The sequence below is a fragment of the Rhodobacter sp. genome (assembly GCA_020637515.1).
Classification (GTDB): Bacteria; Pseudomonadota; Alphaproteobacteria; order Rhodobacterales; family Rhodobacteraceae; genus Pararhodobacter.
The window spans coordinates 2,140,901-2,253,161 of record JACKKG010000001.1; the positions used below are offsets into that span (position 1 = coordinate 2,140,901).

Annotated in this window: 109 protein-coding genes and 2 tRNA genes (2 of these 111 cut by a window edge); 53 read left to right on the forward strand and 58 right to left on the reverse strand. The window is 68.0% G+C overall.

The genetic code is table 11. The features are described 5' to 3' along the window. Positions 1-370, reverse strand: the 5' portion of a protein-coding gene (locus H6900_10525; protein MCC0073708.1) for a nitroreductase family protein. The gene continues 326 nt to the left of window position 1, outside the view; the window shows 370 of its 696 coding nt (coding positions 1-370); its start codon is at positions 368-370; its stop codon lies off the left edge, out of view. A 169-nt stretch (positions 371-539) separates the two neighbouring features. Here H6900_10525 and H6900_10530 point away from each other — a divergent pair, with 169 nt between their 5' ends. Next, complete coding sequence (locus tag H6900_10530) at positions 540-1,457, forward strand: DMT family transporter (GenBank protein ID MCC0073709.1); 918 nt, start codon at positions 540-542, stop codon at positions 1,455-1,457. On the opposite strand, the gene ureG is transcribed toward H6900_10530, so the two are convergent. From ureG to H6900_10550, 4 genes are read right to left on the reverse strand one after another with little or no spacing between them, the layout of a single operon-like run. After that, entirely contained in the window at positions 1,417-2,034 is a 618-nt protein-coding gene (gene ureG, locus H6900_10535) for an urease accessory protein UreG (protein ID MCC0073710.1), read from the reverse strand. The two genes, H6900_10530 and ureG, sit on opposite strands and share 41 nt — an antisense overlap. Next, positions 2,031-2,669 carry an urease accessory protein UreF gene (locus H6900_10540; GenBank protein ID MCC0073711.1) on the reverse strand — a complete coding sequence of 213 codons (639 nt, stop codon included), beginning with the start codon at positions 2,667-2,669 and terminating at the stop codon, positions 2,031-2,033. The genes ureG and H6900_10540 overlap by 4 nt, the downstream gene beginning before the upstream one ends. Next, positions 2,662-2,943 (reverse strand): YrhK family protein, encoded by a 282-nt coding sequence (locus tag H6900_10545; GenBank protein ID MCC0073712.1) that lies wholly within the window; start codon positions 2,941-2,943, stop codon positions 2,662-2,664. The genes H6900_10540 and H6900_10545 overlap by 8 nt, the downstream gene beginning before the upstream one ends. Further along, positions 2,940-3,497, reverse strand: coding sequence for an urease accessory protein UreE (locus tag H6900_10550; protein ID MCC0073713.1), 558 nt, complete (start codon positions 3,495-3,497; stop codon positions 2,940-2,942). The genes H6900_10545 and H6900_10550 overlap by 4 nt, the downstream gene beginning before the upstream one ends. Positions 3,498-3,571: 74 nt before the next feature. Between H6900_10550 and H6900_10555 the strand changes: the two genes are divergently transcribed. After that, entirely contained in the window at positions 3,572-3,910 is a 339-nt protein-coding gene (locus H6900_10555; GenBank protein ID MCC0073714.1) for a hypothetical protein, read from the forward strand. A 100-nt stretch (positions 3,911-4,010) separates the two neighbouring features. On the opposite strand, the gene ureC is transcribed toward H6900_10555, so the two are convergent. The 5 genes from ureC to H6900_10580 are packed head-to-tail and all read right to left on the reverse strand — an operon-like array spanning position 4,011 to position 7,701. Continuing rightward, positions 4,011-5,720, reverse strand: a complete 1,710-nt coding sequence (ureC, locus tag H6900_10560) for an urease subunit alpha (GenBank protein ID MCC0073715.1) — start codon at positions 5,718-5,720, stop codon at positions 4,011-4,013. Beyond that, positions 5,721-6,026: an urease subunit beta gene (locus H6900_10565; protein ID MCC0073716.1), complete on the reverse strand. Its 306-nt coding sequence runs from the start codon at positions 6,024-6,026 to the stop codon at positions 5,721-5,723. A gap of 1 nt (position 6,027) precedes the next feature. After that, entirely contained in the window at positions 6,028-6,588 is a 561-nt protein-coding gene (locus H6900_10570) for a HupE/UreJ family protein (GenBank protein ID MCC0073717.1), read from the reverse strand. 9 nt (positions 6,589-6,597) lie between these two features. Beyond that, positions 6,598-6,900 (reverse strand): urease subunit gamma, encoded by a 303-nt coding sequence (locus tag H6900_10575; GenBank protein ID MCC0073718.1) that lies wholly within the window; start codon positions 6,898-6,900, stop codon positions 6,598-6,600. Between the two features lie 9 nt (positions 6,901-6,909). After that, on the reverse strand, positions 6,910-7,701 hold the full coding sequence (locus tag H6900_10580) for an urease accessory protein UreD (GenBank protein MCC0073719.1): 792 nt from the start codon (positions 7,699-7,701) through the stop codon (positions 6,910-6,912). Between the two features lie 221 nt (positions 7,702-7,922). Between H6900_10580 and H6900_10585 the strand changes: the two genes are divergently transcribed. Further along, positions 7,923-8,801, forward strand: coding sequence for an HAD hydrolase-like protein (locus H6900_10585; protein ID MCC0073720.1), 879 nt, complete (start codon positions 7,923-7,925; stop codon positions 8,799-8,801). Continuing rightward, positions 8,791-9,255 (forward strand): tRNA (N6-threonylcarbamoyladenosine(37)-N6)-methyltransferase TrmO, encoded by a 465-nt coding sequence (tsaA, locus tag H6900_10590; GenBank protein ID MCC0073721.1) that lies wholly within the window; start codon positions 8,791-8,793, stop codon positions 9,253-9,255. Before H6900_10585 ends, tsaA begins: the two co-directional genes overlap by 11 nt. Here tsaA and H6900_10595 read toward each other — a convergent pair whose 3' ends face one another. The 4 genes from H6900_10595 to H6900_10610 form a co-directional block, all read right to left on the reverse strand. Further along, positions 9,256-10,785 (reverse strand): MFS transporter, encoded by a 1,530-nt coding sequence (locus tag H6900_10595; protein ID MCC0073722.1) that lies wholly within the window; start codon positions 10,783-10,785, stop codon positions 9,256-9,258. 162 nt (positions 10,786-10,947) lie between these two features. Then, entirely contained in the window at positions 10,948-11,415 is a 468-nt protein-coding gene (locus tag H6900_10600; protein ID MCC0073723.1) for an Rrf2 family transcriptional regulator, read from the reverse strand. 165 nt (positions 11,416-11,580) lie between these two features. Next, on the reverse strand, positions 11,581-12,333 hold the full coding sequence (locus H6900_10605; GenBank protein ID MCC0073724.1) for an alpha/beta fold hydrolase: 753 nt from the start codon (positions 12,331-12,333) through the stop codon (positions 11,581-11,583). A 67-nt stretch (positions 12,334-12,400) separates the two neighbouring features. Next, on the reverse strand, positions 12,401-13,624 hold the full coding sequence (locus H6900_10610) for an Hsp70 family protein (GenBank protein MCC0073725.1): 1,224 nt from the start codon (positions 13,622-13,624) through the stop codon (positions 12,401-12,403). 112 nt (positions 13,625-13,736) lie between these two features. Between H6900_10610 and H6900_10615 the strand changes: the two genes are divergently transcribed. The 6 genes from H6900_10615 (at position 13,737) to H6900_10640 (ending at position 18,516) form a co-directional block, all read left to right on the forward strand. Further along, on the forward strand, positions 13,737-14,297 hold the full coding sequence (locus H6900_10615; protein MCC0073726.1) for a 3'-5' exonuclease: 561 nt from the start codon (positions 13,737-13,739) through the stop codon (positions 14,295-14,297). Between the two features lie 136 nt (positions 14,298-14,433). Beyond that, the gene (locus H6900_10620; protein ID MCC0073727.1) at positions 14,434-15,324 is read left to right on the forward strand and encodes a LysR family transcriptional regulator; all 891 of its coding nucleotides are present in this window, start codon (positions 14,434-14,436) and stop codon (positions 15,322-15,324) included. Positions 15,325-15,431: 107 nt separating this feature from the next. After that, a complete protein-coding gene (gene wrbA / locus H6900_10625) occupies positions 15,432-16,055 on the forward strand; it encodes an NAD(P)H:quinone oxidoreductase (protein ID MCC0073728.1) in 624 nt (207 codons plus the stop codon). Beyond that, the gene (locus tag H6900_10630) at positions 16,055-16,708 is read left to right on the forward strand and encodes a DsbA family protein (GenBank protein MCC0073729.1); all 654 of its coding nucleotides are present in this window, start codon (positions 16,055-16,057) and stop codon (positions 16,706-16,708) included. The genes wrbA and H6900_10630 overlap by 1 nt, the downstream gene beginning before the upstream one ends. A 210-nt stretch (positions 16,709-16,918) precedes the next feature. Further along, positions 16,919-17,794 (forward strand): EamA family transporter, encoded by an 876-nt coding sequence (locus H6900_10635; GenBank protein MCC0073730.1) that lies wholly within the window; start codon positions 16,919-16,921, stop codon positions 17,792-17,794. Between the two features lie 26 nt (positions 17,795-17,820). Beyond that, positions 17,821-18,516 carry a DUF4386 domain-containing protein gene (locus H6900_10640; protein ID MCC0073731.1) on the forward strand — a complete coding sequence of 232 codons (696 nt, stop codon included), beginning with the start codon at positions 17,821-17,823 and terminating at the stop codon, positions 18,514-18,516. Here H6900_10640 and H6900_10645 read toward each other — a convergent pair. The 9 genes from H6900_10645 to H6900_10685 form a co-directional block, all read right to left on the reverse strand. Then, positions 18,494-19,015, reverse strand: a complete 522-nt coding sequence (locus H6900_10645) for a DUF2478 domain-containing protein (protein ID MCC0073732.1) — start codon at positions 19,013-19,015, stop codon at positions 18,494-18,496. The genes H6900_10640 and H6900_10645 overlap by 23 nt on opposite strands. A gap of 11 nt (positions 19,016-19,026) precedes the next feature. Then, the gene (locus H6900_10650; protein MCC0073733.1) at positions 19,027-20,307 is read right to left on the reverse strand and encodes a molybdopterin molybdotransferase MoeA; all 1,281 of its coding nucleotides are present in this window, start codon (positions 20,305-20,307) and stop codon (positions 19,027-19,029) included. Between the two features lie 28 nt (positions 20,308-20,335). Then, positions 20,336-20,809: a hemerythrin domain-containing protein gene (locus tag H6900_10655; protein ID MCC0073734.1), complete on the reverse strand. Its 474-nt coding sequence runs from the start codon at positions 20,807-20,809 to the stop codon at positions 20,336-20,338. A gap of 116 nt (positions 20,810-20,925) precedes the next feature. After that, positions 20,926-21,723, reverse strand: coding sequence for a peptidylprolyl isomerase (locus H6900_10660; GenBank protein ID MCC0073735.1), 798 nt, complete (start codon positions 21,721-21,723; stop codon positions 20,926-20,928). Next, the gene (gene narI, locus H6900_10665; protein ID MCC0073736.1) at positions 21,720-22,514 is read right to left on the reverse strand and encodes a respiratory nitrate reductase subunit gamma; all 795 of its coding nucleotides are present in this window, start codon (positions 22,512-22,514) and stop codon (positions 21,720-21,722) included. The genes H6900_10660 and narI overlap by 4 nt, the downstream gene beginning before the upstream one ends. A 1-nt stretch (position 22,515) precedes the next feature. Continuing rightward, a complete protein-coding gene (narJ, locus tag H6900_10670; GenBank protein ID MCC0073737.1) occupies positions 22,516-23,220 on the reverse strand; it encodes a nitrate reductase molybdenum cofactor assembly chaperone in 705 nt (234 codons plus the stop codon). Continuing rightward, positions 23,220-24,746 (reverse strand): nitrate reductase subunit beta, encoded by a 1,527-nt coding sequence (narH, locus tag H6900_10675; protein ID MCC0073738.1) that lies wholly within the window; start codon positions 24,744-24,746, stop codon positions 23,220-23,222. Before narH ends, narJ begins: the two co-directional genes overlap by 1 nt. Next, on the reverse strand, positions 24,743-28,501 hold the full coding sequence (locus H6900_10680) for a nitrate reductase subunit alpha (protein ID MCC0073739.1): 3,759 nt from the start codon (positions 28,499-28,501) through the stop codon (positions 24,743-24,745). The genes narH and H6900_10680 overlap by 4 nt, the downstream gene beginning before the upstream one ends. A gap of 70 nt (positions 28,502-28,571) precedes the next feature. After that, positions 28,572-31,295, reverse strand: coding sequence for an MFS transporter (locus H6900_10685; protein MCC0073740.1), 2,724 nt, complete (start codon positions 31,293-31,295; stop codon positions 28,572-28,574). A gap of 256 nt (positions 31,296-31,551) precedes the next feature. Between H6900_10685 and H6900_10690 the strand changes: the two genes are divergently transcribed. Continuing rightward, a complete protein-coding gene (locus H6900_10690; protein MCC0073741.1) occupies positions 31,552-32,250 on the forward strand; it encodes a cyclic nucleotide-binding domain-containing protein in 699 nt (232 codons plus the stop codon). 62 nt (positions 32,251-32,312) lie between these two features. On the opposite strand, the gene H6900_10695 is transcribed toward H6900_10690, so the two are convergent. Both H6900_10695 and H6900_10700 read right to left on the reverse strand, forming a co-directional pair. After that, positions 32,313-33,518 carry an NnrS family protein gene (locus tag H6900_10695; GenBank protein MCC0073742.1) on the reverse strand — a complete coding sequence of 402 codons (1,206 nt, stop codon included), beginning with the start codon at positions 33,516-33,518 and terminating at the stop codon, positions 32,313-32,315. A gap of 144 nt (positions 33,519-33,662) precedes the next feature. Then, positions 33,663-33,830 (reverse strand): hypothetical protein, encoded by a 168-nt coding sequence (locus H6900_10700; GenBank protein ID MCC0073743.1) that lies wholly within the window; start codon positions 33,828-33,830, stop codon positions 33,663-33,665. An 89-nt stretch (positions 33,831-33,919) separates the two neighbouring features. Between H6900_10700 and H6900_10705 the strand changes: the two genes are divergently transcribed. The 4 genes from H6900_10705 (at position 33,920) to H6900_10720 (ending at position 36,600) form a co-directional block, all read left to right on the forward strand. Further along, positions 33,920-34,345: an Rrf2 family transcriptional regulator gene (locus H6900_10705; protein MCC0073744.1), complete on the forward strand. Its 426-nt coding sequence runs from the start codon at positions 33,920-33,922 to the stop codon at positions 34,343-34,345. A 402-nt stretch (positions 34,346-34,747) separates the two neighbouring features. Continuing rightward, complete coding sequence (locus H6900_10710; GenBank protein ID MCC0073745.1) at positions 34,748-35,308, forward strand: site-specific recombinase; 561 nt, start codon at positions 34,748-34,750, stop codon at positions 35,306-35,308. Continuing rightward, the gene (locus H6900_10715) at positions 35,305-35,688 is read left to right on the forward strand and encodes a hypothetical protein (GenBank protein ID MCC0073746.1); all 384 of its coding nucleotides are present in this window, start codon (positions 35,305-35,307) and stop codon (positions 35,686-35,688) included. The genes H6900_10710 and H6900_10715 overlap by 4 nt, the downstream gene beginning before the upstream one ends. A gap of 84 nt (positions 35,689-35,772) precedes the next feature. Further along, complete coding sequence (locus H6900_10720) at positions 35,773-36,600, forward strand: HNH endonuclease (GenBank protein MCC0073747.1); 828 nt, start codon at positions 35,773-35,775, stop codon at positions 36,598-36,600. A gap of 378 nt (positions 36,601-36,978) precedes the next feature. On the opposite strand, the gene H6900_10725 is transcribed toward H6900_10720, so the two are convergent. Beyond that, positions 36,979-37,068: transfer RNA gene (locus H6900_10725), tRNA-Ser, on the reverse strand. Positions 37,069-37,179: 111 nt separating this feature from the next. Here H6900_10725 and H6900_10730 point away from each other — a divergent pair. Further along, positions 37,180-37,830, forward strand: coding sequence for a GntR family transcriptional regulator (locus H6900_10730; protein MCC0073748.1), 651 nt, complete (start codon positions 37,180-37,182; stop codon positions 37,828-37,830). Here H6900_10730 and H6900_10735 read toward each other — a convergent pair. After that, on the reverse strand, positions 37,827-38,537 hold the full coding sequence (locus H6900_10735) for a type 1 glutamine amidotransferase (protein ID MCC0073749.1): 711 nt from the start codon (positions 38,535-38,537) through the stop codon (positions 37,827-37,829). The genes H6900_10730 and H6900_10735 overlap by 4 nt on opposite strands. A 72-nt stretch (positions 38,538-38,609) precedes the next feature. Between H6900_10735 and H6900_10740 the strand changes: the two genes are divergently transcribed. From H6900_10740 to H6900_10750, 3 genes are read left to right on the forward strand one after another with little or no spacing between them, the layout of a single operon-like run. Next, entirely contained in the window at positions 38,610-39,866 is a 1,257-nt protein-coding gene (locus H6900_10740; protein ID MCC0073750.1) for a cytochrome P450, read from the forward strand. Between the two features lie 34 nt (positions 39,867-39,900). Further along, positions 39,901-41,193, forward strand: a complete 1,293-nt coding sequence (locus H6900_10745) for a glutamine synthetase (protein MCC0073751.1) — start codon at positions 39,901-39,903, stop codon at positions 41,191-41,193. A 10-nt stretch (positions 41,194-41,203) separates the two neighbouring features. Beyond that, a complete protein-coding gene (locus tag H6900_10750; protein MCC0073752.1) occupies positions 41,204-41,518 on the forward strand; it encodes a 2Fe-2S iron-sulfur cluster binding domain-containing protein in 315 nt (104 codons plus the stop codon). Between the two features lie 100 nt (positions 41,519-41,618). On the opposite strand, the gene H6900_10755 is transcribed toward H6900_10750, so the two are convergent. The 8 genes from H6900_10755 to H6900_10790 all read right to left on the reverse strand — a co-directional run bounded on the left by H6900_10755 (position 41,619) and on the right by H6900_10790 (position 55,419). Next, a complete protein-coding gene (locus tag H6900_10755; protein MCC0073753.1) occupies positions 41,619-43,244 on the reverse strand; it encodes an alpha-D-glucose phosphate-specific phosphoglucomutase in 1,626 nt (541 codons plus the stop codon). A 3-nt stretch (positions 43,245-43,247) separates the two neighbouring features. Continuing rightward, entirely contained in the window at positions 43,248-45,065 is a 1,818-nt protein-coding gene (malQ, locus tag H6900_10760) for a 4-alpha-glucanotransferase (GenBank protein MCC0073754.1), read from the reverse strand. Continuing rightward, positions 45,065-47,143 (reverse strand): glycogen debranching protein GlgX, encoded by a 2,079-nt coding sequence (gene glgX, locus H6900_10765; protein ID MCC0073755.1) that lies wholly within the window; start codon positions 47,141-47,143, stop codon positions 45,065-45,067. The genes malQ and glgX overlap by 1 nt, the downstream gene beginning before the upstream one ends. Then, positions 47,140-48,594: a glycogen synthase GlgA gene (glgA, locus tag H6900_10770; GenBank protein ID MCC0073756.1), complete on the reverse strand. Its 1,455-nt coding sequence runs from the start codon at positions 48,592-48,594 to the stop codon at positions 47,140-47,142. Before glgA ends, glgX begins: the two co-directional genes overlap by 4 nt. After that, complete coding sequence (gene glgC / locus H6900_10775) at positions 48,591-49,856, reverse strand: glucose-1-phosphate adenylyltransferase (protein ID MCC0073757.1); 1,266 nt, start codon at positions 49,854-49,856, stop codon at positions 48,591-48,593. The genes glgA and glgC overlap by 4 nt, the downstream gene beginning before the upstream one ends. Next, a complete protein-coding gene (gene glgB, locus H6900_10780; protein ID MCC0073758.1) occupies positions 49,853-52,042 on the reverse strand; it encodes a 1,4-alpha-glucan branching protein GlgB in 2,190 nt (729 codons plus the stop codon). The genes glgC and glgB overlap by 4 nt, the downstream gene beginning before the upstream one ends. A 65-nt stretch (positions 52,043-52,107) precedes the next feature. Continuing rightward, positions 52,108-54,492: a glycogen/starch/alpha-glucan phosphorylase gene (locus H6900_10785; protein MCC0073759.1), complete on the reverse strand. Its 2,385-nt coding sequence runs from the start codon at positions 54,490-54,492 to the stop codon at positions 52,108-52,110. A gap of 267 nt (positions 54,493-54,759) precedes the next feature. Beyond that, entirely contained in the window at positions 54,760-55,419 is a 660-nt protein-coding gene (locus H6900_10790; protein ID MCC0073760.1) for an alpha/beta hydrolase, read from the reverse strand. 216 nt (positions 55,420-55,635) lie between these two features. Here H6900_10790 and H6900_10795 point away from each other — a divergent pair, with 216 nt between their 5' ends. From H6900_10795 to H6900_10860, 14 genes are all read left to right on the forward strand, one after another. Next, positions 55,636-56,100 (forward strand): Rrf2 family transcriptional regulator, encoded by a 465-nt coding sequence (locus tag H6900_10795; protein ID MCC0073761.1) that lies wholly within the window; start codon positions 55,636-55,638, stop codon positions 56,098-56,100. Beyond that, on the forward strand, positions 56,097-57,164 hold the full coding sequence (locus H6900_10800) for an aminotransferase class V-fold PLP-dependent enzyme (protein ID MCC0073762.1): 1,068 nt from the start codon (positions 56,097-56,099) through the stop codon (positions 57,162-57,164). Before H6900_10795 ends, H6900_10800 begins: the two co-directional genes overlap by 4 nt. Before the next feature lie 34 nt (positions 57,165-57,198). Then, positions 57,199-58,722: a Fe-S cluster assembly protein SufB gene (sufB, locus tag H6900_10805; GenBank protein ID MCC0073763.1), complete on the forward strand. Its 1,524-nt coding sequence runs from the start codon at positions 57,199-57,201 to the stop codon at positions 58,720-58,722. Then, complete coding sequence (locus tag H6900_10810; protein MCC0073764.1) at positions 58,719-58,919, forward strand: hypothetical protein; 201 nt, start codon at positions 58,719-58,721, stop codon at positions 58,917-58,919. Before sufB ends, H6900_10810 begins: the two co-directional genes overlap by 4 nt. Further along, positions 58,916-59,230: a heavy metal-binding domain-containing protein gene (locus H6900_10815; protein MCC0073765.1), complete on the forward strand. Its 315-nt coding sequence runs from the start codon at positions 58,916-58,918 to the stop codon at positions 59,228-59,230. The genes H6900_10810 and H6900_10815 overlap by 4 nt, the downstream gene beginning before the upstream one ends. A 10-nt stretch (positions 59,231-59,240) precedes the next feature. Next, on the forward strand, positions 59,241-59,435 hold the full coding sequence (locus H6900_10820; protein ID MCC0073766.1) for a hypothetical protein: 195 nt from the start codon (positions 59,241-59,243) through the stop codon (positions 59,433-59,435). A gap of 4 nt (positions 59,436-59,439) precedes the next feature. Beyond that, entirely contained in the window at positions 59,440-60,222 is a 783-nt protein-coding gene (locus H6900_10825) for an FkbM family methyltransferase (protein MCC0073767.1), read from the forward strand. A gap of 11 nt (positions 60,223-60,233) precedes the next feature. Further along, positions 60,234-60,992 (forward strand): Fe-S cluster assembly ATPase SufC, encoded by a 759-nt coding sequence (gene sufC, locus H6900_10830; GenBank protein ID MCC0073768.1) that lies wholly within the window; start codon positions 60,234-60,236, stop codon positions 60,990-60,992. Then, positions 60,989-62,293, forward strand: a complete 1,305-nt coding sequence (locus H6900_10835) for a SufD family Fe-S cluster assembly protein (protein MCC0073769.1) — start codon at positions 60,989-60,991, stop codon at positions 62,291-62,293. The genes sufC and H6900_10835 overlap by 4 nt, the downstream gene beginning before the upstream one ends. Before the next feature lie 18 nt (positions 62,294-62,311). Next, positions 62,312-62,806 carry a hypothetical protein gene (locus H6900_10840; GenBank protein ID MCC0073770.1) on the forward strand — a complete coding sequence of 165 codons (495 nt, stop codon included), beginning with the start codon at positions 62,312-62,314 and terminating at the stop codon, positions 62,804-62,806. A 9-nt stretch (positions 62,807-62,815) separates the two neighbouring features. Further along, positions 62,816-63,385, forward strand: a complete 570-nt coding sequence (locus H6900_10845) for a YIP1 family protein (protein ID MCC0073771.1) — start codon at positions 62,816-62,818, stop codon at positions 63,383-63,385. Next, positions 63,378-64,598, forward strand: a complete 1,221-nt coding sequence (locus tag H6900_10850; GenBank protein MCC0073772.1) for a cysteine desulfurase — start codon at positions 63,378-63,380, stop codon at positions 64,596-64,598. Before H6900_10845 ends, H6900_10850 begins: the two co-directional genes overlap by 8 nt. Positions 64,599-64,651: 53 nt before the next feature. Next, positions 64,652-64,728, forward strand: a tRNA-Arg gene (locus H6900_10855). 136 nt (positions 64,729-64,864) lie between these two features. Then, on the forward strand, positions 64,865-66,418 hold the full coding sequence (locus tag H6900_10860) for a phospholipase D family protein (protein MCC0073773.1): 1,554 nt from the start codon (positions 64,865-64,867) through the stop codon (positions 66,416-66,418). A gap of 7 nt (positions 66,419-66,425) precedes the next feature. On the opposite strand, the gene H6900_10865 is transcribed toward H6900_10860, so the two are convergent. Together H6900_10865 and H6900_10870 are read right to left on the reverse strand one after the other, a co-directional pair. After that, positions 66,426-67,985, reverse strand: a complete 1,560-nt coding sequence (locus H6900_10865; GenBank protein ID MCC0073774.1) for a trimethylamine methyltransferase family protein — start codon at positions 67,983-67,985, stop codon at positions 66,426-66,428. 327 nt (positions 67,986-68,312) lie between these two features. Then, on the reverse strand, positions 68,313-69,155 hold the full coding sequence (locus tag H6900_10870; GenBank protein MCC0073775.1) for a helix-turn-helix transcriptional regulator: 843 nt from the start codon (positions 69,153-69,155) through the stop codon (positions 68,313-68,315). Positions 69,156-69,232: 77 nt separating this feature from the next. On the opposite strand from H6900_10870, the gene H6900_10875 reads away from it, so the two are divergent. The 9 genes from H6900_10875 (at position 69,233) to H6900_10915 (ending at position 82,384) form a co-directional block, all read left to right on the forward strand. Continuing rightward, a complete protein-coding gene (locus H6900_10875) occupies positions 69,233-70,192 on the forward strand; it encodes a fatty acid desaturase (GenBank protein MCC0073776.1) in 960 nt (319 codons plus the stop codon). Beyond that, positions 70,189-70,896: a PhnD/SsuA/transferrin family substrate-binding protein gene (locus tag H6900_10880; protein MCC0073777.1), complete on the forward strand. Its 708-nt coding sequence runs from the start codon at positions 70,189-70,191 to the stop codon at positions 70,894-70,896. Before H6900_10875 ends, H6900_10880 begins: the two co-directional genes overlap by 4 nt. Continuing rightward, positions 70,893-73,442 (forward strand): GcvT family protein, encoded by a 2,550-nt coding sequence (locus H6900_10885; GenBank protein ID MCC0073778.1) that lies wholly within the window; start codon positions 70,893-70,895, stop codon positions 73,440-73,442. Before H6900_10880 ends, H6900_10885 begins: the two co-directional genes overlap by 4 nt. Positions 73,443-73,629: 187 nt before the next feature. Beyond that, positions 73,630-74,718: a Zn-dependent alcohol dehydrogenase gene (locus tag H6900_10890; GenBank protein ID MCC0073779.1), complete on the forward strand. Its 1,089-nt coding sequence runs from the start codon at positions 73,630-73,632 to the stop codon at positions 74,716-74,718. Further along, positions 74,715-75,947 (forward strand): mandelate racemase/muconate lactonizing enzyme family protein, encoded by a 1,233-nt coding sequence (locus H6900_10895; GenBank protein ID MCC0073780.1) that lies wholly within the window; start codon positions 74,715-74,717, stop codon positions 75,945-75,947. Before H6900_10890 ends, H6900_10895 begins: the two co-directional genes overlap by 4 nt. A 213-nt stretch (positions 75,948-76,160) precedes the next feature. Then, a complete protein-coding gene (locus H6900_10900) occupies positions 76,161-77,807 on the forward strand; it encodes an ABC transporter substrate-binding protein (GenBank protein MCC0073781.1) in 1,647 nt (548 codons plus the stop codon). 140 nt (positions 77,808-77,947) lie between these two features. Continuing rightward, positions 77,948-79,033 (forward strand): ABC transporter permease, encoded by a 1,086-nt coding sequence (locus tag H6900_10905; GenBank protein ID MCC0073782.1) that lies wholly within the window; start codon positions 77,948-77,950, stop codon positions 79,031-79,033. Positions 79,034-79,045: 12 nt separating this feature from the next. Then, positions 79,046-80,206 carry an ABC transporter permease gene (locus H6900_10910; GenBank protein MCC0073783.1) on the forward strand — a complete coding sequence of 387 codons (1,161 nt, stop codon included), beginning with the start codon at positions 79,046-79,048 and terminating at the stop codon, positions 80,204-80,206. A 93-nt stretch (positions 80,207-80,299) separates the two neighbouring features. Further along, positions 80,300-82,384: an ABC transporter ATP-binding protein gene (locus H6900_10915; GenBank protein MCC0073784.1), complete on the forward strand. Its 2,085-nt coding sequence runs from the start codon at positions 80,300-80,302 to the stop codon at positions 82,382-82,384. Positions 82,385-82,527: 143 nt separating this feature from the next. Here H6900_10915 and H6900_10920 read toward each other — a convergent pair whose 3' ends face one another. Both H6900_10920 and H6900_10925 read right to left on the reverse strand, forming a co-directional pair. Then, positions 82,528-83,163: a J domain-containing protein gene (locus H6900_10920; GenBank protein MCC0073785.1), complete on the reverse strand. Its 636-nt coding sequence runs from the start codon at positions 83,161-83,163 to the stop codon at positions 82,528-82,530. A gap of 170 nt (positions 83,164-83,333) precedes the next feature. Beyond that, positions 83,334-83,894, reverse strand: coding sequence for a DUF4177 domain-containing protein (locus tag H6900_10925; protein ID MCC0073786.1), 561 nt, complete (start codon positions 83,892-83,894; stop codon positions 83,334-83,336). 154 nt (positions 83,895-84,048) lie between these two features. On the opposite strand from H6900_10925, the gene H6900_10930 reads away from it, so the two are divergent. After that, positions 84,049-84,567, forward strand: coding sequence for a YbjN domain-containing protein (locus H6900_10930; protein MCC0073787.1), 519 nt, complete (start codon positions 84,049-84,051; stop codon positions 84,565-84,567). Positions 84,568-84,600: 33 nt separating this feature from the next. Here the strand turns inward: H6900_10930 and H6900_10935 are convergent, their stop codons facing one another. Further along, entirely contained in the window at positions 84,601-85,167 is a 567-nt protein-coding gene (locus H6900_10935; protein ID MCC0073788.1) for a transglycosylase SLT domain-containing protein, read from the reverse strand. 170 nt (positions 85,168-85,337) lie between these two features. Here H6900_10935 and H6900_10940 point away from each other — a divergent pair, with 170 nt between their 5' ends. The 3 genes from H6900_10940 to H6900_10950 all read left to right on the forward strand — a co-directional run bounded on the left by H6900_10940 (position 85,338) and on the right by H6900_10950 (position 88,177). Next, the gene (locus H6900_10940) at positions 85,338-85,991 is read left to right on the forward strand and encodes a hypothetical protein (protein ID MCC0073789.1); all 654 of its coding nucleotides are present in this window, start codon (positions 85,338-85,340) and stop codon (positions 85,989-85,991) included. Between the two features lie 92 nt (positions 85,992-86,083). After that, a complete protein-coding gene (gene gatB / locus H6900_10945) occupies positions 86,084-87,598 on the forward strand; it encodes an Asp-tRNA(Asn)/Glu-tRNA(Gln) amidotransferase subunit GatB (GenBank protein ID MCC0073790.1) in 1,515 nt (504 codons plus the stop codon). A 102-nt stretch (positions 87,599-87,700) separates the two neighbouring features. Then, complete coding sequence (locus H6900_10950) at positions 87,701-88,177, forward strand: acyloxyacyl hydrolase (protein MCC0073791.1); 477 nt, start codon at positions 87,701-87,703, stop codon at positions 88,175-88,177. On the opposite strand, the gene H6900_10955 is transcribed toward H6900_10950, so the two are convergent. The 3 genes from H6900_10955 to H6900_10965 all read right to left on the reverse strand — a co-directional run bounded on the left by H6900_10955 (position 88,137) and on the right by H6900_10965 (position 90,957). Next, positions 88,137-88,757 (reverse strand): phosphatase PAP2 family protein, encoded by a 621-nt coding sequence (locus tag H6900_10955; protein MCC0073792.1) that lies wholly within the window; start codon positions 88,755-88,757, stop codon positions 88,137-88,139. The genes H6900_10950 and H6900_10955 overlap by 41 nt on opposite strands. Continuing rightward, positions 88,754-90,337, reverse strand: coding sequence for a sulfatase-like hydrolase/transferase (locus H6900_10960; GenBank protein MCC0073793.1), 1,584 nt, complete (start codon positions 90,335-90,337; stop codon positions 88,754-88,756). The genes H6900_10955 and H6900_10960 overlap by 4 nt, the downstream gene beginning before the upstream one ends. A 62-nt stretch (positions 90,338-90,399) precedes the next feature. Further along, positions 90,400-90,957, reverse strand: coding sequence for a TIGR00730 family Rossman fold protein (locus tag H6900_10965; GenBank protein MCC0073794.1), 558 nt, complete (start codon positions 90,955-90,957; stop codon positions 90,400-90,402). A gap of 964 nt (positions 90,958-91,921) precedes the next feature. Between H6900_10965 and H6900_10970 the strand changes: the two genes are divergently transcribed. Further along, a complete protein-coding gene (locus H6900_10970) occupies positions 91,922-92,593 on the forward strand; it encodes a LysM peptidoglycan-binding domain-containing protein (protein ID MCC0073795.1) in 672 nt (223 codons plus the stop codon). Positions 92,594-92,660: 67 nt separating this feature from the next. Continuing rightward, positions 92,661-94,493, forward strand: coding sequence for an ABC transporter ATP-binding protein/permease (locus tag H6900_10975; protein ID MCC0073796.1), 1,833 nt, complete (start codon positions 92,661-92,663; stop codon positions 94,491-94,493). A gap of 61 nt (positions 94,494-94,554) precedes the next feature. Here the strand turns inward: H6900_10975 and H6900_10980 are convergent, their stop codons facing one another. The 7 genes from H6900_10980 to H6900_11010 all read right to left on the reverse strand — a co-directional run bounded on the left by H6900_10980 (position 94,555) and on the right by H6900_11010 (position 100,700). Further along, complete coding sequence (locus H6900_10980) at positions 94,555-94,758, reverse strand: DUF2892 domain-containing protein (GenBank protein MCC0073797.1); 204 nt, start codon at positions 94,756-94,758, stop codon at positions 94,555-94,557. 97 nt (positions 94,759-94,855) lie between these two features. After that, positions 94,856-95,503, reverse strand: coding sequence for a Crp/Fnr family transcriptional regulator (locus H6900_10985; GenBank protein ID MCC0073798.1), 648 nt, complete (start codon positions 95,501-95,503; stop codon positions 94,856-94,858). Continuing rightward, entirely contained in the window at positions 95,500-96,369 is an 870-nt protein-coding gene (gene mmsB / locus H6900_10990; GenBank protein MCC0073799.1) for a 3-hydroxyisobutyrate dehydrogenase, read from the reverse strand. Before mmsB ends, H6900_10985 begins: the two co-directional genes overlap by 4 nt. 21 nt (positions 96,370-96,390) lie before the next feature. Continuing rightward, complete coding sequence (locus H6900_10995; protein MCC0073800.1) at positions 96,391-97,413, reverse strand: enoyl-CoA hydratase/isomerase family protein; 1,023 nt, start codon at positions 97,411-97,413, stop codon at positions 96,391-96,393. Then, positions 97,413-98,558, reverse strand: coding sequence for an acyl-CoA dehydrogenase family protein (locus H6900_11000; GenBank protein ID MCC0073801.1), 1,146 nt, complete (start codon positions 98,556-98,558; stop codon positions 97,413-97,415). The genes H6900_10995 and H6900_11000 overlap by 1 nt, the downstream gene beginning before the upstream one ends. Before the next feature lie 79 nt (positions 98,559-98,637). Beyond that, positions 98,638-99,060: a hypothetical protein gene (locus tag H6900_11005; protein ID MCC0073802.1), complete on the reverse strand. Its 423-nt coding sequence runs from the start codon at positions 99,058-99,060 to the stop codon at positions 98,638-98,640. A 140-nt stretch (positions 99,061-99,200) separates the two neighbouring features. Then, on the reverse strand, positions 99,201-100,700 hold the full coding sequence (locus H6900_11010) for a CoA-acylating methylmalonate-semialdehyde dehydrogenase (protein MCC0073803.1): 1,500 nt from the start codon (positions 100,698-100,700) through the stop codon (positions 99,201-99,203). Positions 100,701-100,795: 95 nt separating this feature from the next. Between H6900_11010 and H6900_11015 the strand changes: the two genes are divergently transcribed. From H6900_11015 to coaD, 3 genes are all read left to right on the forward strand, one after another. Next, a complete protein-coding gene (locus H6900_11015) occupies positions 100,796-101,746 on the forward strand; it encodes a LysR family transcriptional regulator (GenBank protein ID MCC0073804.1) in 951 nt (316 codons plus the stop codon). Positions 101,747-101,806: 60 nt separating this feature from the next. Beyond that, entirely contained in the window at positions 101,807-102,238 is a 432-nt protein-coding gene (locus H6900_11020; protein ID MCC0073805.1) for a CBS domain-containing protein, read from the forward strand. 158 nt (positions 102,239-102,396) lie between these two features. Then, on the forward strand, positions 102,397-102,909 hold the full coding sequence (gene coaD, locus H6900_11025) for a pantetheine-phosphate adenylyltransferase (protein MCC0073806.1): 513 nt from the start codon (positions 102,397-102,399) through the stop codon (positions 102,907-102,909). 49 nt (positions 102,910-102,958) lie between these two features. Here the strand turns inward: coaD and H6900_11030 are convergent, their stop codons facing one another. From H6900_11030 to gap (H6900_11045), 4 genes are all read right to left on the reverse strand, one after another. Continuing rightward, complete coding sequence (locus H6900_11030) at positions 102,959-105,475, reverse strand: cation:proton antiporter (GenBank protein ID MCC0073807.1); 2,517 nt, start codon at positions 105,473-105,475, stop codon at positions 102,959-102,961. 83 nt (positions 105,476-105,558) lie between these two features. After that, entirely contained in the window at positions 105,559-106,563 is a 1,005-nt protein-coding gene (gap, locus tag H6900_11035) for a type I glyceraldehyde-3-phosphate dehydrogenase (protein MCC0073808.1), read from the reverse strand. Positions 106,564-106,673: 110 nt separating this feature from the next. Next, positions 106,674-107,159, reverse strand: coding sequence for a cupin domain-containing protein (locus tag H6900_11040; GenBank protein MCC0073809.1), 486 nt, complete (start codon positions 107,157-107,159; stop codon positions 106,674-106,676). 65 nt (positions 107,160-107,224) lie between these two features. After that, the gene (gene gap, locus H6900_11045) at positions 107,225-108,226 is read right to left on the reverse strand and encodes a type I glyceraldehyde-3-phosphate dehydrogenase (protein ID MCC0073810.1); all 1,002 of its coding nucleotides are present in this window, start codon (positions 108,224-108,226) and stop codon (positions 107,225-107,227) included. A gap of 170 nt (positions 108,227-108,396) precedes the next feature. Between gap (H6900_11045) and H6900_11050 the strand changes: the two genes are divergently transcribed. After that, positions 108,397-108,852 (forward strand): DUF1294 domain-containing protein, encoded by a 456-nt coding sequence (locus tag H6900_11050; protein ID MCC0073811.1) that lies wholly within the window; start codon positions 108,397-108,399, stop codon positions 108,850-108,852. Between the two features lie 68 nt (positions 108,853-108,920). On the opposite strand, the gene H6900_11055 is transcribed toward H6900_11050, so the two are convergent. Both H6900_11055 and H6900_11060 read right to left on the reverse strand, forming a co-directional pair. Continuing rightward, entirely contained in the window at positions 108,921-109,988 is a 1,068-nt protein-coding gene (locus H6900_11055) for a low specificity L-threonine aldolase (GenBank protein MCC0073812.1), read from the reverse strand. Continuing rightward, positions 109,988-110,437, reverse strand: coding sequence for a YcgN family cysteine cluster protein (locus H6900_11060; GenBank protein MCC0073813.1), 450 nt, complete (start codon positions 110,435-110,437; stop codon positions 109,988-109,990). The genes H6900_11055 and H6900_11060 overlap by 1 nt, the downstream gene beginning before the upstream one ends. 165 nt (positions 110,438-110,602) lie before the next feature. Here H6900_11060 and H6900_11065 point away from each other — a divergent pair, with 165 nt between their 5' ends. Continuing rightward, positions 110,603-111,223: a class I SAM-dependent methyltransferase gene (locus H6900_11065; GenBank protein ID MCC0073814.1), complete on the forward strand. Its 621-nt coding sequence runs from the start codon at positions 110,603-110,605 to the stop codon at positions 111,221-111,223. A gap of 12 nt (positions 111,224-111,235) precedes the next feature. Here H6900_11065 and H6900_11070 read toward each other — a convergent pair whose 3' ends face one another. After that, on the reverse strand, positions 111,236-112,162 hold the full coding sequence (locus H6900_11070; GenBank protein MCC0073815.1) for a bifunctional riboflavin kinase/FAD synthetase: 927 nt from the start codon (positions 112,160-112,162) through the stop codon (positions 111,236-111,238). Positions 112,163-112,191: 29 nt separating this feature from the next. Then, positions 112,192-112,261, reverse strand: the 3' end of a protein-coding gene (locus H6900_11075) for a MaoC family dehydratase (GenBank protein ID MCC0073816.1). 389 nt of this gene lie beyond the right edge of the window; only the last 70 of its 459 coding nucleotides appear in the window; the start codon falls outside the window, past its right edge; the stop codon is at positions 112,192-112,194.

Below are 112,261 nucleotides of genomic sequence, written 5' to 3' on the forward strand. Positions count from 1 at the left end.
GATGGGGTTTCGACGCGCCGGTGCCGATCGGCTCCAGCGCCGCCAGCCATTCGTCGCCCGCGCCCCCGGCATAGAAGGCGCGCTCTTCCTCCTCGGCGGCGGCGCGGATGCGGGCCTTCATCGCCGGGTCCGAAATGGCCACGAAATGCCAGGGCTGGTTGTTCGCCCCGGACGGCGCGGTGCCGGCGGCCTCGATGCAGCGGGCCAGGATCGCCTCGGGGACTGGGCGGGTGTCGAAATCGCGCACCGAGTGACGCTTGCGCATGTAGGCCAGAAAAGCCTCGGCCTGGGTCAGCGCCTGGTCGTCGGGCTGTTGCACCCGGTCTGGCAGCGGCAGGGGGGTATAACGCGGGGTGTCGGTGGCGGTCATCGCGGGGGGCCTTTCGGGTCGACGCCCAAGGCCTAGCAGTCGCGGCCCCCAGGGTCGAGTGGGCACATCCGCGCGGGCGGCGGCCCGGGCCCGGCCCGATGGTCGCGCGAGCCCTTGCACCAGGGGCGCCGCTGTGGTCGAAACGCGGGACCCTTGGACACGCCTCGCCATGCCCACGCCCCTGCTCTTGATCCTGTCCGCCGCCGGCTTTGGTGCCTCGCCGCTGCTGATCGTGTTGAATGTCGGCGCCTTTCCGCCCTGGACGCTGGGCGCGCTGCGCGCGGCGCTGGGTCTGCCGCTGCTGATCATCGCCGCCGGGATGATGGGGGCGCAACGCCGCCCGGATGCCCATGACGCGCTGACCGCGTTGGTCGGGGGGATCCTGACGGTGTCGATCCCTTTCGTCAGCATGGCGGCGGGGATGCAGTATATCCCGTCGGGCATGGGCGGGATGCTGTATGCGACGATGCCGTTGTTCACGCTGGCGCTGGCGGCGCTGTTTCTCAGGGACGAGCCGGCGACCCTGGAACAGGCGCTGCGCATCGCCGTCGGCATCGGCGGCGTGCTGCTGATCGCCGGGCCCGGGCTGGTCGCGGACGGGCTGGGCCAGGCGGGGCTGGGCACGGCGCTGACGCTGATCTCGCCGTTGAGCTATGCCGCCGGCAACGTCTGGTTCCGGCGCCGGCGCAAGATGGCGCCGCTGATGCTGTCGGCGGGCATGTTCCTGGTCGGCGCGCTCAGCGTCTGGCCGCTGGCCCTGCTGATCGACGGAACCCCGCAGGTCGTGCCCTCGGGCTATGCGATCGGCATCCTGATCGCGCTGGTGGTGCTGGCCACGGTGGCGCCGAACCTGCTGAATTATGCGCTGGTGCAGCAGGCCGGCGCCAACAAGGCGGCGCTGGCGATGTTCCTGATGCCGGGGTTCAGCGTGGTCTTCGGCATGATCTTTCTGGACGAGCGGCTGCCGCTTCTGGCCTTTGCCGGGCTGGCGCTGGTGATCGGCGCATCGAGCGCGCGGATCCCGTCCCGATGGATTCCGGCGCGGTTCAGGCCAGGCGCAGGCCGCCCTCGTGTTCCAGAAAGCTGACCACCGCGCCGACCCCCTGTCCGTGGCGCATCTGCGCCAGCACATAGGGCTTGCGCCCGCGCGCGCGTCGCGTGTCGGCCTCGAGCAACGCCAGATCCACGCCCACATAGGGCGCGAGATCGGTCTTGTTGACCACCAACAGATCCGATTTCGTCACGCCGGGGCCGCGTTTGCGCGGGATGTCCTGCCCGGCGGCCGTGTCGATGACGTAGATCGTCAGGTCCGCCAGTTCCGGCGAAAACGTCGCGGCCAGATTGTCGCCGCCCGATTCGATCAAGATCAGGTCCAGGTCGGGGATCGCGGCGCGCAGTTCGGCGATCGCGGCCAGGTTGATCGAGGCATCCTCGCGGATCGCTGTGTGCGGGCAACCGCCGGTTTCCACGCCCTTGATGCGCGCCTCGGGCAGGACCTGTGCCCGGACCAGGAAATCCGCATCCTCGCGCGTGTAGATGTCGTTGGTGATGACCGCCATCGAACAACGCGACGCCAGCGCACGGGCGAGTTGTTCGGTCAGCGTGGTCTTGCCGCAGCCCACCGGGCCGCCGATTCCCACCTTGAGGGGGCCGTTGTTGCTCATGTGCGGAAGATCCTTACATCCTGCGTTTCGTGTTCCATGGCGGCCAGGTCCCCGGACAGCGCTGCCCCGCCCAGATCCTCCAGCCCCGAGTCGGCCGCGCGCGCGGCCAGCGTGGCGACCACCGGCGCCAGCCGGGCCAGAACGCGCTGCCCGTCGGTCTGGCCCAACGGCATATGGCGCACGGCGATGGTCACCAGGTTGCCCGCAAAGGCCTGGAGATACAGCGCAATGACCGTCGCGGCCGGCACGCCCAGGGGGCGCGCGGCCTCGCCCAGGGCAACCGGCAACGCGCGGGCGGGCAGGGGCCGGTCGGTGATCCCGGCGAGCGTGCGCGCCAGCGCCGCGCCCTGGTCCAGCGTCTCGCCGAGGCGCTCGGCCGACGGGGCCAGCGCGCGCGCGGTCGCGTCCAGCAGATCGTGGTCCGCGCCGGGCTTCAGCGCCTGCGCCAGCAAGACCGCGTCCTGCCAGCCCGCGCCGTGGCGCAGCACATCCGCGAGCCAGGCTTCAAGCGTTGCCGCGTCGGTGACCTCGGCGAGGGCGACGACCCGCTCAAGCCCGTGCGAGCAGGCAAAGGCGCCAGTCGGGAAGGCCGGCGACAGCCATTGCGTCAGCGCGAGCAGGGCGGGTTCAACCATCGAGACGCCGGGCCACCTGGTCGTCCTCGCCCAACGAGACCAGTTTCAGTTCGCGGATCAGCCGGATCGTGGGTTTCAGGCCGAAGAACACCGATCCGACGATGAACAGCCAGGTCGCGGCATAGGTCGTCGCCGGGCTGAGGAACAGGATCGATCCCACGACGAACAGCCCCGCCGCGCTGAAATCGACAAAGGTATAGGCGATCTCATAGGCCGCCCAGACCCGCGCGTGGCGGCTGGACCGGGTGCGGTTTTCCGGGTGAAACAGGGTCATGTGGCGTCGTCCTCGGGCGCGATGTGGGCGTGCGAGCCGTGGTGGTGCACGGCCCCGTGCGGGTGGTCGTGCGGGTGGTCGTGCGCGTGGTCGTGGCCCTGCGCCGGGCCGTGGTCATGGCCCATCGTACGGCCGGTTCCGTAGGCGCCGCTCTCGGGCGTGAACGGGCCACGCGCGCGCCGGATCTCGGCGCCCAGGCCGCGCAGCATCCGTTCCAGCACCGCATCGTCGCGGATCACCAGATGTCCCGGCGCGATCTGACAGGGCGTGTGCCGATTGCCGATGTGCCAGCACAGGCGCGGCAGGTCGCCGGTGACGACCAGCACCTCCTCATCGGCCGGAACGATGGCGATCGTGGTGCCGTCGTCCAGCTCGAACCCCCAGTGGTCGTCCAGGTTGGTGACCGAGGGCAGGTCCACGAGAAAGCCGATGTCGCCCTCGGTTACCAGCCGTTTTCGGCGCATCAGGCGTTCGTCATAGGTCAGGATCACGCGGTCGTCCACGCGGGCCGGTGCCTGGCTCAGAAGCCGCGAAACGGGGGGGAAATCGGTCATGATCGGGTCCTGTGAAACGGGATGTTAACCCTCGCAGAGGCAGACTTCGCCCGCAAGAGACGCAGGAGAGTCGCATGGCACCACTGGCCGCCGCGGATGAGCTGGCCGCCGTCCGCGCACAGATCGAAACGCTCAGGCAGCGCGAACGGGCGCTTTGCGCGGCGTTGATCGCCGCACCGGCCGAGGGGCGGCAGGGCCTCTGGACGCGGGTCGAGGTGGCCGAGCGCGTGCTCAGGGTGTTCGACCACCGGCTGTTGCCCGAGGCCGTGCGCCAGGACCCCGTGTTCTGGAGCAGTCGCCACCTCACGGAACTGCGCTGCCTGCCGCTGGACGGCCGGATGCCGCCCGCCGGCCCGAAACCCGTGCGGTCGCCCCTGGTCCGCGGCGACGGATCGGGACTGGCCCTGCAATGAGGGTGCGCCTGGCGCCTGGCGGCCGGCAACGGGCTGGCCCGGGGGCCCGAGTGCACCGGGGGCACGGGGGGCACGGGGGCGGGCCCCGGCGCGCGGCCCGTCAGAACAGGAAATAGCGCTGGGCAAGGGGCAGCTCCGCCGCCGGTTCGCAGGTCAGCAACACGCCGTCCGCGCGCACCTCGTAGGTTTCGGGGTCCACCTCGATCCTGGGCGTTGCGTCGTTCAGTTGCATGTCGGCTTTGGTCACCCCCCGGCAGCCGCGCACGGCGACCAGGTCCTTGCGCAATCCCAGCGCCGTGCCGACCCCCGCGTCGCGCGCCGCCTGGCTGACAAACGTCACCGCCGCGCGTTCCACCGCGCGGCCCAACGCGCCGAACATCGGCCGCGAATAGACCGGCTGCGGCGTCGGAATCGACGCATTCGGATCGCCCATCTGCGCCACCGCGATCATGCCGCCCAGCAACACCATTTCGGGCTTGGCGCCGAAAAAGGCGGGCGACCACAGCACCAGATCGGCGCGCTTGCCGACCTCGACCGAGCCGATCTCATGCGCCAGCCCGTGCACGATGGCCGGGTTGATGGTGTATTTCGCCACATAACGGCGGACGCGGAAATTGTCGTTGTCGCCGGTTTCCTCGGGCAGGGGACCGCGCTGGCGCTTCATCTTGTGGGCGGTCTGCCAGGTGCGGGTGATGACCTCGCCGACCCGGCCCATCGCCTGGCTGTCCGACGACAGGATCGAGAACGCGCCCAAGTCGTGCAGGATGTCCTCGGCGGCGATGGTCTCGCGGCGGATGCGGGATTCGGCAAAGGCCACGTCCTCGGGGACCGCGCGCGACAGGTGGTGGCAGACCATCAGCATGTCGAGGTGCTCTTCGATCGTGTTGACGGTGTAGGGCATCGTCGGGTTGGTCGAGGACGGGATGACGTTCTGCGAGGACACGACCTTGATGATATCGGGCGCGTGCCCGCCGCCGGCGCCTTCGGTGTGGAAGGCGTGGATCGTGCGGCCCTTGATCGCGGCCAGCGTGTTCTCGACAAAGCCGGATTCGTTCAGCGTGTCGGTGTGGATCATGACCTGCACGTCCATCCGGTCGGCCACGCCCAGGCAGCAGTCGATGGCGGCGGGGGTCGTGCCCCAATCCTCGTGCAGCTTCAGCGCGCAGGCCCCGGCGTTGACCATTTCCTCAAGCGCCGCGGGCTGCGAGGCGTTGCCCTTGCCCGCCAGGCCGATGTTCATCGGCAACCCGTCCACGGCCTGCAACATCCGCCCGATGTGCCAGGGGCCGGGGGTGCAGGTGGTGGCCAGCGTGCCATGCGCGGGGCCGGTGCCGCCGCCCAGCATCGTCGTCAGGCCCGAGTGCAACGCGTCCTCGACCTGCTGCGGGCAGATGAAGTGGATATGCGCGTCGAACCCTCCGGGGGTCAGGATGCGCCCCTCGCCTGCGATGATCTCGGTTCCGGGGCCGATGATGACGGTGACGCCGGGCTGGGTGTCGGGGTTGCCCGCCTTGCCGATGGCGGCGATGCGGCCGTCGCGCAGGCCCACGTCGGCCTTGGTGATGCCGCGATGGTCCAGGATCAGGGCGTTGGTGATGACGGTATCCATGGCGCCCTCGGCACGGGTCACCTGGGACTGGCCCATGCCGTCGCGGATCACCTTGCCGCCGCCGAACTTGACCTCGTCGCCGTAGACGGTCAGGTCGCGCTCGACCTCGATCACCAGGTCGGTGTCGCCCAGGCGCACCCGGTCGCCGGTGGTGGGGCCGAACATCTCGGCGTATTGGGCGCGGGAAAGCGTGTAGGCCATTCAGAGGTCCCCCATCACCTGGCCGTTGAAGCCAAAGACGCGCCGCGCGCCGCCCAGCGGCACCAGCCGAACGCTGCGGGTCTGGCCAGGTTCGAAACGGACGGCGGTTCCGGCGGGGATGTCCAGCCTGAGCCCGCGCGCCGCGGCCCGGTCGAACGCCAGGCCCGGGTTGGCCTCGGCAAAGTGGTAGTGCGATCCCACCTGCACGGGGCGGTCGCCGGTGTTGGCCACGGTCAGCTCGGTGACCGGGGCGCCGGCGTTCAGCACGATGTCGCCCGCGGCGGGGAAGATCTCGCCCGGGATCATGTCAGGCAACCGCCAGCGCCAGGCCGGCGAGGGCCGCGCCAGCCCCAGCCCCGCGCAAGGCCACAGCGCCCAATCCACGCCCCAGCGCGATCCCGCTCAGGTGCAACAAGGCCGTGACCAGCGCGAACCCGGCGGCAAAAAACGCCTGGCCGGTTTGCGGCCCCTCGGCGCCGTGCGCCCAGCCGTGCGCGGCGCCGAACAGCGCGATCAGGGACAGCGCCAGGCCCGGCGGCAGGCGCACGCTCATCGCAATCAGCGCGCCCAGCACGATGACCGAGGCCAGGATCATCGGCTCGATGACCGGCAGCCCGGGCGCGGACGCGCCCAGCGCGCCGCCCGCCAGCATTGCCACGACAAAGCCCAGCGGCATCGCCCACAGCGCCCGCCCGCCGGTCTGTGCGGCCAGCAGACCCACGGCCACCATCGCAAGGACATGGTCGGCGCCGCTCAGCGGGTGGGCGGCGCCGCCCAGAAAGGTGCGGCTGTCGTGCAGGCCGTGGGCCAGCGCCAGCGAGGGCTGCAACAGCAGGGCAAGGGCAAGAGCGGGGGGAAGCGCGCGCATGGGAACCTCTCAGCGGATCGGATGGTGAACGGTGACGAGCTTGGTGCCGTCGGGAAAGGTGGCCTCGACCTGGACCGAGGGGATCATCTCGGCGATGCCCTCCATGCATTGGTCGCGGGTCACGACATGCGCGCCGGCCTCCATCAGGTCGGCGACGGACCGGCCGTCGCGCGCCCCCTCGACAACGAAATCCGTGATCAGGGCGACCGCCTCGGGGTGGTTCAGCCTGACGCCGCGCGCCAGCCGCCCGCGCGCGACCATCGCCGCCAGGCTGACCAGAAGCTTGTCCTTTTCGCGGGGGGTCAGGTTCATTGCATTCTCCTAGAGCTGCCAGACCCGGGGCAGGGGCCGGGGCCGCAACACCGCCAGCAACCGGGCGATCTGGCGGCGCAGCGGCCAGCCGTCGGCGGCCGTCAGTCGGGCTGTCAGCTTTCCGTCAAAGGCCGAGGCCGCGCCGCGCACGCCCGGTTCGTCCAGCACCCGGCGCACCGCCGCCAAGGCGTCCTCGGCCCCCCGCGCCACCAGCGCGACCGAGGCAAAGGCGCGCGCGCCCCGCAGCGTCGCGGGGCCGGTCAGCGCCTCCGGGGTCAGGCGCAGGGGCTCCAGCAGCACGGGGCGGCCGGCGCGCGTGATCTCGCGCCGGTCCTCGAACGCCAGCGTCGTGACGGTTTCGCCCATCGCCGCGCGGCCCAGCACCACGGCCTCCAGGGCCAGGACCTCGGCCCGGGGCGACAGCGCGATGCGCGTGTGCCGCGCCAGCGCCGAACGGTCGAACAGGATCGTCTCTTGCGGCAGCCAGTCCAGCCGGCCCCGGTCGATGGACAGGTCCACAGTCACACGGGCGTGCCCGTCGTTGGCGCGATAGGCGCGCTCGGCGGTCTGGGTGGTGGCGGTCACGGGTCCGTCAGTCTCCAGCCGATAGGTCAGCCGGTCGCCCCCGGTCAGCCCGCCGGCGGTGTTCAGGAACACCACCTCGCCCGGCAGGCAGACCGCCTTGGCCGAACCCCGGGTAAAGAGCCGCCGCACCGCGCCGCCGCTCAACGCGACATCGGCGGTGCCTTGGCTGCGCTGAAGCGCGGGCAGAGGGGCGGCAAGCAGGGTCATCGCGCCCAAAGGACGCCCCGCCCCGCGCCCTGACAAGGGATGGCACCGCCGCGTCCCGGGCGATCGGGCCTCGGGCGGTGCGGCGCGGCGAAAAAATGGGCAAAACGATGAAACAAGCGGCGAAATGGAAAAGATGGGCCGCTGGCCCGGATGGTGGGCGGCGCAGAACGCGCTTTCGCCCACCGCCGGGATTTGCCAGCATGGCCCGGTTCCGAACGCCCGAGTCCCCGATGCAACCGAACGCCCGTTGGGCCTTTGCCCGATACCGCGCCATCGCCCATCACCTGCCCCGTGTCGAGCGCGGCTTTGCGCCTTTCAGCTATCGCCTGCCCGATCTGACCGGGGTGATTGCGCGCCATGACGGTTTCATCCTGGATGCCTTTGGCGTGCTCAACATCGGCGAGGGGGTGCTGCCGCAAGCAATCGAGCGGGTGCAGCAAATGCGGGCCGCGGGCAAGCGCGTGGTCGTGCTGACCAACGGCGCCGCGGTCCCGCGGTCCCGCGCGCTTGAAAAATACCGCGCCTGGGGCTTTGATTTTGGCGACACCGAGGTGATCGCCAGCCGTGACCTGGCGGCCCGGGCGCTGGCCGGTCGCGGCGGGCGCTGGGCGGCGATCGCGCCTTTGGGTTCGGGGTTCGACGATCTACCGGGGGATGTCCGCGCGTTGGACGACGATCTGCTGGCGCGCGCCGACGGGTTCCTGTTTCTGGGGTCCCAGGGTTGGGACGACGCGAAACAGGCCGCGCTGGTCGCGGCGCTGAGGGCCCGGCCGCGCCCCGTGATCTGCGCCAATCCCGATATCGTCGCCCCCCGCGAGGGCGGCTTCACCTGGGAGCCGGGGCACTACGCCTTTGCCCTGCCGGTGCCGGTAGAGTTCCACGGCAAGCCCTTTGGCGGCGCCTTCGCGGCCGCGCTCGCGGCGCTGGACCTGCCGGCGAACCGCGTCGCAATGGTGGGCGACACGCTGCACACCGATGTTCTGGGCGGCCGCGCGGCGGGGTGTTTCACGGTGCTGGTCACGGGGCACGGGTTCTTTGCCGGGCAAGACCCGCAGCCCTATATCGACGCGACCGGGTTGGTGCCCGATTTCCTGGCGGATGAGACCTGACATGCCGGACAAACCCCTGAAACCGAATGAGATCGCCACCGAGGTGCCCTTGGGCGCCGATGCCACGCTGGGCTTCATCGGCCATGTCGAAACGCCCTGGAAGACGCTGCGGGACTGCCCCAAGCGCGCGCCGCTGGACGGGCCCGAGAGCACCGTGGTGCTGGCCGCGCCCTGGGACCGCGCGCTCGACGGGGTCGAGGGGTTCGATTTTCTCGAGCTGTTCCTCTGGTTCCACCGGGCGCGGCGCGACCTGCTGGTGATCGACCCTGCGCACGGGGGTGGGCCGCGCGGCGTGTTCGCCTTGCGCGCGCCCGTGCGGCCCAATCCGATCGCCGTGACGACGGTCGCGCTGGTCGCCCGTCACGGCAACCGGTTGATCGTGCGCGGGCTCGAGGCGCTGGACGGCACGCCCCTGATCGACATCAAGCCTGGGCGCTGCCCGAACGCGCCCTGATCACTCGGCCGTCGGCGCGGGGCGGGTGTGGCGGCCCAGCGGGATTTCCTTCAGGAAGACCGCGAACCCGACCCCCAGCACCGCCAGCCCCGCCACGACCCAATAGATCGGCGCAATCGCGTCCACCACATGGCCGGCGATCATCGCGCGCGCCTCGGGGGGCATGTGGGCGATGGCCTGCGGCCCCAACTCGGCCGAGACGGGCATTCCGCCAAAGCCCGACGACAGCCGCGCCGTCATCATCGCGCCAAAGACCGCAACAGCCAGCGACCCGCCGATCTGGCGGAACATCACGCCCGAGGCCGTCGCCGTGCCCAGGATCTTGCGCGGGACCGCGTTCTGCACGGCCGTGGTCAGCACCGGAAAGCACAGCCCCATGCCAAAGCCGAAGACGACGATCATCCCCGAGAAAACCCAGATCGACGTGTCGGCCGCGATCTGCGCCAGCAGCGCCGCACCCAGCGCGACAAAGGCCATGCCGGCCAGCGGCAACACCCGGTAGCGCCCGGTGCCCCGCATGTAGCGGCCCGCGACCGTCGTCGCGCCGATGATGCCCACCGTCATCGGCGCCAGCAGCAGCCCCGAGATCATCGGCGTCACGCCGCGCGCGATTTGCAGGTAGATCGGCAGAAAGGTGACCGCCCCCAGCATCGCAGCGCCGGTCAGCATCGACAGCGCCGATGTGTTGCGGAACACGTTCTCGCGGAACAGGTCGAGCGGCAGGATCGGTTCCGCCACGCGCCGTTCGATGGCGACAAAGGCCAGCAGCGCCAGCGCCGATGTCGCGCCCAGGCCGTAGGCCTCGATCGAGGTCCAGGCAAAGCTGCGCCCGCCCAGCGCCGTCAGCAAGGTCAGCGCCGCCAGCGAGATCGACAGCATCGCCGCCCCGGCCCAGTCGATGCGGTGCTTGTGGGTGACGACATGCGCCGGGAAGCTGGCGGCGAAGCCGATCACCGCCAGGATGCCCAGCGGCACGTTGATGAGGAAGATCCAGTGCCAGCTGAACTGTTCCACGAACCAGCCGCCGATCAGCGGCCCGATCATCGAGGACACCGAGAACACGGCCGCGAACATCCCCTGAACCTTGCCGCGTTCGGCGGCGGACAGCACGTCGCCCACCACCGACAGCGCCAGCACGAAAAGGCCGCCGCCGCCCAGGCCCTGCACGGCGCGGGCGACGATCAGGAAGGTCATGCTGTCCGCGATCCCGCACAGCAGCGACCCCAGCAGGAACAGACCCACCGACACGAACACCATCGCCCGCCGCCCGTAGAGATCGCCCAGCTTGCCATAGAGCGGCGCCGCCACGGTCGAGGCCAGGATATAGGCCGTCACCACCCAGGACAGGTGCTCGATCCCGCCCAGATCGGCAACGATCGTCGGCAGCGCGGTCGAAACCACGGTCTGGTCCAGCGCCGCCAGCAGCAGCAATGTCGCGACAGAGGCGATGACCAGCCGGACCGATCCGTTGTGGGCGGGGTGCTCGGTCTCGGGGAGGGGGGCGGCGGTCGGGGTTTTGGGTGCGGACATGGGGGCGCTCGGTTCTGGCGGATGGGACGGGCAGGCCCGGCGGCGCCGGCAGGGCGGCCGCGCGAACGGTTGGCTGAGATAGTCCCAGTTGCGGACCCGGATCAAGGGTGGCCGAGCGTTTAATTTGTGAAATACCGGTGACAGGCGGTCCGCCGGCGCGGTTCAGCCGGCGTGCACGGGGCCCGTCGCGGTGGCGGCGTCGGGCGCAAAGATCTGCGCCAGTCCGGCGTTGTCGCGGACCAGATCGTGCACCGTGTAGCGGTCGAGCGTGGCATAGAATGCGTCCAGCCCCTCGCTCAACATGCCCTTCAGGCGACAGTCGAAGCACAAGGGACAGGTGTTGCGATCCGCGTCCATGCATTCGGCAAAGGGCAGATCGGCCTCGAACAGGCGCACCACGGTGCCGACGCGGATCGATTCGGCCGGTCTGGCCAGCGCGATGCCGCCCCCCCGCCCGCGCGAGGTGTGCAGGAAGCCCGCGCCCTCGAGCTGGTTCACCACCTGCGCCACATGATGGAACGAGGCATTGCACGCCCGCGCCACATCCGCCGTGCGCAGGCTGTCCGGCGCGCGCACCGCGCAGTGCATCAGCGTGCGCATCGCCAGATTGGTTCGCAAGGTCAACCGCATCGGTCCTGTGGATCCTTTGGCCATGGGACCCAGCGGGCTGGGTCACGGATGTGTGACACCTTGGCCCGCGTCCGGCAAGGGCGCCTTGATTCAGATCATGTGCGCCCCGGGCGCCGGGTTCAGCGCCCGGGCCGGGGCCAGGACGTTGGGTCGGCGGGTGCAGGGTCACGGGTCCAGCAGCGCCAGAACGGCCTCGGGCGCGGTGATCTGGGCGTTGTGGAGCTGGCCGGGCAGCAGACGCGCGGCGGGGGCGATGGCGGTCATTTCCGCCAGGGTGACCATCGGGTCCTCGGCGCCCGCGGCCATCCGCAGGGGCACCCGCACCCGACGCAAAAGGTCGGGCACGCTGGCATCGGCGGCGGAAAAGACGCCCGGATTCATCGCCAGCGCATAGCCGCCCTCGACCGCCGTGACGCCGCCGGCCATTTCGGGCGCCTCCGGGGCCACCAGCCCGTGCAGACCGGCGATCCTGGCGTATCGCTCCTGCGCGTCGTCGCGTGTGGCAAAGACCCTGGCGGGGCGCTGCGCGGCAGCCCGGGCGCCGGCCAGATCGGCCTCGGACCAGGTCAGCTTGACCCCCAGCGTCACCAGCCGCGCGGGCAGGGGGCCGAACAGCCCGCCCGCCAGCAACGCACCGACGACGCCGCCAAAGGAATGTCCCAGCAGCGTGACCCGCGCGGGGTCCTCGTCGCGCAGCAGGGTGGCGACGTCGGCGGCGTGGAGTCCGAAGCCGAAGGGCCCCGCCGAAGGCGAGCGCCCGTGCCCGCGCAGGTCGGGCGCGATCCAGCGCCGGCCCCGGGCCTCGATCGCCCGGGCGAGCCGGTGCCAGACCGCCCCGGTCGCGCCCAGCCCGTGCAGCAGCACGACCAGATCGGCGCCGGTTCCCCCCCGTTCCACATGCAGCCCCAGGCCTGTCATCGCGCGCCCCCTCGCGGTTGTGTCGGGCCGCACTATGGGCGCGGCGCAGAGGGCTGGCAACCCGCGCTCAGCCCCGCGCGGCGGCGATGGCCAGCCCGTCCACGACGGCGGTGAGGGCATCGACGCCGCGCAGGCTGGCGGTGGGGCACAGCGCGCGCATCGCCGCGCCGACCATACGCATCCGGCTGGAGCCGCCGACCAGGATCACCTCGTCCACCGCGTCGGCGCGGACCCCGGCCCGTGCCAGGGTCTCGGCCGCGGCCGCCTGCAAGGCCGCGCACTGGCTGGCGAGCACGTCGTCGATATCGGCGCGGCGGATCGCGATGCCCAGGCCGGGCTCGATCGTGGCCATCGCGATGGTCCCGGCGCCGGCGTCGTTCGCGGCGATCTTTGCGGCCTCGACCGCGAAGGCGAGGGTGTGGCCCAACTCGTCCTCGAGCACCGTGCACAGCCGGGCCATGGCCCGCCCATCGACGGCCAGGCGGGCCATCGCGGCCGCCTGACGGCGCGGTTCGGGCGCATAGAGAAACGGAATCCGCGCCCAGGTGGCCAGATCGACATACAGCGCGCGCGGCACCGGCAATAGCGCGCTGCCCATCTCGCGCCTGAGCGCCCCGCCCAAGCCCAGCAGCGGCATCGCATGGGCCAGCGACAGCGCGGTGTCGAAGTCGGTGCCACCCAGCCGGATGCCGTGGCTGGCCAGGATCCGGGGGCGGGGGGCCTGATGGCGGAACAGCGTGAAATCCGATGTTCCGCCGCCGATGTCCACCACCAGCCCCAGCCCGCCGCCGGCATGGTGGCAGGCCAGCATGGCGGCCTCGGGCTCGGGCAGAAAGGCGATCTCGGTGAAGCCGGCGGCCTGGTAGCAGGCCCTGAGGTCTGCCTCGGCGCGGGCATCGCGTTCGGGTTGGTCGTGGAAATGCACGGGACGGCCCGACAGCACGCGGGTAAAGGTCTGGCCTGTGGCCGCCGTGGCCGACGTGCGCAGGGTGGCCAGAAAGGCGGTGACGACCTCGGCCAGGGTGCGGCGGCGCCCGGCGATCAGGCGCGGTTCATGCAGCAGGGGCAGGCCCAGAACGCTTTTCAGCGCGCGCATGTAGCGCCCCTCGTCGCCGGCGGCGAGCGCCCGCGCGGCGGCGTTGCCAATCCGCATGGCGCCGCCTTGCTCGGGAAAGAACACGGCGGTCGGCACCGTGTCGTGCCCCTCGATCGGCAGGCGCCAGACACCGCCCGGATGGGCCAGAGCAACGGCCGAATTCGAGGTTCCGAAATCGATGGCAAGCGTGGGCATGGGGGCCTCGGGCAGGGCAGGGCCGATCCCATAGGCCAGCCCGCACCCGGGCGCAAGGCGTTGAACCCGGGGCGCGGCTGTGGCAAGCCGGGTCCAGCAGAAAGGGGACGGAATGCAGCCGATCGAGCCGACGGGACCCTGGCGCTTTGCCGCGCTCGACGTCGAGACCGCCAACAGCGCCGCCGACAGCATCTGCCAGATCGGCGTCGCGCTGGTGGGGTTCGACAACCGCATCCAGACCTGGGTGAGCTATGTCAATCCGCGCGTGGCGTTCTCGCCCTTCAACATCCGGGTGCACGGGATCGGCCCCGACCATGTCGCCGACGCGCCCGATTTCGCCCGCGCACTGGCGCCGATCGAGCGGCTTCTGGCCGGTCAACCGGTCATCCAGCACAGCAGTTTCGACCAGCGCGCCATTGCGGGCGCCTGCGCCGCGCTCGGCCGTCCGGCCCCGGCGTGGCGCTGGGGTGACAGCGTGCGGATCGCGCGCCGCGCCTGGCCCGAGTTTCGCGGCTGTGGCGGCCACGGGCTGGCGCATCTGAAAGAGCGGCTGGACCTCTGCTTCAATCACCACGACGCGGGCGAAGACGCACGCGCCGCCGCCGAGGTCGTCCTGCACGCCGAGCGCCACACCGGCCAGACCTTCGAGGCCCTGCTGGGCTGGACCCGCTGAACCGCGTGCCGGGGTCGTCGCCGGGATTCGCGCCGGGCGCGGTTTTGTGGCATGGTCGGTGTTTCCCTGGGCGTGCCGGCGGCCCGAAAGACCGCCGGCACGCCGTCCGCCACCGTTCCGACCCAGGGGTCCCGCGATGGACAAGCTTTCCGTCATGCAAGCCTTTCGCCGCATCGTCGAGCGCGGCAGTTTCGCCCGGGCGGCGGCGGATCTCGGCGTGTCGCCCGCGCTGCTGAGCCGCGAGATCAAGCTGCTGGAGGAAAGCCTCGGCACCACGTTGTTGACCCGCACGACCCGCGCGATGTCGCTGACCGACGCCGGGCGGCTGTTCTACGACGAGGCCGGCGGCATCCTGGATGCGGTGACGCGGGTCGAAACGCGCATCCGCGACGGTGCGGGCGCCGTGCGCGGCCATCTGAAGGTCAACGCGTCGAGTTCGTTCGGGCAGATGGTGCTGGCCCCCATGCTGCCCGGGTTTCTGGACGCCTACCCCGACCTGCGGCTTTCGCTGTCCCTGGACGACCGGGTCGTGGACATGGTCGAGGGCGGGTTCGATGTCTCGGTCCGGATCCGGCCGACCTTGCCGGATTCGGCGTTGGTGGCGCGCCGGATCGGCACCATGCGGCAACGGATCTTTGCCGCGCCGGCCTATCTGCGGTCGGTCGGCCGGCCTGAGGTTCCGCAGGACATCGGGCAGCACCGTGTCGTCGGTTTCCTGCTGGCCGATCACCTGACGACCTGGACCCTGCACGGCCCCGCCGGGGCAACCGTGGTGCTGGATCTTGATCCTCCGGTGCGCGTCGGCAACAGCCTGGTGCTGCGCGACCTGCTGATCGCGGGGCAGGGCATCGGCACCTTGCCCGACTTCGTTTCGAACGAGGCCGAGGCGCGGGGCGCGCTGGTGCGGGTGCTGCCCGAATGGGAGCTTCCCGCGCCCGAAATCTTCGCCGTCACGGCCTCGCGGCTGGGGATGGACGCCAGGGTGACCGCCTTCCTCGACCATCTGCGCGCCGCGCTGCGGACCTGACATTCTTCAACCCGGTTGAAGAATGTCCTGACAGCGGGACGGTTTTTCCGGGTCAGAGACCGGGCGATCCTGCCGGGCATCGAAACCGACAGCCCCGAGAGGATCCCATGACCCGCGTTCTCGTTCTCTATTACTCCAGCTATGGCCATGTGCGCGCGCTTGCCGAGGCCGAGGCCGAAGGCGCCCGCAGCGTGTCCGGCACCCATGTCGATGTGCGCCGCGTGCCCGAAACCGTCCCCGAGGCGATCCGCGCCAAGGCGGGCTTCGTCATCGACGACACCCCCACGGCCAGCCCGCCGGACCTGGAATCCTATGATGCGATCCTGTTCGGCACGCCCACGCTTTTCGGCACGATGGCCGGTCAGATGAAATCGTTCCTGGATCAGGCCGGCGGCCTCTGGGCGCGCAACGCGCTGGTCGGCAAGGTGGCGGGCGTCTTTGCCTCGACCGGATCGCAGCACGGCGGGCACGAGGCGACGCTGCTGACACTTCAGATTCCGCTTCAGCATTTCGGCATGTTGATCGTGGGCATGCCCTACACCTTTGCCGGCCAGACGACGGCCGAGGGCATCGTCGGCGGCGCGCCCTATGGCGCGGGCACGATCGCCGGCGCCGACGGGTCCCGCGCGCCCACCGCCACGGACCTGGCCGGCGCACGGTTCCAGGGCGCGCATGTCGCACGGATCGCCGCACGGCTGACCCGGGCCGACCGCGCCGAGGAGGCTGCGTGATGCCGTCCCTGACCATCGACTTTTTCCACGACGTGGTCTGCTGCTGGTGCTTCAACATCTCGTCGCGGCTGCGCGATCTGGCGGCCGAATTCGACCTGGACGTCCGGCACCGCACCTTTGTGCTTCAGGCAAGCCCCGCCGAAATGGCTGCGCGTTGGGGCAGCCCCGAGGGCGCCCGCGCGATCATCCTCGGCCATTGGGCGGGGTGCCGGGGGGTCAGCGACCGGCCGGAACGCATCGACATCGACGCCATGCGCGCGGCGCGCTTCGACTATCCCCACGGGATGACGGCCGCGCTGGGGTGCAAGGCGGCCGAGAGGCTGGGCGGACAGGCCGCCCACTGGGACATGTTCGACCGCCTCCAGCGCGCCCATCTTGGCGAGGCGCGAAACGTTGCCGATCCTGGCACGGTGCTGCGCATCGCCCGGGACCTCGGCTTTGAAGCGACGGCCTTTGCCGAGGTTTTCGACGATCCCGCCACCCTCCGCGCTGTCGAGGCCGACCGGCAACACGCCCGCGCCAACCAGGTCCGGTCCATCCCGGCCCTGATCGTCCGCGAAACCGGCGCCCGCCTCGTCAACGGATCGCGCGAGGATCTGGCGGCGCAACTGCGCGCCGCCCTCGATCGCGGTGTCGAAAAGGCAAGGCCATGACCCTCGCGTTCCTTGGCACAGGCGCCCGGTCCCCCCGGCGCATTTCGCGCCGCGTGCCCCGCGACCTGTCCCCGCACCGGATGCGCGACATCGGCCTCGATCCCTGGCGGGACCGCGCGCCCGCGTCTGTCCCCCCGCTCTGGTGACCTGCCCATGCGGTGCCCGCAATGCCCGCCCTCCTTTTCCCATCCTCCAGAAACGAGACACGCCATGTCGCGCACCACCGACATTCTTCTGACCGCGCTCGCCCCGGCTGTCTGGGGCAGCACCTATCTTGTCACGACCGAGGCCTTGCCCGCCGGTTACCCCGTCACGCTGGCGGCGCTGCGCGCCTTGCCGGCCGGGCTGCTCCTGCTCGCGCTCACGCGGTGCCTGCCGCCGCGGGCCTGGCTGGGGCGCGTCTTCGTGCTGGGCACGCTCAATTTCGCGCTGTTCTGGGTGCTCTTGTTCGTGGCCGCCTATCGCCTGCCCGGCGGTGTCGCGGCGACGCTGGGCGCGTTGCAGCCGATGATGGTGATCGCGATGGCGCGCGGCTGGCTTGGCACGCCGATCCGCGCGGGGGCCGTGGCCGCCGCAGCGACCGGCGCGCTGGGCGTCGCGCTGTTGCTGATTGGCCCCGGGGCCGCGCTCGATCCCGTCGGGGTCGCGGCCGGTCTGGGGGGCGCGGCGTCGATGGCCGCAGGAACGGTCCTCAGCCGGAAATGGCAGCCGCCGGTCTCGGCGCTGGGCGTCACGGCCTGGCAGTTGACGGCCGGAGGGCTGATCCTGCTGCCGCTGGCGCTGATCCTGGAACCCGCGCTGCCGCCACTGACGGCGACGAACCTTGCCGGGCTGGCCTGGCTGGGACTGGTCGGGGCGGCGGCGTCCTATGCGGTGTGGTTCCGGGGCGTTGCCCGGATCGAGCCGGGCGCGGTCGCGATGCTGGGCATGACCAGCCCGATCACCGCCGTGGCGCTCGGATGGGTGGTGCTGGGCCAGGCGCTGTCGCCGTTGCAGGGCCTCGGCGCGGCGATCGTCCTGGGGGCGGTCTGGGCGGGGCAGCAGGCGAACCGCGCCCCCGCCAAGGCGCCGACGCGCGCCGCCTGACCCCGTTTGCCAAAAGGAGTCTTCGCATGACACCGCTGACACCCGCCCCGGACACCCAGCGCATGGCGCGCCTTGCCGGGCTGCTCTACCTTGTGGTCATCGTGACCGGACTCGGGGCCGAATTGGCGCTGAGGGGGCCGCTGATCGACCTTGGCGATGCCGAGGCGACGGCCGCCCATATCCGCGCGGCGCCCGGCACGTTCCGCCTGGCCCTTGCCGCCGATCTGGCGATGGCGCTGTGCGACGCGGGCCTTGCGATCCTGCTGTATCTGATCTTCCGCGCGGTGGCGCCGGGGCTTGCGCTGGCGGCGATGGTGTTCCGGCTGATCCAGACGGTGCTGATCGCGGCGAACCTTTTGGCGCTGGTGACCGCCTGGCTGGTGCTGACCCGCGCCGACAGCCTGGCCGGTGCCCCGGCCCTGGCGCTGGTGTTTCTGGACCTGCACGGCCACGGCTATGATCTGGGGCTGGTCTTTTTCGGCGTGAATAGCCTGCTCATGGGGTGGCTCGTGTCGCGCTCGGGCGTGATTGCGCGGCTGTTCGGCGCCGGACTCGCGCTGGCCGGGCTGGTCTATCTGATCGGCTCGGGACTGCGCTTCTTCGCGCCCGACTGGGCGGCGGCCTTTGCGCCCGCCTATGCGATCACGATCCTGGCCGAGGCCGCGTTCTGCCTGCGTCTGCTGGCGCGACCCCTCGCCGTCACGGCGCCGGCGCCGGCTTGAGCGCCGCTTCGCGGCCCCAGTCTGTCAGGGCGGTGACATCCGGTGGCAATCGGACCGCCAGCCCCCCTGAGAACGCCTCGAACGCGGCCAGGTTCCGCGCGTTCAGGCCGACGAGCACGGCCACGTCCATCGCGACCGCTTCGGCAATCAGCGTGCGAAACCCCCGGCCCTCGGCCTCGTGTTTGCCGAACTTGTTGACGATCAGAAGATCCGCCCCCGCTTTCAGTCGCGGTTCGACCAGCCCCACCGCGGTCTCGAGGGCGGCCGGATCCAGCCGGCACCCCCGGGACTCGGGGCCGAGATCCTGGCTGATGCGCAGCACGGCGCCGTCGGGCAACACCCGCACATCCATGTCGCAAGGGCCCGCATCGGCGCGCGCGCTGTTGATCTGGACGGTGCCGCAGCATCGAAGACCTTGCGCAGCAAGGGCGATGGCCACCCGTTCGAGCACCAGATCCGTGTCGCCGCGCCCCGGGGCCATGGTATAGGCCAGTTTCATGTCGCGTCTCCTCAAGCTTCGCAAAAGGGCTGGAATTCGACCAGTGCGCCGGCGGGCAGATGCGCGGTCTCGGCGGGCAGGACCATCAACCCGTCCGCCAGCGCAAGCCGATTGACGCGGGCCGAATGCGTGGCCTCGTCGAACTGCACGACCTCGCGGCCCAGGGCGTCAAAGCCCGCCAGCGTCGCGGGGCGCAGCTCGCAGCGGCCGGGTTTGCGGCGGATTTCCCGTGCGGTCACGACGTGGCGGCGGGGCAGGGCGCCGCCGGTCTGGCCGGTCAGTCCGCGCAACAGGGCCTGACCGAACACCTGCCAGGTGACGAAAGCCGACACCGGGTTGCCCGGCAATCCCAGCCAGTGCGCGGTCCCGATCCGACCGACCGTCACCGGCTTGCCCGGCTTGATCGCGACGCCGTTGACCCAGATTTCGCCGCCCAATGCCAGAACTGCCGGGCTCACGTGATCCTCTTCGCCCACCGAGATGCCGCCGGTGGTGACGACAAGATCGGCCTGCGCCGCCAGATCGCCCATCTGACCGATCAGGCCCGCAAGACTGTCCGCGGCGTGCGCCGTGGCGATCAGGTCCACGCCCGCCGCCGCGAGGCAGGCGGTCAGCATCGGCGTGTTCACGTCCCAGATCTGCGCGGCCGCGCGCGCCCCACCGGCGCGGCGCAGCTCGTCGCCTGTGACCAGCAGGGCGGCCCGCGGTCTGCCGCGAACGGGCAAGGTGCCCGCGCCGGCCGCGGCACAGGCGGCCAGGTCCCGCGGCCCCAGTTTGCGGCCCGGGTCCAGAACCGCCGCCCCCTGGGCCATGTCGCTGCCCGCGCGGCGTATGTTCTGGCCCGGCGCGGCCCGGTGGCTCAGGCGCAGGACATCCCCGTCGCGCCAGGTGTCTTCCTGCATGACCACGGCGTCCGCGCCGACCGGGATCGGCGCCCCGGTGAAGATCCGTGCCGCCGTGCCCGGCGCCACCGCGGTTGTCGCCGGTTGCCCGGCGGCAACGCGCGCCACCACCCGCAGGTCCCAGGGCCCGGGGCCCGTCAGCGTCAGGGTCGAGATCGCGTAGCCATCCATGGCCGCATTGTCGAAGGGCGGCGCCGCGCGCCGGGATCGGACCGGCGCCGCCAGAACGCGGCCATGGGCGCGCTCGAGCGGCACGGTCTCGGGTCTTACGACCGGCGAAGCCTGTGCCACGATCCGGGCGAGGGCCTCGTCGATGCCGATCAGCGTGGAAAGAGGGTCCGACCGGTCACAGCCGCAGCCCGGGGACGCGATGGCGGGTTGGATCGTCATGCTGTGGCCTCGTGTTTGCGCCATTCGGTCAATCCGCATCGGCGGCCTCGGGCCCGTGCGGCAGACCGCGCCGCGACCGCATCCGTTTCGTCAGCAACTTCAGGTCGGCCCGCGTGAGACGGGCGCGGGCAATCGGCAGCAGGATCGCGTTCTCGGCAACCAGGTGGCGCCGCATGTGCGCGGCGAATTTCGCAAGGCCAGCGCGCTCGGTGGCGGTCAGCTCGTCTCCGCGATCCAGACAACGGGTCAGCATCGCCCGCACCCGCGGCAGCAGGCGCGTCGCCGCAATCTGGTCGGCCGTGACCCGGGCGATCGCGCCCTCGATCGCATCCTCGGCCGTGCAGCGCCGGGCAAGAAGCGGGAACAGGTCCTCGGTCTCGTCGCGCAGGTGGACGTTCAGTTCCTCGTTCAGAAAGCGCAGGACGCGCATGGCGGCCGGACGGTCAAAAGCCTCGGTCAGGGCCAGCGTGTCGATCGTGGCGCAGATCTGGCGTTCGCGCATGTGATCCTCGCTGAGAAAATCCAGAGGATCGGCAAGCAGTATCGCGCGGGTCGGTCGGTCGCCGCTGCCACGTCGCGCTGGCTCTGACGGGTTCATCCTGCGTCCTTTCGCAAGGTTCAGATCGGCGCGAGGCTGGCGCCAAGGATCGTCGCCCGGTTTGCGAGGCTTTCGACGAACGCGCGCGAGGCCTGGGCCCAGGCGGCCTTTTCCAGCGCCTGCGCGATCCTGGGGCGCACGGTGTCATACGGCAGCACCTGCCCCGGTGCGGTGGCGTTCAGCCGGATGATGTGCCAGCCGTGCCGCGACAGGACGGGCGCGGGCGTCATGGCGCCTTCGGACAGGGTCCTCAGCGCCGCCTCGAACTCGGGCACGGTGTCGCCGGGGCCGATCTGCCCCAGATGACCGCCCGCGGATTTTGAACCGCAATCGCTGTCGCGCGCGGCGGTGGCGGCGAACCCCTTGGCGTCGCCATCGAGCCGCGCCATCAGCGCGCGGGCCCGGGACTCGGCCGCCGCGCGCGCGTCCGGATCGCGCGGATCGCAGGCGCACAGGATGTGCGACACGTCCCACAGGGGCGCCGAGCGGTAGCGCCCGGGGTCGCTGGCCCACTGCGCCCGCACAGCCTCGTCGGTGACGGGCGCGATTGTCAGCGCCGCGTCCAGAAGGGCCCGGATCAGGGCCTCGTCCTCGGTCTCGAACCGGCCGGGGGCCAGTTCGAGAGGGTCCGGGGTCAGCCCGCGCGCGCGCGCCTCCTGCAACAGCAGCGCGCGGATCGTCAGGGCCTGCGCCGCCTTGCGCCAGGCGATGCCCGGCTTGTCCCTTGGCGCGCCATGGTTCTGGGCCTCGGCGGCGATGGCCGCCGAGGGGATGGTTTCGCCGTTCACGACGACATCGGGGAACAGGGCCATGGTCATCGCGCGCGCTCCGTCGGGGCGGTGACCGAAGCGCCGCGCCCGGCTTGCATCCGGTCATAGGCGCGGCGGCGGTCGTCCAGGGGGCGCTGGCGGCGCGAGCGGACGATCTGGTAGCCCCGCCGCGTCAGCAGGTAGCGGATCGGCGCGGCAAATCCCGACCAGATGTGCACCAGCCGTGTGAACGGAAAGAGCATCGTGATGACGAGGCCCAGGAAGATGTGCAGCTTGAACAGCCAGTGCACGTCCACAACGGTGACCCAGGCGTTGATGTTCCAGGTGACCACGCTTTGCGACCAGGTCATGAACCGGACCATTTCCGCCCCGTCCATGTGTTGCAGAGACTGGGTGATGGTCAGCAGGCCGATGGCCAGCTGCAACCAGACCAGCACCAGGATCAGGATGTCGGCAAAGCTCGACGTGACGCGGATGCGCGGGTCGAACAGGCGGCGGTGCAGCAGCATGGTGCCGCCGACAAAGGCCGCAAGGCCCGCCGGCCCACCGATCAGGACCGCCATCCACTGCTTCAGGCCGTAGGGAATGCCCAGCGTGTCGAGCACCCAGATCGGCGTGAACAGCCCTACGAGGTGACCGAAGAACACGGTCAGGATACCGACGTGGAACAGGATCGAGCCCCAGATCAACTGCTTGCGGCGCAACAACTGGCTCGACGCGCTTTTCCAGGTGAAGGGGTCGCGTTCATAGCGCGCGATGGATCCCAGCAGGAACACCGTCAGCGCGACATAGGGCATGATCCCGAAGATGACGAAATTGATGTCGAAGTCGCCGAACATGTCACGCGCTCCTGTTCATGGGTCTGGGGGCTGGGGTGTCCATTGCCGCGAGCATGTCGCGGACCTGGGGGCAGCCGGCGTTCGGGTCCGGCCCGAAGGTGACCTCGGTTTCCGCCCAGACGGCGTCGAGCGCCCTGAGGTCGGTCGGATCGTCGTCGGGGCGGGCCAGCATCTCGGCGACCGCCTCGGCGTCGGCCTGGGACCCGGATAGCTGCAAAAGGGCGGCGAACGCGGCCGCATATCCGCTCTCGCGCCGGACCAGCCGGGTTGCGAGTGCGTCGAGGATATGCGCCGCGTCCGCCAGTGTATCCCGTGCTTCGCGTGTGGGTCGCGTCGCCAGGAATTCCAGCAGCACCGGCAGGTGGTCCGGCAGTTCCGAGGTGGCGGGTTCGAAACCGCCCGCGCGGTAGGTCTCGATCAGACTGACCATGGCGCCGCCCCGGTCCCGGCTTTCGCCGTGAACGTGCTCGAAGAGATTGAGCGATAGGGTCCGCGAGCGGTCGAAGAGCATCACGTAGCTTTCTTGCAGATCGTAGAGATCCGCGGTCGCAAAGCCGTCGGCCAGCCTGCGCAGCGCAGCCCGTGTTTCGGCGGCGATGCGGAGGTCGGCGTCGATGACGCCCGCGATTTCAGGCATCACCGCCTGCCAGTCCGGCGCGGGATAGCTCAGCATCAGCGACAGGGCCTTGTAGGTGCGGTCCAGCATCAGAACGTCTCCTGCGGAAGGGCGAATTTCTTTTTCTTGCCGCCGAACAGGGTCGTCTTGCCGGCCTCGCCCGTGGAACAGCCGTTGCCGTCGGTAAAGCCGCAGCCGGCCCGGATGTCGGCGGCCTGCTCGTTCTGTTCGCGGTGCGCCGTGGGGATCGCGAAACGGTCCTCGTAGTCGGCGATCGCCATGATCTTGTACATGTCCTCGATCATCCGGCCAGACAGGCCGACACGGGCCGCGATCGCTTCGTCGCGGACCCCGTCCACGCTGAGCGCGCGCATGTAGAGCCGCATCGCGGACATGCGTTCGAGGGCCTGAACGATGGGCTCGTCGTCGCCCGCCGTCAGCATGTTGGCCAGGTATCGCACGGGGATGCGCAGCGAGCGCACATCGGGCATCTGGTCGCTCATCGCGATCTGGCCCGCCTGCGCCGCGTTCTGGATCGGCGACAGCGGCGGAATATACCACACCATCGGCAGCGTCCGGTATTCGGGGTGCAGCGGAAAGGCGACCTTCCAGTCCATCGCCATCTTCCAGACCGGGCTGACCTTGGCGGCCTCGATCCAGTCCTCGGGCACGCCGTCGCGCCGCGCGGCGGCGATCACCGCGGGATCGTTCGGGTCGAGGAACACGTCGAGCTGCGCGCCGTAGAGATCGGTCTCGCGCTCGGCGCTGGCGGCGGCTTCGATCTTGTCGGCGTCATAGAGGATGACGCCCAGATAGCGGATGCGGCCGACGCAGGTTTCCGAACAGACCGTCGGCTGGCCGCTTTCGATGCGCGGATAGCAGAAGGTGCATTTCTCGGATTTGCCGGTGTCCCAGTTGTAGTAGACCTTCTTGTAGGGGCAGCCCGTGATGCACATCCGCCAGCCGCGGCATTTCTCCTGGTCGATCAGGACGATGCCATCTTCCTCGCGCTTGTAGATCGCGCCCGAGGGGCACGACGCCGCGCAGGTCGGGTTGAGGCAATGCTCGCACAGTCGCGGCAGATACATCATGAAGGTGTTTTCATACGCCCCGTAGATGTCCTTCTGCACATTTTCGAAGTTGTAGTCCTGGGACCGTTTCGAGAATTCGCCGCCCAGGATTTCCTCCCAGTTCGGGCCCTTTTCGATCTTCTCCATCCGCGCGCCGGTAATCCTGGAGCGGGGGCGCGCGGTCGGAAAGGCGGTCATCTCGGGCGCCGATTTCAGGTGGTCATGGTCGAAATCGAAGGGCTCGTAGTAGTCGTCGATCTCGGGCATCGAGGGGTTGGCAAAGATGTTCGCCAGGATCCGCCATTTGGCCCCCTGCCTGGGATGCAGTTTCCCGCTGGCCGACCGCGCCCAGCCGCCGTTCCAGCGTTTCTGGTTTTCCCAATCCGTCGGATAGCCGGTGCCCGGTTTGGTTTCGACGTTGTTGAACCAGGCGTATTCGACCCCTTCGCGCGTCGTCCAGACGTTCTTGCAGGTGACCGAACAGGTGTGACACCCGATGCATTTGTCAAGGTTCAGGACCTTGCCGATTTGTGCGCGCACTCTCATTCCGCGGCCTCCACGTTTGGCTTTGCAGACTGGCTGGCTGGGGTGTCGAGCCAGTCGATCGTTTTCATCTTGCGCACGATCACGAATTCGTCGCGGTTGCTGCCGACGGTGCCGTAATAGTTGAAACCGTAGGACAATTGCGCATAGCCGCCGATCATGTGCGTGGGTTTCAGGGTCGTGCGCGTGACCGAGTTGTGGATCCCGCCGCGATTGCCGGTCTTTTCCGAGCCGGGCGTGTTCACGATCTTTTCCTGTGCGTGATACATGAACAGCGTGCCCTGCTTGATCCGCTGGGACACCACCACGCGCGCGGTCAGGGCGCCGTTGACGTTGTAGGCCTCGACCCAGTCGTTATCGACCAGACCCGCGGTCTGCGCGTCCACCTCGGACATCCAGACGACCGGCCCGCCCCGGTTCAGCGTCAGCATCAGCAGGTTGTCGGAATAGGTGCTGTGGATGCCCCATTTCTGGTGCGGCGTGATGAAGTTCAGCACGACATGCGGGTTGCCCTCGGCCGCGTCGTTGTTGACGGCCGCGGTGATGGTCTTCAGATCGACCGGAGGGCGGTAGCTGACGAAACCCTCGCCAAAGACGCGCATCCATTCGTGATCCTGGTAAAGTTGCTGGCGCCCCGTCAGGGTCCGCCACGGGATCAGTTCGTGGACGTTGGTATAGCCCGCGTTGTAGCAGACCTCGTCGCTTTCGATCCCCGACCATGTGGGGCTGGAGATGATCTTGCGCGGTTGCGCGGCGATGTCGCGGAACCGGATCTTGGTGTGATGCGCGCCCTCGGCGAGATGCGCGTGGTGCCGGCCGGTGGGTTTCTCAAGCTCGTGCCACGCCTTGACGGCCACGTCGCCGTTGGTTTCGGGGGCCAGCATCAGGATCATCTCGGCGGCGTCGATGGCGGTTTCCAGCTTGGGCTGGCCCTGCGACACCCCCGCGTCCAGCACCGTGCCGTTCAGGTCGCGCAGATGCCCGACCTCGACCCTGGTGTCCCAGGTGATGCCCTTGCCGCCGTTCCCGAGTTTCTCGAGCAGCGGACCGACCGAGGTGAACTTCTTGTAGAGGTTCGGATAATCCCGTTCGACCGCGATGTAGTTCGGCGCGGTCTTGCCCGGGATCAGGTCGCATTCGCCCTTTTTCCAGTCCTTCACATGCGCCTGCGCCAACTCGGCGGCGGTGTCGTGCAACAGGGGAAGCTGGACGATGTCGGTTTCGACCCCCAGCACCTCGGGCGCGACCTCGCTGAACTTGCGCGCGATCGACTTGAAGATCTCCCAGTCGGACCGGCTTTCGTAGGCCGGGTCCACCGCCGCTTGCAGCGGGTGGATGAACGGGTGCATGTCCGAGGTGTTCAGGTCGTCCTTTTCATACCAGCTGGCCGTGGGCAGGACGATGTCGGAATAGACGGCGGTCGTGGACATGCGGAAGTCGATGGTCACCAGCAGGTCCAGCTTGCCCTTCGGGGCCTGGTCATGCCAGACGGCCTCTTTCGGCATGACGCCGCCTTCCTCGCCCAGATCCTTGCCCAACACGCCGTGATCGGTGCCCAGCAGGTGCTTGAGGAAGTATTCGTGCCCCTTGCCGCTGGAACCCAGCAGGTTCGAGCGCCAGACGAACAGGTTGCGCGGCCAGTTCTGGGGCGCGTCCGGGTCCTGGCAGGACATTTCCAGCTCGCCGGATTTCAGCCGTTCGGCCACGAAATCGCGGACCTCCTGGCCGGCGGCCCTTGCGGCTTTCGACACCTCCAGCGGATTGGTCTTCAACTGCGGCGCCGAGGGCAGCCAGCCCATCCGTTCGGCACGGATGTTGTAGTCGATCAGGCTGATGTCCCAGTCGCCCTCGGGCGCGGTCGGCGATACGATGTCGCCCGCGCGCAGGGTCTCGTAGCGCCACTGATCGGTGTGGGCATACCAGCACGAGGTCGAGTTCATGTGACGCGGCGGGCGGCTCCAGTCCAGCGCGAAGGCCAGGGGCTGCCAGCCGGTCTGCGGGCGCAGCTTCTCCTGGCCCACATAGTGGGACCAGCCGCCGCCCTCCTGACCGATGCAGCCGCACATCACCAGCATGTTGATGATGCCGCGATAGGCCATGTCCATGTGATACCAGTGGTTCAGACCGGCCCCCAGGATGACCATCGACTTGCCGCGGGTCTTTTCCGCGTTGCCCGCGAATTCGCGCGCCACCGCGATGATCTTTTCGCGGTCCACGCCGGTGATCTTTTCGGCCCAGGCGGGGGTATAGGGCAGGTCGTCGTCGAAATCCCCGGACACCCAGTCGCCGCCCAGACCGCGATCGAGGCCGTAATTCGCGCAGAGCAGGTCGAACACCGTCGCGACCAGCACCGTTTGCCCGTCGGCCAGCGTCACGCGGCGCGCGGGGATGTTGCGGGTCAGAACCTCGGGATGGGCGCATTTCACGAAATCGCCCGTGGCGGCGCCGCCGAAATAGGGGAAATCGACCCCCACCACGGTGTCGTGGTCGGCGTCCAGAATCTGGCTCAGCCGCAGTCTGGCTTCGGCGCCCCCGGCCCGTTCCTCGAGGTTCCACCGGCCCGCTTCGCCCCAGCGAAAGCCGATGGACCCGTTGGGCGCCACGATCCGGCCCGAGGTCTCGTCATAGGCGACGGTTTTCCAGTCGGGGTTGTTGGCCTCGCCCAGCTTGTCGTCGAAATCGTCGGCACGCAGCATCCGCCCCGGGACCAGGCGCCCCGCCGTTTCGTCCAGCCGCACCAGCATCGGCATGTCGGTGTATTTGCGGGCGTAGTCCTCGAAATAGGCGGCCTGCCGGTCGAGGTGATACTCGCGCAGGATCACATGGCCCAGCGCCATCGCCAGCGCCGCGTCGGTGCCGGCCTGCGGGTTCAGCCAGATGTCGCCGAATTTGGCGGCCTCGGAATAGTCGGGGCTGACGACGGCCGATTTGGTGCCGCGATAGCGCACCTCGGTGTAGAAATGGGCGTCGGGGGTGCGGGTCTGTGGCACGTTCGACCCCCAGAGCATCAGGAAGCCCGCGTTGTACCAGTCGGCCGATTCCGGCACGTCGGTCTGTTCGCCCCAGGTCTGCGGGCTGGCCGGCGGCAAGTCGCAATACCAGTCGTAGAACGACATGCAGGTGCCGCCCAGCAGGCTCAGGTAGCGCGACCCGGCGGCGTAGCTGACCATCGACATCGCCGGGATCGGCGAAAAGCCGAACACCCGGTCAGGGCCCCAGGTCTTCGCCGTGTAGGCGTTGGCGGCGGCGACGATCTCGGTCGCTTCGTCCCAACTGGCCCGGACGAACCCGCCCTTGCCGCGGGTCTTGGTGTAGGACGCGCGCAGCACCGGGTCGTTCTGGATCGCGGCCCAGGCGGCGACCGGCGTCATCGTCGCGCGCATCGTGCGCCAGGCGCGCATCAGGCTGCCCCGGATCAGCGGGTTCTTCACCCGGTTCGCGGAATACAGATACCAGCTGTAGGACGCACCTCGCGCGCAGCCGCGCGGCTCGTGGTTGGGCAGGCCCGCCCGGGTGCGCGGATAGTCGGTCTGCTGGGTTTCCCAGGTGACGACGCCGGACTTGACATAGATCTTCCACGAACAGGACCCGGTGCAGTTCACCCCATGGGTCGAGCGGACGATCTTGTCGTGGCGCCAGCGGTTTCTGTAGGTGTCCTCCCAGTCGCGGTTCTCGCGGGTGGTCTGGCCCCAACCGCCCGAGAAGGGTTCCAGCTCCTTGCGCTGAAGGAAGTTCAGTCTGTCGAGCAGATGGCTCATTGTGCGGTCCTTTCGGGTATCGGGGCGCGGGGCGGCGATCGGCGCCAGCCGCCCCGCGCATCGGGGTGTGTCATTGCGCGGGCAGGGGCGCGGTGCCGGCGGTGCGGCGCCCCTGTTCGATGTCGTGCAGCAGGCCGCCGCGGCGCGTGTAGAAGGCCCAGGTGATCGCCACGCAAAGCACGTAGAAGATCAGGAAGCACCACAGCGCGCCCATGGCCGAGCCGGTCATCGCGATCGAGGTGCCATAGGCCTTCGGGATGAAGAAGGCGCCATAGGCCGCGATGGCCGAGGTGAAGGCCACGATCGCGCCGGACTCCATGGCGATCTGCCGCTTGCTCTCGTCGCTGCCGAGGTTCGGCATCAGGCGCGGCACTTCACGGCTCATGATGACCGGGATCATCTGGAAGGTGGACGCGTTGCCCACGCCGGTCAGGAAGAACAGCGCCATGAAGCAGGCGAAGAAACCGATGAACGAACCCGTCCACAGGAAGGCGATCACGCCAAAGGTTGCCGCGATCATCGCCGCAAAGGTCCACAGCGTCACCCGGCCCCCGCCGAAGCGGTCGCTGACCCAGCCGGTTCCGGCGCGGCTCAATGCGCCGACCAACGGCCCGAGGAACACGTAGCTCAGCGCGTGCACTTCGGGAAAGGCCAGCCGCGTCAGCAGCGGGAAGCCCGCCGAATAGCCGATGAAGCTGCCGAAGGTGCCGGTATAGAGAATGCACATCAGCCAGTTGTGCTTGCGGCTGAAGATGATCGCCTGGTTGGCGAAACTGGCCCGCGCGTCGGCGATGTCGTTCATGCCCAGCCAGGCGGCGACGGTGGCCGCCAGGATGAAGGGCACCCAGACAAAGCCTGCGTTCTGCATCCAGAGCTGCCCGCCGTCGGACATGGTCTGCGGCTGTCCGCCCAGCGCGCCGAACACGCCGGCGGTGATGACGATGGGCACAAGGAACTGCATGACCGAGACGCCCAGGTTGCCCAGCCCCGCGTTCAGCGCCAGCGCGTTGCCCTTTTCGGCCTTGGGAAAGAAGTAGCCGATATTGGCCATGCTCGAGGCGAAGTTGCCGCCGCCAAAGCCGCACAGCAGCGCCAGCACAAGGAAGATCAGGTAGGGCGTTCCGGGGTTCTGCACCGCGTAGCCGATGCCCATGGCGGGCAGCAGCAGCGAGGCGGTGGACAGCGTCGTCCACAGCCGCCCGCCGAAGATCGGCACCAGGAAGCTGTAGAAGATCCGCAGCGTCGCGCCGGACAGGCCCGGCAGGGCCGCCAGCCAGAACAACTGGCCGGGCGTGAAGTCGAAGCCGATGGCCGGCAGGCGCGCCACCACGACCGACCAGACCATCCACACCGAAAAGGCCAGCAGCAGCGCCGGGATCGAGATCCAGAGGTTCCGGCGCGCGATCGCCCGGCCTTTCGCGTTCCAGAACTCGGTGTCCTCGGGGCGCCAGTCCTGCAACACCCGCGGCATGACGGTCTTGCCGGGCACGTGGATGGCCTGCATTTCCGGCAGGCTCGGCAGATCGTCCAGCGCCGTTCCGTGGGCCGCGCGCTCCATGGCGCGGATCGACAGGTGCATCCAGGTGACCGCGATCCCGACCAGGACGAAGAGGATCGCAAAGCACGAGGTGTAGATGCCGGTCAGGTCAAGCGTGGCGCCAAAGACGATCGGCAGGACAAATCCGCCAAGACCGCCGATCATGCCCACCAGGCCGCCGACCGCGCCGACATGCTTGGGATAGTAGACGGGGATATGCTTGAACACCGCCGCCTTGCCCAGGCTCATGAAGAACCCCAGCGCGAACAGCACGGCGACGAAGGGCCAGAACCCCATCGAGGTCGAAAAGGCGATCGGGCCGCCCTTGCCCTGCACGACGTAATCGGTGGGCGGATAGGACAGCATGAACAGCAGCACGAGCGAGAAGCCAAAGGTCCAGTACAGGACCTGCCGCGCGCCGAACTTGTCGCTCAGGTGTCCGCCATAGGCCCGAAACAACGACGCGGACAGGCTGAACGAGGCCGCGGCCATGCCCGCCGTCTCGACATCCGCGCCGTAGACGTCGATCAGGTAGTGCGGCATCCACAGCGCCAGCGCCACGAACGCCCCGAACACGAAGAAATAATACAGCGAGAAGCGCCAGACCTGGAGGTTGCGCAGCGGCGCGAACTGTTCGGCCAGGGTCGGGGCCTTGGCCCCCGTCCGGCGGCGTTCGACCAGTTCGGGGTCATCCTTGGCCAGCAGGAAAAAGAGCACGCCGATGATGGCCAGCCCCGCGGCCCAGACATAGGCCACACCGTGCCAGCCATAGGCGACCATGACGAAAGGGGCCACGAACTTGGTGACCGCCGCGCCCACGTTGCCCGCGCCGAAGATGCCCAGCGCCGTGCCCTGCCGGCCCGCGTCATACCAGCGGCTGACATAGGCGACGCCGATGATGAACGACCCGCCGGCAAGCCCGATGCCCAATGCCGCGATCAGATACATGACGTAGCTGTCGGCCAGGGTCAGAAGATAGGTCGCGATGGCGGTCAGGATCATCTGCGCAGAGAAGACCAGTCGCCCACCGTATCGCTCGGTCCAGACGCCGAGGAACAGGCGGGTGATCGACCCGGTCAGGATCGGCGTGGCGACCAGCAGGCCGAATTGGGTATCGCTGAGGTCGAGCTCGGCCTTGATGGCGACGCCGATGATCGAAAAGATCGTCCAGACCGCGAAACACGCGGTGAAGGCGATCGTGCTCAGGCTCAGCGCCCGAGTCTGATCGGCGGGTGGGGAGGTCGTGACAGTCTGCATGGCAGGTCTCCGGCTGGAATAGCGCTGTCACCCCGGCGTGGGGTTCCTTGCCAGACCTGAGGCCGACGCGCCGCAGAGGACTTGATTCAGATCATGAAACCGCAAAAAATGCAACAAAATAAATGACTTACAGAAATATGTCATCCCGTTGGCGGGTCTAGATCAAGGCGCGATCTGACTGCGGTCAAATGCCGGATTGACATTTATCAACCCATCTGATGACTATTGTTAAGTGCGTTGAAGCGGGGAGAGCGGCATGCCCGATTCCGAATACCGGGACATTCGAAAACTGGACCTGTTTTCGCGTATGGCCGACGACCATTTTGCGGCCTTGATGCGCGGCGCCTATGTGCAGAATTTCCCCGCCCAGATCGAATTGATAACGGAAGGAGAGCCGAGCGACTTTCTGCACATCGTCATTTCCGGCTCGGTTGACATGTTTTCGACCTGGAATGGCCGGGAAACGAGCATGGCAACGATCCGGCCCATCGCGACCTTCATTCTGGCCGCGACGATCAAGGATGCGCCCTATCTGATGTCTGCGCGCACGCTCGAAAAGAGCCGGATCGCGCTGATCCCCAGCCAGGACGTGCGCGCGATCTTCGACGCCGACAGCGACTTTGCGCGGGCGATCGTGACCGAACTGGCGCAATGCTATCGCTCGGTCATCAAGGCGCAGAAGGATCTCAAGCTCAGGACCTCGCTCGAACGTCTTGCGAATTATCTGCTCAGGCAACAACGCAATGCCGGCGGCGGGGCGTCGTTCGATCTGGCCTATGAGAAGCGCCGCCTGGCCTCGGTGCTGGGCATGACCCCCGAAAACCTCAGCCGCGCTTTCAAGGGCCTGCAACCCTTTGGCGTGAGCGTGGCCGGCACCCGGATCACCATCGACGACCAGGGGGACCTGGCACGCTTTGCGAAACCCAATCCCTTGATTGACGATTTCACCTCGTGACCGGGCGGCGCGCCGGGAACCGCGGGCAGGGTGCGCGCGTTACCCTGGCAGGCCCTGTCGTGTCACAGGCGCTTGCCCGGCGGCAGGCGCAGCAGACGCGGGCCATAGAGCAGCGCGAACCCGCCGAATGCCGCGATCCAACCAAGCCCCGCCAGGGTCTGCATCGCGGGCGCCGTCGCGGGCCAGCACCCGGCCGCAACCCGTGCCAGGACCGACACGACCAGCGCCGCGTAAATCGCGACCGTGCCCGGGCCAGCCGTCAGGGCCTGCCCGGTGTGCCCCAGCGTCGCCCGCGTCATCACCGCCAGCGTCATCAACCCGATGGCGCCCGCCATCCACAGATGCTGAGCCGCCGCCCCGCCGAAGGTTCCCGGCACGAGGCTCTCGACAGACAGCGCCAGGGCCCCCAGCGGCAGGAACGCATAGCCCACGTGCAGCACCGTCACCAATGGCTCATCGAGCGTCCGGTGCCCGGCCCAGCGGCCCAGACGGATCAGGTGCACCATCCCGGCCACGCCCAGCGCCGCCCCGGTCAGCGCCGCTTGCGGCACGGCCACCCACAACCCCAGCGCCACCAGCAGGACGATCAGCGCCGCCTTGTCGAAGGTCTGCATCGGCGGCGTCGGCAAGCGCCCCGGCGCGCGTCGGACCAGCCAGTTGCGGGTGAAGGACGGCACCACGCGCCCGCCGATCACGGCGATCATCATCAGCCCCGCCGCCAGGCCCAGGCGCAGGCCATAGCCCTGGGCGGCATAGCGCCCGTGGGCGGCCTCCCAATGAAACAGGCCGTTGGCGAGGGCGAATACGGACAGCAGGGCCAGGACGACCAGGTTGCGCCAGTTCTTGCCCGCGACGATCTCGCGCCCCAGCACAAGCCCGAGGGCGGCCGGCATGGCGAGGTCCGCGACCGCGACCACGAACGGCGGCAGCACGAGCGACATGCCGACCGCGACCCGCCCCAGGACCCACAGCGCGAACAGTCCGCCGAGCGGCCAGCCGACGATCGGCAGCCGTCCCGTCCAGTTCGGCACCGCCGTCAGCAGAAACCCGGCGACCACGGCGGACAGGTATCCAAACAGGAATTCGTGGGCATGCCAGGACACCGGGTCAAAGGCCGTCCTCAGCGGCGTTGCGCCGGACAGCATGACCAGCCAAAGCCCCATCATCCCGATCGCCCAGACCCCGGCCCCCAGAAAGAACGGGCGGAAACCAAAGGCAAGAATTGCGGGTCCGGTCCAGGCGCGCATTCGTTCTGCCGTGGTGCTCATGGCGCGCCCCGCGAAACCGGGCGCGCCGGACCGGGCGGGACAGCCAGCGGAACCACGGCGTTCGGCGCCATCGCGCCCGCGATGCGCGGTGGTGACGGGATGAAACGGTCGTTGGCCTGTGCAGCAATCATTGTGCGGGCTCCTTCAGGCGGGCGCGAACTGCGGGAACGGCCCGTCGTTTTCCGGGTGCCAATGCGCGTCCAGGTCGTCCAGGAATTCGGCGAGGCCGGCATGGAGCGCGGCCCGGGTTCCGCAGGCACCCTCGGGCACGGTCAGGTCGGCGGGGCTTTGGGGCGCGGGGGCTTCGGTCATGGCCGGTCTCCAGAGGCTATGCGCGTTGCATCCCTGCGTAAACCTGCTAATAGGTATTGTAAACACCAATTCAATCAAGGGAGGGTATCGTGCGCCTGACATCGTTCACGGATTACGGGCTTCGCATGTTGATGCGGATGGCGAGCGCACCGGAGCTGTCCTATTCCACGGCGGCCCTGGCCGAGGAATTCGGCCTTTCGCGCAATCACCTCAGCAAGATCCTGCAACGCCTGTCCCACGGTGGCATCGTGGAAACCCGCCGGGGCGGTGGCGGCGGTGCGACACTGGCCAGGCACCCGCAAGACATTCGCCTGGGCGCGGTGGTGCGCCTGCTGGAAGCGGGGCAGCCCTTGGTCGAATGTTTCCCCGCCGGGACCCAGACCTGCACGCTCGACGGCCATTGCCGGCTGAAAGCGCGGTTGCACGCTGCGGAAGCGGTGTTTCTGGACGATCTGGACCGCTCGACTCTGGCGGATATTGCCCTTCCGCGCCTGAGCGCCGAGGCCGTGACCTGAGGACACCGGCGCAAAGCCCATCAGGCCGCGGGGCAGGGCGGACGAACGGCCCGCTAAACGCGGCGAGCGAGACCGGGTCTTTCTTCACCGCGAGATCGGGATCGACGCCGAACCCGCTCCACGACCGCCCCCGGCGGCGCTCGTCATTGTAGCGCACCTCTTCGGCCAGGCGGAACCGGTCGTTCTCGTTGAGGAAAACCCAGAGCGAGCGGTTGTTGGCCCCCTCGAGCGTATCGAAGACCGCGCGGTTCACGACGACGTTCTGCAACGCATTCTGGCCGGGCTCATCGGACAGCGCCGCCACGCGGGCCGCATCGAGAACGACGCGCTGCTTTTCGTCATCGGACATGGCGTCGACGGCCTTGATCCGCGACTCCACCACCTCGGGCTCAGGCTTCGGCCATCGTCACCGACAAGGTCTGGGATCAGGTCGATGCCATTCTGCAGGGCAACCGCCATGCTCGGTCCAGCAACAGCCGCATGCAGACGCCCGCGCCGCTGAAGGGCCTGATCTTCACCGATACCGGCGCAGCAATGACCCCGACCGCGACCAAGAAGCGCGGCAAGCTCTACCGCTATTACGTCTCGATGGACGTGATCAAGAACCGCACGACGGAGGACGACAGCGGTGGCGACCTCGCGCCGACCCGCCTGCCTGCGGGCATGGTCGAGGACGCCATCGTCACCGAGGTCCGGCGCATCCTGCAGACACCCGAGGTCGTCACGCAGGTACTGGCGGCGCTGAAGCGCGAGGTGTCCGAGGCCGAGGCCATCGCGGCGCTGCATGATTTCAACACGCTCTGGGCGCAGCTGTTTCCGCTCGAACAGGCGCGGATCATCCAGCTTCTGGTCCGGCGCGTCACTGTTACCGCCGCCGGGCTCGAGGTCGACATTCGGCGCGAAGGCGTCGCGGGCGTCATCCGCGAGATGATCGCCCCACGCGACATGGAGGCCGCCGAATGACCCGGGGCAATGACACGATCAGCGTGCTGATCCCCCTGAAGCTGCGCAAGAAGAACGGTCGGCCCAAGATCATGCCGCCCGCCGATTACAGCCCTAGCGAGGATCAGACGCAGGACCCGCACATCCTGCGCGCCATCGGCCGGGCATGGGGCTGGCGGCGGCGCATGGAGGCAGGTGAGTTCGCCACGATCCAGGAACTGGCCGAGGCCGTCGGCTTGGCCGAACGCCACGTCAGCCGCCAGTTGCGCCTCGCCTATCTGGCGCCAGAGGTCCTCAAACGCCTGACCTGCGGCCGCGAGGCATCGGCGGTCAGCCTGTACGACCTGTGCTTTCTCGCGGGGGAGACATGGCAGGAGCAGGCTGAGCGGGCGTTTCGGTGATGGAAATCAGCTTATGCGTGAAATGATGGTCGTCGCCGGATAGCCCCGCGGGTATGCTGCCTTTGCAAGCATCGCGGGGGGGTCATGAAGATCGGTCAAATCGTCAAAAGCAGCGCTCCGGCAATCTTCAAATACTGCGAAGAAACCGAGCCTGAAGAATTCGCGCGTCTGCAAGACCCGCGATATTCCAAAGAAGCCTTCAATATCAATTATCCGTTCTGTCGGCAGGTGGCTCAGATAGGGTCATCTGATCGGGGGAGATATTGGACGGGCGAATATGTGGTTAGTGGCATTCCAGTACGCGTGACGAACGACTGGTATAGCAAGAGCCTTCCCCTTTTGCGGCGCTACCTGGCCAGCAAGGGGCTCGCCTCAGTTTTTCATCCTGACCCATCGACATCCGATGCCCCGTCGCCGGACGATGCCATCCGTGCTGCCCGCGGGCGTTACAAGGGAAATGCCATCGGGAACGCGCAGAATTATCTGGTACGAAACATTCTGAGCCGCCTCGGCGATGAGCAGTTCAACGCGCTGCAGTGGCAGGCGGTGGTGGACGCATTCGGCCGCGCTTGCGCCTATTGCGGTGCCGAAAGTGAGTTGGTCATGGATCACGTCGTGCCCATCAATAAGCAAGCCCTCGGCGAGCATCGGCTTGGCAATCTGGTCCCCAGCTGTCGCGCCTGCAATGCGCGAAAGGCAGAGCGGGACTTTCGCGAGTTCCTGGCCGATGATCCGATCAGGGTCGCGACTATCGAGGACCACATGACCTCGCACGGCTACGAACCACTAGGGGACCACGCTCAGCTGCGGGCCATCATCGAACTCGCGCACCAGGACGTTCGCAACCTCGCGGACCGCTACGTCGCAATCATCAACACCGTTCTGACCGGCAAACCCGAAGGCACTGAATAGGCTTTCAGGAAATTTCGGGGCGCCGGGCCTGTTCCTTTGTGACGGCCACGATGTGCTGCAACGCCAAAGACTTCACGCAAAACTCCCAAAACATACCAAACACCACGCCGCCCGTGTTGCGTCGCCATCCGCGTTGAGACAAGCCGGAACCAGCGAAACAGGGGCGCAACGCGATGCCGCCAGTTCCTTGAAATGCATGGATGTTTTGAACCCGTCTCGCCGAGAGCGCAGGGCGGGTGGAAAGAGACGGTGGGCGCTCGGAGACCGATCTCGCGCGGCTGGGCCGTCTCCGAAGGGCGGATGGTCCCTGCAAACCCCTTTGGCACATAAAGAAAAAGGCCCCGCGAGGGACCTGTTTTCGGGTTTGCACTGTGCAAGTGGCGGAGAGAGCGGGATTCGAACCCGCGAGACGGTTCCCCGCCTACACACTTTCCAGGCGTGCGCCTTCGACCACTCGGCCACCTCTCCGTGGGCGCAGCAATAGCGCGGGTCGGGGGGGTGGTGCAAGAGGGGATGGGCGGGGTGGATTGCACGCGGGGGGGGCGGCTGTGTATACAGAAAATACGCAGGAGGCATGCCTTGGCCAATCAGACCGAAACCATCGTCACGACCCTGTTTGCCTGGATCGATTCCGGCCGGCTCAATCCCGGCGACGAGATCGAGGAGGCCGCGCTGGTCCAGCAGTTCGGCGTCTCGCGGACACCGGTGCGCGAGGCGTTGATGCAGGTCGAGGCGACGGGCCTGGTCAAGCGCCTGCCGCGCAAGGGCGCCATGGTCTTCAAGCCGACACTGGCCGAATTCCTGGCGATCCTCGAGGTGCATGCCAAGCTCGAAGGGCAGGCCGCGGGACTGGCGGCGCGGCGCATCTCGGCCTCGGGGCTGGTTGCGCTCGAGGCGGCGACGGCGGCCTGCGAACGGCATCTGGAGACCCTGGGCGAGACCGAGGGCGCGGCCTATTACCAGCTCAACATCCGCTTTCACGGCACCGTGGCCGAGGCCTCGGGCAACCCGTTCCTGGTGGACCTGATCAAGACCAACGCGCGCAAGCTGATGGCGTATTACCGGGCGCGCTATCATTATGCGGGGGTGATCGAATCCTCGGCGCGTGAGCATCGCGAAATCACCCGGCTGATCGTCGCGCGCGACAGCGAAAGGGCCGAGGCCACCATGCGCAAGCATGTCCATTTCGATCAGGTGACCGCGATGGACCTGCTGGCCGCTCTCAGTTAGCCCTTGGTCTGATTAAAGAAATTTGCGATCCAGCGGGCCATGGCGGCGTCGTTCACGTCCTGCGGAAGGCCCTGGCGGGCGCGGTCGGTGACCGTGGATTCGACGGTTCCATCCATTTCCTCGATCAGTTCGGCCATGAAGGCGGTGGTGATCTCGGGGTGATACTGGGTAGTAAAGATGCGATCGCCGATCGCCAGGTGGCCGTGCGGCACCAGGTCGGTGCCGCCCAGCACGCGCGCCCCCGGCGGCAGGACGGTAACCTGTTCCTTGTGCGCCGCGTGCAGGGCGACGACGGGGCAGTCGGCGTCCATCCAGGGCGCGGGCGAATGGGTCCGGGTTTCCACGCGGCCCAGTTCCCAGCCGTGCGGGTTGTAGCCGATCTCGCCGCCCAGGGCGGCGGCGATCACCTGATGGCCGAAACAGGCGCCGAACACCGGAATGTCCTGCGCCACCGCGTCGCGGATCAACGCCTGCAACTGGCCGACCCAGGGGTCGCTGTCCCGCGCCGAGGCCGGGCTGCCCGAGATGATGATCCCGTCGAACCCGGCGAGGGTGTCGGGAAACACGCCCTCGTCCACCTTGAACGCGGCAAAGGTCCAGTCGGGCGCGGTCGGCGCCAGAAGCGCGCGAAATTTCTCCATTTCGCTGACATTCCGGGCGGCCAGGGCAGAACGGTCGGTGTTGGCGTCGAGAACGGCGATATGCATGTATTTTCCATTTGCATACGTTGCAAAGGCAATAATATACATATCAAATGATGACTGGCAAGGGAGCGGCGCATGACACTCTGGACTCCGACCGACGACGGACACGCGGATCTGACCTCGCACGATACCTTCCTGTCCGGCCCGCCACACAACACGTTTTCGCGCCTGCGCCGTGACGATCCGATGCACTGGACCGACTGGGACGCGGGGCAGGGCTTCTGGTCCGTCACGCGCAACCTGGACATCCTGGCGCTGAACAAGCAGCCTGACCTGCTGTCCTCGGCGCGTGGCATCCGCATGGAGGACCAGACCTACGAGGAATATCTGGCGCGGCGCACCTTTCAGGAAACCGACCCGCCGGAACACACCATGACCCGCGTCAAGGTGGCCAAGGCGTTCTCGAAACCCGTGGTCGCGGGGTTCGACGGTGCGATCCGCGAATTGTGCGACGAGATCCTGGATCGCGCGCTGCCGATGGGCACCTTTGACGCGACCAAACAGATCGCCCGGGAACTGCCGATGCGGATGCTGGGCCGCATCCTGGGCACCCCGGACGAAGACCTGCCCTGGCTGGTCGCAAAGGGTGACGCGCTGATCGCCAACACCGACCCGGATTTCACCGATCATGTCCTCGACAAGATGACGACCGATGAATACCGGCTGATGCCGTTCAATTCGCCGGCCGGTGCGGAACTCTATGATTATGCAAAGCAATTGATGGCGGACAAGGCCGCGCGCGGGGATACCAACGGCGTCCTGCACCTGATCTTGCAGCCCGGGCCCGATGGGTCGGTCATCTCGGAAACCGAATTCCGCAACTTCTTTTGCCTGCTGGTCGCCGCCGGCAACGACACCACCCGCTATTCGATCGCGGCCGGCATTCAGGCGCTGGCCAATCAGCCGGGCCTGTTGGAGCAGATGCAGGCCGGCGCGGTCTGGGACACCGCGCCCGACGAGATCATCCGCTGGGCCTCGCCCACCAGCTATTTCCGCCGCACCGCGACGCGTGACTTCGAGATGCACGGCAAGCAGATCAAGGCGGGCGACAAGGTGCTTTACTGGCTGGCCTCGGCCAACCGCGACGAGGCGGTCATCGACCAGCCTTTCCGCGTCGATCTGGCGCGCAATCCGAACCGGCACATCGCCTTTGGCCAGGGGGGGCCGCATCTGTGCCTGGGGATGCATCTGGCGCGGCTCGAGGTGAAGCTGCTGTTTCAGGAACTGGTCAAGCGGATCAAGGCCATCGAACCGGCGGGCGAGCAGAAATTCCTGCGCTCGAACTTCGTTGGCGGTATCAAGGAACTTCCGGTGCGGGTGACGCTCGCCTGACCGGACCAGAACACGACAAGGGAGACAATGAAGAATGCGCGACCGACTGAGACCCGTCTGGTGTGACCACCTGTCCATTCTGCGCGGAAAATACCTGCCACAGGAAAAGATCGGCTCGGGGGGCACGCGCTTTGCCCAGCCCTGTTTTGCGGTGCATTACGACAAGGACCTGATCGTCGATGCCCCCGGCACCGCCTGCCTCGAGGGGCTGCCGGACATGGAATTGCGCTGGGACGCCGCCGATATCCGCGCCGGATGGGAGCCGGGCGTGCATATGGTGACGGGCGACCTGTATGACCGGGCGGGCCGGCTGATCCCCATCGCCGGGCGCGCGGCGCTGAAACAGGCGCTGGCGGACTGGGCGAAACACGGGCTGACCCCCAAGGTCGGGATCGAGTTCGAGGCTTTCGCCTTTACCCGCGCCGAGGACGGCAGCCTGCAACCCTATGACGTGCCGGGCGGGCATGTTTACGGCGGCGGGCCGTTCAACGACCCGCTCGGCTTTACCGACGCGGTGTGGGAGGCCGCCGAGGACGCGGGTTTCAGGCTGGATCTGGTGACGACCGAATACGACACCCCGCAGTATGAGTTCACGCTGACCTTCGACGAGGCGCTCAAGGCCGTGGACGAGGCCGTGATGTTCCGCCAGCTCGCGCGCGAGGTCGCCTATCGCAAGGGGGTCATCCTCAGTTTCCTGCCCAAGCCCCTGTTCGACCGGGGCGGATCGGGGATGCATGTCAACCTGTCCTTTGCCGATGCGACCGGCGCCAATGCGCTCAGCGCGGGGCCGATCGGCGGGATTGCCGGGCTGAACGATCTGGGGCGCGGCTGTCTGGCGGGCTGGATGCGTCACCACAAGGGGCTCGCCGGTCTGGTTTCGCCCAGCGTCAATTCCTATGCGCGGCTGCAACCGGCGTCGATGTCGGGCTATTGGTGCAACTGGGGCGAGGATCACCGTGGCGTCACCGCCCGCGTCTCGGGCGAGGGCGGCAAGAAGGCGCGCCTGGAACACCGGATGGCCGACGCGGCCGCGAACCCCTATGCGGCGGTCGCCGCGGTGCTGCAAGCGGCGCGGTTGGGTTACGAGGGCCGATACGACCTGCCCGAGGCCGAGACCGAGGATTGCTTCATGGGGCAGAAAGCCGCCTATGGCACGGCCGAGTCCCTGGCCGGCGCGCTGGACGATCTCGAGGCCGACACCGCTCTGGTCGCGGCCATGGGGGCCGAATACTGCGCCCATCACGTGCACATGAAGCGGGTGGAAATCGACAAGACCAAGGACATGACCCCGGAACAGGCCCGCGATTTCTCGATCTGGTTCGTATGAGGAGACACCGATGAAAGCCACCTGGATCCTGCCCGACGGCCGCGAGATTACCGCCGAGGTGCCCGCCGGCCATTCCCTGATGGAGGCGGCCGTGTCCGCAAGCATTCCCGGCATCATCGGCGAGTGCGGCGGCACGATGAGCTGCGCCACTTGCCACGTGCATGTGACGGACGGCTGGCGCGACAAGGTCGGCGGCCCGTCCGATTTCGAGGATGCGATGCTCGACATCGTCGAAGGACCGCGCACCGAAGCCTCGCGCCTGTCGTGCCAGATCGAGATGTCCGACGCCCTCGACGGGCTCGTGCTCAAGGTCCCGTTCGAATAGGCCCAGGGGCCGCAAAAGCGCCCTCACCGATCCGGGAATACGGAAAACCGGCGCTCTCCCAAGGGGCGCCGGTCGTCATTTGGGTCCGGTGCGGCTGCGCTCAGGTGATGACGTCGGGTTCGGCGCGTCCGGTCCGTGCCGCGATACCGGCCAGGGCTTCGACCGCGGCGATCACGGGGGCCAGGGCGGCTTGCGGGTCCTGGCCGAAATCGGTGCCGTCGAAGCGTTCCAGGTAGACGCGCAGCGTCGCGCCCTCGGTTCCGGTGCCGGAAAGCCGCAGCACCGCCCGAGCCCCGCCGTGAAAGCGGATCTGCACGCCCTGCGCGGTCGCGACCGATCCGTCCACGGGGTCCGTATAGGCGAAATCCTCGGCGCTTTCGACAATCAGTGCGCCGGCTTGTCGCCCGGCCATCGCGGGCAGGGCCGCGCGCAGGTCGGCCATCAGCGCGTTTGCGACATCGCTGGCAATGGCCTCGTAGTCGTGGCGCGAGTAGTAGGTGCGGCCGAATTCGGCCCAGTGGTCGGCCATGACCCCGGCGACAGACTGGCGTCGGACGGCCAGGATGTTCAGCCACAGCAGCACCGCCCAGAGCCCGTCCTTCTCGCGGACATGGTCGGACCCGGTGCCGGCCGATTCCTCGCCGCACAGCGTTGCCAGTCCCGCGTCCAGCAGGTTGCCAAAGAATTTCCAGCCCGTCGGCGTGGCGTAGCACGGCAGGCCGCGCGCCGCCGCGACGCGGTCCACCGCGCAAGAGGTCGGCATCGACCGCGCGACGCCCTTCAGCCCGCCCGCATAGCCCGGCGCCAGATGCGCGTTGGCGGCCAGCACGGCCAGCGAATCGGACGGGGTCACATAGCAGTCCCTACCGACGATCATGTTGCGGTCGCCGTCGCCGTCCGAGGCTGCGCCGAAATCGGGGGCATCGGCGCCGTGCATCGTGTCCATCAGATCCCTGGCCCAGACCGGGTTCGGATCGGGATGGCCTCCGCCGAAATCCGGCGAGGGGGTGGCATGGACCACCGAGCCCGGCGCGGCGCCCAGCCGGCGTTCCAGGATTTCCACCGCATAGGGGCCGGTGATGGCGTGCATCGCGTCGAACCGCAGCCGGAACCCGCCTTGCAAAAGTGCGCGGATCGCCTTGAAATCGAAAAGCGTTTCCATGAGCGCCGCATAGGCGTCCACGGGGTCCACGACCTCGACCGTCATCGCGCCGAGCGGGGCTTCGCCCAGCGTGGCCAGGTCGATGTCCGACGCATCGAGGATGCGATACTCCTGGATCGTTTCGCTGGCGGCATGGATCTTGGCGGTGACGGTTTCGGTCGCCGGTCCGCCGTTCGCCATATTGTATTTGATGCCGAAATCCTCGTCCGGGCCGCCCGGGTTGTGGCTGGCCGACAGGATCACCCCGCCGTCCGCGCCCCGGACCCGGATCAGGTTCGAGGCCGCCGGCGTGGACAGGAACCCGTTCTGCCCGACGATCACCCGCGCCGCGCCCGAGGCCGCGGCCATTTTCAGGATGATCTGCACCGCGCGGTCGTTGAAGAACCGCCCGTCGCCGCCCAGGACCAGGGTCTGCCCCTCGATCCCGCCGATCCCGTTCCAGATCGCCTGCACGAAATTCTCCAGATACCCGGGTTGCATGAACACGCGGGTTTTCTTGCGCAGGCCCGATGTGCCGGGCTTCTGACCGGCGATCGGTTGGGTGGGGATGCGGTGCAGGGGCATGGTCTATCCGTTTCTTCCGGCGTCTTGCATGATGCGGCCCGTGTGCTCCAGCGTTGGGGCGGAAATGAGGCCCGACAGCGGCAAAGGCAGGCGCCGACGCCAGTTCGGGTGCTCATGCAGGGTGCCGGGCAGGTTGCATTGCTCGATCGCGCCGGCCAGATCCTCGCCCTGGACGGCGACCAGCGTGCTGGCGGCGCGCGACAGAAAGCGGTGCAGGCCGGTCAGGTCTCCGCCGCCCGCCACCGCGTCAAAGGCGGCGACCTCGGCCTGGCGGGCGGTTCTGGCAGCGGCCGGATCGGCGAGTTCGCCCAGTTCGGCGCGCCAATCGAGATCGCGCCCCTGACGCCAGCCCAGCCAGGTCGGCAGGTCGTGGGTGCCCCAACTGGCCAGGGCCGTCGGCGTATAGGCGTCGGGCGTCAGAAAGGCGCCGGTCCCCTGCCAGTCGCGTTCGAACATGGCCACCCGGCAGCCCATCACGCCCGAAGCATCGAGCGCGTCGCGCAGCCCGTCGGGGATGGTGCCCAGGTCCTCGCCGATGATCGCGGCGCCCGCGCGCGTGGCCTCGATCCGCAGCACCGCCAGCAATTCGTCGCGCGGCATGGTGACGTAGAGCCCGGGCAACCCGTCGGGCAGCCAGAAACTGCGTTCGAGCCCCAGGATGTGGTCGATTCTGAGCAGCCCGCAGAACCGCAACTGCGCCCTGAGGGTCTGGGCAAAGGCGGCATAGCCGGTGGCGCGCAGCACGTCGGGGCGCATCGGCGCCAAGCCCCAGCGCTGCCCCGAGGGGCCCAGCAGATCGGGCGGCGCGCCCAGGCTCACGCCCTGCGCAAAGAGGTCGCGCTCGGCCCAGGTTTCGGCCCCGTGGGGATGGGTGCCGACCGCGATGTCGAGATACAGCCCAAAGGGCATTCCCGCCGTCTTCGCCCGGGTCTGGCTGTCGAACAGTTGCGTTTCGGCCATCCACTGGGCCCAGGCGTGGAACCGCAACCGTTGCGCGCGTTCGCGCGCAAAGCGTTGAACCTCGGGGCTTTTGGGGTCCTGATAGGGCAGGGGCCAGGCGCCCCAATAGCCGCCCTGAACCTCGCTCAAGGCCTGGTGGGTGACGAATTCCTCCAGCGCCGCGCCGCCGTCGCCGCGCCAGGCCTCGAAGGCGGCGCTGCCGGTAAAGGCGGCAAACGCATCCTCGAGCGCGGCCCGCTGGGCGCGGATCGTGCGCGGATAGTCGATCAATTCGCCGGTTTCCGGCAGCGGCGTGCCGGTGTCGATATGCAGCGTGTTCAGCCGCCGGCGGTGCGACGGCGCATAGGGGCTGAAACTGTTGGCATCGGTGGGAAAGCCCGCGTGAATGGGGTTGATCCCCACGAAGGCGGCGCCGTGGCGGGCCAACCCTTCGGCCAGGGTGCCCAGTTGGGGATAACGGCCCATGCCGGCGCGTTCGCCCTGCCACAGCGCGAACAGCGGCACGGTCAGGCCCCAGCGGCGGGACGGGGCGGGCAGGCGCGGCGGCGCGGCCAGCAGGTGCACAAGCCAGCCGTTGTGGCGTATGCGGTGGTAGCCCACGGGCAAGGGCGGCAGCGTCCCCTCGCCCCGGAGTTCCGCGCCGTCCTCGGTGGTCAGCACCCAGGGGCCGGGGCCCCAGTCCTTGGGCTGGCCGGCGGCGATGGCCAGGCTTGTCGCCTGCCGCAGCCCGTCGGGCAGCGCGCTGAGCGCCGCCAGGACTGCGCGGCGGCTTTCCACGGGCGCCTCCTGCATCCGGCCCGCGCCGTCGCGGTAGACCCAGGTCAGACCCGCGCGGCGGCAAGTGTCGTCGAAGTCGCTCATCAACTGTCTTCCAGAACCAGGGCCGAGACCGAATGCGCCGGCACCGACAGCTTGCCATAGGCGATGCGTTCGGGGGGGGCGTCGGGGGCATAGGTGTTGATCCGGCGCGACCAGATCTTGCCGTCGGGGGTGGGGGTCAGGGTCACGTCCAGCGCCCCGCCCGCGTTGAAGATCAGGAACACCGCGTCCTCGAGATCGGCATAGGCGGGCGTCCCCGAGGCGGTGCGCAATTCGACGCAGACAAAGCTCAGCGCCGGGTCCTCCCAGTCGGCCGGGGTCATGCGGCGGCCGTCCGGGTGCCACCACAGCACATCGGACTTGCCGTCCGAAGTGCGCGCCTTGGAATGCAGGAACAGCTTCTGGCGCAGGATCGGGTGGTTCTTGCGGAAGGCGATCAGCCGGCGAGTGAAGGCCAGCATCGCGTGATCCACGTCCGACCAGTCCAGCCAGGAGATCGGGCTGTCCTGGCAATAGGCGTTGTTGTTGCCCTGCTGGGAATGGCCGATCTCGTCGCCGGCCAGGATCATCGGCGTGCCCTGGCTCATCAGCAGCGTTGCCATCAGGTTGCGCCGTCTCAGCGCGCGGGCCTGAATCACCTGCGGCTCGTCGGTGGGCCCCTCGTGGCCCATGTTGTCCGAGTAGTTCTCGGAATGGCCGTCGCGGTTGTTCTCGCCGTTGGCCAGGTTGTTCTTCTGCGAATAGCTGACCAGGTCCATCAGGTTGAACCCGTCATGCGCCGAGATGAAATTGATGCTGGCTGTGGCCGACCGGCCCGAGTGGTCGAACTGGATCGCCGATCCGGTGATCCGCGCGGCCAGCTCTGGCGCCGGGCGATGGTCGCGCCGCCAGAACCGGCGCACGCCGTCGCGGAACTTGTCGTTCCATTCGTGGAACGGGTGCGGAAAGGCACCCAGCTGATAGCCGCCCGGGCCGATGTCCCAGGGCTCGGCGATCAGCTTGACGCGGTTCAGGACGGGGTCTTGCCGGATCGCGGCGAAAAAGGCGGCGTTGGGCTGGAACCCGCCCTCGTCGCGCGCCAGCGTCGAGGCCAGGTCGAAGCGGAACCCGTCCACGCGCATCACTTCGACCCAGTAGCGCAAGCTGTCCATCACCATGCGCAGCACCATCGGGTGGTCCAGGTTCAGCGTGTTGCCGCAGCCCGTGTCGTTGATGTAGTGGCGCGGATAGGGGGCCAGCCGGTAGTAGCTGCGGTTGTCGATGCCGCGAAAGCTCAGCGTCGGGCCCAGTTCCGAGCCCTCGCAGGTGTGGTTGTAGACGACATCCAGGATCACCTCGATCCCGGCCGAATGCAGGCGCGCGACCATGTGCTGGAATTCGTTGATCTGGCCGTTGGTCAGATAGCGCGGTTCGGGGGCGAAGAAGTTGAGCGTCTGATAGCCCCAGTAGTTCGTCAGCTTCTTCTCGATCAGCCAGCGGTCGTTGAGAAAGCTCTGCACCGGCAGCAGTTCGACCGCGGTGATGCCCAGCGTCGTCAGATGGTCCAGCATCCGGTCCGAGGCCAGCCCCAGAAACTTGCCCGCGTTCGGCACGTTGGCCAGATGGGTCAGCCCCTTCACATGCGCCTCGTAGATCACGCTCTCATTGGCGGGAACCACGGGCGGGCGGTCGTTGCCCCAGTAAAAGCTGGGGTCCTCGACCACGCATTTGGGCATGAAGCGCGCCGAATCGCGGGTGGAAAACGTCAGGTCCAGCGTCTTTGAGCCCGGGTTGTAGCCGAACAGGGCGTCCGACCAGCGCGGATGCCCGGTGATGCGCTTTGCATAGGGGTCGATCAGCAATTTGTTGGGGTTGAAGCGGTGGCCGTCCTCGGGGGCATAGGGGCCGTGCACGCGGTAGCCGTATTGCTGCCCGGGACACAGGCCGGGCACCCGGCCATGCCAGACCCAGCCGGTGCGCTCGGGCAGGCGCAGGCGGTGGGTCTCGCGCATCCCGTCGGGGCTGAAGAGGCACAGCTCGACCGCGGTTGCATGTTCCGAGAACAGCGCGAAATTCACGCCGTCGCCGTCGAAGGTGGCGCCGATCCTGTCGTGGCGCCCGCGTTCGATGGTCAGGGTCATCGGGTCTCCATCCGTTCCCGTGCTAGCCGGTCGTAGAGGGCGGCGTAGCGGGGTGCGCTGGCCTCCCAGCCGACCGGGTGTTTCATCGCGTTGCGCTGCATCCGCCGATAGGCGCGCCGGTCGGACCAGAGCGCGGCGAGTTGGCTCAACGCCTGCGCCAACGCCCGAGGGTCGTTCGGCCGGTGGGTGATGCCGGTGGCGCAGCCGACGGCAAGCGCGGCGGCGTTGGCGTGGATCACGGTGTCCGCCAACCCGCCGGTGCGCGCCACCACCGGCACCGCGCCGTATCGCAGCCCATACATCTGCGTCAGCCCGCATGGTTCGAAGCGCGAGGGCACCAACACCGCGTCGGCGCCGGCGAACATGCGGTGGCTCAACCCCTCGTCATAGCCGATCCGCACGCCGACATGCCCGGGATTGGCGGCCGCGACGTTCAGCCAGGCGTTCTCGAGGCGGCGGTCGCCCGATCCCAGCAGCGCCAGTTGCCCGCCGCGTTCGGTCAGCGCGGGCAGGGCCGTCAGCAGCAGGTCCAGCCCCTTTTGATCCGACAACCGCGACACGACCACGCACAGCGGCCCCTCGGCCGGTGCCAGGCCGAATTCGGCCCTGAGCGCGCGCTTGTTCGCCGCCTTGCCGCCCGGCGCGGAAAAGCGGCGAATGACGGGGTCCCGCGTCGGGTCCCAGGCGTCGGTATCGATGCCGTTGAGGATCCCCGTCAGGTCATGCGCCCGCGCCCGGATCACGCCGTCCAGACCCATGCCGAAATCCTCGGTCGCCAGCTCCTGGGCATAGGTCGGGCTGACCGTGGTGATCGCCTGCGCGCCCGTCAGCCCGGCCTTCAGCGCCGAGATATGGCCGTAGTATTCGAACCCGTCCAGCGTGAACCCCTCGGCCGGCAGACCCAGGGCTTTCAGCCGCTCGGCGCCGGTCAGGCCGTGAAAGGCAATGTTGTGGATCGTCATCACGCACGGTTGCGCCGCGCCCGCGCTGGCCATGTAGAGAGGGGTCAGCCCGGCCTGCCAGTCGTGCAGATGCACCACCTCGGGGCGCCAGCCCTTGATGCCGTCGGCCGCGATCAGCGCCGCCGCCAGGTTCAGCACCGCAAAGCGCAGGTCGTTGTCGGGCCAGTCGTTGCCTTGCGCGTCCAGATAGGGCGAGCCGTCGCGGTCATAGAGTGCCGGCGCATCCAGGATCAGCAGGTCCAGCCCCCCCGCCGTCGCCGCCAGCAGCCGCACCGGCGTGCCCAGAAGGTCGGGCAGCTCCGCCGCCACCCTGGGCCGTTTCAGCGCCTTCATCACGCCGCGATACCCCGGCAACAGGGTGCGGATCGCCCAGCCCCGCGAGGCCAGCGCCGCGGGCAGGGCGCCCACGACATCCGCCAGGCCCCCGGTCTTGACCAGCGGCGCGCATTCCGACGCGACCGCCAGAACCGGGCGCGCGGCGGCGCTCATGCCAGGCCCTCGCGGCGGTCCAGCATGGCCTGGGTGATCAGCGTGACGCCCGAGTCGGTGACGCGGAACCATTTGCGGTCCTCGTCGGGATCTTCGCCCACGACCAGCCCCTCGGGGATCTCGACGCCGCGGTCGATCACCACCCGGGTCAGGCGCGCGTGGCGCTGGATCGTCGCATAGGGCAGCACCACCGCCTGATCCAGCGACGACCAGGAATTCGAATGCACGCCCGTGAACAGCAGCGAGTTGCGCACCTCGGTCCCCGAGATGATGCACCCGCCCGAGACCAGCGACGACAGCGCCGTGCCTCGGCGGCTTTCCTCGTTATGGATGAACTTGGCCGGCGGGACGCTTTCGGAATAGGTCCAGATCGGCCAGTTGCGATCCCACAGGTCCAGCTCGGGGTCGAAATCGGTCAGGTCGAGGTTCGCCTTCCAGAAGGCATCGACGGTGCCGACGTCGCGCCAATAGGCGATCGCGTCGCTGCGGTGGCGCACGCAACTGTCCTCGAAGCGGTGGGCCATCGCCTTGCCGTTTCGAACCACGGTCGGAATGATGTCGCCGCCGAAATCCCGGCTCGAGGTCTTGTCGTGGGCGTCGTCCATCAGCAACTGGCGCAGGAACTTCCAGCGGAAGACATAGATCCCCATCGACGCCAGCGCATGGCGCGGATCGTCCGGCAGGCCCGGCGGGTTCTTGGGCTTTTCGACGAAATCGGTGATCCGGCCCGAATGGTCCACCGTCATCACGCCAAAGGCATGGGCGTCCGCGCGCGGCACGGTCAGGCAGCCCACGGTGACGTCGGCGCCGTTCTCGACATGCTCGCGGATCATCACCTCGTAGTCCATCTTGTAGATGTGATCGCCTGCCAGAATGACAACGTAATCAATGTCATAGCTGTCAACGATGTCGATGTTCTGATAGACCGCGTCGGCGGTGCCCATGTACCAGTTGGTTTCGTCCACCCGCTGCGAGGCCGGCAGGATGTCCAGGTATTCATTGCGTTCCGCGCGAAAGAAGTTCCAGCCGCGCTGGCAGTGGCGGATCAGCGAATGGGCCTTGTATTGCGTGGCCACGGCCATCTTCCGGATGCCCGAGTTCAGCGCGTTCGACAGGGCGAAATCGATGATCCGCGTCTTGCCGCCGAAATAGACCGCCGGTTTGGCGCGGTGGTCGGTCAGCTCCTTCAGACGGCTGCCGCGACCGCCGGCCAGAATGAAGGCCATGGTCCGGCTGGACAAGCGATTGCTCGACGGGGTCATCGGGGAACCTCGGGGGTCAGGAACAGGGTGGAAAGGGGCGGCAGCACCACGTCGGCGCTGTGCGGCTGGCCGGCATGGGCCGGGCCGTCGGCGACGACCGCGCCCAGGTTGCCGCGGTTGCCCCCGCCATAGAGCGCGGCGTCGGTGTTCAGGGATTCGGTCCAGCGGCCGGGGCGGGGCAGGCCCAGCGTCCAGCGCCGTTCCACCGGCGTAAAGTTCGCCACCACCGCGACAGGCGGGTGGCCGTCCTCGCCCAGCCGCAGCCACGAGAACACCGATTCCGCCCGCGCCTCGCGGTCGATCCAGGCGAAACCCGCCGGCTCGGCATCGCGGACATGCAGCGCGGGATGGGCGCGATACAGCGTGTTCAGGTCGCGCACCAGGCGTTGCAGCCCGGCGTGACCCGGCACCTCGAGCGCGCCCCAGTCCAGCGGCTGGTCGTGGTTCCATTCCTGCCCCTGGGCGAATTCACACCCCATGAACAGCAGCTTCTTGCCCGGGTGCCCCCACATGAAGCCGTAATAGGCGCGCAGATTGGCCAGTTTCGTTGCCGGATCACCCGGCATTTTCTGCAACATCGACCCCTTGCCGTGCACCACCTCGTCATGGCTGATCGGCAGGACGTAATTTTCGCTGAACCCGTAGACCAGGCCAAAGGTCATCAGATCGTGGTGGTGGCGGCGGTGGATCGGGTCGTGTTCGATGTAGCGCAGGGTGTCGTTCATCCACCCCATGTTCCACTTGTAGCCAAAGCCCAGCCCGCCCGCGTGCACCGGCGTGGTGACGCCGGGCCAGGCGGTGCTTTCCTCGGCCACGGTCATCAGGCCGGGCGGCCCCTCGCCATAGGCGAGCGTGTTCATCGTCTTGAGAAAGTCGATCGCCTCGTAGTTCTCGCGCCCGCCGTCCTTGTTGGGCACCCAGGCGCCGGGCCCGCGCGAATAGTCGCGATACAGCATCGAGGCCACCGCATCCACCCGCAGCCCGTCCAGGTGGAACGCGTTCAGCCAGTAGGTCGCGTTGGCGGTCAGGAAGTTGCGCACCTCGGTCCGGCCAAAGTTGTAGATCAGCGTATTCCAGTCGGGGTGGAACCCCTCGCGCGGGTCGGAATGCTCGTAGAGATGCGTGCCGTCGAACTGGGCCAGGCCGTGCGGATCGTTGGGGAAATGCGCGGGCACCCAGTCCATGAGCACGCCGATCTTGCGCCGGTGCGCGGCGTCGATCAGCGCGCGCAGGGCATCGGGGTCGCCGTGGCGGCTGGTCGGTGCATAGAGGCCCGTCGGCTGATACCCCCACGAGCCGCCGAACGGGTATTCGGCCAGCGGCATCAGCTCGATATGGGTGAAGCCCATGTCGGCGGCATAGGCGACCAGGTCCTCGGCCGCCTCGCGGTAGCCGAGCGCGCGCCCGTCGCGGTGGCGCCAGCTTCCCAGATGAACCTCGTAGATGGAAATCGGCGCCTCGCGTGCGTTGCGGCCCAGCCGCTGGCGCATCCATTCGTCGTCTTGCCAGTCGTGGGCCGGGGGTGGCGCGACGATCGAGGCCGTCGCGGGCGGCAGTTCGGCCATCCGTGCCAGCGGATCGGCCTTGAGCAGGGCGGGGCCATCCTGGGGCAGGATCTCGAACTTGTAGGCCTCGCCGGCGCGCAGCCCGGGCAGGAAGATCTCCCACACGCCGGCGCCGCATCGCCGCATCGGCGCACGCCGCCCGTCCCAGGCGTTGAACGGCCCGACCACCGACACCCGCCGCGCGTTCGGCGCCCAGACGGCGAAATGCACGCCGTCGGTGCCCTCGTGCACCATCGGATGGGCGCCCAGGGCCTGCCACAGGCGGCGATGCGTGCCCTCGGCGATCAGGTGCAGGTCCAGGGCGCCCAGCACCGGACCAAAGCGGTAGGGGTCCTCGAACTCCCACCGGCGGGTGCCGTCGGTCGCACTGAGCCGGTAGCGTCGCCGCCGGCCGAGGTCGCCCACGAAAACCCCGTCGCCGCGCGGTTCCAGGGCAATCGGTTTCGACGCGGTCAGCGCCACCATCGCGGTGGCGTGGGGATCGAAAACCACCAACGCGCCGGTTCGCCCGCGGTGCCTGGGGCCAAAAACCGCAAAAGGATCAGCGACGTGCCCGGACAGGATCGCCGCCACGTCAGCCGAAGAGATGTCACAGGATGTAGATGTGTTCGCCCGGGTCATGCGCAATTTGTGGCGCAGGCCCGGGCGATTTACAACGGGATTTGTTAACCTTTTGCGCGAGCGCGTCAGATCATCGGTCGGATTGCCCAGACATCGCGCATGTAGCCCTGGATCGTGCGGTCGCTGCTGAACCAGCCCGACCGTGCGGTGTTCAGCGCGGCCATGTGGGTCCAGCGGTCGGCGTCGAACCAGGCCGCGTCCACCTGCCGCTGCGCGGCCCAGTAGGCGTCGAAATCGGCGCAGACGGTGAAGTAATCGTGGTCGCGCAGATTGTCGGTCAGGGCGCGGTAGGTCTGCGGGTCCCCGTGAGAGAACTGGCCCGCGTCGATCGCCGCGATGGCCTGTTGCAGGCGCGGGCTGGCGTCGATCGCGTGGGCCGCGTGGCGCGGGTCCTTGCGGCGCTCGACCACCTCGTCGGCGGTCATGCCGAAGAGGAAGAAATTCTCGGGCCCCACCAGTTCGCGGATTTCGACGTTCGCCCCGTCCAGCGTGCCGATGGTCAGCGCGCCGTTCAGGCTGAACTTCATGTTGCCGGTGCCTGAGGCCTCCTTGCCGGCGGTCGAGATCTGCTCGCTGAGGTCAGCGGCCGGGATCAGGCGCTCGGCCATGGTGACGTTGTAGTTGGGCGGGTAGACCACGCTCAACAGATCGCGCGTCACCTTGTCGGCGTTGATGACCCGGGCGACGTTGTTGATCAGGTGGATGATCTCTTTCGCCATGACATAGCCCGGCGCCGCCTTGCCGCCGAAGATCTTGACGCGCGGCGCCCAGCCGGCATTCGGATTGGCGCGGATCGCTTGCCACAACGCGATGGTTTCCAGGATGTTCAGGTGCTGGCGCTTGTATTCGTGGAAGCGTTTGACCTGCACGTCGAACATGGCGCGCGGATCGACCGAGATCCCCATTTCGCGACCGATCCATTCGGCCAGGTGGGCCTTGTTCTCGGCCTTGACGGCGCCAAAGGCGTCGCGGAAGGCGCGGGTCTCGATCGCGGGTTCCAGCGCGCGCAGACGGTCGAGATTGGCCTCCCAGCCCGCGCCGATGGTTTCGGTGATCAGGGCCGACAGGCCCGGGTTCGCGCCCTTGAGCCAGCGGCGCGGGGTGACGCCGTTGGTTTCGTTGACGATGCGCCCGGGATGCAGCGCGTTCAAATCGGCAAAGACGGTCGATTTCACCAGCTCGGTGTGCAGCGCCGAAACGCCGTTGACGCGGTTCGCCATGATGAAGCTCAACTCGCCCATCTTGACCTCGCCACCCTCGAGGATGCGCGACTTGCGCGCCGGGAACTGGCGGGCATGCAGGTCGTCGATGCGTTCGATGATCTGCATGTGACGCGGCAGGACCTGCGCCATCAGGCTTTCGGACCAGCGTTCCAGTGCCTCGGGCAGCAGCGTGTGGTTGGTGTAGCCAAGACAGGCGCGCGCGGTATCCACGGCCTGTTCGAACGCCATGCCGCGTTCATCGTGCAACAGGCGCACCAGTTCCGGCCCGGCGATGGCGGGGTGCGTGTCGTTCATCTGGATCGCGACGCGCGACGGCAGGGCCGAGAGTTCGCTGTGCTCGGCCGAGAACCGGCGCAGGATGTCCCTGAGCGAGGCGGCGGTGAAGAAGAATTCCTGCTTCAGGCGCAGTTCCTTGCCCGGAGCGGTGGTGTCGTCGGGATAGAGCACGCGGCTGATCGTGCGGGCCAGGGCCTCGGGCGCGGCGGCACCCTGGAAATCGCCCTTGTTGAAGGCCGCCAGGTCAAAGGCGGACAGCGGTTCCGCCCCCCACAGGCGCAGCGTGTTGGCCCATTTGCCCTGCCAGCCGATGACCGGCGTGTCATAGGCCTTGGCGATGACGGCGTCCTCGGGCGTCCAGACGGCGGCGCGGCCGTTTTCCGCCACCGCCCCGCCAAAGCCGATGCGGAAGGCGGCCTCGGGGCGTTCGAATTCCCAGCCGTGCGATTGGCGCAGCCAGTCCTCGGCGGTTTCGACCTGGCGACCATCCGGGCCAAAGCTCTGGCGGAAGAGACCGTGTTCGTAGCGGATGCCGTAGCCATAGGCCGGGCAGCCCAGGGTGGACATGGAATCCAGGAAACACGCCGCCAACCGTCCCAGGCCGCCATTGCCCAGCGCCGCGTCCGGCTCGTCGTCCAGAAGGGTGCGGAAATCATGGCCCAGCCCTTGCACGGCTTCGCGCGCGGCTTCGGTCAGGCCGATGTTCATGATCGCGTCTTCCAGCAGACGGCCGATCAGGAATTCCATCGACAGGTAATAGACGCGCTTGGCCTGCGCGGCATAGGTGGCGCGGGTGGCGCGGAACCAGGGTTCCACAACCTTGTCGCGGATCGCCAGCGTCAGCGCCATGCGCATGTCGTAGACACTGGCGTGCGCCAGGTCCTTGCCCATCGAGAATTCCAGATGCTTGAGGATCGCTTCACGCAAATCGTTGGCGTTCATCGGCAACATGTCCTTGCTGATCGCTGTCGGCAGCCAGCCGCTGAGGCTGCTGGTGCCCTTGTCGAACGTCATCGAACGGGTGGTTCTCATGTCCTGCTCCTGCTTCCTGTGCCGCCATGCGGTCCTGTTGACCGGCACCCGCATGGTGAGTGCCCATGCTGCCAATTTGCCGGGGAAACGGGCCAAATCGGGGCGGGGATGGACTGGTTTGTGGACAAAAGCAGGGTAAATTTGCAGCCGCCGGCCGGATTGTTCACATTCGGGGCGGCTGCGCGGTCAGCGCGTCACCTCGGACAGGCGGCGCTTGACGTAGGTTTTCACCGTATCCAGCATCGGTTGCATATGCGCCTCGTCGTCGCGGAAGAAGTGGTCCGCGCCTTCGATTTCCGAATGCGTGATGGTGATGCCCTTCTGTTCGTGCAGCTTGGCGACCAGATTGGCGACATCCTTGGGGGGCGCGACCCGGTCGGCCGACCCGTTGATGATCAGCCCCGAGGCCGGGCAGGGCGCCAGGAAGCTGAAATCATAGAGATTCGCGGGCGGCGCGACCGAGACGAAGCCGGTGATGTCCGGCCTGCGCATCAAAAGCTGCATCCCGATCCAGGCGCCAAAGCTGAACCCCGCGACCCAACAGTGCCGGGTGTTCTGGTTCATGCTTTGCAAATAGTCCAGCGCGGCAGCCGCATCGCTGAGCTCGCCAATGCCCTGATCGTATTCGCCCTGCGACCGCCCGACCCCGCGGAAGTTGAACCGCAGAACCGAGAAGCCCAGCGAATGAAAGGCATAGTGCAGGTTGTAGACGACCTTGTTGTTCATCGTCCCGCCGAACTGCGGATGGGGGTGCAGGACGATGGCGATGGGGGCGTCGCGGTTGGGCTGGGGGTGGTAACGGCCTTCGAGGCGGCCATCGGGACCGGCAAAAATGACTTCGGGCATCCGCGGACCTTGTGCTCGCTCATACGGGGTTCCGGCGCGCGCTTCCTTTGTTGACAAAAGAAGTCAGCATACCTAGAACGGTTCTAAACTCTGTCCCGGCTCGCGCGGGCGGAGTCGGGTTCGGCAGGGTAGCAGTTAAGCAAGGCCGGGTCTTACGTCAATGTTTTTGCGCCTTTTGCCCTTGCCTGACGGCGCGGCAGGGGCAGGGGTTCAGGCATGAAGCTGTCGACCAAGGGACGCTATGCGATGGTGGCGATGGTCGATCTGGCCATCTTGCAGCGCGGCACCGGGCTGCGCCATGTCTCGCTGGCCGAAATCGCGCGGCGCCAGGACGTCAGCCAGGCCTATCTGGAACAGTTGTTCGTCAAGCTGCGCCGCGCCGGACTGGTCGAATCGGTGCGCGGCCCGGGTGGCGGCTACCGGCTGGCGCGCGAGCCGGCCGACATCCGCGTGGCCGAGGTTCTGGAAGCGGTCGAAGAGACGGTCAATGCGCTGGAACTGGGCGCGGGGGCCTCGGGCGGGGTGTCGGGCAGCCAGGCGCAATCCATGACCAACCGGCTGTGGGAAAGCCTGTCGGCGCAGGTCTATGTCTTTCTTCACCAGACCACGCTGGCCGATGTCGCCGGCAACGGGTTGAAACCCTGCCCGGCGGTGCCCAGCCTGTTTCGGGTCACGGCATGAACGGGCGGCTCTATCTGGACTGGAACGCGGCGACGCCGCTGCGCCCCGAGGCGCGCGCGGCGATGATCGCGGCGATGGATCTGGTGGGCAACGCCAGTTCCATCCACGCCGAGGGGCGCGCGGTGCGCGGTCTGATCGAAGCGGCCCGTGCGCAAGTGTCGCAGGCACTGGGTGCCGAGGGGGCGGACCTCGTGTTCACCTCGGGCGCGACCGAGGCGGCGGCGCTGGCGTTGGCGGGGCGCGATCTGTCCGCGGCGGGCATCGAACACGACGCGGTGGCGGCCTGGTGCCGGGCCGATCTGCCGGTGGATGCCGACGGGCAGGTCCGCGTGACCGACCCCCCGCGCGCGACCCTGCAATTGGCGAATTCGGAAACCGGCATTGTGCAGGACCTGCCCGAGGGCTTGGCGGTCAGCGACCTGACCCAGGCCTTTGGCAAGATCCCCATGGCATTCAACTGGTTGGGCTGCGACATGGGGCTTGTGTCCGCGCACAAGCTGGGCGGACCCAAGGGCATCGGCGCGCTGGCGCTGAAGCGCGGGCTGGACGTGACCGCGGGGATTCGGGGCGGCGGGCAGGAGATGGGCCGCCGCGCGGGCACCGAGAACGTGATCGGCATCGCCGGTTTCGGTGCCGCCGCCGAGGCCGCGGCGCGCGACCTGGCCCGCGGTGTCTGGGACCAGGTGGCCGAGGTGCGAAATACCCTTGAGCAGGCTCTGGAAGACGCCTGCCCGGGGATTATCTTGACCGCCAGGGGCCTGCCGCGCCTGCCCAACACGGTGCATCTGATCGCACCGGGCTGGAAGGGCGAAACGCAGGTCATGGCCATGGATTTGCAGGGTTTCGCCGTTTCGGCGGGGTCTGCGTGCTCGTCGGGCAAGGTCTCGATCAGCAAGGTCGTGCGCGCCATGGGCCGGACCGAGTCCGAGGCCGGCTGCGCGCTCAGGCTGTCGATCGGGCCCGGGGTCGGGCGAGAAGACGCGCTGCGCTTTGTCGCGGCTTATGCGCGGGCGTGGAAGCGTGCGGGCGAACGGATGAAACAGGCGGGTGCGGCCCTTGGTTGAGGGCGCCTTCGCAAGGGTGAACGGGAAGAGACCGATGACGGCTATGGACAATTCGACCGAGGTTCGCGACGGCGTGGACCGCGAGACGGTGGAAACCGTCCAGTCGATGGCCGGCAAATACAAATATGGCTGGGAAACCGAGATCGAGATGGAGTTCGCGCCCAAGGGCCTGAACGAGGACATCGTGCGCCTGATCTCGCAGAAGAACGGCGAACCCCAGTGGATGACCGACTGGCGGCTCGATGCCTTCCGGCGCTGGCAGCAGATGGAACAGCCCGAATGGGCGATGCTGGACATCCCCGCGATCGACTACCAGGACCAGTATTACTATGCCAAGCCCAAGAGCATGGCCGAAAAGCCGAAATCGCTGGACGACGTGGACCCCAAGCTGCTGGCCACCTATGAAAAGCTGGGCATTCCGCTGAAGGAACAACTGATCCTCGCCGGGGTCGAGGGGGCCGAGGACGCCGTGCCCCAGCGCAAGGTCGCGGTCGATGCGGTGTTCGATTCCGTCAGCGTCGGCACCACCTTCAAGGAAGAGCTGAAAAAGGCCGGCGTCATCTTCATGCCGATCTCGGAAGCGATCCGCGAATACCCCGACCTGGTGAGGCAGTATCTCGGCTCGGTCGTGCCGGTGACCGACAACTTCTTTGCGACGCTGAATTCGGCGGTGTTTTCCGACGGCTCGTTCGTCTATGTCCCCAAGGGCGTGAAATGCCCGATGGAGCTGTCCACCTATTTCCGCATCAACGCCGAGAACACGGGCCAGTTCGAGCGCACGCTCATCATCGCCGACAGGGGCAGCTATGTCAGCTACCTCGAGGGTTGCACCGCGCCCAAGCGCGACACCAACCAGTTGCACGCGGCTGTGGTCGAGATCGTCGTGCTCGAGGATGCCGAGGTCAAGTATTCGACCGTGCAGAACTGGTATCCCGGCGACGAGGAAGGCCGCGGCGGGATCTACAACTTCGTCACCAAACGCGCCGATTGCCGCGAGGACCGCGCCAAGGTGATGTGGACCCAGGTCGAAACGGGCAGCGCGGTGACGTGGAAATACCCGTCCTGCGTGCTGCGCGGCGAGGCCTCGCAGGGCGAGTTCTACTCGATCGCCATCACCAACAACTTTCAGCAGGCCGACACCGGCACCAAGATGATCCACCTGGGCAAGAACACGCGCTCGCGCATCGTGTCCAAGGGGATCAGCGCCGGGCGGGCGCAGAACACCTATCGCGGGCAGGTGTCGATGCACCCGCGCGCCACGCATTCGCGCAACTACACGCAATGCGACAGCCTGCTGATCGGGGATCGCTGCGGCGCGCATACCGTGCCCTATATCGAGGTGCGCAACGCCTCGTCGCGGGTCGAGCACGAGGCGACGACCTCCAAGGTGGACGACGATCAGCTGTTCTACTGCCGCCAGCGCGGCATGGGCGAGGAAGAGGCGATCGCCCTGATCGTCAACGGCTTCGCCAAGGAAGTCCTGCAAGCCCTGCCGATGGAGTTCGCGATGGAGGCCCAGGCCCTGGTCGCGATCTCGCTGGAAGGGAGCGTGGGGTGAGCTACGGCGCCTTTCTCAAGGCCGAGATCCGGACGCTGTGGGTGTTTTTCGCGGTGTTTCTGGTCGTCGGTGTGGCCCTGGACGCGCTGGTTTACCGCGCGCCCGTGGACTGGGGCGCGCGGCTGATCGTGGCCGCCCTTGCCTCGGTCGCCTATGCCGCGGTGAACGCCTGGCTGAAGATGAGGAAAGCGTCATGATCGTCACCACCACCCCCACCATCGAAGGCCGCCCGATCCGCACCTACCACGGCATCGTCACGGGCGAGGCGATCATGGGCGCGAATGTCGTGCGCGATTTCTTCGCCTCGGTCACCGACATCGTCGGCGGACGTTCGGGCGCGTATGAAAGCAAGCTTCAGGATGCCCGCGAGACCGCCCTGCGCGAGATGCAGGACCAGGCCGCCCGACTGGGCGCAACCGCCGTCGTGGGCGTCGATCTGGATTACGAGGTGGTGGGAAACTCGATGCTGATGGTCTCGGCCTCGGGCACCGCCGTGACGCTGAGCTGAGGAGGCCGCGATGAACTGGAAATGGCTGCTCACCGCGAGCGAGCCGCGCCCGCGCTACGTGCTGCTGGTGGCGATCGGGGTCATGCTGATGATGACCCTGACCTATCCGATCTGGCAGCAGGGCGGGCGGGGCATGGCGGTGTTCGTCGCGGTGGCGGCGGTGGTCCTCAGCCATTTGTCCGCGAAATTCGTGATGCGCCGTTGAACCGATGATCCAGATGCTGACAGAACGCGGCGTGCCCGTCATCCGGCCCGAGCCGATGACCGAGCGCCTGGCGGCCTGGAAGGGCGGCGCGCCGCTCAGGCTGGCGCCGATGGAGGTGGTGCACGCCACCATCCGGCGCCGGCCGGTGGCCTTCTGTCTGAACATGGCCGACGACCCGATCCAGAACGCCCATCGCCAGGGCCGCTTTTACGAGGCGGCCGATCTGGCGCGGGTGGCGGCGCTGGTGCCGCCCGGCGCGACGGTGCTGGATGTCGGCGCGAATGTGGGCAACCACGCGCTGTTTCTGGCGATGTTCACCGGCGCCCAGCGGGTGGTGGTGGTCGAACCCAACCCGCTGGCGCTGGAGCCCCTGGTGGCGAATGTGCTGGCGAACCGGATGCAGGGGTTGATCGACCTCGATCATCTGGGCTTTGGCCTGGGCGAGGCCGACAGCACCGGCTGGGGCATGAAGAAGCACGACCGCAACCTGGGCGCGACGAAGATGGCCGCGGGGCAGGGCGATCTGGTGGTGCGCAAGGGCGACCACGCGTTTCCCGACCTCGACCCCGCGCTGGTCAAGATCGACGTCGAGGGCATGGAACTGCCCGTGCTGCGTGGGCTCGAGGCGCTGATCGCCCGCGCCCGTCCGACGCTCTTCCTCGAGGTGCACGAAGACAATGCCGGCGGCTTTGCCCAATGGGCCGCCGATCACCGCTATGACCCCGAAATCCTGAGCCGCGAGGCGAAGACGACGAACATCCTGCTGACCCCGCGGGACCGGAAGTGAAAGAGGACATGATGCTGGAAATCAACAACCTGCACGTCAAGCTGGAAGACGAGGACAAGCAGATCCTCAAGGGTCTGACGCTCAGCGTCGAGGCCGGATCGGTGCACGCGATCATGGGGCCCAACGGATCGGGCAAATCGACGCTCAGCTATGTGCTGTCGGGCCGCGACGGCTATACCGTCACCGACGGCAGCGCCACGCTGGACGGCGAGGATCTTCTGGCGATGGAGCCCGAGGACCGCGCCGCCGCCGGCCTGTTCCTGGCGTTCCAGTATCCGGTCGAAATTCCGGGCGTCGGCAACATGACCTTTCTGCGCACCGCGCTGAACGCCCAGCGCAAGGCCCGCGGCGAGCCCGAGGTCAGCGCCGGCGATTTCCTGAAGCTGGTGCGTGGCAAGGCCAAGGATCTCAAGATCGACGCCGAGATGCTGAAACGGCCGGTCAACGTGGGCTTCTCGGGCGGCGAAAAGAAGCGCAACGAAATCTTGCAGATGGCGATGCTGCAACCGCGCATGTGCATCCTCGACGAGACGGACTCGGGCCTGGATGTGGACGCGATGAAGCTGGTGTCCGAGGGCGTGAACGCGCTGCGCGACGCCGATCGGGCGTTCCTGGTCATCACGCATTATCAGCGGCTTCTGGACCATATCAAACCCGATGTCGTGCACATCATGGCGGCCGGGCGCATCGTCAAGACCGGCGGCCCGGAACTGGCGCTCGAGGTCGAGCAGAACGGCTACGCCGACATCCTGGCCGAGGTGGGCGCATGAACGCGCAAAGTCCCCGCGCGCAGCGTCTGGCGGCGCGGCGCGCCGCAACGCAGGCGCGCATCGACACGATGACGCCGCCGGCCGCCCCCGCCTGGGCCGCGCCCCTGCGCGCCGCCGCGTTCGCGCGTCTGGCCGCGCTGGGCCTGCCGGAAAAGCGTGACGAATACTGGCGCTATACCGATCCCGCCCGGTTGACCGCCGCCGAGGACAGCCCGGCCGACGTGTTCCGCATCACCGACGAACCGGCGATGTACGAGGGCGTGGACCGGCTGAAACTGGTCTTCACAGATGGCGTGTTCGATGCGGCGGCCTCGGATCCGTTCGCGGGCGAGGGGATCGAGATCGCCCGCCTGGCCGACAGCGATGGCGCGCCCTGGGCGCGGGACCTCTACGGCACGCTCGAGGCACGCGCGCAGGTCCCCGTCGCGCGCCCGCTGGCGGCGTTGAACAGCGCCACCGCGACGGATGGCGTGCTGATCCGCGTGACCGGCGTCGTCAGTCGCCCGGTCTCGGTCATCTACCGGCGGACCGATCCCCGGGCCCAGGCCACGCTGCATCATCTGCTGCGGCTGGAAGAGGGCGCCGAACTCACGCTTTTGGAAAACGGCCCGGTGGCGGCGCGGTCCTCGATCGTGATCGAGGCCGACCTGGCCGACGGCGCGGTGCTGCACCACATCCGCACGATGGGGCGCGACCACGAGCGGGTTTCCGTCACCCATCTGTTCGCGCGTCTGGGCAGCGCGTCGCGGTTGAAAAGCTTCACCTTGTCGATGAACGGTGCGCTGGTGCGCAACGAGGCGATGCTGTGGCTTGACGGCAAGGGCGGTGTGGCCCATGTCGCCGGCGCCGCGCTGGGCGAGGGTGCCTTCCACCATGACGACACGGTGTTCATCGCGCACCGCGCGCCGGGCTGTGAAAGCCGGCAGGTCTTCAAGAAGGTGCTGCGCAAGCACGCGATCGGCGTGTTCCAGGGCAAGATCCTGGTCGAGCGCACGGCGCAACTGACCGACGGCTACCAGATCAGCCAGGCGCTGCTGCTGGACGAGCGCAGCCAGTTCCTTGCCAAACCCGAGCTCGAGATCTATGCCGACGACGTGAAGTGCTCGCACGGCTCGACCTCGGGCGAGATCGACGCGGATCACCTGTTCTATCTGCGCGCCCGTGGCATCCCCGAGGACGAGGCCAAGCTCTTGCTGGTGCTGGCCTTCCTGGCCGAGGCTCTGGACGAGATCGAGCGCGGCGAATTGGTCGAGGACATGCAGCTGCGGCTGCGCGGTTGGCTGGAGCGGCACAGCCACTGACGGCGCCAAGGGGGCGAAATGGCGGTTTCCAGCGATATCCTGCGCAGCTTTCGCGCCCCGCGCGCGGTTGTCCGGGGCCTTCTGGGTGACCGGCGCGAAGCACGCATCCTGGTCTATCTGATGGCCGCCTGCGCGCTGATCTTTGTCGCGCAATGGCCGCGCCTCGCGCGTGAGGCGCATCTGTCCGACGCGGTGCCGCTGGACGCCCTGATGTCGGGCGCGCTGTTCGCCTGGCTGTTCGTCGCGCCGCTGGCGTTCTACGGGCTGGGCGGCCTGCTGACCCTGGTGCTGCGGATCGCCCGCTCCGGGGTCGAAGGGTTCGCCGTCCGCCTGGCGCTATTCTGGGCCCTGCTGGTCGCCAGCATCCCCGCGCTGCTTTACGGGTTGGTCCTGGGATTCATCGGGCCCGGCATCGAGGCCACCCTCACCGGCGCGCTGGTGGTGGCGACCTTTTCCGTCCTTCTTGTCGCAGGGCTGCGCGTGGCGCTTGAAGCGCCGGTCGCGGACGCATAGGGAACGGACATGACCGCGATACGAACCCTTGTCTTGCAGGCGCTGTCCGATCCCGTTCAGGGCGGAAAGGCGATCCTGGCGCTGCAACCGCCGGTGCCGGTGCGCTGGATGCTGCTGGCGGCGGCGATCCTGGTGTCGGTGATCGGCGTCTATCTGGTGCCCGCCGCCCTGGGCCAGGCCGAGGACCTGCCGTCGCCCTTTGTGTTCACCGCCGCGCAGGTCGCGCTGAACGTGGTGGTCGTCGCGCTCATCACCCATGTCGGACGGCTGTTCGGCGGCACCGGGGCGTTCCTGGATGCGCTGTGGCTGGTCGGCTGGATGCAGGCGATCACGGCGCTGCTGCTCGTGGTGCAGATCGTGGTCCTGATCGCGCTGCCGTTGCTGAACGTGCCGGTGTTCGTGGCCTCGGTCGCGGTCTCGCTGTGGCTGCTGGTCGGTTTCATCTGCGCGCTGCACGGATTCCGCTCGCGGATCATGGTGCTGACGACCGGGCTGATGGTGTTTCTGATGGCCAGTTATGTGTTGTCGCTGGTCTTGCTGGCGCTGGGCTACGAACCCGCGGGGTTGAGTAATGTATGACGTTCACGCGGTGCGCCGCGACTTTCCCATCCTGTCCCGGCAGGTCAATGGCAAGCCCTTGGTCTATCTGGACAATGGAGCGTCGGCACAGAAGCCTAGGGTGGTCATCGATGCGATGAACCACGCCTATTCCATGGAATATGCGAACGTCCATCGCGGCCTGCACACGCTGTCCAACCTGGCGACGGACCACTACGAATCGGTGCGCGGAATTGTCAGACGTTTCCTGAACGCCGGGCACGAGGACGAGATCCTCTTCACCTCGGGCGCGACCGAGGGGATCAACCTGGTATCTTACGGCTGGGCCGCGCCGCGGATGCAGGCCGGGGACGAGATCGTCCTGTCGGTGATGGAGCATCACGCCAACATCGTGCCCTGGCATTTTCTGCGCGAACGCCAAGGCGTGCGCCTGGTCTGGGTCGAGCCCGAGCCCGACGGGTCGCTGGATCCGCGGCGCGTGCTCGAGGCGATCACGCCCCGCACCCGTCTGGTCGCCGTGACGCATATGTCGAACGTGCTGGGCACGGTGGTTGACATCAAGACCATCGTCGAGGGCGCGCATGCGCGGGGCGTGCCGGTTCTGGCGGACGGATCGCAGGCGGCGGTCCACCTGCCGGTCGATGTGCAGGCGCTGGGGGTCGATTTCTACCCGATCACCGGGCACAAGCTGTATGGCCCCTCGGGGTCCGGCGCGATCTACGTCCGGCGCGAGCGTCAGGCCGAGATGCGCCCCTTCATCGGCGGCGGCGACATGATCCGCGAGGTCACGCGCGACGACGTGATCTACAACGACCCGCCCCACAAGTTCGAAGCGGGAACCCCTGGAATCGTTCAGCAAATCGGTCTTGGGGTGGCGATCGAGTATATGCTGGGGCTGGGCATGGACCAGATCGCCGCGCATGAGCGCGCGCTGGCATCCTATGCGCGCGAGCGGCTCAAGGGATTGAACTGGCTGACCGTTCAGGGCGATGCCCCGGGCAAGGGCGCGATCTTCAGCTTCACCATGAACAACGGCGCGCATCCTCATGACATGTCAACGATTCTCGACAAAAAGGGGGTTGCCGTGCGGGCCGGCCAGCATTGCACCGGGCCCCTGATGGAACATCTGGGCATTCATGCCTCGTGCCGCGCGTCCTTTGCGCTCTACAACACCGAGGCCGAGGTTGACGCGCTGGTCGATGCGCTGGAATTCTGCCACCAGCTTTTCGGCTAGGTGGTTTTGCCCGTTGCAGCCCCGTTGCGTGGCGGCTATAGACGTCACACGCCGCACCCATAGCTCAGCTGGATAGAGCGTTGCCCTCCGAAGGCAAAGGTCAGAGGTTCGAATCCTCTTGGGTGCGCCAGTTCCCTTTTCCCATTCGCCGGACCCGGTCGCCATGCCGTGATCGACGCGACTCGTGGCGGGTTCGAGCGGCCGCATTGCGCCCCGCGTCGCGGCATGACACGCTGGCGCGTTCGTGACAGGTCAAAGGGTGCGGAATGCTCAGGCTTTTGAAAGGGCTCGTGGCGCTGGTCGTTCTGGCCGCGGCGGCGGTGATGATCGGGCGCTGGATGTTTCCCCTGCCGGACCTGACCGGCCGCCCGCCCGAGATGGCGATTGCGGCCAGCGCAGAGACCCGTCTGGGCCGCGCCATGAGCGACGGGATGCGCGATCATCCCGGGCAGAGCGGCATCCTGCCCCTGGCCGACGGCCACGACGCGCTGGCCAGCCGGCTTGCGCTGATCGACCAGGCGCAGGCCTCGATCGACGTGCAATACTATATCTGGCACGCCGATACCGCGGGGGTGATGATGCTCGACGCGCTGCAACGCGCGGCGCGGCGCGGGGTGCGGGTGCGGCTGCTGCTGGACGACAACGGCATCCCCGGGCTGGACCCGATCCTGGCCGCGCTCGATGCCGAACCGGGCCTGTCGATCCGCCTGTTCAACCCCTCGACCGTGCGCCGCCCCAAGCTACTGGGCTACGCGCTGGATTTCCTGCGGCTGAACCGGCGGATGCACAACAAGGCGCTGATCGTCGATGGCGCCGCCGCGATCCTGGGCGGACGCAACATCGGGGACGAGTATTTTCAGATCAGCCAGGACTATTTCGTCGATATGGATGTGCTGGCGCTAGGGACCGTCGTGCCCGAGGTCGCGGCAAGCTTCGATGCCTACTGGAACAGCGCCTCGGTCTTTGCGCTGGACAGCCTGGTCGGCGGACCGGGCGACGCGGACGGCTTTGCGGCCCGGGTCGCGGCGATGCGGGCCGACCCCTTGGCACAAGACCTCGGCGCCCGGATGGCGGACAGCGTCAGCGCCTATCTGGCGCGCGCGGTGCCGCTGGAATGGACCCAGGTCCGCCTGTTCGCCGACGATCCGGCAAAGGGTCTGGGGCAGGCGCCGCGCGATCAGCTGATGCTGGCCCGTCTGGCGCCGGTGATCGCGGGCACGCAGCGGCGGTTCGATCTGGTGTCGGCCTATTTCATTCCCGGCGAGGTCGGGACCGAGGCCCTGAGCGCGCTGGCGGCGCAGGGGCGCGCGGTGCGCGTGTTGACCAATGCGATGGACACCACCGACGTGCTGATGGTGCACGCCGGCTATGCGCGCTATCGCCGCGCGCTGCTGAGCGCGGGCGTGGAGCTGTTCGAAATGAACCTGCGCGGCGCCGGTCCCCGGTCCGTTCAGGCCACGCCCCGGATCGCGCCGCTGGGGCTGTCGGGCGGCAGCCTGCACGCCAAGACCTTTGCCATCGACGACCGGCTGGTCTTTGTGGGGTCGTTCAATTTCGACCCGCGCTCGGCTCTGCTGAACTGCGAAATGGGGTTCGTCATCGAGAGCCCTACCTTGGCCGAACGCGTCCACGCGGCCTTTGACCAGCAGATCCCGGCGGTCAGCTATCGCCCCGAGATCACCGCCGACGACCGCATGGTCTGGCACGAGACCCGCCCAGACGGGCAGGTCGTCACCTGGCAGCAGGAACCCGGCGCAAGCTGGCTCGATCAGGCCTTGCTGGGGTTGGTGCAGCGCCTGCCCGTGGAATGGCTGCTTTGAGCGGGCCTCAGAAATCGGTCGGCGCGCCGCCCTCGGACTTGCGGCGGGCGACGAAGTCCTGAAGCGCCTCGCGGATGGCCGGATCGATGGGCGGGGCCTCGAACGAGTCGACGATGCCGCGATAGATGCGGTGCGCGCGTTCGGGGGTCTCGATGGCGCCGTCCTGGGCCCAGGCCTCGAAGTTGCGCCAGTCGCTGGCGATGGGGTTGTAGAAGGCGGTCGTATAGCGCGCCTGGGTGTGCGCGCAGCCGAAATAATGCCCGCCCGCGCCGACCTCGCGGACGGCCTCGACGGCGATGTCCTCGGGCGTGGTGGCAAAGGTCGCGGGCTCGAAATATCGCTGGATCATTTGCAGCATCTCGCAATCCATGACGAATTTCTCGGGGCTGGCGATCAGCCCGCCTTCGAGCCAGCCGGCGGCGTGATAGACCATGTTCGATCCCGACTGCACCGCCGCCCACAGCGAATTCGAGGTTTCCCAGATCGACTGGCCGTCGGGGATGTTCGCGGTGCAGACCCCGGACGAGCGCAGCGGCAGGCCGTAGAACCGCGCAAGCTGCCCGGTGATCTGCGTCGCGCGCATGTATTCGGGCGTGCCGAAAGCCGGCGCGCCCGAGCGCATGTCCACGTTCGAAGTGAAGGTGCCGATGCCGACCGGGCAGCCTGGCGCGGCGTATTGCAGCAACGCGATCGCCGCCAGCCCTTCGGCGATGGACAGTGCGACGGCGCCCGCCATGGTTACCGGCGCCATCGCCCCGGCCAGCGTGAAGGGGGTCACGATCACAGGCTGGCCCCGGCGCGCCATTCTCAGCGCGCCGTCGATCATCGGGAAATCGTGCTTCAGGGGACTGACCGAGTTGATGTTGGTGAACATCCGCGGGCAGGCGTCGAATTCGGCGTGCGTCAGGCCGCCCGCGATGCGGACCATCTCCATCACGTCCTCGACCCGCTCGCGGCCCAGACTGTAGGCATGGGCGACCTTGTCGGTCAGCGTCAGTTTCTCGTAAAGGCAATCGAGATGGCGCACGGAGGGGTGGATATTCACCGGCTCGACCGGGTAGCCGCCCAGCATGTGGATGCAGTTGAACGCCTGCGAAAGCATGAGGAATTCGCGGTAGGTGGCGAAATCGCCAGGCCGCTTGCCGCGCACGATATCCCAGGAATTGGGGGGGCTCGACACGTTCAGAAAGACCATGTGGCCGTCGCCGATGGTCACCTGTCGTTCGGGGTTGCGCGGCGTGATGGTGAAGGATGGGGGCGCCCGGCGCACCATCTCCATCACGAAATCCTCGTCCATGCGGACAGTCTCGCCCTCGACCCGGCAACCGGCCTGCCGGAACAGGGCCAGGGCCTCGTCGTTGAGGAACACGATGCCGATCTCGGACAGGATGTGCATCGCGCCCTTGTGGATGGCCTGCACGCCCTCAGGGCCGACGGGCTCGGTCGGGCGGTCGGGGTTGCGGGGCAGGCGCCAGGGCATCTGGTCCAGGTGGAAGCCGCTCGCGCGGCGCGCGTTGCCATCGCGACCGCCGCCGCGCCGCCGCCGCGCCGTGTTGTCCTCGCCCATGCCCGTCTCCTTGATGACTCGTGGCCAGACCTTGGATCGGCGCGGGGGGCGCGTCCAGATGAGTCTGGTGAACATTCGGGTCGGGCGAAGGCGGCGCTCGGGGGCATCGAGCCCCCTCGCGCCGGTGGGGGCGGCCCCCACACCCCCGCCGGGAGGGTGTTCCACCCTCCCGGACCCTCCCGCCCGGACCCTCGTGGAGGATTCTGCGTGCACAAGGACGGGTGGGGGGCGTCAAGCCATTCCTGATCGCGCCGTGCTTTGAGGGTCACGGGCCCCGCGCGGTGACGTCCCGGCACGCGACGCGGGGGCTGGCGGGCCTGCGCGCCGTCAATCCGTGCGAACGGTGAGTTGGCGGACCCAGGCCGCGGCCTCGTGGGCGTGAACGGCGGCGTGGCGGATATGGGCGTCGAAGCCCTGCGCGAGGTCGCGGATCAGCGGTTTCGAGCGGATCAGCAGGTAGGTTTCGCCCGTGTAGACCGCGGCGCGCTGGTAGCCGAAGATGGTCATCGGCGGCGCAAACCGTTTCCGGCCATCGAAGAGATACATGCGGAACGCGGGGTAGAGATCGTCGAGCGTGTCCGCGATATGGTGCAGTTGCGCGGCCCGGTCCCGGGCCGGAAGGCCGGTCCAATTTCCGGTGCCTTGGGCAAATATATCCAGCGTTTGCAGGGGCATGCACATCTCGATATCCGATTCCGGCAGGCGCGAGACGTGCAGTCTGCGGTCGGTCTGACGTTGCAGGCGGCGGCGTTCCTGGTCGTTCGAGGCCGCCTGGAAGGCGATCACCGCGGGTGTGCGCATCAGGTCGGGCAGCCAGGCCGGAACGTAGCGGACTTTCTGACCGGTCGCCTCGTGGTGCCAGCGTTCCATCGCGGTGCGGTTTTCGGCATCCAGCGCCTGCTCGGTCTCGACCGCGTTCAGCACCTGCGCGGCGTTGCCGCGTTCGTCGGTCAGCCCCAGCAGCCAGTCGGTCGCCACCTGAAAGCGTGCGGACAGCGCGATCAGGGTTTCGGCCCGGGGCAGGCGGGGGTTCTGCCCCGAGATCAGTTGCGACAGCGCCGAGCGGTCGATGGCGATCTCGCCGGCAAAGGCGGATTGGGACAGGCCCGACTGGGCCAGCACCTGGGTCAGCCGGTTGCGGAAGATTTCGGCCGTCTGGCGCTTGCCCATGATCGGTGTCCCTGAGTGTTGCGTTCAGTAAACATGCGTTACCAAAAACGTCAATCCGCGACAGGGGTGCCTTGAACATGCCTCTTGCTCTGCGAGCAGATTTCTGGACACTTGTGTCCGATAAGCCTGCGGAGTCGCCCATGCGTCTGGAATGGCCCACCCTTGGATTGATAGCCCTGTGTTATGGCGCCTGGGCGGCGGCCGGGTTCTGGCTGTGGCCCCTCGCGCCGGTGGTGGCGCTGGCTGTGATGGCGGTGATGGCGGCGCTGCATTCCTCGTTGGTGCACGAATGCCTGCACGGCCACCCGACCCGTTCGCGGCGCGTGAACGAGGCGCTGGTTGCGCTGCCGCTGTCGCTGGCCTATCCGTTCCGGCGCTACAAGGCCACGCATTTGCAACACCACCATGACGAGCGGCTGACCGACCCGTTCGACGACCCGGAAAGCTACTATCGCGCGAAGTGGCAGTATGCGGCGCTGCCGCGCTGGCTCAAGCTCTTGCTGCGCTGGAACAACACGCTCCTGGGCCGGGTGCTGCTGGGGCCCTGGCTGGTGGCGGTGGCGTTCTTCGTCAGCGAGGCCGGGTTGTTGCGGCGCGATGTGCACGGCGTCCGGCTGGCCTGGGCGCTGCATGTGCCGGCGGCCTTGGTGGTGATCGCGCTGGTCTGGGCGATGGGCATCCCGCTGTGGCTTTATCTGCTGGGCGTGTGCTGGCCGGGCCTGTCGCTGATCGCCATCCGCACCTTTGCCGAACACCGCTGGCACGAAACGCCCGAGGGTCGCACGATCATCGTCGAACGCTCGCCGCTGGCCTGGCTGTTTCTCTACAACAACCTGCACATCGTCCATCACAAGCTGCCCTCGGCACCGTGGTATGACCTGCCGCGCCTGTATCGTGAGCGGCGTGGCGAATGGCAGGCGATGAACGGCGGCTACGTGTTCCCGAATTATCTGGCGCTGTGGCGCCGATGGGGCCTCAGCGTGAAGGAACCGGTGGTCCACCCGGCGTTGCGCCGCGAGGCGGGGCCGGCGGCATGAGGCTTGCCAGCCTGCCGATGTATGACTGGCCCGAGTCCCGGGACGAGACGGCCGCCACCTGGGCGCAGATCCGCGCGGCGGTCGCGGGCCTGCCGGATCTGAGCGCGCCGGACTGGGCGGCGATCGACGCCTATTGGCGCAATCCCGACCTCGTGTTCAGCCAATGCTGTTGGGGCCCTTTGTCGCTGGGTCTGATCGACTGGCTCAAGCCTTTGGCACAGCCCGATTATTCTGCGTTTGCGGGGGGCAGGGGGCCGATGTATCGGTCCGCCCTGATCGCGCGCGCGGGCCTGGCCTGTCCGGTGCCGGACACCCCCTGCGCGGCATTGCCCGACCTTCGCGGCCGGCGGTTCGCGCTGAACGGGCGCGATTCGCTGTCAGGGTTCCTGTCGGTCCAGGCCGACCTGGGCGCGGACCCCTGCGACATCGCCGCCGACTGCGTCGTGACGGGCGGCCACCGGGCATCGGTCGTGGCAGTGGCCGAGGGGCGCGCGGACATCGCCGCCATCGACTGCCGCAGCTGGGACCTGGCGCGCCGTTTCGAACCGGCGGCGCGGGATCTGGTGGTGGTCGGCTGGACGGCGGAGCGCCCGGGCCTGCCCTATGTGACCAGCCGCGCCACCGACCCGGCGCTGGCGGCTGCGCTGCAATCGCAATTGAGAGAACTGGGCTGCCATCCGCTGCCCCAAGGGAGAGAGACATGACGCGCGTATACAGGGCCGTGGTGATTGGCGGCGGGGTGGTGGGGTGTTCGGTGCTCTACCACCTGGCCAAGGCCGGGTGGAAGGACGTTCTGCTGATCGAACGGTCCGAGCTGACCTCAGGGTCGAGCTGGCACGCGGCGGGCGGGTTCCACACCCTCAACGGTGACCCGAACGTGGCCAAGTTGCAGGCCTATACCGTCTCGCTCTACGAGGAACTCGAACGCATCAGCGGCCAGTCCTGCGGCCTGCACCTGACCGGCGGCGTCATGATGGCCGACAGCCCCGAGCGGATGAACTTTCTGCGCATGGTGCAGGCGCGGGGCCGCGCCTTGGGGATGGAAACCGAACTCATCACCCCGTCCGAGGCCAAGGCGATGTTCCCGCTGATGGACGAGACGCAATTCGTCGGCGCGCTGTGGGACCCGGTCGAGGGGCACCTCGACCCCTCGGGAACGACCCACGCCTATGCCAAGGCCGCCCGCGTTCTGGGCGCCGAGATCGAGCTGCGAAACCCGGTCAAGGACATCACCCAGGACCCCGACGGCATGTGGACGCTGCACACCGTCAACGGGCCGATCCGCTGCGAACATGTCGTCAACGCCGGCGGCCTCTGGGCGCGCGAAGTGGGGCGCATGGTCGGGCTGGAACTGCCGGTGCTGGCGATGGAGCACATGTATCTGCTCACCGACTCCATGCCCGAGGTGATCGAGTTCAACCAGTCCACCGGCCGCGAGCTGATCGGTGTCATGGACTTCAAGGGCGAGATCTACACCCGGCAGGAACGCCAGGGGATCTTGCTGGGCACCTATGAAAAGGCCTGTGTGCCCTGGTCGCCAGTCAACACGCCCTGGGATTTCGGCCACGAACTGCTGGCCCCCGATCTGGACCGCATCGCGCCCTCGCTGGAGATCGGTTTCCGCCATTTTCCGGCCGTCGAGCGCGCGGGGATCAAGCAGATCATCAACGGCCCCTTCACCTTTGCCCCGGACGGCAACCCGCTGGTCGGGCCAGTGCCCGGGCTGACCAACTACTGGTCGGCCTGCGCGGTGATGGCGGGCTTCAGCCAGGGCGGCGGCGTGGGCCTGGTGCTGGCCAACTGGATGACCCAGGGCGATCCCGGCCACGACGTCTTCGGCATGGACGTGTCGCGCTATGGCGAATGGGCGACGCTGCGCTACACCAATGCCAAGGTGCGCGAGAATTACTCGCGCCGCTTCTCGATCCGCTTCCCGAACGAGGAACTGCCCGCCGCCCGCCCGCAGGAAACCACGCCGCTCTATGACATCATGGTGCGCGACAACAACGCGGTGATGGGCGACAGCTGGGGCCTCGAGGCACCCCTGTGGTTCGCCCCCTCGGCGGCCGAGGCGCACGACATTCCCAGCTTCCACCGCTCGAACGATTTTGCGCATATCGCGCGCGAGGTGAAGGCGACCCGCGAGGGCGTCGGCGTGACCGAGATCGCGAACTTCGCCAAATACGAGGTGACCGGCCCCGGGGCCGAGGCCTGGCTCGATCACCTGATGACCAACACCATGCCCAAGGTCGGCCGCATCGTGCTGACGCCGATGCTGAACGAGCGCGGCAAGCTGATCGGCGACTTCACCATCGCCAAGGCGGCCGAGGGGCGGTTCCTGATCTGGGGCTCGCTGGGGGCCTCGCGCTATCACATGCGCTGGTTCGAAAGCCACCTGCCCAAGGATGGCTCGGTTCGGGTGCACCGGTTCCACATGGACCTGGTCGGCCTGTCGATCTGCGGCCCGAAATCGCGCGAGGTGCTGGCCAGGCTGGTGGACGCCGATGTGTCGAATGCGGCCTTCCGCTTCATGGATTTCCGCGAAATGGATGTGGCGGCGGCGCCTTGCATGATCAACCGCATCACCTATTCGGGCGATCTGGGCTATGAGATCTGGATGAAACCCGCCGTCCAGCGGCGCGTCTATCTGGCGATCAAGGAAGCGGGCGCGGACCTGGGCATCGTCGATTTCGGGATGCGCGCGCTTCTGTCGATGCGGCTGGAAAAGAACTTTCCGACCTGGTTCGCGGAACTCAGGCCGATCTATGGCCCGTTCGAGGGGGCGATGGACCGTTTCGTCAAGCTGCAAAAGCCCGATTTCATCGGTCGCGAGGCGGCGGTGAAGGAACGCGACGAAGGGCCCCGGCTGCGCCGCGTCTCGCTGATCGTGGACGCGGGCACGGCCGATGTGATGGGCGACGAGCCGATCTGGGCGCGCGTGGGCGAGACCGACTATGGCACCATCGAACAGCCGCACGGCTACGGCGCGCCCCGCTTCGACGCCGCGGGCCAGGAACTGGCCAAGCCCGACCCCGCGCGCGACGGCGAATGGCGGGTCGTGGGCTGGGTGACCTCGGGCGGATACGCGCATTATGTCGGGGCATCGATGGCGCAGGGCTATTTGCCCGCCGCGCTGGCCGGCGAGGGGGCCGAGGGGCTGTTCCAGGTCGAGATCATGGGCGAACGGCGCGCGGCCCGCATCGCGCTGGAGCCGCCCTTCGATCCCGAGGGCGCGAGGATGCGGATGTGAGCACCGGGTGGCGGTCCTCGGGGGCATCGAGCCCCCTCGGCCCGCCCGGGGGCGGCCCCGGTCCCCGCCGGGAGGGTTGTCCACCCTCCCGGTCCCGCCCGGAGGATATTTCCGGCACAAAGAGCGCGGCGGTTGCGCGGCTGCGCAGGCGCGTGTTTTCTGGTGGCGTCACATTCGGAGATCGCCCATGAAAGCCGCTGTCTGCCATGCCTTTGGCGCCCCCTTGACCCTGGAAGAGGTTGTCCTGCGTCCGCCGGGCCACGGGGAGGTGCGCGTCGCCATCGAGGCGGTGGCGATCTGCCATTCCGACATCGGCTATCTTGACGGTCTTTGGGCCAGCCGGCTGCCGGCGGTCTATGGGCACGAGGCCGCCGGCCGCGTCGTGGAACTGGGCGCCGGTGTGCAGGGGATCGCGCCCGGCGACGCGGTGGTGGTGTCGATGATCCGCGCCTGCGGTCAGTGCCGCGCCTGCCGCACCGGGAAGCCCTATCTCTGCGCCACGCCCTATGACCGCGGCAACGGCGTGCTCAGCCTGCCGGACGGCAGCGTGGTCGAACACGGCCTGGCGACCGGCGGCTTTGCCGAGGAATGCGTGGTGCACGCCAGCCAGGTCGCCCCGATTCCCGACGATCTGCCGATGGAACTGGGCGCGTTGCTGGCCTGCGGTGTCATCACCGGCGCCGGCGCCGTCATCAACACCGCAAAGGTCGAGCCGGGTGCGACGGTCGTGGTGATCGGCGCGGGGGGCGTGGGGCTGAATGCCATCCAGGGCGCGCGTCTGGCGGGCGCCGCGCGCGTCATCGCCATCGACCTGGCGCCGGAAAAGCTGGACGCCGCGCGCGAATTCGGTGCGACCGACGTGCTGCGCGCCGACATGAAGGGACTGCGCCGGGCCGTGATGGGGCTGACCGACGGGCTGGGGGCGGATTACGTGCTGGTCGCCGTCGGTGCGATCGCGGCTTATAATCAGGCGTCGTCGCTGGCCTGCAAGGGCGGCACCGTGGTGATGGTGGGGATGCCGCCCTCGGGCGCCCGGATGGAGATCGAGCCGGTGATCGCGGCCGCCACCGCGCAGACGCTGAAAGGCAGTTTCATGGGGGCGAGCGTGGTGCAGCGCGACGTGCCCTATCTGGTGGCGATGTGGCGCCAGGGCCGGCTGAAGCTGGAGGAGCTGATCACCGCGCGCTACCGGTTCGATCAGATCAACGACGCCATCGCCGATGCCCGTCAGGGCCACGTCCGGCGCAACGTCATCATCATGGAGAAACGTGGGTGAAGCTCAGCGATCTCGAGGTTCTGGTCATCGGCACGCCGCCCCCGGGCTGGGGCGGGCAATACTGGCTGATCGTCCGGTTGACCACCGACAACGGCCTCGTCGGCTGGGGCGAGGTCTACGCGGCCTCGGTCGGGCCCAAAGCGATGGTCGCGGTGATCGAGGACGTGTTCCAGCGCCACATGCTGGGCGAGAACCCCGAGAACATCGAACGGATGTTCCGGCGGGCCTATTCCGCGGGGTTCACGCAGCGCCCGGATCTGACGGTGATGGGGGCGTTCTCGGGCCTCGAGATGGCCTGCTGGGACATCCTGGGCAAGGCGCACGACCGGCCGGTGCACGCGCTGCTGGGCGGGCGGATGAACGACCGGCTGCGGGCCTATACCTATCTCTATCCGCTCGACGGTATGGATGCGCGGGCCTTCTGGACCTCGCCCGAGATGCAGGCCGAGGCCGCCGAGGCCGCCGTCGCCCAGGGCTTTACCGCGATCAAGTTCGACCCGGCCGGGCCCTATACCATTCACGGCGGGCACCAGCCCGCGCTTTACGACATCGACCTCAGCGTGCGGATGTGCGCGGCGATCCGCAAGGCGGTCGGCAATCGCGCCGATCTGCTGTTCGGCACCCACGGTCAGTTCACCCCCTCGGGCGCGATCCGGCTGGGGCAGGCGCTGGAACCCTACAGCCCGCTGTGGTTCGAGGAACCGATCCCGCCCGACAACCTGCTGGATTTCGCCCAGGTGGCGCAAGCGGTCCGCATCCCGCTGGCCACCGGCGAGCGGATGACCACCAAGGCCGAGTTCGGCACGCTTCTGCGCACCGGCGGGGCGGCGATCCTGCAACCGGCGCTGGGCCGCTCGGGCGGTATCCTCGAGACCAAGAAGATCGCCGCTCTGGCCGAGGCGTTCGGCGCGCAGGTGGCGCCGCATCTCTACGCCGGCCCGGTGGAATGGGCGGCGAACATCCAGTTGGGCGCGACCTTGCCCAACCTTCTGTTGATCGAGACGATCCAGACCGGCGGCGCGTTCCACCTGCCGCTCATCCGCCATTCGCTGCGGGTCGAGGACGGCCATATCCCGGTGCCGACCGCGCCGGGCCTGGGCATCGATTTTGACGAGGACCTGGCGCGGGCGCATCCCTACACGGGCGACGCCCTGCATTTGCAGATGCAGGAAGCGCCCTGTGACTATGCCGTGGCGAACGCGTTTCAGGGGGGCGCGCCGCGTGACTGAATCCCCGGCGTGCGCTCGCATATCCATGACGACAAATCCGGGTTAAGCCGGGGGGAGGGGGAAAATCAGGTTGAAAATCGTGGCCTGTCGCGTTTGGATAGGGACAGGTCGTAAATGAGACGGCGTTGGCAAGGCCCATGGGGCGCTCTTTGGACGGAGCTCGGTCATGGTTTCCCTTGCGGAACGCAAGCCGAGACAACAGGGAGAACACAAATGAAAGACGTTACCGAAACCGCGCTGGGCCGGGTGCATCCTGCCGCCGAAATCTATCTGCGCGACCATGCTGCCGGCAAGCTGAGCCGGCGCGAATTCCTGACCCGCACGACCGCGCTGGGCGTGGCCGCGACCGCCGCCTACGGGATGCTGGGCATGATCGCCCCGGAAGCCCGCGCCGAGGACATGACCCCGGTCATGGGCGGCACGCTGAAGATGCAGATGTCGATCAAGGCGCAGCGCGACCCGCGCACCTGGGACTGGTCGGAACTGGCCAACGCCTGCCGCGGCTGGCTGGAATACCTGGTCGATTACGACCGTGACGGCACGCTGAAGCCGGTGCTGCTGGAAAGCTGGGAAGCCAGCGAGGACGCCAAGGTCTACACCTTGCACGTGCGCCAGGGTGTGACCTGGAGCAACGGCGATGCCTTCACCGCGCAGGACGTCGCGCACAACCTCAACCGCTGGTGCGACGGCTCGGTCGAGGGCAACTCGATGGCGACCCGCATGGCCGCGCTGATGGACAACAACGCCCCGCGTGACGGCGCCATCGAGGTGGTCGATGACCACACCGTCCGCCTGCACCTGAACCAGCCCGACATCGCGCTGATCGTGTCGATGACCGACTATCCGGCGGCCGTCGTCCACCCGTCGTTCAGCGGCAACGATCCCGTGGCCGAACCGATCGGCACCGGCCCCTACCGCCCGGTGAGCTACGAGCCCGGCATCGGCGCCGTGGTCGAGCGCAACACCGACCACACCTGGTGGAATGCCGGCAACGGCGCCTGGCTTGATCGGATCGAGTTCGTGGACCTTGGCACCGATCCGGCCGCCTGGGTCGCCGCCGCCGAAGCAGGCGAGATCGATCTGAACTATCAGGCGCAGGGCGACATCATCGACATCTTCGATTCGATCGGGATGCCGCGCAGCGAGGCCGTCACCGCCGCCACCATCGCGGTGCGCTTCAACCAGGACAGCGAGCCCTACAACAACGTCGCGGTGCGCCGGGCCCTGCAAAAGGCCGTGAACAACGCCGTGGTGCTGGAGCTGGGCTACAACGACCTGGGGACCGTGGCCGAAAACCACCACGTCTGCCCGATTCATCCGGAATACGCCGAACTGGCGCCGCTGGTGGTCGATGGTGCGGCCGCCCGGGCCGAGATCGAGGCTGCCGGTTTCGGCGATTACGAGTTCGAGCTGATCTCGATCGACGAGCCCTGGCAGGCGGAAACCTGCGACGCGGTGGCCGCGCAGATCCGTGACGCCGGGATCAACATCAAGCGGACGATCCTGCCGGGTGCGACCTTCTGGAACGACTGGACGAAGTATCCGTTCTCGGCGACGGAATGGAACATGCGTCCCCTGGGCGTGCAGGTGCTGAACCTGGCCTATCGTTCGGGCGTGCCGTGGAACGAATCGGCCTTTGCGAATGCCGAGTTCGACGCGCTTCTGGATCAGGCCAACGGGATCGCCGATGCCGACGCGCGCCGCGAGGTGATGCGCCAGATCGAAACGATCATGCAAACCGAGGGTGTGCTGATCCAGCCCTACTGGCGCTCGATCTTCCGCAACGCGGCCGAAAACGTCCACGGGGCCGAAATGCACCCGACCTTCGTGGTGGACTACGTCAACTACTGGAAGTCGTAAGCGATTTCCGATCGGGCGGGGCGCTGCTTTCCGGCGCCCCGCTGCCTAGCCTGTTCTTTGGTCCCTTTGGGCCCCCTTCGCCGCCGCGGCGCAAGGGATGATTTCGTATCATCCCGGCGCGGCCCGCCATAGGAGACGCCATGCTGCTCTTCCTGCTCCGGCGCATCGGAATGATGCTGGTCACCGCGCTTTGCCTCACCTTCGTGGTCTTCGCGCTGACCAACCTTCCCGCGAAATTGGAAACCCTGGCCAAGACGCAGGCCGGCAGTCGCATGACCGATGCCGAGGTCGCGAGCTGGATCAACCGAAACGGCTATGGTTCGCCCATGCTGCAACGCTACGGCGAATGGCTGGGCGTTATCCCCGGCTGGGTGCGCACGGATGCCGACGGCACCGTGCATGGCCGCTGCGTGGATCGCCATCAGGACGCATCGCTGGCGGGCAGCCGCTGCGGCATCCTGCAAGGCGACTGGGGCTATTCCACGCGCTTCCAGGACAACGTCGCCAGCGTCGTCACGGCCCGGGTGGGTGCGACCGGCTTGCTGATGATGTGGGTCATGATCGTCATGGTGCCGATGGCGCTGATCGTCGGCGTGCTGGCCGGGATGCGCGAAGGGTCGCGCACCGACCGGGCGCTATCGACCTTTGCCATCGCCTCGACCGCGACACCGGAATACGTTTCGGGGGTGCTGTTCATCGCGCTGCTGGCGTCCTCGACCGTGGGTCTGTCGCCCCTGCTGGCCAGTTGGGGATGGATCGACGGGCGGGTGCTGTTCCAGGGCAACGCGCGTTCGGCAATGGATGACATCACGCTGTCGAACTTCACCCTGCCGGTGCTGACCATCGCGCTTTACGGCATGGGCTATGTCGCGCGCATCACCCGCGCTTCCATGACCGAGGTGATGACCCAGCAATACATCCGCACCGCCCGGCTCAAGGGCGTGAGTTTCACCAATATCGTGGTGAAGCACGCGCTCAGGAACGCCTTGATCGCGCCCTTTACGGTGATCATGCTGCAAATTCCGTGGCTTCTGAACGGGGTGGTGATCTCGGAGGTGCTGTTCAGTTACCCGGGCTTCGGCTGGACCCTCTACGAGGCGGCGGTGAACAACGACATCGAGCTGCTCCTGGCCTCGTCGGTGGTGGCGGTGGTCGTCGTGCTGGTGACGCAGCTGATCTCGGATATCGGCTATGTCTACCTCAATCCCCGCATCCGGATTTCGTAAGGAGACGCGCGCATGGACCCCCTCAGCTGGTTCGATATCCTGGCCCGCGCCGCCCAGCAGTTTCTGCCGGTCTGGATCGCCCTGGTCGTGACCTTTGCCCTGTCGATCCGCTTCCGGCGGCGGCTGGGCCTGTATGGCAAGCTTTTCGATTCCCCGATCGGCATGATCGGTTTCGGCATCGTGATGTTCTGGCTGTATACCGCGCTCTTCGCCGGGCTGATCGTCACGCATGACCCTCTGGCGCAGGTCAGCGGGCTCAGGAACGCCGCGCCGGGCTCGGCGCTGCGCGCGCCGACGGATCTTTATCCCTATTACCTTTTCGGTGGGGACAGCCTGGCGCGCGACGTCTTCTCGCGCATGGTGATGGGCGCGCGCGAGGTGCTGCGGATCGCCCCCTTCGCAGCGATGATCAGCTTCATGATCGGCATTTCGCTGGGCCTGCCCGCCGGCTATTTCGGCGGCAAGCTGGACACCGGGTTGACCTTTCTGGCCAACCTGGTGCTGGCCTTCCCGGTGATCTTGCTGTTCTTCCTGCTGGTCGCGCCCGAGATCCAGCAGACCATCATCCCCAAGGTGATGGCCGGGGTGCTGTTCCTGGCCCCGATCCTGTTCGTCACGGTGTTGCTGAACAGCCGGTTCTTCACCCAGCCGCCAAAGCGCAACCTCTATGTTGGCGTGGTGCTGCTGGTCGGGGCCTGGGCCTATGCGGGGCTGGTGTTCAACGCCGATCCGGTCGGCCTGTGGTCGATGTCGCCCAACCTGCTGAACGTCTTCGTCGCGGTGGTCTTCGTGAACGCGCCGACGGTGTTCCGCATCGTGCGCGGCATCACGCTGGACATCAAGACCCGCGATTACGTCGCCGCCGCCCAGACCCGGGGCGAGGGCCCCTGGTATATCATGCTGTGGGAGATCCTGCCGAACGCGCGCGGCCCGCTGATCGTCGATTTCTGCCTGCGCATCGGCTATACGACGATCCTTTTGGGCACGCTCGGTTTCTTCGGCCTGGGCGTCAGTCCCGAAAGCCCGGACTGGGGCTCGACCATCAACGCCGGGCGTCGGTTGCTGACGGTCTACCCGCACCCCGCGCTGGTGCCGGCCATCAGCCTGATGAGCCTGGTTCTGGGCCTGAACCTGCTGGCCGACGGGCTCAGGGAAGAAAGCCTCAGGGACTGATGACCGCGGCGCGTCCCCTCATTTCGCCGCAATGACTCCACGGGGGTCCGGGGGTGTGAACCCCCGGCCCGTCCACCGACACAGGAGAGACCGATGACCACCTGGACCCCCGACCAGCCGATCCTCGAAATCGAGAACCTCTCGATCAGCTTCTTCACCCGCCTGCGCGAGATCCCGGCGGTGATGGATTTTTCCTGCACCGTCATGCCCGGCGAGGCGATGGGCCTGGTGGGGGAATCGGGCTGCGGCAAGTCCACGGTCGCGCTAGCGGTGATGCGCGATCTTGGGGTGAACGGCCGGATCGTCGGCGGCAGCATCCGGTTCAAGGGCCGAGACCTGACAAACATGTCGCAAGAGGACCTGCGCGGCCTGCGCGGGTCCGAGATCGCCATGATCTACCAGGAACCCATGGCGTCGCTGAACCCGGCGATGAAGATCGGCGCGCAACTGGCCGAGGTGCCGATGATCCACGGCGGCATGTCCAGATCGGACGCGCTGGCGCTGGCCCGGCAACTGGTGGCTGACGTGCGCCTGCCGGACCCGGACCGGATCCTCAATTCCTATCCGCACCAGTTGTCGGGCGGTCAGCAGCAGCGCATCGTCATCGCCATGGCGCTGATGTCCAAACCGGCGCTTCTGATCCTCGACGAGCCGACCACCGCGCTCGATGTCACGGTCGAGGCCGGGATCGTCGATCTGGTCAACGATCTGGCCGAGAAATACGGCACCTCGATGCTGTTCATCTCGCACAACCTGGGCCTGGTGATGGAGGTCTGCGACCGCATCACCGTGATGTATTCCGGCGAGGCGGTCGAAACGGGCGACATCAAGGACGTGTTCGACAAGATGCGCCACCCCTATACGCAGGCGCTGTTCCGGTCGATCCCGCTGCCCGGCGCCGACAAGACCACGCGCCCGCTGCGCGCCATTCCCGGCAACTTTCCGCTGCCGCATGAACGGCCGAACGGCTGCAACTTTGGTCCGCGTTGCGATTATTTCCAGGCCGGGCAGTGCGACGCGACCGACATCGCCATGGCGCCGGTCGCCGGCGACACCCGCCACGACAGCCGCTGCCTGAAGTTCGACGCGATCGACTGGGACGCGCCGCTGCCCGCCGCCGTGCAGCACGACGCATCGACCATCGGCGAGGTCGTGCTGCGGATGGACGACGTGCGCAAATACTACGAGGTCGCGGCCTCGTCGCTGTTCTCGGGCGGGGACACCAAGGTGGTGAAGGCCAATGAAACCCTCAGCTTCGACGCGCGCGAGGGCGAGACGCTGGCCATCGTCGGCGAGTCTGGCTGCGGCAAGTCCACCTTTGCCAAGGTGCTGATGGGGCTGGAAACGGCGACCGCGGGAAACATCATGCTGTTCGACGAGAACGTGCAGAACACGCCGATCCAGCAGCGCAACACCGATACCGTGTCGTCGTTGCAGATGGTGTTCCAGAACCCGTTCGACACGCTCAATCCGTCGATGACGGTGGGCCGGCAGATCGTGCGGGCGCTGGAAATCTTCGGCGTCGGCGACAGCGACGGCGCGCGCCAGCAGCGGATGCTGGAATTGCTGGATCTGGTCAAACTGCCGCGCGAATTCGCCACCCGGATGCCGCGCCAGTTGTCGGGCGGGCAGAAGCAGCGGGTGGGGATCGCGCGCGCCTTTGCCGGGAATGCCAAGGTGGTGATCGCGGACGAGCCGGTCTCGGCGCTCGACGTGTCGGTGCAGGCGGCGGTGACGCAATTGCTGATGGACATCCAGCGCGAGCACCACACCACGCTCTTGTTCATCTCGCACGATCTCAGCATCGTGCGCTATCTCAGCGACCGGGTGCTGGTGATGTATCTGGGCCATGTGGTGGAACTGGGCACCACGGACCAGGTCTTTGCGCCGCCCTACCACCCCTATACCGAGGCGCTGCTGTCGGCGGTGCCGATCGCAGACACGCGGATCGAGAAGAAACGCATCGTGCTGGAGGGGGATATTCCGTCGGCCGTTAACCCGCCGCCGGGCTGCCCGTTCCAGACGCGCTGCCGCTGGAAATCGCAGGTGCCGGGCGGATTGTGCGAGCGCGAGATGCCGCCGATGCGGCGGCTTGAGGGCGGCCACCAGATCAAGTGCCACCTGTCGGATGCCGATCTGGCGGGGATGGAGCCGGTCTTCAAGCTGGCGGCGGAATAGCGCCGGCCCGCGACGCGGGCGGGTGTGGCGCGGGGGCGGACGGTGTCGGGGGGCGGCTGCCCCCCGAACCCCCCGCTTCAAGGGGGCCACGGCCCCCTTGAAAATCCCCGTGCGTATTTCGGACAAGATGATCGGGCGCGGCGTCAGTCGCGGAAGTTGCGGCTTTCCTTGATCTGGTCCCAGGCCCAGACGACCTCTTGCAGGCGTTCTTCGTCGGCGCGGTTTCCGCCGTTGAGATCCGGGTGAAGATCCTTGACCAGGCTCTTGTATTGCTTGCGGATTTCGACGCGGGACCAGGTGTCGCGGGCGTCGAGGATTTCCAGTGCCTTGCGTTCCGTCGCCGGCAGTTTGCGGGTGGCGCCGGCGCGGGTGCGCGGGTCCGCGCGGCGCTGGGTGGCCTTTTCACCCAGCACCTGGAAGGGATCGTCGATGCCGTGGCGGGCCCAGCCCTTGGCCTCGCGATTGGTGCCGAAGGCGTCGGTGGCGCGGCCCCAGACGCGATCGCGTTCCATCGTGTCGGCCATTTCGGATTCGGTCTGCCCCGAAAAGAAGTTCCAGCGCAGGTTGTATTCGCGCACGTGGTCCTTGCAGAACCACAGGTAGTCGTCCAGCGCGTCGGGCGAGCGGGGCGCGCGATACTGGCCGGCCTCGGTGCACCCGGGATGCTGGCATTGCCGGGCCGAGGTTTCGACCGCGCCAGACATGCCGCGTCGCCCGCGGGTGCGCTTTTTCTTGTCGGTCGAAGCCCGGATGTCGAAGTTGAACGGATCTCGCGTCATCGGTCCTGCCGCTGGTCAGCCTGTCATCACTGTGCCGCCCGTGTCCGGTGCCGGGTTGGCATGGTCGGACGCCGGGGGCACGAGTCGGAGGCGAGAGTTTACGGGTTTCGGGGGGGGAATGAAAAGGGCCCCGTGCCGCGGAATTGCGCGGCCGGCCGGAACCGGCCGGGTCAGTCCTCGTCGGTGCGGTGGCCGCGGGGGCGCAGAACCGGCTCGATGCGGGCCGCCGGACCTTCGCCGCGCAGCATGGCGCCCGCGCGGAACACGGGTTCGCGCCGGGGCTGCGGCGGCGTGGGCGGCGCCAGCGGTTCGGGCGGATAGGCGGGGTCCGGCTGGTCGTCGTGCGGGGTCTCGTAGGGGTGCGCGGTGGCAAAGGTGTCGTCGTCGGGGCGCGCCTCGGCATAGGCGGCGGCGTATTCGGCCTCGTAGCCAGTCGCCGCCTGGGGTGCGGCCTCGAACTGTTGGGCGGCGATCAGCGCGGCGCTGGCATCCGGCCGGGTCTGGCCCAAGGGGCGTGCAAAGATCATGACCACCTGCGTGCTGGAGCGCGTTCCGCCGAAACGCTTGCGCTCTTCGCAAGGCAGGGTTTCGGTGCGAACGAATTGCCAGCCCCCGGCGGCCTCGGCGTTGATCCGTTCCGCCAGAGTGCTGGCAAAGCGATCGGCCACGGTCTTCAGACCCTTGGCTTTGGCCGCGCGCAGTGGCGCGGGAACGACCTTGTATTCATACATGAGGATGATCCGCCTGCGTTTCAGCGCCTTTTGCGGCAATCGCGCCCATATTGCAAGCCGCCAGCGCGGCCTGGCGGGGGCGCGTTGCATGGTTTTGATTGAGAGGCCGGGCGGCGCGGTGCTAGCGTGAGGGCAATTTCACGGAGGGATTCTCATGCAAACCATACTCAAGGGGTTGTTTGTTTCGGCGATGCTGGCCTGCTCGACGGTGCCTGCCGTTGCGCAGATCGGCGGCATGGTCACCGGCAATGACGTGGACCGCATCATGGATCTGGCGCGCGCCTATGGCACGATCGAGCGGCGCCAGGACGACCAGGGCGTCTGGCTGCGCGGCGAGATGGACGGCACGGTCTACACCATCACATTCCTGAATTGCGACGATGCGCATCAGAACTGCACCTCGGTCCAGTTTCGGGCATGGTGGGAAGCGACCGACGCCTATACGCTGGAGCAGGTCAACCAGTGGAACCGCGACCGGCGGTTTTCGGCCGCGTATCTCGACAATCGCAACAACGCGACCATCGAGTGGGACGTGAACCTGGCCGGCGGCGTCACGGCCGAGAATTTCGACGATTGCATCCAGTGGTGGCAGGTCGTCTTGCGCCAGTTCCGCGACGAGGTGGCCGATCCCCGGGGCAATCCCGGGACGACAGCGCCCCCATCCGGGAAATGAGACCCGCCCGTCGCTGCGTCACTCGTCGCCGCGTCAGTCACGGCACTGGGGCAGGGCGGCGGTGAAGGCCGCGACCTCGCGGCGGTGGTCGGGGTTGCGCATCGGCGGCCAGTCGGCGGCAACGCCGCCGGCGCCGCGGGCAAGAACGCCGTCGCGGGTGACGGCGGCGTTGGCGATCCGCACCGCGCAGGCCAGGTTGGCGGCGCCGTCGTAGAGCCCGGCCTCGGGCAGGTCGCACCCGTGGTGGCGCGCCGTCGCGGGGGCGATCTGCAGCAGACCGCGATACGCCCCGCCGCCGCCTGAGGCGCGGGGGTTCCAGGTGCTTTCGAACCGCGCGAGGCCCGAAAAGAACGCCACGTAGAACGCTGCCCGCTCGCGTGCGGTCGCGCTTTCGTATCGGGGGCAAAACGTGGTCACGTCGGCCGGCACGCTGTGCACCATCGCGGTGCCGTGGGTCATCAGCGCGCGCATCATGGCGTCGTTCCAGGCGCTGGCCTCGGCGCGGTGATTCCAGCGCGCGGCGATGGCCGGGCCGGTGTCGGCCTGGGGTGCGCTGGCACAGGCGGCCAGTCCGGCGACGAGGATCAGGGCAAGCCGCATCGGGCGTCCTTTGCGTTGGGGCCCTTGTGGACATGCGGCAGGCCCGCAGGTTCCGCAAGCCGGCCGCGCCGGGCAGCGCGACGGGTGCGCGGAAAGGCGCCGGTTGCCATTCTTTGGCCATAACCGGGCGTTAACCTGGGCGTGTTCCTTTTGAGAGGTGCTTGATTCCCATGCCTGTCCTGCCCCAAACCTTCGGCCAGCGTCTTCATGTATTCCTGCAAAGAGTGCTGGGCTGGTATGGTCTGCTGTTCGTCCCGTTTCTTGTCTTTGCCCAGGTTTCGGGCCGGTGGACGGGCCAGATTCCCATGACCGCCGTGGCGATCGCCTCGCTGCTGGGGGTCGCGGTCGCGTTGCAACTGATCTCGGAATCGGCGCGGCCCCGGTTCCTGCTGCGGCCCGGTTCGACCGGGGCGGGGATCGCCGCCTTCTTTCTGTTTGGGCTGTTCGTGGCCCCCATCCAGGTGCAGGTCTTGCTGACCCTGATGGGGTTCGACTGGGCCGGCGTTCTGTCGGCCGCCCGGTTCGACATGCTGCATGACGCGGCCAAGACCCCGCGACTGTCGATCAGCGGGCTGTCAACGGCCGAGACCGTCGGCCTGGTGATCGCGTGCTTTGCCCTGATCCCGATAGCGATCGTCAACTGGACCGTCGCGTTCATGAGCCTGTTCGTCCGCTTTCGCGTGCTTCAGCCGCGTCCGGTTGAGCGGCGCGCTCAGGACCCGCAGCCGGACAATTCGGCCGCGCAGGAGGAACGCGCGGCGGCCCTCAGGGCGATGAAGAAGCGCATGATCCAGCGCGAGCAATGGAAGGCCAGCCTGACCTGAGCGGCGCGACCGGCGCGGTTCCTCTTGCCCCCCTCGCGGCCCTGTCCTAAGACGCAAGGACCGCGAGACAGCAACTCAGGGAACCCCGCGCCATGCTCGACCTCAGTTTTGATGCCCCCCCGCCCAAGGTGATTGCCGGCGCGACCGGCGACTGGGAACTGGTCATCGGCATGGAAATCCACGCCCAGGTTTCAACCCAGGCCAAGCTGTTCTCGGGCGCCAGCACGAAATTCGGCGCCGAGCCGAATTCGAACGTGGCCTTTGTCGATGCGGCGATGCCCGGGATGCTGCCCGTGGTCAACGAATTCTGCATCGAACAGGCGGTGCGAACCGGGCTGGGTCTGAAGGCGCAGATCAACCTGCGCTCGGCCTTTGACCGCAAGAATTACTTCTATCCCGACAACCCGCAGGGGTATCAGATCAGCCAGCTCTATCACCCCCTGGTGGGCGAGGGCGAAGTCCTGGTCGAGATGGCCCCCGGGGTCGCGCGCAAGGTCCGCATCGAGCGCATCCACGTCGAACAGGACGCGGGCAAATCGATCCATGACATGGACCCGAACATGTCCTTCATCGACCTGAACCGCACCGGCGTGCCGCTGATGGAGATCGTCAGCCGCCCCGATATCCGCGGCCCCGAGGAAGCGGCGGCCTATGTCGCCAAGCTCAGGCAGATCCTGCGGTATCTGGGCACCTGCGACGGCAACATGCAGAACGGCAACCTGCGCGCCGATGTGAACGTCTCGGTCTGCCGCCCGGGCCAGTATGAAAACTACCAGGCGACGCAGGATTTCAGCCATCTGGGCACCCGCTGCGAGATCAAGAACATGAACTCGATGCGCTTCATCCAGCAGGCCATCGACTACGAGGCGCGCCGCCAGATCGCCATTCTGGAAGACGGCGGCAAGGTCGATCAGGAAACCCGTCTCTACGACCCCGACAAGGGCGAGACGCGCTCGATGCGGTCCAAGGAAGAGGCCCAGGATTATCGGTATTTCCCCGATCCCGACCTTCTGCCGCTTGAGATCGAGCAGGCCTGGGTCGATGACATCGCGGCGACGATGCCGGAACTGCCCGACGCCAAGAAGACGCGCTTCATCGAGGTGTTTGGCCTGACCGATTACGACGCCTCGGTGCTGACCGCCGAGGTCGAGAACGCCGATTTCTTCGAGGCCGTGGTCGCCACCGGCGGCGACGGGAAGCTGGCCGCGAACTGGGTCATCAACGAGCTGTTCGGCCGCCTGAAAAAGGAAGGCCAGGAGATCGGCGAAAGCCCGGTCACCCCGGCGCAACTGGGCGGCGTCATCGCGCTGATCAAATCGGGCGATATCTCGGGCAAGATCGCCAAGGACCTGTTCGAGATCCTCTGGACCGAGGGCGGCGATCCGGCGGCGATCGTCGAGGCGCGCGGCATGAAGCAGGTGACGGACACCGGCGCGATCGAGAAAGCCGTGGACGAGATCATCGCGGCCAACCCGGCGCAGGTGGAAAAAGCGCAGCAGAACCCCAAGCTGGCCGGCTGGTTCGTCGGGCAGGTGATGAAGGCCACGGGCGGAAAGGCCAACCCGGCGGCGGTCAATGCGCTGGTGATGCAGAAGCTGGGCCTCTGATCGCGGTCATGTGTGTCGGAAATCGGCCCTGGGGGGGTCGATTCCCCGCCGGCCATCCGCTAGGTTGAGCGTCGAGTGGCGCAATCCAAGGTTGTTGAGACGATGACATTTCCCAGAACCCTTCTTCTCGGACTTGCCGCCAGCGCGGCGCTGGCAAGCCCCGGAATGGCGCAAAGCGCCTATACCAGCTTTGCCCTTGGGCGCACCGACGCCAGCAGCACGGCGTTGGCGCTGCGCTGGCACGGGCAGCCGCATGACCGGGGCTGGAGCTGGGCGGCCGGCCTGTGGGCGACCAGCGACCGCTCGGCCTGGATCGGCGGCGGTGTCAGCTACACGCTGCGCCCGGGCCATTCCCAATGGTTCGTGCGCGGCTCGTTCATGCCGGGACTATATGCCCGCGGCAACGGGGTCGATCTGGGCGGCGCGCTGGAATTCGCCACCGGGATCGAGGTCGGCACCGACTTGCGCAACGGCGCGCAGGTGTCGCTGTTGGTCGAGCATCGCTCGAACGCGGGGCTTTATGCGTCGAATCCGGGCGTCAACACGCTGTCGGTGGTGTATTCGATCCCGTTGAACTGACCTTTCGGCGGGTCACGAACAGGGCGGTGACCAGCAGGCCGATCAGGCCGCCAGCGATCACCGCGCTGTTGGTGTGGGCATTCTCCATCAGCCGCGCCCACATCGTCAGCACGGTGACGGGCAGCGTCAGCGCCAGCCAGCCCCAGCCATAACGCCGCCCCAGGAACCCCATCGCGGCCGAGGCCAGCGCGGTATGCCCCGACGGCATGTTGTGGTGCGAAAGCGGACCATAGGGCCGCTCCCCCAGCCGCGTGCCGCCGACCACCACCCCGTCCAGCAGCCGTTTCGGCCCATGCGTGGCCACAAGCCCCGCGATCGTCGCCATCGCCAGTTGCCTGAGCCCGGTCGCGTCGCGCAGCACCAGCGGAACCGCGATCGCCGCCACAGTGTTCAGGTGGCGCAGGCCGTTTTCGGTGGCCCGCACCAGGGGCGTGCCGGGATCGTGCGGCGCGGCGCGATAGGCCGGCAGATCGGACGGATAGACCACCGCCAGCAGGATTGCCGCCAGCGTCGCCAGGATCCCCAGCCGGTGCCGGGCCCAGTGCGCGCGGGGCAGGGCCAGGATCTGCCACCAGGTCATCGCGTGCCGTCGCCCGGGCGCAGCACGTCGCGGTCGGCGCGGTAGGCCGGGCTGGCGATCCCCAGGGCGCCCAGCACGGTCGAGAAGATGCGATCCTGCGGGTCGGGGATCGGCCGTCCCAGCCGCGCCGGATCGAGGCCATGCGCCCGCGCGAAATCGTCGTCCATCCAGGCCAGGAACGGGATCATCCGCTGTGCCTCGGGTGCCAGCGCGTTGGGCAGGCCGTGCAGGTAGACGCCGCCTTCGCCCAGCGACTGGCCGTGATCCGACAGGTAGAGCAGCAACACCTGCGTGTCAGGCAAGGCGTCGAGCTGCGCGATCAGTTGCGACAGCACCCAATCGGTGTAGCGGATCGAATTGTCGTAAGCATTCACCAGCGATTGCGGGGCGCAGTCGTTGATCAGGGTCGTCTGGCAGGTGGGGGTGAACTCCTCGAACGCGGGGGGGTATTTGCGATAATATTCGGGCCCGTGGCTGCCGTTGAAATGCAACAGCGCAAAGGCCCGGTCGCCACCCTGCGCCTCCAGCGCCTCGGACAGGCCGCGCAACAGGATCGCATCGTGCGTGCCCTCGGGGCAGCCGCCCTCGCATTGCGCGGCCAGATCGAAGCCGGTGACCACCGGCACGTTCGGGATCGGTGGCAGGCCGGTGTTGTTCTCGCGCACCAGAACCGGCACGCCCGCGCGCGCCAGATAGGCGGGCAGGTTTTCATAGGGGTCGTCCACCTCGGCCGCGTCGCCCTGCGGCGACAGGATGCAGGCGACAGAGCCGATCGTATAGGTGGCGCAACTGCGCCCGTCGGGAAAGGCCACCAGCCCCAGATCACGGGTGAACGGGTCGGTCGGGCGGTCGTATCCGAAATACGCCAGGTGATCGCGCCGCGCGGCCTCGCCGATGACCAGCACCACCAGCGTGCGCGGGCCGTGCATCGGTTCAAGGGTCGGATCGGGCAGGGGATGCGCGGGCCGATTCCGCCGCTGCCATTCGCCGGCATAGCGCAGCGCGTTGCCGACATAGCCCCAGGGCAAGATGCGCGGCCCCACGCGGCTGTTGTGCTGGTCGAACCACAGCCAGACCCCGGCGCCCGCATAGACCCCGCCCGCCGTCAGCGCCAGAACCACGACCAGCGCGCCCAGCGTGCGCAACAGGCGCCCGCGCCGCACCGGCAGCGCCAGCATCACCAGGGCCGGCAGCACCCCCCAGAGAACCCCGGTCACCAGGACCTGCGGGTGGATCAGCCCGCCAGCCTCGCCGGGGTTGGTGTTCAGGATGTTGCCGATCATCGTCGGATCCAGCACCACCCCATAGGTCAGCATGTAGTGCTGCGCGGCGGCGTTGACGATCATCAGCCCCGCGCCCGTGATCTTCATCGCCCAGGGCGACACCAGCCCGATCACCGTCATCGCCAGCACGCTGAGGGTGATCTGCAACCCTTCGATCAGGGCCAGCACCGCCAACCCGTCGCGCGTGCCGGGGTCGATCTGTTCGAGCACGTAGCCCATCAGGGCGCGCTGATACAGCAGCAGCGTCACCGCCGCATAGATCAAGGCATAAGGAAACGGGGTCAGACGGGTGCGCATTGGGGATCTCCAGCTCTGGCGACTGCCTTATCGGCTGCGGCGGGCGCGCGCCAGCCCGGGGGTCAGCCGAGTGCCCGCGTCAGCGCCGCGTCGAGCGCGGGCACATCGGCGGCGACGGTGACCAGATCCCTGAGCGACGCCGCAGCAAAGCCCTGCACGACCAGGTGGTCCAGAAGGGCCAGCAGCGGTTGCCAGAAACCGCCCTGGTCCAGCAGCACCACGGGTTTCGCGTGCAGGCCGATCTGCGCCCAGGTCAGCACCTCGAAGAACTCGTCCAACGTGCCGGCGCCGCCCGGCAGCACGACAATGGCGTGCGAATTCGCGAACATCACGGTCTTGCGCTCGTGCATCGTCTCGGTGATGACCAGCGCGTCCAGATCGCGCCGCGCGACCTCGCCTTGCATCAGGTGGGTCGGAATGACGCCAAAGGTCTTGCCCCCGGCGGATTGCGTCGCGCGCGCGACCTCGCCCATCAGGCCGATGTCGCCCGCCCCATAGACCAGTCGCCAACCGCGCCGGGCCAGCAGGGCACCGGTTTCGGCGGCGGCCCGCATCATCGCCGGGTGGGTGCCCGGGCGCGAACCACAGAAAACACAGACCGACGGGGGAAAGGCGGGCATCGCATCCTCGCTACACTTAGGGGAGTGGATTTGCTTTGCCCATAGATACGGGTGTTGCTAGAAGGGAACAAGGGCGGAACCGCGCCTTCCGGCAGACCGGCGGCGCAGGAATGGAGCAAGGCGAATGGCGCGATCCCTGATCTTTGCGCTGGGCGGTGGGACGCTGCTGACCGCGGCTGCTGTCGCGGGCTGGATCGTGACACGGATGCACGAGGACGCGCCGGCGCCCGCGCCGTCGCCGGTCGCGCCGCTGGCTTCGGCCTTGCCGGCGCCCACCGATGCCGCGCCCATTGACGCCGCGCCCAATGACGCCGTGCCAGGTCCGGTCGCGGCGGCGCAGGACCCTGCCGGCCCCGGTTTCGACGTCGTGCGCGTGGACCGCGAGGGCGGGGCGCTGGTCGCGGGCCGCGCCGCGCCGGGTGCGGCCGTGACCCTGCGCGTCGATGGCGCCGTCGTGGCCCAGGTCGCGGCCGATGCCAATGGCCAGTTCGTCGCCCTGTTCACGCTGGGCCCCAGCGCCGCCGTGCAGTCGATGACGCTCGAGGTGACGGATGCCGACGGTCGCGTCACCCAGGCGCCCGACGTCGTCATCCTGACGCCGCGCCCGCCTGCTGGTGACACCGCCGTGGCGCTGGCCGCCGCACCACAGACGCCCGCGGCCGAGGTGCCCGCGCCGGCTGCCCCCGCGCAAGAGGGGCCGCAGCCGCAGGCTGCGCCCGTCGCGGTCCAAGGCGCGGTCGAAGTCGCGGCCGCCGAGCCTGCTGCGCCCGTGCCCGCGCCCGTTCCCGCGCCGACCCGGGACCTTGCGCCGGGCACCAGCGACGCCGCCGCGCCCGAGCTGCCGATCCCCGCTGCCGCCGCCGATGCCCCTGCCGCGCTGCCGGCCCCCGACGCGCCGGCCCCGCTTGCTCTGGCGCAGGCCGAACCCCAGGCCGTCGCGCCGCAGGCCCCGGATCAGCCGGCGATGCCGTCGGCATTTCTGGTGCAGGGTGACGGCGCGGTGCGGGTCCTGGATCGGGCGCCCGCCGTTCTGGACAACGTCATCATCGACTCGATCAGCTATTCCGGCACCGGGGATGTGCAGATCGCCGGGCGCGCCGCCCGATCCGCGCCCGCGGCCAATCTGCGGATCTACCTGGACAACCGGCCCATCGCCGTCACGCGCGCCGACAGCGGCGACTGGACCTCGGACTTGCCGGCGGTCGATCCGGGGGTCTACACGCTGCGCGTAGACCAGTTGAACGATGCAGGCGGTGTGGTGTCGCGCTTTGAGACCCCGTTCCAGCGCGAGGCGCCCGAAACCGTCGCCGCCGCCCGCGCCCAGGGCGCCGCGCCTTCCGAGACGCCCACCGTTACGCCCACTGTTGCGGATGCCGGCAGCGCGGTGACAACGGACCGTCCGGCAATTCCGGTGGCGACGGCCCCGGCCAGTCAGGCCGCCGGCACGGTGCAACCCTCTGCCCAACCGCGCGCGGCGCTCATCACCGTGCAGCCGGGCAACACGCTGTGGGCCATCTCGCAGGCGCGCTACGGCGCGGGCGAGCGGTATGTGGTGATCTACAACGCAAACCGCAGCCAGATCCGCGATCCCGATCTGATCTATCCGGGGCAGATCTTTGCGCTGCCGGATCAATAGACGCTCGGGGCTGGCATTCCCGGGCCCCAGGGCTTACCTCTGACCTCCAGCCAGCCAGGACGCCCGCATGCGATACCGCCCCAGCGCCAACGCGCTCCCCTCGGACCCGACAGATTCCGCCGCCTCGGGGCGGTCCACGATCCGGCGCGTGATCCCCTATCTGTGGCCCGAGGGCGAATCCGGGATGAAGACCCGGGTCGTGCTGTCGATGGTCGCCTTGCTGTTGTCCAAGCTGATCTCGGTCGGCACGCCGATGCTCTACAAGGCGGCGGTCGATGCGCTGGCGCCCTCGCAACTGGATGCGGGCTGGCTGGTCGGCATCGGCGCGGTCGGGCTGACGATCGCCTATGGCGTGGCGCGGCTGATGACCAACGGGTTCCAGCAGTTGCGCGACGGGATCTTTGCCGCGGTCGGGCAGCGCGCGCTGCGCAAGCTGGCGCTCGAAACCTTTACCCATATCCATCGCCTGAGCCTGCGCTATCACCTGACGCGCAAGACCGGCGGCCTGAGCCGGATCATCGAACGCGGCGTCAAGGGCGTGGATTTCCTGCTCAGGTTCCTGCTGTTCAACATCGGCCCGCTGGTTCTGGAACTGGCGCTGATCGGCGCGGTCATGGTCTGGATGTTCGACATCTGGTATCTGGCGGTCATCGTCGTGACCATCGGTCTGTATGTCGCCTTCACCTTCAAGGTGACCGAGTGGCGGGTGAAGATCCGGCGCGAGATGAACCAGCAGGACACCGACGCCAACCAGAAGGCGATCGACAGTCTGCTCAACTTCGAAACCGTCAAGTATTTCAACGCCGAGGACCGCGAGGCCCGGCGCTATGACGCCTCGATGGAACGCTACGAGGGGGCGGCGCTGAAAACCGCCTATTCGCTGGCGCTGCTGAACTTCGGCCAGTCGGCGCTGATTACGGCGGGGCTGGTCGTGGTGATGGTCATGGCGGCGATCGGCGTGCAGAACGGCGCGCTGACGGTGGGCGATTTCGTCATGGTCAATGCCTACATGATCCAGATCACCATGCCCCTGAACTTCCTGGGCACGGTCTACCGCGAGATCCGCCAGGCGCTGGTCGATATGGGCGAGATGTTCGCCCTGCTTCAGCACAAGCCCGACGTGGTCGAGAAATCCGACGCCCGGGCGCTGGTCCTCGGTGGGGGGCATGTCCGGCTCGAGGATGTGCGCTTTGCCTACGATCCGGAACGCCCGATCCTGAAGGGCGTGACCATCGACGTGCCGGCCGGGCAGAAGATCGCGCTGGTCGGGCACTCCGGCAGCGGCAAATCCACCATCGGGCGGTTGCTGTTCCGCTTCTACGACGTGACCGGCGGGCGGCTGACGATCGACGGTCAGGACATCCGCACGGTGACGCTGGACAGCCTGCACGCGGCGATCGGCGTGGTGCCGCAGGACACGGTGCTGTTCAACGATTCGATCTATTACAACATCGCCTATGGCAAGGACGACGCCACCCAGGCCGAGGTCGAGGCCGCGGCCCGGGCGGCCAAGATCCACGATTTCATCCTGGAACTGCCGCAGGGCTATGACACGCCGGTGGGCGAGCGCGGGCTGAAGCTGTCGGGCGGCGAGAAGCAGCGCGTGGGCATCGCACGCACCCTGCTCAAGGATCCCGCGATCCTGCTGCTGGACGAGGCGACCTCGGCGCTGGATACCCAGACCGAGCGGTCGATCCAGGATTCCCTGAACGCGGCCGGGCGCGGGCGGACGGTCATCACCATCGCGCACCGGCTTTCGACGGTCGTCGATGCGGACCGCATCGTCGTTCTGGAACAGGGCGAGGTGGTCGAGGAGGGCGCCCATGCCCAGCTTCTGGCACGGGGCGGGCGCTATGCGCAGATGTGGGCCCGCCAGGCGTCCGAGGACGCGGCCGCCTGACGGCGGGCGCAGGGGTGCGCCGCGCGCGGGGTGGGACGGTGTCGGCCCACCCCGCGGGGGCTCAGCGTTTGACCGGGCAGGTCGAAAGGCCGAACAACCGATACAGCGGGCAGGTGCCGAACAGGCCGGTGACCAGCGGGATGATCCCGATCCAGAAGGCCCAGCGATAGGCGGCATCGGGATACAGGAAATAGCCGGCGATCAGGGCGATGCCGACGACGATGCGCAGGATGCGGTCGATACCGCCGACGTTGTTCGCGAACATGGTGGAATCCTTTCATGCGGGAACGTGCGCGGATCATAGGCCGCGCGCGCGATTCGCACAGTGATCTGGTCACACCGATCTGGTCACACCGATCCGGTCACACGGCCAGCGACAGGCGCACCAGGGCCGCCTGGTCGCGCAGCGCCACGCGGCCCCGGTCGGTCGCCACCAGGCCGCGCCTGGCCATCGATTCGAGCCGGCGCGAGACGACCTCGCGCGCCGATCCGATCCGCGCCGCCAGGTCGGCGTGCGTCGCCTCGACCGTGCCGTCGCGGGCCAGTTCGAGCAGCGCGGCGGCCAGACGGGCCTCGACCCGGGTAAAGGCGACGCGTTCGAGCAACGCGGTCATGTCGCTCATCCGCCCGGCGAGGGCGCGGAAGACGAAACCGCGGAACGCCTCGGAGCTGGCCATCAACGCGTGGAATTGCGCCGCCGGGATCAGCACCAGCCGCACCGGCCCGACGCAGAGCGCGTCGCCCGAATAAGGCTCATTGCCCAGCAGGCCCAGCGTCGTCTGGATGCAGCTTTGACCGGGCTCGACGGCATAGAGCAGGATCTCGCGCCCCGAAGGGCCGGTGAGGCTGACCTCGATCCGGCCCGACAGGACGATGGCAAAGGCCTCGGCACGGGTCCCGGGCGCGAACAGGTGCGCGCCTTGCGGCAGCATCTGCACGGGCAGGCCCTCGATCCGGGCGCAATCGGCCGGATCGAGGCCGGGAAACAGCCGCCGGGCCCAGCCGCTCATCCCCGGCTGCGCTTTTCGAACCGCGGCAACATCGCCGAAAAGTCCATGCCACGCCCGTCCTCGGCCTCGACGAACTGTTCGTAGAGCGCCTTGGCCAATGCCCCCATCGGCGTGTCGGCATCGGCACTTTCGGCGGCCTGTTGCGACAGGCGCAGGTCCTTCAGCATCAGCTCGGCCGCGAACCCGGGCTTGTAGCCGTTGTCGGCGGGCGATTTGGCGCCCACGCCCGGCGCGGGCGTATAGGCGTTCATCGTCCAGCTGTAGCCCGACGAGGTCGAGACGACATCGAACATCTTCTGCCGGTCCAGCCCCAGCTTGTCGGCCAGGGCAAAGGCCTCGCAGGTGGCGATCATGGTCACGCCCAGGATCATGTTGTTGCAGATCTTGGCCGACTGGCCGGCACCGGCCGCGCCGCAGTGCACGGCCTTCTGGCCCATGATGTCGAACAGCGGTTGCACCGTGGCAAAGGCCGCGTCCGATCCACCCACCATGAAGGTCAGCGTGCCGCCCGCGGCGCCGCCGACCCCGCCCGACACCGGCGCGTCCAGCGCGCCCAGGCCCCGGGCGGCGGCCTGCTCGGCGACGGCGCGGGCGCTGTCCACGTCCACGGTCGAGCAGTCGCACAGCACCGCGCCCGGTTTCATGGCCGGGATCACCTGATCCGCGACCGCGCGCAGGATCGCCCCGTTGGGCAGCATGGTGATGACGACATCGGCGCCGGCCGCGGCCTCGGCGGCGCTGGTGGCCAGGGTCAGCCCCTCGGGGCGGGCCTGGGTGTCGAAACCGGTAACGGCATGGCCGGCCTTGACGAGATTGGCGGCCATCGGCGCGCCCATGTTGCCAAGACCGATAAAGGCGATGTTCATGTGGTCCTCCTGTTTGCGCCCTCAGGCGATGGTCAGTTCCTGCGCGCCCAGGGGCGCCAGCATCCGCGCGACCTCGGCCGGGGTCACGGCCTCGGGGGTGGGGTGCTGCCAACGCGGGTTGCGATCCTTGTCCAGGATTTGCGCGCGCACGCCTTCGATGAAATCACCGTGCTCCATGCTGCGCCAGGTCCAGCGGAATTCCTGGGCCAGGGCCTCGGCCAGCGAGGCGGGCGGAGGCCGCAACATCGCCAGCGTCGAAGCCATGCTGAGCGGCGCATTGCGCAAGATCGCCTTCAGCGCGCCGGCGGCCAAGGGGCTCTCGTCGGCACGCAATGCGGCGACGATCGCGGGAATATCGGCGCCCGCGAACAGCCGGTCGATCACCGCCTGCGCGGCGGCCAGCGGGCTTTCGGGCGCGGCGTGACGGGGCAGGGTGGCCGGATCGCCGGTTTCGATCAGCCGGTCCTTGACCGCGTCCCAGTCGGTTTGCGGCACAAAGGCATCCGCGAACCCCGCGTGGATCGCATCGCCCGGGCCCATCCGGGCGGCGGTCAGTGCCAGGTAGACCCCCAGGGCGCCCGGCGCGCGCGCCAACAGCCAGGTGCCGCCGACGTCGGGGATCAGCCCGATGCCGCATTCGGGCATCGCCATCTGGGTGCTTTCGCCCACGATCCGGTGCCCGACATGGCAGCCATAGCCGACACCGCCGCCCATGACGAACCCGTTCAGGAAGCTGACGACGGGTTTGGGATACCGCGAGAACAGCAGGTTCATGCGGTATTCGTCGCGCCAGAAATCGCGTCCCATGGCATAGTCGCCCTGTCGCCCCGCCGCCGTCACCTGCGCGATGTCGCCGCCCGCGCAGAACGCCCGGTCGCCGGCCGCGTCGAGGATCACCACCGCCACCTCGGGGTCGTCGCGCCAGTCGAGAAGCGCGCGCTCGGTCTCAAGGCAGATCGCGTGGGTCAGCGCGTTCAGCGCCTGTGGGCGGTTCAGCGTCAGGCGGCCCGCGCGGCCCTCTTTGCGGATCAGGATGTCGGCCATCAGCCGCGCTCCGCCAACAGCGCGCGCACGGTGATCAGCCGCATGATCTCGTTCGTGCCTTCGAGGATCTGGTGCACCCGCAGGTCGCGCACGATCTTTTCGATGCCGTAATCGGCCAGATAGCCGTAGCCGCCATGCAGTTGCAGGCACTGGTCCGCCACGCGCGAGCCCGCTTCGGTCACGAATTTCTTGGCCATGGCGCAGAATCTGGTCGCGTCGGGGGTCTTGTGGTCCAGTTTCCACGCTGCCTGGCGCAGATAGGTGCGGGCCGCTTGCAGCTCGATCTCCATGTCGGCCAGACGGAATTGCAGCGCCTGGAACTGGTCGATCGTCTTGCCAAAGGCCTGCCGCTCGCCCATGTAGGCCAGCGTCCGGTCCAGCGCGGCCTGCGCCCCGCCCAGCGAACAGGCCGAGATGTTCAGCCGCCCCCCGTCGAGCCCGATCATCGCGTATTTGAAACCGTCGCCCTCCTGCCCGACCAGGTTCTCGAGTGGGGTCAGGCAGTCGTCGAACTGCACCTGCCGCGTGGGCTGCGCGCGCCAGCCCATCTTGTCCTCGAGCCCGCCATAGCTCAGCCCCGGGCGGCCGTGTTCGACGACGACGGTGCTGATCCCCCTGGGCCCCTCGCCGCCGGTGCGGCACATCACGACATAGGCATCCGAATACCCCCCGCCCGAGATGAAGGCCTTGGTGCCGGTCAGGCGGTAGCCTTCGTTCGTCTTCTCGGCCCGGGTCTTCAACGCGGCCGCGTCCGAACCCGCGCCCGGTTCCGTCAGGCAATAGGACAGCACCTTGTCCATGGTGACGGCGGGCGCCAGGTGGCGCGCCTTGACCTCGTCCGAGCCGAAGCGGTCGAGCATCGCCGCGCACATGTTGTGAATGGACAGGAAGGAGGCGACCGAAGGGCAGGCCTGGCTCAGGGCCTCGAACACCAGTGTCGCGTCCAGCCGGGTCAGCCCCGTGCCGTTGTTCTGTTCGCTCACGTAAAGCCCGCCGAATCCCAGTTCCGCCAGTTTCGGCCACAGGTCGCGCGGGATCGTGCCCTCGGCCTCCCACTGGCGGGCGAAGGGGGCGATATGCTCCTGCCCAAAGGCCAGGGCCATGTCGTAGATGGCGATTTGTTCCTCGGTCAGCGCGAAATCCATCGGCGGTCCCTTTGTGGTTCGGTCATGGTTGCGGGGCGCCCGACACGCCCGCCGGAATCGACCGGCCGAGCGCGGCCCCTCAGCGGGCCGCCGACAGCAGATCCTCCAGGCGTCGCTCGGGCTGGCCCAGAATGTCGAGGGCCTCGGCCTCGTGGCGTTGGGCGGTGGCGATGACATGCGTCACGCCGTTCCACGATCGCAGGATCAGCCGCGCCATGGCGTAGCTGACCTCGGTGGGCGCGAAATAGACCATCAGGGTCTGGGTCCGCGCATCGGGGCTGAAGATCGCGGCCTTGGCGGCCTGCAAGGCCATCAGGCGGACGAAATCCTGCTCGAATCCGGTGACGCCCGACAGGTCCACAAGCTGCTTTTGCCCGGGGTGCCGGTCGGGGTGCTTCAGGTAGGTCGCGATCAGTTGCCGGGTCTCGTCGATCCGGACAAAGCCCGTGTACTGGACATAGACCAGACCGCGCTCTGGCAGGATTCGAAAGGTTGCTGGCACGGGACCTCCGCTCGCGCTGGTATCGAGAGCGAAGTTTTACCCGCATGATCGAGGTTTTCCACCCAAAAGACCCGGCCTCGCAGCCCCGAGGGGCCCGCCCCCGTGTCGCGGCCTGCGCCGCGCCCGGGGGCGGGACGATCTCAGTCCATCGCCTTGAAATTGAAGGCGGCGCCTTCCTTGATGCCCGAGGGCCAGCGCGCGGTGACCGTCTTGGTCCGCGTGTAGAAGCGGAAGCCATCCGGGCCGTGCTGGTTCAGGTCGCCGAAGCCCGACTTCTTCCAGCCGCCAAAGGTGTGATAGGCCAGCGGCACCGGGATCGGCACGTTGATGCCCACCATCCCGATGTTGATGCGGTTGGCGAAATCGCGGGCGGTGTCGCCGTCGCGGGTGAAGATCGCCGTGCCGTTGCCGTATTCGTGGTCGATCGCCATGTTGATCGCTTCTTCATACGTTTTCGCGCGCACCATCGACAGAACCGGGCCGAAGATCTCGGTCTTGTAGATGTCCATGTCGGTGGTCACGTGGTCGAACAGGTGCGGGCCGACAAAAAAGCCGTTCTCATACCCTTGCAGCGAGAAGTTGCGGCCATCGACGACCAGTTCCGCGCCCTGCTGAACGCCGGTTTCCACCAGCCGCAGGATGTTCGCCTTGGCGGCGGCGGTGACGACCGGGCCAAAGTCCACGTCGTTGCCGGCGGTGTAGGGGCCGACCTTGAGGGCCTCGATCTTGGGCACCAGGCGCTGGCGCAGGGCCTCGGCGGTGCCTTCGCCGACCGGCACCGCGACCGAGATCGCCATGCAGCGTTCGCCCGCCGCGCCATAGCCCGCACCGACCAGTGCGTCGGCGGCCAGGTCCATGTCGGCATCAGGCATGATGATCATGTGGTTCTTGGCGCCGCCAAAGCATTGCGCGCGCTTGCCCGTCGCCGCCGCGCGGCTGTAGATGTATTGCGCGATCGGGGTCGAGCCGACAAAGCCCACCGCCTGGATCACGTCGCTGTCCAGGATGCCGTCAACGGCCTCCTTGTCGCCGTTGATGACCTGAAGCACGCCGTCGGGAAGGCCGGCTTCCTTGCACAGCGCGGCGATCATCAGCGGCACGGAGGGATCGCGTTCCGACGGTTTCAGGATCATCGCGTTGCCCGAGGACAGCGCGGGGCCCATTTTCCACAACGGGATCATGGCCGGAAAGTTGAAGGGCGTGATGCCCGCGACCACGCCCAGCGGCTGGCGCAGCGAATACATGTCGATGCCGGGGCCCGCGGAATCGGTGAAGTCGCCCTTCAGCATCTGCGGCGCGCCGATGCTGAATTCGATGACCTCGAGCCCGCGCTGCACGTCGCCCTTGGCGTCGGGGAAGGTCTTGCCATGCTCGGCCGACAGGGCCTCGGCCAGCTTGTCCATGTCGCGGTTGAGCAGGCCGACCAGCGCCATCATCACACGCGCGCGGCGCTGCGGGTTGGTGGCGCCCCAGGCCTTTTGCGCCTGGGCGGCAGAGGCGATGGCGGCATCGAGTTCGGCTTTCGACGCCAGCGCGACCTTGGCCTGAACCTCGCCGGTGGCGGGGTTGTAGACATCCGCAAAGCGTCCCGACGTGCCCGCGACCAGCTTGCCGTCGATCCAGTGACCGATTTCCTTCATGGGATCCTCCTCCTGGGGTTTGGGCGCACAATAGTCTTGCGGAAATGGCCTGAACAGAGGCAACTTCCCAAAAGGCGTTTTGCAAGGATGCAAAGCTGATGGCCGATTGGGACGATCTGAAGGTGTTTCTGGCGGTGGCGCGGGGGGAAAGCCTGTCGCGCGCGGGCCGTGTGCTGAAGATGGACGCGGCCACCGTGGGCCGGCGCATTGCGCGCCTGGAGGTGGCCCTGGCCGCGCGGCTCTTCACGCGGTCCCCGCAGGGCTATCTGCTGACCGACGAGGGCGGGCGCCTGGTCGCCCACGCCGAGGCGATGGAGGGCGAGGTCGCGCGCGCCCGCGACGCGCTGGTCGGCCCGGCCGAGGGGATCAGCGGGCAGGTGCGGATCGGTGCGCCGGACGGCTGCGCCAACTACCTGCTGCCGCAGGTGGTGGCGGGGATCGTCGCGCAGAACCCGGGGCTCGAGGTTCAGATCGTCGCCTTGCCGCGCGTCTTCAGCCTGACCCGGCGCGAGGCCGACATGGTGATCGCCGTGTCGCGCCCGGAACAGGGGCGGGTGATCGCCACCCGGATCACCGATTACCGGTTGCACCTGGCGGCCTCGGACGCCTATCTGCGCGCCGCGCCGGCCCTGACGCGGATCGAAGACCTGCGCGCGCATCGCGTGATCGGCTACATTCCCGACATGATCTTCGACCGCGAGCTGGAATACCTGGCCGACCTGGGGGTGGAACAGCCCCCGGTCGCATCGAATTCGGTGTCGGTGCAGCTGAACCTGATGCGGCAAGGCGCGGGGGTTGGGGTGGTGCACGACTTTGCGCTGCCCGCCGCGCCGGGGGTGCGCCGGGTGTTGGCCAAGGCGTTCAGCCTGACCCGCGCCTTTTACCTGGTGCGGCACGCCGACGACCGCAACGTGCCGCGTATCGACCGCTTCGCCGAGGCGCTGACGCACGGGATGCGGACCGAGACCCAGCGGCTCGAGCAGATGGTCGAGGACGGGCCCGCCGGGGGCCGTGACGATGCCTTGTCAAATGAAAACAACCCTTGACAGAGTCCCGGGCAGGATGCCGACTGCAAAAAGACAACCCGAGACGAACGGAGGTGCCTCATGATTGTCAGCCAGATTCTCAAGACCAAGGGAACGGGGATCGTGACCATCGCGCCCGGTTCGACGCTCCGTGAGGTGGTCGAATTGCTGTCCACCCGCCGGATCGGGGCCGTGGTGGTCTCGGCCGACGGCAAGGCCGCGCAAGGGATCGTGTCCGAGCGCGACATCGTTCGCGAACTGGGCCGCGCGGGGCCGGCCTGCCTGGACCAGACCGTGGACAAGGTGATGACCCGCGCCATCTATTCCTGCGCGCCGGGCGACACCACGCTTTCGGTGCTGGAAACCATGACCACTCGCCGCTTTCGCCACATGCCGGTGATGGAAGACAACATCATGATCGGCTTCATCTCGATCGGGGATGTGGTCGCGGCGCGCTTGAGCGAATTGCAGGCCGAGAAGGATGCGCTGACCGGCATGATCATGGGCAACTGACCCGAGACCGCAACAGCCATCGCGACCCGGGACCGCAACAGCCATCGCGACCCGGAGCCGGGCAGGGCAGAAGGCCGCGACCGTCCGTTTCTGCACTTGCATTGTTGCGCGCAATATTGTTGCGTGGCCCCGGAATCGACAGCCGCAAGGGGGTGACCATGCGTATCGGACTGTATCCGGGGACCTTCGACCCGCTGACGCTGGGCCATATGGACATCATCACCCGCGCCTGCGCACTGGTGGACCGTCTGGTGATCGGCGTGGCGATCAACCGCGACAAAGGGCCGCTGTTCTCTCTGGACGAACGCGTGGCGATGGTCGAGGGCGAGACGGCGGCGCTGTCCGCGCGCACCGGCGTCGAGATCGTCGTGCACCCGTTCGAGAACCTGCTGATCGACTGCGCCCGCGATGTCGGCGCCGGGGTCATCATCCGGGGTCTGCGCGCGGTCGCGGATTTCGAATACGAATTCCAGATGGTCGGCATGAACCGCGCGCTCGACGACAAGATCGAGACCGTGTTCCTGATGGCCGATGCGCGCCGCCAGGCGATCGCCTCGAAGCTGGTCAAGGAAATCGCCCGCCTGGGGGGCGACGTCACCAAATTCGTGCCCGCGCCGATCAACACCGCGCTGCGCGACCGCTTTGGTCCGGCGCTGAGCCGCGACCGCTGAGCGGCCGCGCCCCCCGCGCCCGCCGCGGGCGCGCGGGCGCGGCACGGGGTCAGGCGGGGGCCGGCGCGCCCTCGAGCGCCTCGAGATCCAGCGCGACGCCGCGCGTGCGGGCGCTGTCCAGCACCGCCTGCCTGAGCCCCGCATCCTTGCGCAGCAGGTCCTGAAAGCGGGCCTCGTCCAGCGTCAGCAGCGTGCAATGCGTGATCGCCGTGGTCCGCCCGCGCCTGAGGCCGCGGCGCAGCAGCGCCAGGTGGCCGAACATCTCGCCCGGGCCCAGCCGCAGCACCACGCCCGCGCGCACCTGCTCGACCGCGCCCGAGGCGATGAACCAGACCTTGCGCGGCACCTCGTTGCGTTCCAGCAGCACGGTGCCGGGCGCGGCGTAATTCGTGCGCATCCGGCGGATCAGCATCGCGCGGCGCGATTCGGGCATGTCGGCGAACAGCGGAAAGGCCGCGATCAGCGTGGTGCGCTGGATCGCCAGATCCAGCCGCGGGCGGCGCGCCTGCGCGTTGCGCCGCCTGGCGATCCCCATCGTCAGCGCGTGACGCAGTTCGGGGCCGATCAGCCCGTCATCGACCAGGGCGGCGTATTCGTGTTCCTCCTGCGCCAGCACCATCTGCCGGATCAGGCGGCGCTCCAGGTCCTCGGCATAACCGGGGAATTGCAGCCTGAGACCGTCCAGCGCACGGTCGGCCTGTTCGATGCGGCGTTCCAGCAGGTCGTGCAGCAGATCCGCCACCCGCTTGCCGTGGATGCGGCGAATCCGGGTGTCGATGAAGCCATGCATCTCGCGCAGGATGGGGCCCAGGGCGACCAGATGTTCGAACCGGTCGGCGGTCTGGCGCGCCAGCAGGCCCGACAGGTGCAGCCGGTTGTGCAGCACGCCCGCCAACCCCTGCAAGGGCCCGCTGCGCTGGACGAAGCGCGCGGTGTTCAGATAGCCCAGCCGCCCGCCGGTGCGCGTGCCCTCGATCAGGCGGTCGGCGTCGGCGACCATGCGCGTGGCCAGCCGGGGCGGCAGCAGCCCGTCACTGAAGCTGGCCATCACCAGATCGCGCTCGCGGCCGGCCAGTGCGACCAGCCCCAGCGTGATGCGGTCGCGGTCAGGGATGTCGGCGCGTTCGTCGGCCTCGGCCACGGCCTGGTCCACCCGGGCGGCGAACCGCTTGGCCTCGTCGCGCACGGTTTCGCGCGCAAGGCCGATCTCGCGCGCGGTTTCGCTGACGGTCTCGCGCACCGATTGCAGGGCGACGGCGACGACCTGCGCCGACAATGCCGCATCCAGGGGCGACAGCCGGTCCAGCCCCAGCCGATGGATGACCCAGCGCAGGCTGGTGCCCTGCACGATCAGCGTGAACAGTGTGAAGCCGGTGGCGATGATGCCGACCTGGCGCTTGATGTCGGGCGGAATGCGGAAGCTTTCGGTCACGGCCAGCGCCAGCGCCAGCGTCACCGCCCCTCGGAGCCCGCCCCAAAGGATCGCCGCGCGTTGGCGCCCCTCGACCCGGGGCGACAGGTTCAGGCGGGTCAGGAGCGGCATCAGGCCGAACAGGATCGCCGCGCGCGCGGCCAGCGTCGCCACCACGGTGATCGCGATCAGCACCAGGTCAAAGGCCTGCGCGCTGGCCAGAAGGCGCGGGATCAGGATGGCCGCCAGCACGAAGATCAGCCCCCCGGCCCAGTAGCCCAGCAGGTCCCAGGTCTCGCGCAGGGTCGCGCGTGCGCCCGCCGACAGCGTGCCCGGCGCGTGAAAATTCAGCGCCAGGCCGGCCGCCACCACGGCGATCACGCCCGAGGCCCCCAACAGTGTTTCCGCCAGGATGTAGACCGCATAAGGCAGCGCGACCGACAGCGAGACCTGCCCCAGCGGGTGATCCCCCAGCCGCGCGATCGCCGCCAGCGCCAGCCGCCCCGCCAGCCAGCCCGAGGCCGCGCCGCCACCGACCAGCCAGGGGAACTGCACCACCACGTCGGTCAGCCGCGGGTTGGGGATGCCAAAAGCGACAAAGGCGAAGAACAGCGAGAACAGCGCGATCGCGGCGGCGTCGTTGAGCAGGCTCTCGCCCTCGACGATGCGGGCCAGCCTGAGGGGGGCCGGTGTCGCGCGAAAGATGCCGACCACGGCCGAGGGGTCGGTGGTCGATACGATGGCGCCGATCATCAGGCAGGCGAACAGCGACAGGCCGCTGAACGGCACCAGCGCCCAGCCCACCACCAGCGTGCTGACGACGACCGCGACCACCGCCAGCGACAGGATCGGCACCCAGTCGTCCAGCATCCGCCTGAGGTCGATGGACAGCGAGACCTGGAAGATCAGGGTCGGCAGAAAGACATAGAGAAACAGGTTCGAGCGGATCGGCAGGTTCTGCACGAGCTGCGCGGCCTCGCTCAGGGCCTGCGACGGCGGCAGCCAGGCCACCAGCGCCGAGGTCGCGCCCAGCAGGATGCCGATCAGCGCCAGGATCACCGTCGAGGGCAGCCGCAGCCGGTCCGCGACCGGCTCGGACAGGCCGATCAGCGCAAACAGGACAGACGCGGTGGCAACGATGGCAACGAGATCCATGGCCCCAGATTAAAAGGAAAATCCCTCCTGGGCGAGGGCCAGAAGGGACACATTTTCCTCAGCCGCTGAAACAGTGGCGGGCCTCAGCCCAGCCTGGCGATGGCGGCGGCGGTGTCGAGCATCCGGTTGGAAAAGCCCCATTCGTTGTCATACCAGGCCAGCACCCGCACCATGGTGCCCCCCAGCACCCGCGTCTGGTCCAGCGCGACAATGGACGAGCGGTTGTCGTGGTTGAAGTCGATCGAGACATTCCTGGCCTCGGTGATGCCCAGGATGCCCTTCAGCGGGCCCGCGGCGGCGGCGGCGACGAGCGCGGCGTTGATCTCTTCCATCGAGGTGGCGCGCGCGGCCTCGATGGTCAGGTCCACCGCCGAGACATTGGGCGTGGGCACCCGGATCGCCACCCCGTCAAGCTTTCCGTCCAGCGCCGGCAGCACCAGCCCCACCGCCCGGGCCGCCCCGGTCGAGGTGGGGATCATGCTGAGCGCGGCGGCGCGGGCGCGGTAAAGGTCCCGGTGCAGCGTGTCCAGCGTGGGCTGGTCGCCGGTGTAGGAATGGATCGTCGTCATGAACCCTTTGGTGATGCCGACGGTGTCGTGCAGCACCTTGGCCACCGGGCTCAGGCAGTTGGTCGTGCACGAGGCGTTCGAGATCACGCGGTGCGCGGGCGTCAGCGAGTCGTGGTTGACCCCGTAGACGATGGTGGCATCCGCGCCCTTGGACGGCGCCGAGACCAGCACTCGCGTGGCACCGTTCTGCAAATGCACGCGCGCCTTTTCGGCGTCGGTGAAGACGCCGGTGCATTCCAGCACCACATCGACGTCCTGCCAGGGCAGATCGGCGGGATTGCGCAGGGCGCTCACGCGGATCGGGCCCTGGCCCACGTCCATCCAGTCTGGGCCGGTGGTCACCTCGCCGGGGAACCGGCCGTGCACGCTGTCGAAGCGCATCAGATGGGCGTTGGTTTCGACCGGGCCCAGGTCGTTGATGGCGACGACGCGCAGGTCGTCCCGCTTCTGGTCCATCAGCGCCCGCAGCACCAGGCGACCGATGCGTCCGAACCCGTTGATGGCAAGGGTGGTGGTCATGTCACGCTCCGCTGACCCCGGGGCGGGGTCGTGATTGCGCTAACACCACAAATGGCGCAAAAAGTCAATGCCGCGGCGCGGCAAGGTCCGGCCGGCCGGCGCTGCCCCGCTCAGGTCTTTGCGCCGACCACCGGGTGCTCGATGGCCGCGTGCGCCACGACATCCGCCGCCATTCCGGCGTTGCGATAGATGCGCTTGCCCAGCCGGGGATAGTCGCCCACGTCCTGCGCCAGGCGTTGGCCCACGACCAGCAGGCGCAGAACCTCGGTCCCGGTGTTGACGATCGTATGCGCCAGCCCGCCCTTGCGGTAGCCGATGAAATCCCCGGGGCCGATGGCGTGGTCGGCATCGCCGATCGTCGCCGTGGCGCTGCCGGACAGAACGTAGACCGCTTCGTCCTCGTGGTGATGGCGGTGATATTCGGTGGTCTCGGCCCCGGGCGCGACCTCGATCACATGCACGCCCAGCCCGGTCAGGCCGGTGGCGTCGCCCAGCGACTTGTTGATCCGGCGGGCGTTGGGATTCAGGAAATGCGTCTTGTCGAGACCCGGCATCGCGGCGATCGCCGCGGCGGTCAGCAGGTAGGAATCGGCCATGAAAAAACCCCGGCGTTGCATTCAGCGCCGAGGTTCCATCGTTTCGCGCAATCGCGCAAGGGCCGTCAGATCAGGCGGCCCATCGCGCCGGCGACATCGGCCATGCGGCACGAAAAGCCCCATTCGTTGTCATACCAGGCCAGGACGCGCACGGTGCGGCCGCCGACAACCTTGGTCTGGTCGGGGGCGAAGATCGACGAATGCGTGGTGTGGTTGAAGTCGATCGAGACCTTGGGCTCGGGGTCATAGGCCAGCACATGACCCATCGCGCCGGCGGCGGCCTCGCGCATGATCTCGTTCACGTCGGCGACGGTGACGTCCTTGCCGGCGACAAAGGTCAGGTCCACCGCCGAGACGTTCGGCGTGGGCACGCGGATCGCGGTGCCGTCCAGCTTGCCCGCCAGTTCCGGCAGGACCTCGCCCAGGGCCTTGGCCGCGCCGGTCGAGGTGGGGATCATCGCCATGGCGGCGGCGCGGGCGCGGTAGAGGTCCTTGTGGCGGCGGTCCAGCGTCGGCTGGTCGCCGGTATAGGAATGGATGGTGGTCATGATGCCCGATTCGATGCCGATGGCGTCGTTCAGGACCTTGGCCAGCGGCGCCAGGCAGTTGGTGGTGCACGACCCGTTCGACACGACCAGGTGTTCGGTCGTCAGCGCGCGGTGGTTGACGCCGTAGACGATGGTCTTGTCGGCATTCTTGGCCGGTGCCGAGACCAGCACCCGTTTGGCACCGCGGCCCAGATGCACCGAGGCCTTGGCGCGGTCGTTGAACTTGCCGGTGCATTCCAGCACGATGTCCACGCCCTCCCAGTCCAGCTCGTCGGGGTTGTAGGTGGACATCACGCGGATCGGGCCGCGGCCCAGGTCCAGGGTGTTGCCCTCGACCCGGACGGTGCCGGGAAAGCGGCCATGGACCGAATCGTATTTCAGCAGGTGGGCGTTCGTCTCGATCGGGCCGGTGGCGTTGATCGCGACCACCTCGACATCATTGCGGGCGCTTTCGGCGATATGCGCGAGGGTGCAGCGGCCGATGCGACCGAAACCGTTGATGCCGATGGTGATGGTCATGGAACTGTCTCCGGGCTGGGGCTGGGGCCGGTGTGGGTCCGGTGGGCCTGAAGCGCAGGCAACCGGCGCGGCGGCGATCTTTTCTCTGTTCGATCTATACATTTTGAATGATGGCAGAGAAAGGGCGAAAAGCGAAAGGAAGCAAGGCGTTAGCGCAAAACATCACACAAATGCGGGTGTTTGCGATAACGGTTGCGCCCCCATCGCGGCCCCGGTTTTGCCCTGTCGCGGGCCGGGCGCGCCCTCTTGCGGCCATTGTGTTTCAGGCCTGCTTTGCCTATGACGACCCGAAACCTTCCGACCACCCCAGACGACACGAGACGCCGGTGTTCGAAACTTTTGTGATTGTCTATCTTGTCCTCCTCAACGTCGCCGCGTTCTGGGCCTTTGCCCATGACAAGCGCGCGGCGATCGCGGGTGCGCGGCGCATCTCCGAGGACCGGCTGCTGGCGTTGGCCTTTCTGGGCGGGTCGATCGGGGCCAAGCTGGGGCAGTTGCTGCTGCGCCACAAGATCCGCAAAGAGCCGTTTCGCCAACAGTTGAACGGCATCCTGGCGGTGCAGATCGTCGCCATGGCGGCGGTGCTGACGATCTACGTCGTGCAGACCGGCACCGCGCCGCGATGACCGCGGGCGGGTCCGGCCGGCGCCGGACCGACCGGGTCGCGGGCCCTTGGGCCAGGGGCGCGGAAGGCTCAGAGCGCGGCGGTCAACGTGGCGATGAACTGATCCACATGCGCCTCGGTGGTGGACCACGAGGTCACCAGGCGGCATTGGTGCGGGTGGTCGGGCCCGGCGCCGTGGGGCGGGGGCGCGGGCCAGTCGTAATACATCGCCCCCGCGGCCCTGAGCGCGGCGTGCGCCTTCAGCGGGAATTCGGCGAACATCATGTTGCCGCCGCGCGCGTGGACCAGCCGCGCCCCGGCGCCGCGCAGCCCCGATTCCAGCCGCGCGGCCCGGTCGTTGGCGGTGCGCGCCAGCGACAGCCATAGATCGTCGGTCAGATAGGCGTCCATCTGGGCCGACAGATAGCGATGCTTGGAAAACAGGTGCCCGCCGCGCTTGCGGCGCAACTCGAACTCCCAGGCGCGGTTGGTGCCGCCCCGGGCGGGATCGAACAGCACCACGGCCTCGACCCCCATCAACCCGTTCTTTGTGCCGCCGAACGACAGCACATCGACCCCGGCGCGCCAGGTCATTTCGGCCGGCGTGCAGCCCTCGGCCACCAGCGCGTTGGCAAAGCGCGCGCCGTCCAGATGCACGGGCAGGCCGTGGGCGTGGGCGATCGCGGCCAGGCGGGTGATCTCGGCCACGGAATAGCGCGCGCCGCGTTCGGTGAGGTTGGTCAGCGACAGGATGCCGGGCTGGGCGTGGTGCACGCCACCGGGCGCCGCGTCGATCGCCGCCTCGAACGCGTCCGCGTCGATCTTGGCGTCGGTGCCGTCGAGCAGCGTCAACTTGGCGCCGCCGGCGTAGAACTCGGGCGCGTTGCACTCGTCTTCCTCGATATGCGCATGACGGTGACAGTAGATCGCGCTCCAGGGCTGCACCTGGGTGGCGATGGCCAGCGAATTCGCGGCGGTGCCGGTGGCGACCAGAAAGACCTCGGCCTCGGGCGCCTCGAAGGTGGCGCGGATGCTGGCGCGGACCCGATCCATCAGCGCATCGGCGCCGTAACCCATCGCGAAGCCCGCGTTCGCGCGTCCCAGCGCGGCAAGGATCGGATCGGGCACGCCCGAGGTGTTGTCAGAGGCAAAGAACATCAGATTTCCTCGTCGATGATGTGGTCTTCCCAGTCGTCCTCGGGGATGGCGTATTCGGGCACGGTGCGGCCCTGGACCGAGGCCCCGGCACGGTGGACGCTGTCGGGGTCGCCCGACAGCAACGGGTGCCAGTCGGCAAGCCCGCGCCCTTCGTGCACGCGCCGATAGGCGCAACTGCGGGGCATCCAGTAGCTGACCTCGTCGATGGTCTCGGGGCGCAGGATCACGCATTCGGGCACGATCTGCTTGCGCAGCGCGTATTGGCCGCAGCGGCAGGTCGTGTCGTCGAACAGCCGGCAGGCGATGTTTGTGAAGAAGACCTCGCCCGAATCGGCGTCTTCCAGTTTGGCCAGGCAGCATTTGCCGCAGCCATCGCAAAGGGCCTCCCACTCGCGGGGGGTCATGTCGGCCAGGGGGACGGTGTCCCAGAAACGGGGGCGCAGGGTCATGCCCGCGACCCTTGCCGATTTGGCGGCGGAAGGGAAGGGGGCTCGACCCGCCCGACCCGCCCGACCCGCTCGACCCGCCCGACCCGCCCGACCCGCTCGACCCGCCCGACCCGCCCGACCCGTCTGGCCTGTCCCGCGCCCGGCGGCCGTGCTAGGGTCGGGGCCATGTCGCTCTATGATCGGTTCATCCTGCCGCCCCTGATCCGCTGTGCCTGTTCGGTGAAACCGATCGACCGGCTCAGGGCCAGGGTCGTGCCGGGGGCCGCGGGCCGGGTGCTGGAGATTGGCGCGGGCGCGGGGCTGAACCTGCGCCACTACGACCGTGCGCGCGTGACCGAGGTGCTGGGGCTCGATGTCTCGGCGCCCCTGCTGCGCCAGGCCGAGGTCGAGGCGGCGCGCCTGGGCCTGCCGTTCACGCCGCTTCTGCTGGACGCCGCCGCGATCCCGCTGCCGGCCGAGTCGGTCGATACCGTGTTGGTGACCTTTACGCTGTGTTCCATCGCTTTGCTGAGCCCGGCGCTGGCGGACATGCGCCGCGTGCTGCGCCCGGGTGGGCGGCTTCTGTTCCTGGAACACGGCCGCGCGCCCGATCCCGGCGTCGCCCGCGCGCAACGCTGGGTCGAACCCCTGTGGAAGCCGCTGGCGGGCGGCTGTCATCTGACGCGCGACCCGGTCGCGGAACTGGAGCGCGCAGGCTTCGTGCTGGAGCGGCTGGAGCAGGCCTATCTGCGCCACGTCTGGCGCGGGGTGGGCTATGTCAGCGAGGGGGTCGCGCGGATCGGCTAGGCCCCGGCCCGATCACAACCGGGCCAGCAGGGCGCGGGCCTGGCGGCTGTCCTCGTCCATCTGGTCGATCAGCGCCTGAAGGCCGTCGAACCGGGCCTCGGGGCGCAGGTAATCGACCAGGGCGACGGACAGGTGCTGACCATAGAGATCGCCCTGAAAGTCGAACAGATGGACCTCGAAGTTCGGGGCGTTCACGCCGAACATCGGCCGCACCCCCAGCGAGGCGACGCCGTCGTAGCAACCGGCAAAGGCGCCACCCAGCACATCGACCTTGACGGCGTAGACGCCCAGTTTCGGCAGGTGCAGCCCCTCGACCGCCATGTTCGCCGTCGGATAGCCCAACTCGCGGCCGCGTTTCTCGCCGTGCAGCACCGCGCCGTCGATCCGGTGGCGGTGACCCAGCATCTCGGCCGCGTCGCGCACGCGGCCCAGGCTGAGCGCCTGACGGATCGCCGTGGACGAGATCGCGCCGTCCTCGCTGCCGACGATCGGCAGGATGGTGACGTCAAAGCCGAATTCCTGGCCATGGGCGCGCAGGGTTTCGGCGGTTCCGGCGCGGCCCTTGCCGAACTGGAAATCCGCGCCGACGACGACATGCGACAGGCCCAGCCCGGCGGCCAGCACGTCGCGGGCGAACGATTCGGGGGGCAGGGCGGCCAGATCGCGGGTGAAGGGCAGCTCGAACAGCAGGTCCACGCCCAGCTTTTCCAGCCGGTTGCGCCGCGCCTCGGCGTTCATCAGGCGGAAGGGCGGTGCGTCGGGGGCAAAGACCTGGCGCGGGTGCGGTTCGAAGGTGACCACACCCAGCGGCACGCCCGGTCGGCGCGCGGCGTCGATCACCGCCTGGTGGCCGCGATGCACGCCGTCGAAATTGCCCATGGCGGCCGAGGCGCCCCGCGCGCCTGTCTCTAGTCCGGTCCAGGTGGTGAGTGTCTGCATTCTGCCCCGCGGCGCCGCCGCGTCGGCGGTCAGTCGAACTTGCGGCTGGGCGCCAGAACCAGCGCCTCGCCCTTCAGGACCGTGGTATTGCCCACCGTG

Excerpts from the sequence above, each read along its gene's own strand:
- H6900_10530 (MCC0073709.1), top strand. The coding sequence starts at position 540 with ATGCCCACGCCCCTGCTCTTGATCCTGTCCGCCGCCGGCTTTGGTGCC.
- ureG (MCC0073710.1), bottom strand. The coding sequence starts at position 2,034 with ATGAGCAACAACGGCCCCCTCAAGGTGGGAATCGGCGGCCCGGTGGGC.
- H6900_10540 (MCC0073711.1), bottom strand. The coding sequence starts at position 2,669 with ATGGTTGAACCCGCCCTGCTCGCGCTGACGCAATGGCTGTCGCCGGCC.
- H6900_10545 (MCC0073712.1), bottom strand. The coding sequence starts at position 2,943 with ATGACCCTGTTTCACCCGGAAAACCGCACCCGGTCCAGCCGCCACGCG.
- H6900_10550 (MCC0073713.1), bottom strand. The coding sequence starts at position 3,497 with ATGACCGATTTCCCCCCCGTTTCGCGGCTTCTGAGCCAGGCACCGGCC.
- H6900_10555 (MCC0073714.1), top strand. The coding sequence starts at position 3,572 with ATGGCACCACTGGCCGCCGCGGATGAGCTGGCCGCCGTCCGCGCACAG.
- ureC (MCC0073715.1), bottom strand. The coding sequence starts at position 5,720 with ATGGCCTACACGCTTTCCCGCGCCCAATACGCCGAGATGTTCGGCCCC.
- H6900_10565 (MCC0073716.1), bottom strand. The coding sequence starts at position 6,026 with ATGATCCCGGGCGAGATCTTCCCCGCCGCGGGCGACATCGTGCTGAAC.
- H6900_10570 (MCC0073717.1), bottom strand. The coding sequence starts at position 6,588 with ATGCGCGCGCTTCCCCCCGCTCTTGCCCTTGCCCTGCTGTTGCAGCCC.
- H6900_10575 (MCC0073718.1), bottom strand. The coding sequence starts at position 6,900 with ATGAACCTGACCCCCCGCGAAAAGGACAAGCTTCTGGTCAGCCTGGCG.
- H6900_10585 (MCC0073720.1), top strand. The coding sequence starts at position 7,923 with ATGCAACCGAACGCCCGTTGGGCCTTTGCCCGATACCGCGCCATCGCC.
- tsaA (MCC0073721.1), top strand. The coding sequence starts at position 8,791 with ATGAGACCTGACATGCCGGACAAACCCCTGAAACCGAATGAGATCGCC.
- H6900_10595 (MCC0073722.1), bottom strand. The coding sequence starts at position 10,785 with ATGTCCGCACCCAAAACCCCGACCGCCGCCCCCCTCCCCGAGACCGAG.
- H6900_10600 (MCC0073723.1), bottom strand. The coding sequence starts at position 11,415 with ATGCGGTTGACCTTGCGAACCAATCTGGCGATGCGCACGCTGATGCAC.
- H6900_10605 (MCC0073724.1), bottom strand. The coding sequence starts at position 12,333 with ATGACAGGCCTGGGGCTGCATGTGGAACGGGGGGGAACCGGCGCCGAT.
- H6900_10610 (MCC0073725.1), bottom strand. The coding sequence starts at position 13,624 with ATGCCCACGCTTGCCATCGATTTCGGAACCTCGAATTCGGCCGTTGCT.
- H6900_10615 (MCC0073726.1), top strand. The coding sequence starts at position 13,737 with ATGCAGCCGATCGAGCCGACGGGACCCTGGCGCTTTGCCGCGCTCGAC.
- H6900_10620 (MCC0073727.1), top strand. The coding sequence starts at position 14,434 with ATGGACAAGCTTTCCGTCATGCAAGCCTTTCGCCGCATCGTCGAGCGC.
- wrbA (MCC0073728.1), top strand. The coding sequence starts at position 15,432 with ATGACCCGCGTTCTCGTTCTCTATTACTCCAGCTATGGCCATGTGCGC.
- H6900_10630 (MCC0073729.1), top strand. The coding sequence starts at position 16,055 with ATGCCGTCCCTGACCATCGACTTTTTCCACGACGTGGTCTGCTGCTGG.
- H6900_10635 (MCC0073730.1), top strand. The coding sequence starts at position 16,919 with ATGTCGCGCACCACCGACATTCTTCTGACCGCGCTCGCCCCGGCTGTC.
- H6900_10640 (MCC0073731.1), top strand. The coding sequence starts at position 17,821 with ATGACACCGCTGACACCCGCCCCGGACACCCAGCGCATGGCGCGCCTT.
- H6900_10645 (MCC0073732.1), bottom strand. The coding sequence starts at position 19,015 with ATGAAACTGGCCTATACCATGGCCCCGGGGCGCGGCGACACGGATCTG.
- H6900_10650 (MCC0073733.1), bottom strand. The coding sequence starts at position 20,307 with ATGACGATCCAACCCGCCATCGCGTCCCCGGGCTGCGGCTGTGACCGG.
- H6900_10655 (MCC0073734.1), bottom strand. The coding sequence starts at position 20,809 with ATGCGCGAACGCCAGATCTGCGCCACGATCGACACGCTGGCCCTGACC.
- H6900_10660 (MCC0073735.1), bottom strand. The coding sequence starts at position 21,723 with ATGACCATGGCCCTGTTCCCCGATGTCGTCGTGAACGGCGAAACCATC.
- narI (MCC0073736.1), bottom strand. The coding sequence starts at position 22,514 with ATGTTCGGCGACTTCGACATCAATTTCGTCATCTTCGGGATCATGCCC.
- narJ (MCC0073737.1), bottom strand. The coding sequence starts at position 23,220 with ATGCTGGACCGCACCTACAAGGCCCTGTCGCTGATGCTGAGCTATCCC.
- narH (MCC0073738.1), bottom strand. The coding sequence starts at position 24,746 with ATGAGAGTGCGCGCACAAATCGGCAAGGTCCTGAACCTTGACAAATGC.
- H6900_10680 (MCC0073739.1), bottom strand. The coding sequence starts at position 28,501 with ATGAGCCATCTGCTCGACAGACTGAACTTCCTTCAGCGCAAGGAGCTG.
- H6900_10685 (MCC0073740.1), bottom strand. The coding sequence starts at position 31,295 with ATGCAGACTGTCACGACCTCCCCACCCGCCGATCAGACTCGGGCGCTG.
- H6900_10690 (MCC0073741.1), top strand. The coding sequence starts at position 31,552 with ATGCCCGATTCCGAATACCGGGACATTCGAAAACTGGACCTGTTTTCG.
- H6900_10695 (MCC0073742.1), bottom strand. The coding sequence starts at position 33,518 with ATGAGCACCACGGCAGAACGAATGCGCGCCTGGACCGGACCCGCAATT.
- H6900_10700 (MCC0073743.1), bottom strand. The coding sequence starts at position 33,830 with ATGACCGAAGCCCCCGCGCCCCAAAGCCCCGCCGACCTGACCGTGCCC.
- H6900_10715 (MCC0073746.1), top strand. The coding sequence starts at position 35,305 with ATGACCCGGGGCAATGACACGATCAGCGTGCTGATCCCCCTGAAGCTG.
- H6900_10720 (MCC0073747.1), top strand. The coding sequence starts at position 35,773 with ATGAAGATCGGTCAAATCGTCAAAAGCAGCGCTCCGGCAATCTTCAAA.
- H6900_10735 (MCC0073749.1), bottom strand. The coding sequence starts at position 38,537 with ATGCATATCGCCGTTCTCGACGCCAACACCGACCGTTCTGCCCTGGCC.
- H6900_10740 (MCC0073750.1), top strand. The coding sequence starts at position 38,610 with ATGACACTCTGGACTCCGACCGACGACGGACACGCGGATCTGACCTCG.
- H6900_10745 (MCC0073751.1), top strand. The coding sequence starts at position 39,901 with ATGCGCGACCGACTGAGACCCGTCTGGTGTGACCACCTGTCCATTCTG.
- H6900_10750 (MCC0073752.1), top strand. The coding sequence starts at position 41,204 with ATGAAAGCCACCTGGATCCTGCCCGACGGCCGCGAGATTACCGCCGAG.
- H6900_10755 (MCC0073753.1), bottom strand. The coding sequence starts at position 43,244 with ATGCCCCTGCACCGCATCCCCACCCAACCGATCGCCGGTCAGAAGCCC.
- malQ (MCC0073754.1), bottom strand. The coding sequence starts at position 45,065 with ATGAGCGACTTCGACGACACTTGCCGCCGCGCGGGTCTGACCTGGGTC.
- glgX (MCC0073755.1), bottom strand. The coding sequence starts at position 47,143 with ATGACCCTGACCATCGAACGCGGGCGCCACGACAGGATCGGCGCCACC.
- glgA (MCC0073756.1), bottom strand. The coding sequence starts at position 48,594 with ATGAGCGCCGCCGCGCGCCCGGTTCTGGCGGTCGCGTCGGAATGCGCG.
- glgC (MCC0073757.1), bottom strand. The coding sequence starts at position 49,856 with ATGACCCCGTCGAGCAATCGCTTGTCCAGCCGGACCATGGCCTTCATT.
- glgB (MCC0073758.1), bottom strand. The coding sequence starts at position 52,042 with ATGACCCGGGCGAACACATCTACATCCTGTGACATCTCTTCGGCTGAC.
- H6900_10785 (MCC0073759.1), bottom strand. The coding sequence starts at position 54,492 with ATGTTGCCGATGAACGCCAACGATTTGCGTGAAGCGATCCTCAAGCAT.
- H6900_10790 (MCC0073760.1), bottom strand. The coding sequence starts at position 55,419 with ATGCCCGAAGTCATTTTTGCCGGTCCCGATGGCCGCCTCGAAGGCCGT.
- H6900_10795 (MCC0073761.1), top strand. The coding sequence starts at position 55,636 with ATGAAGCTGTCGACCAAGGGACGCTATGCGATGGTGGCGATGGTCGAT.
- H6900_10800 (MCC0073762.1), top strand. The coding sequence starts at position 56,097 with ATGAACGGGCGGCTCTATCTGGACTGGAACGCGGCGACGCCGCTGCGC.
- sufB (MCC0073763.1), top strand. The coding sequence starts at position 57,199 with ATGACGGCTATGGACAATTCGACCGAGGTTCGCGACGGCGTGGACCGC.
- H6900_10815 (MCC0073765.1), top strand. The coding sequence starts at position 58,916 with ATGATCGTCACCACCACCCCCACCATCGAAGGCCGCCCGATCCGCACC.
- H6900_10820 (MCC0073766.1), top strand. The coding sequence starts at position 59,241 with ATGAACTGGAAATGGCTGCTCACCGCGAGCGAGCCGCGCCCGCGCTAC.
- H6900_10825 (MCC0073767.1), top strand. The coding sequence starts at position 59,440 with ATGATCCAGATGCTGACAGAACGCGGCGTGCCCGTCATCCGGCCCGAG.
- sufC (MCC0073768.1), top strand. The coding sequence starts at position 60,234 with ATGCTGGAAATCAACAACCTGCACGTCAAGCTGGAAGACGAGGACAAG.
- H6900_10835 (MCC0073769.1), top strand. The coding sequence starts at position 60,989 with ATGAACGCGCAAAGTCCCCGCGCGCAGCGTCTGGCGGCGCGGCGCGCC.
- H6900_10840 (MCC0073770.1), top strand. The coding sequence starts at position 62,312 with ATGGCGGTTTCCAGCGATATCCTGCGCAGCTTTCGCGCCCCGCGCGCG.
- H6900_10845 (MCC0073771.1), top strand. The coding sequence starts at position 62,816 with ATGACCGCGATACGAACCCTTGTCTTGCAGGCGCTGTCCGATCCCGTT.
- H6900_10850 (MCC0073772.1), top strand. The coding sequence starts at position 63,378 with ATGTATGACGTTCACGCGGTGCGCCGCGACTTTCCCATCCTGTCCCGG.
- H6900_10860 (MCC0073773.1), top strand. The coding sequence starts at position 64,865 with ATGCTCAGGCTTTTGAAAGGGCTCGTGGCGCTGGTCGTTCTGGCCGCG.
- H6900_10865 (MCC0073774.1), bottom strand. The coding sequence starts at position 67,985 with ATGGGCGAGGACAACACGGCGCGGCGGCGGCGCGGCGGCGGTCGCGAT.
- H6900_10870 (MCC0073775.1), bottom strand. The coding sequence starts at position 69,155 with ATGGGCAAGCGCCAGACGGCCGAAATCTTCCGCAACCGGCTGACCCAG.
- H6900_10875 (MCC0073776.1), top strand. The coding sequence starts at position 69,233 with ATGCCTCTTGCTCTGCGAGCAGATTTCTGGACACTTGTGTCCGATAAG.
- H6900_10880 (MCC0073777.1), top strand. The coding sequence starts at position 70,189 with ATGAGGCTTGCCAGCCTGCCGATGTATGACTGGCCCGAGTCCCGGGAC.
- H6900_10885 (MCC0073778.1), top strand. The coding sequence starts at position 70,893 with ATGACGCGCGTATACAGGGCCGTGGTGATTGGCGGCGGGGTGGTGGGG.
- H6900_10890 (MCC0073779.1), top strand. The coding sequence starts at position 73,630 with ATGAAAGCCGCTGTCTGCCATGCCTTTGGCGCCCCCTTGACCCTGGAA.
- H6900_10900 (MCC0073781.1), top strand. The coding sequence starts at position 76,161 with ATGAAAGACGTTACCGAAACCGCGCTGGGCCGGGTGCATCCTGCCGCC.
- H6900_10905 (MCC0073782.1), top strand. The coding sequence starts at position 77,948 with ATGCTGCTCTTCCTGCTCCGGCGCATCGGAATGATGCTGGTCACCGCG.
- H6900_10910 (MCC0073783.1), top strand. The coding sequence starts at position 79,046 with ATGGACCCCCTCAGCTGGTTCGATATCCTGGCCCGCGCCGCCCAGCAG.
- H6900_10915 (MCC0073784.1), top strand. The coding sequence starts at position 80,300 with ATGACCACCTGGACCCCCGACCAGCCGATCCTCGAAATCGAGAACCTC.
- H6900_10920 (MCC0073785.1), bottom strand. The coding sequence starts at position 83,163 with ATGACGCGAGATCCGTTCAACTTCGACATCCGGGCTTCGACCGACAAG.
- H6900_10925 (MCC0073786.1), bottom strand. The coding sequence starts at position 83,894 with ATGTATGAATACAAGGTCGTTCCCGCGCCACTGCGCGCGGCCAAAGCC.
- H6900_10930 (MCC0073787.1), top strand. The coding sequence starts at position 84,049 with ATGCAAACCATACTCAAGGGGTTGTTTGTTTCGGCGATGCTGGCCTGC.
- H6900_10935 (MCC0073788.1), bottom strand. The coding sequence starts at position 85,167 with ATGCGGCTTGCCCTGATCCTCGTCGCCGGACTGGCCGCCTGTGCCAGC.
- H6900_10940 (MCC0073789.1), top strand. The coding sequence starts at position 85,338 with ATGCCTGTCCTGCCCCAAACCTTCGGCCAGCGTCTTCATGTATTCCTG.
- gatB (MCC0073790.1), top strand. The coding sequence starts at position 86,084 with ATGCTCGACCTCAGTTTTGATGCCCCCCCGCCCAAGGTGATTGCCGGC.
- H6900_10950 (MCC0073791.1), top strand. The coding sequence starts at position 87,701 with ATGACATTTCCCAGAACCCTTCTTCTCGGACTTGCCGCCAGCGCGGCG.
- H6900_10955 (MCC0073792.1), bottom strand. The coding sequence starts at position 88,757 with ATGACCTGGTGGCAGATCCTGGCCCTGCCCCGCGCGCACTGGGCCCGG.
- H6900_10960 (MCC0073793.1), bottom strand. The coding sequence starts at position 90,337 with ATGCGCACCCGTCTGACCCCGTTTCCTTATGCCTTGATCTATGCGGCG.
- H6900_10965 (MCC0073794.1), bottom strand. The coding sequence starts at position 90,957 with ATGCCCGCCTTTCCCCCGTCGGTCTGTGTTTTCTGTGGTTCGCGCCCG.
- H6900_10970 (MCC0073795.1), top strand. The coding sequence starts at position 91,922 with ATGCCGTCGGCATTTCTGGTGCAGGGTGACGGCGCGGTGCGGGTCCTG.
- H6900_10975 (MCC0073796.1), top strand. The coding sequence starts at position 92,661 with ATGCGATACCGCCCCAGCGCCAACGCGCTCCCCTCGGACCCGACAGAT.
- H6900_10980 (MCC0073797.1), bottom strand. The coding sequence starts at position 94,758 with ATGTTCGCGAACAACGTCGGCGGTATCGACCGCATCCTGCGCATCGTC.
- H6900_10985 (MCC0073798.1), bottom strand. The coding sequence starts at position 95,503 with ATGAGCGGCTGGGCCCGGCGGCTGTTTCCCGGCCTCGATCCGGCCGAT.
- mmsB (MCC0073799.1), bottom strand. The coding sequence starts at position 96,369 with ATGAACATCGCCTTTATCGGTCTTGGCAACATGGGCGCGCCGATGGCC.
- H6900_10995 (MCC0073800.1), bottom strand. The coding sequence starts at position 97,413 with ATGGCCGACATCCTGATCCGCAAAGAGGGCCGCGCGGGCCGCCTGACG.
- H6900_11000 (MCC0073801.1), bottom strand. The coding sequence starts at position 98,558 with ATGGATTTCGCGCTGACCGAGGAACAAATCGCCATCTACGACATGGCC.
- H6900_11010 (MCC0073803.1), bottom strand. The coding sequence starts at position 100,700 with ATGAAGGAAATCGGTCACTGGATCGACGGCAAGCTGGTCGCGGGCACG.
- H6900_11020 (MCC0073805.1), top strand. The coding sequence starts at position 101,807 with ATGATTGTCAGCCAGATTCTCAAGACCAAGGGAACGGGGATCGTGACC.
- coaD (MCC0073806.1), top strand. The coding sequence starts at position 102,397 with ATGCGTATCGGACTGTATCCGGGGACCTTCGACCCGCTGACGCTGGGC.
- H6900_11030 (MCC0073807.1), bottom strand. The coding sequence starts at position 105,475 with ATGGATCTCGTTGCCATCGTTGCCACCGCGTCTGTCCTGTTTGCGCTG.
- gap (MCC0073808.1), bottom strand. The coding sequence starts at position 106,563 with ATGACCACCACCCTTGCCATCAACGGGTTCGGACGCATCGGTCGCCTG.
- H6900_11040 (MCC0073809.1), bottom strand. The coding sequence starts at position 107,159 with ATGGCCGATTCCTACCTGCTGACCGCCGCGGCGATCGCCGCGATGCCG.
- gap (MCC0073810.1), bottom strand. The coding sequence starts at position 108,226 with ATGACCATCACCATCGGCATCAACGGTTTCGGTCGCATCGGCCGCTGC.
- H6900_11050 (MCC0073811.1), top strand. The coding sequence starts at position 108,397 with ATGCGGGTGTTTGCGATAACGGTTGCGCCCCCATCGCGGCCCCGGTTT.
- H6900_11055 (MCC0073812.1), bottom strand. The coding sequence starts at position 109,988 with ATGTTCTTTGCCTCTGACAACACCTCGGGCGTGCCCGATCCGATCCTT.
- H6900_11060 (MCC0073813.1), bottom strand. The coding sequence starts at position 110,437 with ATGACCCTGCGCCCCCGTTTCTGGGACACCGTCCCCCTGGCCGACATG.
- H6900_11065 (MCC0073814.1), top strand. The coding sequence starts at position 110,603 with ATGTCGCTCTATGATCGGTTCATCCTGCCGCCCCTGATCCGCTGTGCC.
- H6900_11070 (MCC0073815.1), bottom strand. The coding sequence starts at position 112,162 with ATGCAGACACTCACCACCTGGACCGGACTAGAGACAGGCGCGCGGGGC.